Annotated in this window: 114 protein-coding genes, 2 tRNA genes and 1 other RNA gene (1 of these 117 only partly in view); 55 read left to right on the top strand and 62 right to left on the bottom strand. The window is 53.2% G+C overall.

The window, feature by feature from the left end:
- The first annotated feature begins 74 nt into the window (after positions 1-74).
- The 10 genes from sstT (at position 75) to ACLJTG_RS06575 (ending at position 6558) form a co-directional block, all read left to right on the top strand.
- Complete coding sequence (sstT, locus tag ACLJTG_RS06620) at positions 75-1319, top strand: serine/threonine transporter SstT (RefSeq protein WP_000235363.1); 1245 nt, start codon at positions 75-77, stop codon at positions 1317-1319.
- 449 nt (positions 1320-1768) lie between these two features.
- Positions 1769-2431, top strand: coding sequence for a DedA family general envelope maintenance protein YqjA (gene yqjA, locus ACLJTG_RS06615; protein ID WP_000422143.1), 663 nt, complete (start codon positions 1769-1771; stop codon positions 2429-2431).
- Between the two features lie 3 nt (positions 2432-2434).
- Positions 2435-2818, top strand: a complete 384-nt coding sequence (gene mzrA, locus ACLJTG_RS06610) for an EnvZ/OmpR regulon moderator MzrA (RefSeq protein WP_000917516.1) — start codon at positions 2435-2437, stop codon at positions 2816-2818.
- A gap of 144 nt (positions 2819-2962) precedes the next feature.
- Positions 2963-3331 (top strand): DUF1090 domain-containing protein, encoded by a 369-nt coding sequence (locus ACLJTG_RS06605; RefSeq protein WP_000877297.1) that lies wholly within the window; start codon positions 2963-2965, stop codon positions 3329-3331.
- 41 nt (positions 3332-3372) lie between these two features.
- On the top strand, positions 3373-3678 hold the full coding sequence (locus ACLJTG_RS06600) for a YqjD family protein (RefSeq protein ID WP_000031219.1): 306 nt from the start codon (positions 3373-3375) through the stop codon (positions 3676-3678).
- 2 nt (positions 3679-3680) lie between these two features.
- Positions 3681-4079 (top strand): phage holin family protein, encoded by a 399-nt coding sequence (locus tag ACLJTG_RS06595; protein WP_000785626.1) that lies wholly within the window; start codon positions 3681-3683, stop codon positions 4077-4079.
- Positions 4076-4375, top strand: a complete 300-nt coding sequence (locus tag ACLJTG_RS06590; RefSeq protein WP_000095496.1) for a YqjK-like family protein — start codon at positions 4076-4078, stop codon at positions 4373-4375. The genes ACLJTG_RS06595 and ACLJTG_RS06590 overlap by 4 nt, the downstream gene beginning before the upstream one ends.
- Before the next feature lie 247 nt (positions 4376-4622).
- Complete coding sequence (locus ACLJTG_RS06585) at positions 4623-5015, top strand: DoxX family protein (RefSeq protein ID WP_001592732.1); 393 nt, start codon at positions 4623-4625, stop codon at positions 5013-5015.
- Positions 5016-5082: 67 nt separating this feature from the next.
- Entirely contained in the window at positions 5083-6069 is a 987-nt protein-coding gene (locus ACLJTG_RS06580; RefSeq protein ID WP_000531159.1) for a glutathione S-transferase family protein, read from the top strand.
- Between the two features lie 123 nt (positions 6070-6192).
- Positions 6193-6558 (top strand): DUF805 domain-containing protein, encoded by a 366-nt coding sequence (locus ACLJTG_RS06575; protein WP_000384139.1) that lies wholly within the window; start codon positions 6193-6195, stop codon positions 6556-6558.
- Positions 6559-6596: 38 nt separating this feature from the next.
- On the opposite strand, the gene yhaJ is transcribed toward ACLJTG_RS06575, so the two are convergent.
- On the bottom strand, positions 6597-7493 hold the full coding sequence (yhaJ, locus tag ACLJTG_RS06570) for a DNA-binding transcriptional regulator YhaJ (RefSeq protein ID WP_001041026.1): 897 nt from the start codon (positions 7491-7493) through the stop codon (positions 6597-6599).
- Between the two features lie 104 nt (positions 7494-7597).
- Between yhaJ and ACLJTG_RS06565 the strand changes: the two genes are divergently transcribed.
- Positions 7598-8299: a pirin family protein gene (locus ACLJTG_RS06565; RefSeq protein WP_000633555.1), complete on the top strand. Its 702-nt coding sequence runs from the start codon at positions 7598-7600 to the stop codon at positions 8297-8299.
- A 23-nt stretch (positions 8300-8322) separates the two neighbouring features.
- Positions 8323-8487: a hypothetical protein gene (locus ACLJTG_RS06560; RefSeq protein ID WP_000039326.1), complete on the top strand. Its 165-nt coding sequence runs from the start codon at positions 8323-8325 to the stop codon at positions 8485-8487.
- 112 nt (positions 8488-8599) lie between these two features.
- On the opposite strand, the gene ACLJTG_RS06555 is transcribed toward ACLJTG_RS06560, so the two are convergent.
- The 8 genes from ACLJTG_RS06555 to tdcA form a co-directional block, all read right to left on the bottom strand.
- Positions 8600-9910 (bottom strand): serine dehydratase subunit alpha family protein, encoded by a 1311-nt coding sequence (locus ACLJTG_RS06555; RefSeq protein WP_000463071.1) that lies wholly within the window; start codon positions 9908-9910, stop codon positions 8600-8602.
- A gap of 25 nt (positions 9911-9935) precedes the next feature.
- Positions 9936-11267 (bottom strand): amino acid permease, encoded by a 1332-nt coding sequence (locus ACLJTG_RS06550; RefSeq protein ID WP_000443187.1) that lies wholly within the window; start codon positions 11265-11267, stop codon positions 9936-9938.
- A gap of 315 nt (positions 11268-11582) precedes the next feature.
- Positions 11583-12947: an L-serine ammonia-lyase gene (gene tdcG, locus ACLJTG_RS06545; protein WP_000622084.1), complete on the bottom strand. Its 1365-nt coding sequence runs from the start codon at positions 12945-12947 to the stop codon at positions 11583-11585.
- Positions 12948-13016: 69 nt separating this feature from the next.
- Complete coding sequence (gene pflB, locus ACLJTG_RS06540; RefSeq protein WP_080102137.1) at positions 13017-15311, bottom strand: formate C-acetyltransferase; 2295 nt, start codon at positions 15309-15311, stop codon at positions 13017-13019.
- Positions 15312-15344: 33 nt separating this feature from the next.
- A complete protein-coding gene (gene tdcD / locus ACLJTG_RS06535; RefSeq protein ID WP_001001858.1) occupies positions 15345-16553 on the bottom strand; it encodes a propionate kinase in 1209 nt (402 codons plus the stop codon).
- Positions 16554-16619: 66 nt separating this feature from the next.
- Positions 16620-17951, bottom strand: coding sequence for a threonine/serine transporter TdcC (tdcC, locus tag ACLJTG_RS06530; protein WP_000108129.1), 1332 nt, complete (start codon positions 17949-17951; stop codon positions 16620-16622).
- 20 nt (positions 17952-17971) lie between these two features.
- The gene (gene tdcB, locus ACLJTG_RS06525) at positions 17972-18961 is read right to left on the bottom strand and encodes a bifunctional threonine ammonia-lyase/L-serine ammonia-lyase TdcB (protein ID WP_000548367.1); all 990 of its coding nucleotides are present in this window, start codon (positions 18959-18961) and stop codon (positions 17972-17974) included.
- A gap of 97 nt (positions 18962-19058) precedes the next feature.
- Positions 19059-19997 carry a transcriptional regulator TdcA gene (gene tdcA, locus ACLJTG_RS06520; RefSeq protein ID WP_001094910.1) on the bottom strand — a complete coding sequence of 313 codons (939 nt, stop codon included), beginning with the start codon at positions 19995-19997 and terminating at the stop codon, positions 19059-19061.
- Positions 19998-20595: 598 nt separating this feature from the next.
- On the opposite strand from tdcA, the gene ACLJTG_RS06515 reads away from it, so the two are divergent.
- The gene (locus ACLJTG_RS06515) at positions 20596-20838 is read left to right on the top strand and encodes a hypothetical protein (protein WP_137986715.1); all 243 of its coding nucleotides are present in this window, start codon (positions 20596-20598) and stop codon (positions 20836-20838) included.
- 210 nt (positions 20839-21048) lie between these two features.
- Here ACLJTG_RS06515 and rnpB read toward each other — a convergent pair.
- From rnpB to garL, 4 genes are all read right to left on the bottom strand, one after another.
- Positions 21049-21423: RNase P RNA component class A (gene rnpB / locus ACLJTG_RS06510), an RNA gene on the bottom strand.
- 32 nt (positions 21424-21455) lie between these two features.
- The gene (garK, locus tag ACLJTG_RS06505; protein WP_000706458.1) at positions 21456-22601 is read right to left on the bottom strand and encodes a glycerate 2-kinase; all 1146 of its coding nucleotides are present in this window, start codon (positions 22599-22601) and stop codon (positions 21456-21458) included.
- Positions 22602-22698: 97 nt separating this feature from the next.
- Complete coding sequence (gene garR, locus ACLJTG_RS06500) at positions 22699-23589, bottom strand: 2-hydroxy-3-oxopropionate reductase (RefSeq protein ID WP_000178106.1); 891 nt, start codon at positions 23587-23589, stop codon at positions 22699-22701.
- A 25-nt stretch (positions 23590-23614) separates the two neighbouring features.
- Entirely contained in the window at positions 23615-24385 is a 771-nt protein-coding gene (garL, locus tag ACLJTG_RS06495; RefSeq protein ID WP_001057715.1) for a 2-dehydro-3-deoxyglucarate aldolase, read from the bottom strand.
- Between the two features lie 529 nt (positions 24386-24914).
- Here garL and garD point away from each other — a divergent pair.
- Positions 24915-26486, top strand: coding sequence for a galactarate dehydratase (garD, locus tag ACLJTG_RS06490; protein WP_001273723.1), 1572 nt, complete (start codon positions 24915-24917; stop codon positions 26484-26486).
- A gap of 239 nt (positions 26487-26725) precedes the next feature.
- Here garD and ACLJTG_RS06485 read toward each other — a convergent pair whose 3' ends face one another.
- Positions 26726-27673, bottom strand: coding sequence for a sugar kinase (locus tag ACLJTG_RS06485; protein WP_001027807.1), 948 nt, complete (start codon positions 27671-27673; stop codon positions 26726-26728).
- A 10-nt stretch (positions 27674-27683) separates the two neighbouring features.
- On the bottom strand, positions 27684-28517 hold the full coding sequence (locus tag ACLJTG_RS06480) for a DeoR/GlpR family DNA-binding transcription regulator (RefSeq protein WP_001118366.1): 834 nt from the start codon (positions 28515-28517) through the stop codon (positions 27684-27686).
- A 333-nt stretch (positions 28518-28850) separates the two neighbouring features.
- On the opposite strand from ACLJTG_RS06480, the gene ACLJTG_RS06475 reads away from it, so the two are divergent.
- From ACLJTG_RS06475 to ACLJTG_RS06430, 10 genes are all read left to right on the top strand, one after another.
- Entirely contained in the window at positions 28851-29705 is an 855-nt protein-coding gene (locus tag ACLJTG_RS06475; RefSeq protein ID WP_079951114.1) for a tagatose bisphosphate family class II aldolase, read from the top strand.
- A gap of 10 nt (positions 29706-29715) precedes the next feature.
- Positions 29716-30630: a 1-phosphofructokinase gene (gene pfkB, locus ACLJTG_RS06470; protein ID WP_001520582.1), complete on the top strand. Its 915-nt coding sequence runs from the start codon at positions 29716-29718 to the stop codon at positions 30628-30630.
- Positions 30631-30656: 26 nt separating this feature from the next.
- On the top strand, positions 30657-32084 hold the full coding sequence (locus ACLJTG_RS06465; protein WP_079951115.1) for a PTS fructose transporter subunit IIC: 1428 nt from the start codon (positions 30657-30659) through the stop codon (positions 32082-32084).
- Entirely contained in the window at positions 32071-32877 is an 807-nt protein-coding gene (locus ACLJTG_RS06460; protein WP_017465423.1) for an HPr family phosphocarrier protein, read from the top strand. The genes ACLJTG_RS06465 and ACLJTG_RS06460 overlap by 14 nt, the downstream gene beginning before the upstream one ends.
- A 197-nt stretch (positions 32878-33074) precedes the next feature.
- Positions 33075-34346 carry a tagatose-bisphosphate aldolase subunit GatZ gene (gene gatZ / locus ACLJTG_RS06455; RefSeq protein WP_000658627.1) on the top strand — a complete coding sequence of 424 codons (1272 nt, stop codon included), beginning with the start codon at positions 33075-33077 and terminating at the stop codon, positions 34344-34346.
- A 14-nt stretch (positions 34347-34360) separates the two neighbouring features.
- The gene (gene gatA / locus ACLJTG_RS06450; RefSeq protein WP_000080445.1) at positions 34361-34825 is read left to right on the top strand and encodes a PTS galactitol transporter subunit IIA; all 465 of its coding nucleotides are present in this window, start codon (positions 34361-34363) and stop codon (positions 34823-34825) included.
- Positions 34826-34855: 30 nt separating this feature from the next.
- Positions 34856-35140 (top strand): PTS galactitol transporter subunit IIB, encoded by a 285-nt coding sequence (gene gatB / locus ACLJTG_RS06445; RefSeq protein WP_000824293.1) that lies wholly within the window; start codon positions 34856-34858, stop codon positions 35138-35140.
- 3 nt (positions 35141-35143) lie between these two features.
- Complete coding sequence (locus tag ACLJTG_RS06440; RefSeq protein WP_000490601.1) at positions 35144-36517, top strand: galactitol-specific PTS transporter subunit IIC; 1374 nt, start codon at positions 35144-35146, stop codon at positions 36515-36517.
- Between the two features lie 43 nt (positions 36518-36560).
- Entirely contained in the window at positions 36561-37604 is a 1044-nt protein-coding gene (gatD, locus tag ACLJTG_RS06435; RefSeq protein ID WP_000844187.1) for a galactitol-1-phosphate 5-dehydrogenase, read from the top strand.
- A gap of 110 nt (positions 37605-37714) precedes the next feature.
- The gene (locus ACLJTG_RS06430; RefSeq protein ID WP_001083899.1) at positions 37715-38488 is read left to right on the top strand and encodes a DeoR/GlpR family DNA-binding transcription regulator; all 774 of its coding nucleotides are present in this window, start codon (positions 37715-37717) and stop codon (positions 38486-38488) included.
- Positions 38489-38645: 157 nt separating this feature from the next.
- Here ACLJTG_RS06430 and rsmI read toward each other — a convergent pair whose 3' ends face one another.
- The gene (gene rsmI, locus ACLJTG_RS06425) at positions 38646-39509 is read right to left on the bottom strand and encodes a 16S rRNA (cytidine(1402)-2'-O)-methyltransferase (protein ID WP_000812290.1); all 864 of its coding nucleotides are present in this window, start codon (positions 39507-39509) and stop codon (positions 38646-38648) included.
- A 63-nt stretch (positions 39510-39572) separates the two neighbouring features.
- Between rsmI and ACLJTG_RS06420 the strand changes: the two genes are divergently transcribed.
- The 4 genes from ACLJTG_RS06420 to dolP are packed head-to-tail and all read left to right on the top strand — an operon-like array spanning position 39573 to position 43165.
- On the top strand, positions 39573-41615 hold the full coding sequence (locus tag ACLJTG_RS06420) for a penicillin-binding protein activator (RefSeq protein ID WP_079951116.1): 2043 nt from the start codon (positions 39573-39575) through the stop codon (positions 41613-41615).
- Positions 41573-41968 carry a YraN family protein gene (locus tag ACLJTG_RS06415; protein ID WP_000057285.1) on the top strand — a complete coding sequence of 132 codons (396 nt, stop codon included), beginning with the start codon at positions 41573-41575 and terminating at the stop codon, positions 41966-41968. The genes ACLJTG_RS06420 and ACLJTG_RS06415 overlap by 43 nt, the downstream gene beginning before the upstream one ends.
- Positions 41969-41989: 21 nt before the next feature.
- A complete protein-coding gene (gene diaA, locus ACLJTG_RS06410; RefSeq protein WP_000893481.1) occupies positions 41990-42580 on the top strand; it encodes a DnaA initiator-associating protein DiaA in 591 nt (196 codons plus the stop codon).
- A gap of 9 nt (positions 42581-42589) precedes the next feature.
- Positions 42590-43165 carry a division/outer membrane stress-associated lipid-binding lipoprotein gene (dolP, locus tag ACLJTG_RS06405; RefSeq protein WP_000643280.1) on the top strand — a complete coding sequence of 192 codons (576 nt, stop codon included), beginning with the start codon at positions 42590-42592 and terminating at the stop codon, positions 43163-43165.
- A 66-nt stretch (positions 43166-43231) separates the two neighbouring features.
- On the opposite strand, the gene ACLJTG_RS06400 is transcribed toward dolP, so the two are convergent.
- Positions 43232-43867 (bottom strand): NAD(P)H-binding protein, encoded by a 636-nt coding sequence (locus ACLJTG_RS06400; RefSeq protein WP_001521094.1) that lies wholly within the window; start codon positions 43865-43867, stop codon positions 43232-43234.
- 130 nt (positions 43868-43997) lie between these two features.
- Here ACLJTG_RS06400 and ACLJTG_RS06395 point away from each other — a divergent pair, with 130 nt between their 5' ends.
- Positions 43998-44516, top strand: a complete 519-nt coding sequence (locus ACLJTG_RS06395) for a type 1 glutamine amidotransferase domain-containing protein (protein ID WP_410958906.1) — start codon at positions 43998-44000, stop codon at positions 44514-44516.
- Here ACLJTG_RS06395 and ACLJTG_RS06390 read toward each other — a convergent pair.
- Entirely contained in the window at positions 44496-44939 is a 444-nt protein-coding gene (locus ACLJTG_RS06390) for a YhbP family protein (protein ID WP_000380404.1), read from the bottom strand. The two genes, ACLJTG_RS06395 and ACLJTG_RS06390, sit on opposite strands and share 21 nt — an antisense overlap.
- A 37-nt stretch (positions 44940-44976) precedes the next feature.
- On the opposite strand from ACLJTG_RS06390, the gene ACLJTG_RS06385 reads away from it, so the two are divergent.
- Positions 44977-45294 (top strand): GIY-YIG nuclease family protein, encoded by a 318-nt coding sequence (locus ACLJTG_RS06385; protein ID WP_079951118.1) that lies wholly within the window; start codon positions 44977-44979, stop codon positions 45292-45294.
- On the opposite strand, the gene ACLJTG_RS06380 is transcribed toward ACLJTG_RS06385, so the two are convergent.
- Both ACLJTG_RS06380 and ACLJTG_RS06375 read right to left on the bottom strand, forming a co-directional pair.
- Complete coding sequence (locus ACLJTG_RS06380; protein WP_000908562.1) at positions 45281-45784, bottom strand: GNAT family N-acetyltransferase; 504 nt, start codon at positions 45782-45784, stop codon at positions 45281-45283. The genes ACLJTG_RS06385 and ACLJTG_RS06380 overlap by 14 nt on opposite strands.
- Positions 45778-46302: an SCP2 domain-containing protein gene (locus ACLJTG_RS06375; RefSeq protein WP_000884721.1), complete on the bottom strand. Its 525-nt coding sequence runs from the start codon at positions 46300-46302 to the stop codon at positions 45778-45780. The genes ACLJTG_RS06380 and ACLJTG_RS06375 overlap by 7 nt, the downstream gene beginning before the upstream one ends.
- Positions 46303-46518: 216 nt before the next feature.
- Here ACLJTG_RS06375 and ACLJTG_RS06370 point away from each other — a divergent pair, with 216 nt between their 5' ends.
- The 3 genes from ACLJTG_RS06370 (at position 46519) to ACLJTG_RS06360 (ending at position 49586) form a co-directional block, all read left to right on the top strand.
- Complete coding sequence (locus tag ACLJTG_RS06370) at positions 46519-47514, top strand: peptidase U32 family protein (protein ID WP_000421309.1); 996 nt, start codon at positions 46519-46521, stop codon at positions 47512-47514.
- On the top strand, positions 47505-48401 hold the full coding sequence (locus tag ACLJTG_RS06365) for a U32 family peptidase (RefSeq protein WP_014343907.1): 897 nt from the start codon (positions 47505-47507) through the stop codon (positions 48399-48401). The genes ACLJTG_RS06370 and ACLJTG_RS06365 overlap by 10 nt, the downstream gene beginning before the upstream one ends.
- 177 nt (positions 48402-48578) lie before the next feature.
- Complete coding sequence (locus ACLJTG_RS06360; protein WP_198898191.1) at positions 48579-49586, top strand: luciferase-like monooxygenase; 1008 nt, start codon at positions 48579-48581, stop codon at positions 49584-49586.
- Positions 49587-49676: 90 nt separating this feature from the next.
- Here the strand turns inward: ACLJTG_RS06360 and mtr are convergent, their stop codons facing one another.
- From mtr to ACLJTG_RS06300, 12 genes are all read right to left on the bottom strand, one after another.
- On the bottom strand, positions 49677-50921 hold the full coding sequence (gene mtr / locus ACLJTG_RS06355) for a tryptophan permease (protein ID WP_000224380.1): 1245 nt from the start codon (positions 50919-50921) through the stop codon (positions 49677-49679).
- Between the two features lie 153 nt (positions 50922-51074).
- Complete coding sequence (gene deaD / locus ACLJTG_RS06350) at positions 51075-52964, bottom strand: ATP-dependent RNA helicase DeaD (protein ID WP_000807244.1); 1890 nt, start codon at positions 52962-52964, stop codon at positions 51075-51077.
- A complete protein-coding gene (yrbN, locus tag ACLJTG_RS06345) occupies positions 52957-53037 on the bottom strand; it encodes a protein YrbN (RefSeq protein ID WP_010723222.1) in 81 nt (26 codons plus the stop codon). Before yrbN ends, deaD begins: the two co-directional genes overlap by 8 nt.
- A gap of 105 nt (positions 53038-53142) precedes the next feature.
- Positions 53143-54027: a lipoprotein NlpI gene (nlpI, locus tag ACLJTG_RS06340; RefSeq protein ID WP_000802069.1), complete on the bottom strand. Its 885-nt coding sequence runs from the start codon at positions 54025-54027 to the stop codon at positions 53143-53145.
- A gap of 109 nt (positions 54028-54136) precedes the next feature.
- A complete protein-coding gene (pnp, locus tag ACLJTG_RS06335; protein WP_001670767.1) occupies positions 54137-56272 on the bottom strand; it encodes a polyribonucleotide nucleotidyltransferase in 2136 nt (711 codons plus the stop codon).
- 241 nt (positions 56273-56513) lie between these two features.
- Positions 56514-56783 (bottom strand): 30S ribosomal protein S15, encoded by a 270-nt coding sequence (gene rpsO / locus ACLJTG_RS06330; protein WP_000059465.1) that lies wholly within the window; start codon positions 56781-56783, stop codon positions 56514-56516.
- 150 nt (positions 56784-56933) lie between these two features.
- Positions 56934-57878: a tRNA pseudouridine(55) synthase TruB gene (gene truB / locus ACLJTG_RS06325; RefSeq protein WP_000089674.1), complete on the bottom strand. Its 945-nt coding sequence runs from the start codon at positions 57876-57878 to the stop codon at positions 56934-56936.
- A complete protein-coding gene (gene rbfA, locus ACLJTG_RS06320) occupies positions 57878-58279 on the bottom strand; it encodes a 30S ribosome-binding factor RbfA (RefSeq protein WP_001040199.1) in 402 nt (133 codons plus the stop codon). Before rbfA ends, truB begins: the two co-directional genes overlap by 1 nt.
- Before the next feature lie 220 nt (positions 58280-58499).
- A complete protein-coding gene (infB, locus tag ACLJTG_RS06315) occupies positions 58500-61178 on the bottom strand; it encodes a translation initiation factor IF-2 (protein WP_000133064.1) in 2679 nt (892 codons plus the stop codon).
- Between the two features lie 24 nt (positions 61179-61202).
- The gene (gene nusA / locus ACLJTG_RS06310) at positions 61203-62705 is read right to left on the bottom strand and encodes a transcription termination factor NusA (RefSeq protein ID WP_001031038.1); all 1503 of its coding nucleotides are present in this window, start codon (positions 62703-62705) and stop codon (positions 61203-61205) included.
- Between the two features lie 27 nt (positions 62706-62732).
- The gene (rimP, locus tag ACLJTG_RS06305; protein WP_000105461.1) at positions 62733-63185 is read right to left on the bottom strand and encodes a ribosome maturation factor RimP; all 453 of its coding nucleotides are present in this window, start codon (positions 63183-63185) and stop codon (positions 62733-62735) included.
- Between the two features lie 207 nt (positions 63186-63392).
- Positions 63393-63469: transfer RNA gene (locus ACLJTG_RS06300), tRNA-Met, on the bottom strand.
- 343 nt (positions 63470-63812) lie between these two features.
- Between ACLJTG_RS06300 and argG the strand changes: the two genes are divergently transcribed.
- The gene (argG, locus tag ACLJTG_RS06295; protein WP_000207653.1) at positions 63813-65156 is read left to right on the top strand and encodes an argininosuccinate synthase; all 1344 of its coding nucleotides are present in this window, start codon (positions 63813-63815) and stop codon (positions 65154-65156) included.
- Positions 65157-65236: 80 nt separating this feature from the next.
- On the opposite strand, the gene ACLJTG_RS06290 is transcribed toward argG, so the two are convergent.
- The 7 genes from ACLJTG_RS06290 to rlmE form a co-directional block, all read right to left on the bottom strand.
- Positions 65237-66301: a DUF1963 domain-containing protein gene (locus ACLJTG_RS06290; RefSeq protein WP_000051504.1), complete on the bottom strand. Its 1065-nt coding sequence runs from the start codon at positions 66299-66301 to the stop codon at positions 65237-65239.
- A gap of 335 nt (positions 66302-66636) precedes the next feature.
- A tRNA-Leu gene (locus tag ACLJTG_RS06285) sits at positions 66637-66723 on the bottom strand.
- A 13-nt stretch (positions 66724-66736) separates the two neighbouring features.
- On the bottom strand, positions 66737-67069 hold the full coding sequence (gene secG, locus ACLJTG_RS06280) for a preprotein translocase subunit SecG (RefSeq protein WP_000272680.1): 333 nt from the start codon (positions 67067-67069) through the stop codon (positions 66737-66739).
- Between the two features lie 222 nt (positions 67070-67291).
- Positions 67292-68629, bottom strand: coding sequence for a phosphoglucosamine mutase (glmM, locus tag ACLJTG_RS06275; RefSeq protein WP_021000809.1), 1338 nt, complete (start codon positions 68627-68629; stop codon positions 67292-67294).
- A complete protein-coding gene (folP, locus tag ACLJTG_RS06270; RefSeq protein WP_000764710.1) occupies positions 68622-69470 on the bottom strand; it encodes a dihydropteroate synthase in 849 nt (282 codons plus the stop codon). Before folP ends, glmM begins: the two co-directional genes overlap by 8 nt.
- Before the next feature lie 104 nt (positions 69471-69574).
- A complete protein-coding gene (gene ftsH / locus ACLJTG_RS06265; protein WP_001107481.1) occupies positions 69575-71509 on the bottom strand; it encodes an ATP-dependent zinc metalloprotease FtsH in 1935 nt (644 codons plus the stop codon).
- Positions 71510-71612: 103 nt separating this feature from the next.
- On the bottom strand, positions 71613-72239 hold the full coding sequence (gene rlmE / locus ACLJTG_RS06260) for a 23S rRNA (uridine(2552)-2'-O)-methyltransferase RlmE (protein WP_000145974.1): 627 nt from the start codon (positions 72237-72239) through the stop codon (positions 71613-71615).
- Between the two features lie 126 nt (positions 72240-72365).
- On the opposite strand from rlmE, the gene yhbY reads away from it, so the two are divergent.
- Positions 72366-72659 (top strand): ribosome assembly RNA-binding protein YhbY, encoded by a 294-nt coding sequence (gene yhbY, locus ACLJTG_RS06255; protein WP_001592995.1) that lies wholly within the window; start codon positions 72366-72368, stop codon positions 72657-72659.
- 155 nt (positions 72660-72814) lie between these two features.
- On the opposite strand, the gene greA is transcribed toward yhbY, so the two are convergent.
- Positions 72815-73291 carry a transcription elongation factor GreA gene (gene greA / locus ACLJTG_RS06250; RefSeq protein ID WP_001148008.1) on the bottom strand — a complete coding sequence of 159 codons (477 nt, stop codon included), beginning with the start codon at positions 73289-73291 and terminating at the stop codon, positions 72815-72817.
- Between the two features lie 247 nt (positions 73292-73538).
- Between greA and dacB the strand changes: the two genes are divergently transcribed.
- Positions 73539-74972, top strand: coding sequence for a serine-type D-Ala-D-Ala carboxypeptidase (gene dacB, locus ACLJTG_RS06245; RefSeq protein ID WP_410958904.1), 1434 nt, complete (start codon positions 73539-73541; stop codon positions 74970-74972).
- 130 nt (positions 74973-75102) lie between these two features.
- Here the strand turns inward: dacB and cgtA are convergent, their stop codons facing one another.
- The 4 genes from cgtA to rplU form a co-directional block, all read right to left on the bottom strand.
- Positions 75103-76275 (bottom strand): Obg family GTPase CgtA, encoded by a 1173-nt coding sequence (gene cgtA / locus ACLJTG_RS06240; protein WP_000673556.1) that lies wholly within the window; start codon positions 76273-76275, stop codon positions 75103-75105.
- Between the two features lie 15 nt (positions 76276-76290).
- Positions 76291-77256 carry a DMT family transporter gene (locus tag ACLJTG_RS06235; protein ID WP_000813052.1) on the bottom strand — a complete coding sequence of 322 codons (966 nt, stop codon included), beginning with the start codon at positions 77254-77256 and terminating at the stop codon, positions 76291-76293.
- 129 nt (positions 77257-77385) lie between these two features.
- On the bottom strand, positions 77386-77643 hold the full coding sequence (gene rpmA / locus ACLJTG_RS06230; protein WP_000940593.1) for a 50S ribosomal protein L27: 258 nt from the start codon (positions 77641-77643) through the stop codon (positions 77386-77388).
- A gap of 19 nt (positions 77644-77662) precedes the next feature.
- Entirely contained in the window at positions 77663-77974 is a 312-nt protein-coding gene (rplU, locus tag ACLJTG_RS06225; protein ID WP_000271396.1) for a 50S ribosomal protein L21, read from the bottom strand.
- 257 nt (positions 77975-78231) lie between these two features.
- Here rplU and ispB point away from each other — a divergent pair, with 257 nt between their 5' ends.
- Positions 78232-79203 (top strand): octaprenyl diphosphate synthase, encoded by a 972-nt coding sequence (gene ispB, locus ACLJTG_RS06220; protein WP_024792578.1) that lies wholly within the window; start codon positions 78232-78234, stop codon positions 79201-79203.
- A 231-nt stretch (positions 79204-79434) separates the two neighbouring features.
- The gene (sfsB, locus tag ACLJTG_RS06215) at positions 79435-79722 is read left to right on the top strand and encodes a DNA-binding transcriptional regulator SfsB (protein ID WP_000444168.1); all 288 of its coding nucleotides are present in this window, start codon (positions 79435-79437) and stop codon (positions 79720-79722) included.
- Between the two features lie 57 nt (positions 79723-79779).
- Here the strand turns inward: sfsB and murA are convergent, their stop codons facing one another.
- The 7 genes from murA to mlaF form a co-directional block, all read right to left on the bottom strand.
- Positions 79780-81039 (bottom strand): UDP-N-acetylglucosamine 1-carboxyvinyltransferase, encoded by a 1260-nt coding sequence (murA, locus tag ACLJTG_RS06210; RefSeq protein ID WP_000357288.1) that lies wholly within the window; start codon positions 81037-81039, stop codon positions 79780-79782.
- Positions 81040-81092: 53 nt separating this feature from the next.
- Positions 81093-81347, bottom strand: a complete 255-nt coding sequence (gene ibaG / locus ACLJTG_RS06205; protein ID WP_001518349.1) for a BolA family iron metabolism protein IbaG — start codon at positions 81345-81347, stop codon at positions 81093-81095.
- 187 nt (positions 81348-81534) lie between these two features.
- Complete coding sequence (mlaB, locus tag ACLJTG_RS06200) at positions 81535-81831, bottom strand: lipid asymmetry maintenance protein MlaB (protein ID WP_000188843.1); 297 nt, start codon at positions 81829-81831, stop codon at positions 81535-81537.
- Positions 81831-82466, bottom strand: coding sequence for a phospholipid-binding protein MlaC (gene mlaC, locus ACLJTG_RS06195; protein WP_000476475.1), 636 nt, complete (start codon positions 82464-82466; stop codon positions 81831-81833). Before mlaC ends, mlaB begins: the two co-directional genes overlap by 1 nt.
- A gap of 18 nt (positions 82467-82484) precedes the next feature.
- Complete coding sequence (mlaD, locus tag ACLJTG_RS06190; protein WP_198898192.1) at positions 82485-83036, bottom strand: outer membrane lipid asymmetry maintenance protein MlaD; 552 nt, start codon at positions 83034-83036, stop codon at positions 82485-82487.
- A 4-nt stretch (positions 83037-83040) separates the two neighbouring features.
- A complete protein-coding gene (mlaE, locus tag ACLJTG_RS06185; RefSeq protein WP_000925786.1) occupies positions 83041-83823 on the bottom strand; it encodes a lipid asymmetry maintenance ABC transporter permease subunit MlaE in 783 nt (260 codons plus the stop codon).
- A gap of 7 nt (positions 83824-83830) precedes the next feature.
- A complete protein-coding gene (gene mlaF, locus ACLJTG_RS06180) occupies positions 83831-84643 on the bottom strand; it encodes a phospholipid ABC transporter ATP-binding protein MlaF (protein WP_000531566.1) in 813 nt (270 codons plus the stop codon).
- Between the two features lie 212 nt (positions 84644-84855).
- Between mlaF and ACLJTG_RS06175 the strand changes: the two genes are divergently transcribed.
- From ACLJTG_RS06175 to yrbL, 12 genes are all read left to right on the top strand, one after another.
- A complete protein-coding gene (locus tag ACLJTG_RS06175) occupies positions 84856-85833 on the top strand; it encodes a calcium/sodium antiporter (RefSeq protein WP_000922742.1) in 978 nt (325 codons plus the stop codon).
- A gap of 13 nt (positions 85834-85846) precedes the next feature.
- On the top strand, positions 85847-86833 hold the full coding sequence (kdsD, locus tag ACLJTG_RS06170) for an arabinose-5-phosphate isomerase KdsD (protein WP_000018612.1): 987 nt from the start codon (positions 85847-85849) through the stop codon (positions 86831-86833).
- Between the two features lie 20 nt (positions 86834-86853).
- Positions 86854-87420 carry a 3-deoxy-manno-octulosonate-8-phosphatase KdsC gene (kdsC, locus tag ACLJTG_RS06165; protein ID WP_000030029.1) on the top strand — a complete coding sequence of 189 codons (567 nt, stop codon included), beginning with the start codon at positions 86854-86856 and terminating at the stop codon, positions 87418-87420.
- Positions 87417-87992 carry an LPS export ABC transporter periplasmic protein LptC gene (gene lptC, locus ACLJTG_RS06160; RefSeq protein WP_000047845.1) on the top strand — a complete coding sequence of 192 codons (576 nt, stop codon included), beginning with the start codon at positions 87417-87419 and terminating at the stop codon, positions 87990-87992. Before kdsC ends, lptC begins: the two co-directional genes overlap by 4 nt.
- Entirely contained in the window at positions 87961-88515 is a 555-nt protein-coding gene (gene lptA / locus ACLJTG_RS06155) for a lipopolysaccharide ABC transporter substrate-binding protein LptA (RefSeq protein ID WP_000669770.1), read from the top strand. The genes lptC and lptA overlap by 32 nt, the downstream gene beginning before the upstream one ends.
- A gap of 6 nt (positions 88516-88521) precedes the next feature.
- Positions 88522-89247, top strand: a complete 726-nt coding sequence (gene lptB, locus ACLJTG_RS06150) for an LPS export ABC transporter ATP-binding protein (RefSeq protein ID WP_000224104.1) — start codon at positions 88522-88524, stop codon at positions 89245-89247.
- Between the two features lie 47 nt (positions 89248-89294).
- Positions 89295-90728, top strand: coding sequence for an RNA polymerase factor sigma-54 (gene rpoN / locus ACLJTG_RS06145; RefSeq protein WP_000809020.1), 1434 nt, complete (start codon positions 89295-89297; stop codon positions 90726-90728).
- A gap of 22 nt (positions 90729-90750) precedes the next feature.
- Positions 90751-91038: a ribosome hibernation promoting factor gene (hpf, locus tag ACLJTG_RS06140; RefSeq protein WP_001176589.1), complete on the top strand. Its 288-nt coding sequence runs from the start codon at positions 90751-90753 to the stop codon at positions 91036-91038.
- Positions 91039-91155: 117 nt separating this feature from the next.
- Entirely contained in the window at positions 91156-91647 is a 492-nt protein-coding gene (gene ptsN / locus ACLJTG_RS06135; RefSeq protein ID WP_000609332.1) for a PTS IIA-like nitrogen regulatory protein PtsN, read from the top strand.
- A 45-nt stretch (positions 91648-91692) separates the two neighbouring features.
- Complete coding sequence (gene rapZ, locus ACLJTG_RS06130; protein WP_000243749.1) at positions 91693-92547, top strand: RNase adapter RapZ; 855 nt, start codon at positions 91693-91695, stop codon at positions 92545-92547.
- Positions 92544-92816: a PTS phosphocarrier protein NPr gene (gene npr, locus ACLJTG_RS06125; protein ID WP_000216797.1), complete on the top strand. Its 273-nt coding sequence runs from the start codon at positions 92544-92546 to the stop codon at positions 92814-92816. The genes rapZ and npr overlap by 4 nt, the downstream gene beginning before the upstream one ends.
- Positions 92817-93064: 248 nt before the next feature.
- The gene (gene yrbL, locus ACLJTG_RS06120; RefSeq protein WP_000602196.1) at positions 93065-93697 is read left to right on the top strand and encodes a PhoP regulatory network protein YrbL; all 633 of its coding nucleotides are present in this window, start codon (positions 93065-93067) and stop codon (positions 93695-93697) included.
- 74 nt (positions 93698-93771) lie between these two features.
- Here the strand turns inward: yrbL and mtgA are convergent, their stop codons facing one another.
- The 4 genes from mtgA to ACLJTG_RS06100 all read right to left on the bottom strand — a co-directional run bounded on the left by mtgA (position 93772) and on the right by ACLJTG_RS06100 (position 98736).
- Positions 93772-94500: a monofunctional biosynthetic peptidoglycan transglycosylase gene (gene mtgA, locus ACLJTG_RS06115; protein WP_000044657.1), complete on the bottom strand. Its 729-nt coding sequence runs from the start codon at positions 94498-94500 to the stop codon at positions 93772-93774.
- Positions 94497-95150: an isoprenoid biosynthesis glyoxalase ElbB gene (elbB, locus tag ACLJTG_RS06110; RefSeq protein ID WP_198898193.1), complete on the bottom strand. Its 654-nt coding sequence runs from the start codon at positions 95148-95150 to the stop codon at positions 94497-94499. The genes mtgA and elbB overlap by 4 nt, the downstream gene beginning before the upstream one ends.
- Before the next feature lie 226 nt (positions 95151-95376).
- Positions 95377-97713, bottom strand: coding sequence for an aerobic respiration two-component sensor histidine kinase ArcB (gene arcB, locus ACLJTG_RS06105; protein WP_000809820.1), 2337 nt, complete (start codon positions 97711-97713; stop codon positions 95377-95379).
- Between the two features lie 93 nt (positions 97714-97806).
- Positions 97807-98736 (bottom strand): TIGR01212 family radical SAM protein, encoded by a 930-nt coding sequence (locus tag ACLJTG_RS06100; RefSeq protein WP_001176876.1) that lies wholly within the window; start codon positions 98734-98736, stop codon positions 97807-97809.
- Between the two features lie 671 nt (positions 98737-99407).
- Here ACLJTG_RS06100 and gltB point away from each other — a divergent pair.
- The 5 genes from gltB (at position 99408) to ACLJTG_RS06075 (ending at position 109242) form a co-directional block, all read left to right on the top strand.
- Complete coding sequence (gene gltB, locus ACLJTG_RS06095) at positions 99408-103868, top strand: glutamate synthase large subunit (protein WP_080102132.1); 4461 nt, start codon at positions 99408-99410, stop codon at positions 103866-103868.
- Positions 103869-103877: 9 nt separating this feature from the next.
- Positions 103878-105296 (top strand): glutamate synthase subunit GltD, encoded by a 1419-nt coding sequence (gene gltD, locus ACLJTG_RS06090; protein ID WP_000081637.1) that lies wholly within the window; start codon positions 103878-103880, stop codon positions 105294-105296.
- Between the two features lie 206 nt (positions 105297-105502).
- Complete coding sequence (locus ACLJTG_RS06085; RefSeq protein WP_000184305.1) at positions 105503-106606, top strand: YhcG family protein; 1104 nt, start codon at positions 105503-105505, stop codon at positions 106604-106606.
- Positions 106607-106721: 115 nt separating this feature from the next.
- Positions 106722-107975 carry a cytosine permease gene (gene codB / locus ACLJTG_RS06080; RefSeq protein WP_410958903.1) on the top strand — a complete coding sequence of 418 codons (1254 nt, stop codon included), beginning with the start codon at positions 106722-106724 and terminating at the stop codon, positions 107973-107975.
- A complete protein-coding gene (locus ACLJTG_RS06075; RefSeq protein WP_001180685.1) occupies positions 107962-109242 on the top strand; it encodes a cytosine deaminase in 1281 nt (426 codons plus the stop codon). Before codB ends, ACLJTG_RS06075 begins: the two co-directional genes overlap by 14 nt.
- An 82-nt stretch (positions 109243-109324) precedes the next feature.
- Here the strand turns inward: ACLJTG_RS06075 and nanQ are convergent, their stop codons facing one another.
- From nanQ to sspB, 7 genes are all read right to left on the bottom strand, one after another.
- The gene (gene nanQ / locus ACLJTG_RS06070) at positions 109325-109792 is read right to left on the bottom strand and encodes an N-acetylneuraminate anomerase (RefSeq protein WP_000979905.1); all 468 of its coding nucleotides are present in this window, start codon (positions 109790-109792) and stop codon (positions 109325-109327) included.
- Complete coding sequence (gene nanK / locus ACLJTG_RS06065; RefSeq protein WP_000208983.1) at positions 109789-110664, bottom strand: N-acetylmannosamine kinase; 876 nt, start codon at positions 110662-110664, stop codon at positions 109789-109791. The genes nanQ and nanK overlap by 4 nt, the downstream gene beginning before the upstream one ends.
- Positions 110661-111350, bottom strand: coding sequence for an N-acetylmannosamine-6-phosphate 2-epimerase (locus ACLJTG_RS06060; protein ID WP_000054439.1), 690 nt, complete (start codon positions 111348-111350; stop codon positions 110661-110663). The genes nanK and ACLJTG_RS06060 overlap by 4 nt, the downstream gene beginning before the upstream one ends.
- 46 nt (positions 111351-111396) lie before the next feature.
- Positions 111397-112887, bottom strand: coding sequence for a sialic acid transporter NanT (nanT, locus tag ACLJTG_RS06055; protein ID WP_000108071.1), 1491 nt, complete (start codon positions 112885-112887; stop codon positions 111397-111399).
- 115 nt (positions 112888-113002) lie between these two features.
- Positions 113003-113896, bottom strand: a complete 894-nt coding sequence (gene nanA / locus ACLJTG_RS06050) for an N-acetylneuraminate lyase (RefSeq protein WP_001029667.1) — start codon at positions 113894-113896, stop codon at positions 113003-113005.
- Positions 113897-114030: 134 nt separating this feature from the next.
- Complete coding sequence (gene nanR / locus ACLJTG_RS06045; RefSeq protein WP_000382926.1) at positions 114031-114822, bottom strand: transcriptional regulator NanR; 792 nt, start codon at positions 114820-114822, stop codon at positions 114031-114033.
- A 108-nt stretch (positions 114823-114930) separates the two neighbouring features.
- A protein-coding gene (gene sspB, locus ACLJTG_RS06040) for a ClpXP protease specificity-enhancing factor (RefSeq protein WP_000366112.1) crosses the window boundary here: on the bottom strand, positions 114931-115343 show its 3' portion. Its footprint extends 88 nt past the window's final position; 413 of the gene's 501 nt are visible here — the last part of the coding sequence; the start codon falls outside the window, past its right edge — the gene reads right to left on this strand; the stop codon is at positions 114931-114933.

The following is a 115343-nucleotide window of genomic DNA, read 5'->3' as shown; positions in this document are numbered from 1 at the left end:
CTTTGTTACATCCTGAAAGATGCGCCGTAAGAGCGTGCAGGGGATGACCAGCAACACAATACAAGGAACATGAAATGGCTACGCAACGAGCATCAGGGCTACTGCAGCGTTTAGCGCAAGGCAGTCTGGTTAAACAAATTTTAGTGGGTCTGGTACTGGGGATTTTACTGGCATGGATTTCTAAGCCTGCGGCAGAAGCGGTTGGCTTGCTTGGCACCCTGTTCGTCGGCGCCTTAAAAGCGGTCGCCCCCGTTCTGGTGCTGATGCTGGTAATGGCCTCGATCGCCAACCACCAGCACGGCCAAAAAACCAATATTCGCCCTATTCTCTTTCTTTACCTGCTAGGCACCTTTTCAGCCGCGCTGGCGGCCGTTGTGTTCAGCTTCGCCTTCCCTTCAACGCTGCATCTGTCCAGTAGCGCCCAGGATATCGTGCCGCCGTCCGGCATTGTAGAAGTCTTGCGCGGTCTGCTGATGAGCATGGTGTCGAACCCCATCGACGCGCTGCTGAACGCTAACTATATCGGGATTCTGGTATGGGCCGTCGGTCTGGGATTTGCCCTGCGTCATGGTAATGAAACCACCAAAAACCTCGTGAACGATATGTCTAACGCCGTGACCTTTATGGTGAAACTGGTGATCCGTTTCGCGCCAGTCGGTATTTTTGGTCTGGTTTCATCAACGCTTGCAACCACCGGCTTCTCCACCCTGTGGGGCTATGCGCACCTGCTGGTCGTCTTGATTGGCTGTATGCTGCTGGTCGCGCTGGTGGTCAACCCGCTGTTGGTATTCTGGAAAATTCGTCGCAACCCTTATCCGCTGGTGTTCGCCTGCCTGCGTGAAAGCGGCGTTTATGCCTTCTTTACCCGCAGCTCTGCCGCCAATATTCCAGTGAATATGGCGCTGTGCGAAAAGCTGAATCTGGACAGGGATACTTACTCCGTTTCCATTCCGCTGGGCGCCACTATCAATATGGCCGGCGCGGCAATTACCATTACGGTTCTGACGTTGGCGGCAGTCCATACGTTAGGCGTCCCGGTGGATCTGCCTACAGCGCTGCTGCTGAGCGTGGTGGCCTCGCTGTGTGCTTGCGGCGCCTCCGGCGTGGCAGGCGGTTCATTGCTGCTGATCCCGCTGGCGTGCAACATGTTTGGCATCCCGAACGATATCGCGATGCAGGTAGTAGCGGTCGGCTTTATTATCGGCGTATTGCAGGATTCGTGTGAAACGGCGCTGAACTCATCTACCGATGTTCTGTTCACTGCGGCAGCCTGCCAGGCAGAGGACGAACGTCTGGCGAATAACGCCTTGCGTAGCTAAGTGATTATCGATGCCGGATGGCGTATGCCATCCGGCGTAACGATAGATCTGAATCTCCCAATCCGTAGGCTGTGACGTAAAGCGAATTTATATCCACACGCAACATCCTCGCGTAACGTTATATGTAGATGGCGTCTGCCGCGGCGCTCGGTCAGCGTAAAGTATAAAGTGTCAGCCTGTGTAAATCCTCTCGCCACCCTCCCTTGCGATAAGCAAAATCAAAGCTCAACGACGCGTAATTTCTATAACGGACTTCGTTGACCTTTGTTACAATTAGATGCATTTTGAATTTTTGTGTGTTAGTGCTTGCTTACTTCACAACTTAACAAGGAATAGTTCAGGCCGCGAATTTGCCGTTTCCGCAACGCTGATAAAAACTCCAACTCTGTTGCGGCAGTGCAAACCTCAGATCACCGGCGTGACGTTAACCGATTCTCCAGGAATACTGAATGGAACTACTGACTCAATTGCTGAATGCCCTGTGGGCTCAGGACTTTGAAACACTGGCCAATCCTTCCATGATTGGCATGTTATATTTTGTGTTATTTATGATTTTGTTTCTGGAAAATGGGCTGCTCCCTGCCGCCTTTTTGCCTGGCGACAGCCTGTTGATCCTGGTCGGCGTGCTGATCGCCAAAGGCGCGATGGGTTATCCACAAACCATTTTGCTGCTTACCGTCGCGGCCAGCCTGGGTTGCTGGGTCAGCTATATTCAGGGCCGCTGGCTGGGGAATACCCGCACCGTGCAAAACTGGCTCTCTCATCTCCCCGCACATTATCATCAACGCGCCCATCACCTTTTCCATAAACACGGCCTGTCGGCACTATTGATAGGCCGTTTTATCGCGTTTGTCAGAACGCTGCTGCCCACCATTGCCGGCATATCCGGTCTGAATAACGCGCGCTTTCAGTTCTTCAACTGGATGAGCGGCTTGTTGTGGGTGCTTATCCTGACGTCGCTGGGCTATCTGCTGGGCAAAACGCCCGTCTTTATGAAGTATGAAGATCAGTTAATGTCATGCCTGATGCTGCTGCCCGTGGTGCTGCTCTTTTTTGGCCTGGCGGGTTCACTGGTCATGCTGTGGAAAAAGAAGTATGGGAGCCGGGGATAACTTATGCTTAAACCACGCATAACTGCCCGACAACTCATTTGGATCAGCGCTTTTCTACTGATGCTGACCATACTCATGATGACGTGGTCAACGCTGCGTCAGCAAGAGTCGACGCTGGCCATTCGCGCGGTTAACCAGGGCGCCAGTATGCCAGACGGCTTCTCAGTTCTGCATCATCTGGATGCGAACGGCATTCATTTTAAAAGCATTACGCCTAAAAATGACATGTTGCTCATTACCTTCGATTCCCCTGCGCAAAGCGCCGCAGCAAAAACAGTGCTTGATCAAACGTTACCACACGGTTATGTCGTCGCTCAGCAGGACGATGACAACGAAACGGTACAGTGGCTGTCCCGCTTACGGGAAAGCTCACACCGCTTTGGCTAATCTCCAGGAATCCGAATCATATCACTCACTTTGGTGATTTCATTGTTTAATGACTATGATTAATAAAGCGGTGTTTAACCCACCGCGTTATTATCGGGATCACCGCCCCGGACAACGGGTCCGAACATAAGGGAAAGTTCAGGAATGAAATACCGCATCGCTTTGGCTATCACGCTTTTTACACTTAGCGCCGGTAGCTACGCTAATTCGCTTTGTCAGGAAAAAGAGCAGGATATACAAAAGGAAATTAGCTACGCTGAAAAGCACAACAATCAGCGCCGTATTGAGGGTCTGAACAAGGCGCTCAGCGAAGTACGCGCCAATTGTACTGACAGCAAGCTGCGCGCCGAGCATCAGAAAAAGATCGCTGAGCAAAAAGAAGAGGTAGCCGAACGCCAACGTGATTTAGCCGAGGCAAAAGCAAAAGGCGATGCGGATAAAATAGACAAACGTGAACGTAAGCTGGCCGAGGCTCAGGATGAGCTAAAAAAACTTGAGGCCAGAGACTACTAAATTAACGCCGAATGTAAATACTCACTCACCTGGAGAAAACTATGTCGAAAGATAACACTACGGAACATCTGCGCGCTGAGTTGAAATCCCTGACCGATACGCTTGAAGAAGTGCTGAGCTCTTCGGGCGAAAAGTCGAAAGAAGAGTTGAGTAAGATTCGTAGCAAAGCCGAGCGCGCGCTGAAAGAGAGCCGTTACCGCCTGGGCGAAACGGGTGATGTGATTGCCAAACAGACTCGCGTCGCCGCCGCCCGCGCCGATGATTATGTGCGCGAAAATCCCTGGACAGGCGTAGGCATTGGCGCCGCTGTCGGTCTGGTGTTGGGCGTACTGCTGACGCGTCGTTAATTATGGCGGACTCTCGACAGGCACAAGGACCAGGCAAAAGCGTACTGGGTATCGGGCAGCGGATTGTCACCATTATCGTTGAGATGGTGGAAACCCGGTTGCGACTGGCGGTAGTAGAACTGGAAGAAGAGAAAGCGAACCTCTTTCAGCTTTTGCTGATGGTAGGTCTTACCATGCTCTTCGCGGCGTTTGGCTTAATGAGCCTGATGGTTCTGGTCATCTGGGCTATCGATCCTCAGTACCGTTTGAACGCGATGATCGCTACCACAGTTGTGCTGTTAGTGCTTGCGCTAATCGGCGGCATCTGGACTTTGCGCAAAGCGCGTCAGTCCACGCTATTGCGCCATACGCGGCACGAACTGGCTAACGATCGGCAAATTCTGGAGGACGATCAGTCGTGAGCAGCAAAGGCGAACGCGAAAAACGTAAAGCGCTGCTTCTCAGTCAGATCCAGCAGCAACGGCTGGATCTGTCCGCCAGCCGTCGCGACTGGCTGGAGACCACCGGCGCGTACGATCGCGGCTGGAATACGGTGTTAAGCCTGCGCTCCTGGGCGCTGGTCGGTAGCAGCGTAATGGCCATCTGGACCATCCGTCATCCTAATATGTTGGTACGCTGGGCGAAACGCGGCCTGGGTATCTGGAGCGCCTGGCGCCTGGTAAAAACTACCCTCCGTCAACAACAGCTCCGCGGTTAATATCTTTTCTTTTATAGCATCGCGCCATCAGGTTATCGCCCGATTACCCCTGGTGGCGCGATACTTTTATGCATATCGTCTCTTTATCAATCACTCAAATTTTTTGAAAAAATTTGGCAATTTTCCTTGCTAACAATTCCTGCACGCCACGTTTATGATTCTCTCCAGCGATAACAATGATGCGCCAAACCGCGTCATTGCTCATGAAAATAGCAGCAGCCGCCGAATCGGCCCTCTGGAGAATAAAATGAAAAAATTAGAAGATGTTGGTGTACTGATAGCGCGTATTTTAATGCCAGTTCTGTTTATTACCGCAGGATGGGGAAAAATTAGCGGCTATGCGGGCACACAGCAGTATATGGAAGCGATGGGCGTACCAGGATTCCTGCTGCCGCTCACCATACTGCTTGAGTTCGGCGGCGGTCTGGCGATTCTGCTGGGGTTCCTCACCCGCACCACTGCGCTTTTCACCGCTGGTTTTACGTTGCTGACGGCATTGATCTTCCATAGCAATTTTGCAGAAGGTGTAAACTCGCTGATGTTTATGAAAAACCTGACCATTGCCGGCGGATTCTTATTACTGGCGTTAACCGGGCCTGGCGCGTTCAGCCTTGACCGTCTGCTGAATAAAAAGTGGTAAGCAATCTATACTCAATTAAAAAAGCGAGGGAATAGCGCCTCGCTTTTGTCATCTGAAGGAGAGAGACATGGGACAACTGATCGATGGCGTCTGGCACGATACCTGGTATGACACCAAATCTTCCGGGGGGAAATTTCAGCGTTCAGCGTCGGCTTTCCGCAACTGGCTTACCGCTGACGGCGCGCCCGGACCTTCCGGCGAAGGCGGATTCGCCGCAGAAAAAGATCGTTACCATCTGTACGTTTCCCTTGCCTGCCCCTGGGCGCATCGCACGCTCATTTTCCGTAAACTGAAAGGTCTGGAGCCGTTTATTCCGGTTTCCGTCGTGAATCCATTGATGCTGGAAAACGGCTGGACGTTTGATGATACTTTTCCGGCGGCCACCGGCGATACCCTCTATCAGCATGAATTTCTCTACCAGTTGTATCTGCACGCCGATCCACACTACAGCGGCCGCGTCACCGTACCGGTCTTATGGGATAAAAAAAATCATACTATCGTCAGCAACGAGTCCGCCGAAATCATTCGTATGTTTAACTCCGCCTTCGATGGGCTGGGCGCTAAAGCCGGGGATTACTATCCCCCCGCGCTGCAAAGCAAAATTGACGAGTTAAACGGCTGGATTTATGACAACGTTAATAACGGCGTTTATAAAGCAGGCTTCGCCACCAGCCAGCAAGCGTATGATGAAGCGGTAGACAAGGTATTTACTGCGCTGGCGCGCCTGGAACAGATTCTCGGACAGCACCGCTATCTGACGGGCGACCAGTTGACCGAGGCGGATATCCGCTTATGGACGACCCTGGTACGCTTTGATCCGGTTTACGTGACTCATTTCAAATGCGACAAATACCGAATCAGCGACTACCTGAATCTGTACGGTTTCCTGCGCGATATCTATCAAATACCGGGCATTGCTGAAACCGTTAATCTTGACCATATTCGTCACCACTATTTCCGTAGCCATAAAACGATTAACCCCACAGGCATCATTTCCATCGGACCGTGGCAGGATCTGCTCGAACCTCACGGGCGCGACGTACGCTTTGGCTAATTTCAGGCGTCCTTCGGGACGCCTTATTAATAAATACCACAAATATTTACCAACATTTCATTCGCGGCTATTCTTAGTTTGATTACTTTAAAAACAAGTGATTGAACCATTATTGAGGCGAAAATGGATTGGTATTTAAAGGTTTTAAAAAATTATCTGGGATTTGGCGGCCGCGCGCGACGCAAAGAGTACTGGATGTTTATTCTGGTCAATATCATCTTTACCTTTGTGTTGGGCCTGCTGGACGCCATGCTTGGCTGGCAACGCGCCGGGGGTGAAGGCGTTCTGACCACCATTTACGGCGTTCTGATCTTTTTACCGTGGTGGGCCGTGCAGTTCCGTCGTCTGCATGACACTGACCGCTCCGCATGGTGGCTACTGTTGCTACTTATCCCCATTATCGGCTGGCTTATCATCATCGCGTTCAACTGCCAGAATGGTACGCCGGGCGACAACCGCTTCGGCCCCGATCCGAAACGTTTTTCCTGATGGCGGCGCGGCGCCGCTTTTAAAGCGCCGCGCGCTATTTATTTTCCGGCGAATAGCTTAGGTATTTCCCGCAGGCACCAGGCTTTTGCCTCCCCCATACTGTCGCGCCGCCAGGCCATAATAATATCGATTTCGCTGGTCGATTCCGGGCTGACCACGCGTAGCCGCCCTTCGGCAATATCCTGTTCCACCATCGAATATGGCATGGTCGCGACGCCAAGCCCGGCCAGCAGCGCCTGACGTTTATCTTCAATCGTGCTTACCGTCAGACGTGGCTGCTTATCCAGCAGTTGCACCGTTAATACCGGCCGCTCGCGCGCGGTATCCGCTACCGCTACGCCGCGGTATTTAACCCGCGTCACTTCCGAAAGCGGCTCCGGCTCCTGATGAATAGGATGGTCAGGCGCGGCGACATACACATTCATTAACGTATACAACTTACGGGAGTTAATTTCCGACGACGATCGAAAATGCATATCCGGAGCGATGACAATATCCGCCCGTCCCTGCTCAAGCCGCTCCCATGCGCCAGCCAGTACTTCGGTAATCAATGAAAGCTGCGTATTGGCTTTAGCGGCCAGCCGGTCGATCAGCGGAAAAAAAGCAGGCGTCGGTACCAGAGCTTCAGTGACCAGCGTCAGATGCGTTTCCCAACCGCGGGCCAACGCTTCAGCATCCGTCGTTAACTTGTCTGCCGCTTCCAGCAATACCCGCCCGCGTTCCAGCAGCATACGTCCGACGTTGGTGAATTTTGTACGATGGCCGGAGCGATCGAACAGTACAACGTCCAACTCTTCTTCCAGCTTCTGCATGGTGTAACTCAGCGCGGAGGGCACCCGCCCCAACTCATCAGCCGCTGCGGCAAAACTGCCCCGGCGGTCAATGGCGTCCATCACACGCAATGCTTCAAGCGTCAGCGCTCTCTCTTTAGCCATAACGTTCTCATTCAGGAAATTTGAACATACCGGGCAGAATATCTGGCTAACAATGCAGCGTCCAGCCCCTTAACATAAAAGGAAGTAAAGAGAGGTTAATAACGATGATTACGACCCGAACCGCCAAACAATGTGGACAGGCAGACTACGGATGGCTACAGGCCCGCTATACCTTCTCCTTTGGACACTATTTCGACCCTACACTGCTGGGCTACGCGTCGTTGCGCGTACTGAACCAGGAAGTGCTGGCGCCGGGCGCCTCTTTTCAGCCTCGAACTTACCCAAAGGTGGATATTTTAAACCTGATTCTGGACGGCGAAGCGGAATACCGCGACAGCGACGGCAACCATGTACAGGCTAAAGCGGGCGAAGCGTTACTGCTCGCCGCGCAGCCGGGCATTAGCTACAGCGAACATAATCTCAGCAAAGTTAAGTCGTTAACCCGAATGCAACTGTGGCTTGACGCCTGTCCTGAACGGGAAAACGCGCTGGTACAAAAAATCCCACTCCTGGCGGCGCAACAACAGCTTCTTGCCTCGCCCGACGGTGAGCAAAACAGCTTACAACTGCGCCAACAGGTCTGGGTACATCATATTACGCTGGAGAAAGGCGAATCGCTTAATTTCCAGCTTCACGGGCCGCGCGCCTATTTGCAGTCGATTCACGGTACGTTCCACGCGATGACGCACAACGAAGAACGCGAGGCGTTAACCTGCGGAGATGGCGCATTTATTCGTGATGAACCTAACATTACGCTGGTTGCCGATACGCCGCTGCGCGCATTACTGGTAGATTTACCGGTGTAGCCAGCCAGAAAAGGAGTCGCAAGATGAGTAAAAAATCGGCGAAGAAACGTCAGCCCGTGGTAAAACCTGCCGTACAGGAGGCGATGAGCGCCACTGTGCCGCTGGGCTATGAAGAGATGCTAACCGAACTGGAAGCCATCGTGGCGGACGCCGAAGCCCGGCTGGCAGAAGAAGAGGCCGCAGCCTGAAATCATGCCGGATGGCGGCGCAAGCGCCCGATCCGGCTGATAACGGGTAGACCCGATAAGCGCAGCGCCATCGGGCAACACGCTGCCCCGACGTCATGCCGGGGCGTTATTATTAATGCGCTTTACTGGCCATAATCTCGATGATCTGCTTGTCTGTCTGCTGCATTGAGCGACACGCCAGCGAACACAAATTCGAAATAGATTGTTCGACATTGTGCGCCACAATCCCTTCGTTTCCGGTCACCGCCGTATCATCCAACGCCATCAGTACGGCTTTCCACGCCGCCGACGCGCTGGTAGAGACTTTCATCGCGCAGCTATTCGACGCGCCATCGCAAATCATCCCGCTGACATCACCAATCATACTGCTGATAGCCATTGCGATAGTGTCGTAACGACCATCTATCAGCCACGCCATACCCGCTGCCGCGCCCATCGCCGCCGTAGTTGCCGCGCACAGCGCCGACAAACGCGGAAGCTGATGGTGAATATAGATAGCGCTCAAATGCGATAACATTAGCGCGCGCGCCAGGCGCTCGTCATCGGCGCCGACATGTTCAGCAACCACCATGACTGGCACCGTGGCGGTAATCCCCTGGTTGCCGGAACCGGAGTTGCTCATCGCGGGCAACGTGGCACCGCCCATTCTGGCGTCTGACGCCGCGCTGGTACGGATCAAAATCGCCGTGGAGAGATCTTTCGCCAGCAGACCGCGATCGCACTGTTTGGCCAGCGTCGAACCAATATGCAGCCCCCAGGAACCACGCAGTCCCTCCTGCGACAACGCGCCGTTTAGCCTGGCCGCATCGAGAATAAAGCGAATAGCGTCAAAGGGCACCGCATTCACAAACGCCAGGATCTCTTCCAGCGAGGTATGAGACAGCACTCCCAGTGGCGAGGTTTTTTCTTCTTCCTGCGCATTATCGGCCTGGGTAAATACCACGCCCTTGTCGGTTTCTATCCGCACAATATTTGTATGATCGCCGACGATCGTGACACATGCCCAGCTATCGCCGCTATACACTTTCGCCCGTGAAAACAGGATATCGTTACATGGCTCCTGCAACATCACTGCGACATGTCCGGCGGCCAGCATCGCTTTTGCATCGGCAACGGCTTTAGCGGAAGCGTCTTTTAGCACCTCCAACCCGGCTTTCGCATCACCGCCCAACGCGCCCAACGCCGCGGCGATCGGTAGCCCTACCATTCCCGTTCCTGGAACGGTAACGCCCATACCATTTTTCATCAGATTAGGCGAAACCCACGCGTCAATGCGTTCAACTGTGCCGTCAAGTTCAGCCGCCGCCGCCGCTGCCGCCAGCGCCAGTGAAATTGGCTCAGTACACCCCAGCGCCGGTTTTACTTCTTCCTGTACGGCCAGGATAAAACTTTGCCACAATGGATTTATTTTAGATTCAAACATAACAACAACCTTAATCTCAGGTATATCAAGAGAATGCCAGGAACGGAGAAACGCATAGCAGCAGACCGGTAATAATAATCAGGTACAACGAAGCGCCTTTATATTTGTGCAATGCGGGAACCTTGTAGACCAACCATGCCGGAATTAAACAGCCCACCATACCGAAGATAGGGCTACAAATAGAGGTGAAGCTCAGTACCGGCGCGTTGAGCACAATGGCGCTCCAGGCCAGCAAAATAGCGAAAATCATAATGCCGCGCTGTACCAGATTTTCCTTAATCTTCTCGGCGGGCATTTTGCGGCGCAGGATATTCATCACAATGCCTTGCGTCGCTTCGCGGAATCCTAAATAAACGCCAAAGAAGGCGGTCATGACGGCAAAGATGTTCAGAATTACGCTAACCACTTTGACCCAGCCAGCGCCATCGCCGCTAATAAATTGCGCGGCGATCGCCAGGGCGGAAATATTCTGCTCGTAGGCTTTCACCGCTTCGTCATGCCCCATCGCCAGGGTGAAGGAAACCGCATAGAAAAATACGGTAACGAACAGGATGCCAAACGCAATATTCATGGCACGCAGCGCTTTATGGCGTGCGACCTCAATAGATTTTTCGCGTGAACGGTAAGAGATCACCATTGGGCTTAACGTCTGGATAAATAAAATCGAGGTCAGCGTAAATGGCAGGGTAATAATGGCGTTTTTAATCAGCAGGGCCATCGGCGGCAGCGCGCCAATGTTATACAGATGCCACATACCCACCATGGAGACGCCCAGCGCCGCCACTACCAGTAGCTTGGTCAGCACCATGCCGGTGGAAATTTTGAACAGTAATTTTTCACCGCGTGAGGAAATCGCCACCAGGATGCAGATCAGCACCAGACCATAAAATGGACTATCGGAAAGCAATCCTTCCGTTACGCCGAAAGTATGCAGATAAGAGGCGCTGTCGTTAGTAATCGCCGTAGAATAGACGAACATCCAGATGACGAGCATCACAAAGTACAGCGCGCCTAATAAAATACCCCAGTTTTTGCCCAGATAGCCGCTGATCACGCTGGGGTAGTCTTTACATTCCGGGGATTCCGCCAGCGTATTAATAAACAGCCGCTGGAACAGGTACATGGCCGGATAGCCAATAATAGAAGAGAGTAAAAAGACCCAAAGTCCCATCAGGCCAACCTGGACAGGAAGAAAAACGATCCCTGCGCCGATCGCCATCCCGATACTCATAATGACCCAACCGGTGTCGGTACTATCAAATTTGATGGCTTCACGCCATTCGCTTTCTGTCATCCCTGCCCGACGCGCCGGGGCTGATGCGTCGAGGATTACGCTGGTATTACTTGCCGATTCCATAAAATTCTCGCTCAATGTGTAGGTAGAGGTTTTTTTTATTTTTCGTGCCGCAGCAAGGCGATATGCAGAACGTGAGGTGCAGGTACTTTCTTGTAATAAGAAAATCATACGCGCACGATAAGAGAAAAACTTACCAATAAAACGCCTGCATTTCTTGTGGGTTAAGAATTCTTTTCTATTTACTATTGGTTTAATGTTGTTATTTTCTCTATTTGACGCGTATCACAACAAAAAAGGGCGCACTTTGGTGCGCCCTTTTCTCAACTTCTGTCTTCTACGTTATCCCATAGCCTGCTCACTCTGCGCCTGTCGGGCCTATCCACAAACGACTTTAATCGCCAGACCGCCGCGCGACGTCTCGCGATATTTGTCGTTCATGTCTTTACCCGTTTCGTACATGGTTTCGATTACTTTATCGAGCGAAACCCGCGGTTCAGAGGTACGGCGTAGCGCCATTCGCGCCGCATTTACCGCTTTAACGGCGTTAATCGCATTACGTTCAATACAAGGGATTTGTACCTGACCCGCCACCGGGTCACAGGTGAGGCCAAGGTTATGCTCCATCGCAATTTCCGCCGCAATACAGACCTGCGCCGGACTGCCGCCCAGCAGTTCTGTCAGCCCCGCCGCCGCCATCGAACACGCGACGCCAACCTCGCCCTGACACCCTACTTCCGCGCCGGATATCGAGGCGTTCATCTTGTACAGCATACCAATCGCCCCCGCCGACAGCAGATAACGGGCGATAGAGTTGGCATTGACCGGACGACGGAATTTGTCGTAATAGGCCAGCACCGCAGGAATAATGCCGCACGCGCCGTTGGTCGGCGCGGTGACCACTCGCCCGCCCGCCGCGTTCTCTTCGCTCACGGCCAGGGCGAACATGTTAATCCAGTCGATGACGTTCATCGGATCGCGGGAGAGATTATCGCTGGAGACCAGCAGACGCCGTAACGCTACCGCGCGGCGTGGAACGTTCAGCGGCCCCGGCAGCACGCCCTCAGTATTCATGCCACGTTCAATTCCGGTCGCCATCACCTGCCAGATGCGGGCAAAGCCAGCGTCAATCTGCTCTTTGCTCCGCAACGCCAGTTCATTTTGCATCATCAGGCCGGAAACCGAGAGCCCCTGTCTTTCACACAGCGTCAACAGCTCGCTGGCGGAATGAAAATCATACGGCACCGATTTTTCTACGTCGTGCGACTGACCAAAGCGTTCCTCTTCGACAATAAAGCCGCCGCCAATAGAGTAATACGTTTTGTGTAAAAGCGGCGCTTGTCCGTTCCAGGCGGTAATACGCATACCGTTTTCATGGCGCGCCAGGGTTTCAGCGTGAAAGAGAATACTGTCGGCGACGGGAAAATCCACCACATGCGCGCCACCCGCCACCGATAAACGGCTGCTGCGGGCAACCTCCTGGATAAACGCCGGAATGCTATCAATATTGACATCCTGCGGCGTATTGCCCGCCAGGCCCATAATGACGGCGGTATCGGTCGCGTGGCCTTTGCCCGTCAGCGATAGCGATCCGTAAAGATCAACCGTGATGCGCGTCGTTCGCGGCAGGTCGCCGCTGTCGATCAGCCGATCGATAAAACATTTTCCTGCATTCATTGGCCCTACGGTATGGGAGCTTGAAGGTCCAATGCCAATCTTAAAAATATCAAATGCGCTAATCATATCTCCCCCTAAGATTACCGTTCAGTGAAGATCCGTCGCGGGGCGATCCACACGATCGCCCCGTTCACGTTACATCGCCTGAGTAAAGGTGCGCGAAATAACGTCCTGTTGCTGTTCACGCGTCAGCGCATTGAAGCGCACGGCATAGCCGGAAACGCGGATCGTCAGGTTCGGGTAGTTTTCCGGATGTTCAATCGCATCCAGCAACATTTCACGGTTCATGACATTGACGTTCAGATGCTGCCCGCCTTCTACCTGTGCTTCATGATGGAAATAACCGTCCAGCAGGCCGACAAGATTGGTTTTCCGCACCGCATCTTCTTTCCCGAGCGCCGCAGGCACAATCGAGAAGGTGTACGAAATACCGTCTTTGGCGTAGGTAAACGGCAGTTTCGCCACCGACGTCAGCGAGGCCACCGCCCCTTTGCGGTCACGACCATGCATCGGGTTCGCCCCCGGCGCGAACGGCGTTCCGGCGCGGCGTCCATCCGGCGTATTGCCGGTCTTCTGCCCGTACACGACGTTCGAGGTGATGGTCAAAATGGACTGCGTCGGCACCGCATTGCGATACGTTGGCAACACGCTAATTTTTTGCATAAAGCGTTTCACCAGGTCGCAGGCGATGCTGTCCACGCGCTCATCGTTGTTGCCGTACTGCGGATACTCGCCTTCAATAGCAAAGTCGATGGCAAGGCCGTTTTCGTCGCGGATCGGCTTCACCTGAGCGTACCTGATGGCGGACAGGGAATCCGCCGCCACCGACAGTCCGGCGATGCCGCACGCCATCGTCCGATACACATCACGGTCGTGCAGCGCCATCAGCGAAGCTTCATAGCTGTACTTATCGTGCATGTAGTGAATGATGTTCAGCGCGCTAATGTACTGCACCGCCAGCCAGTCCATAAAATGGTCGAGGCTCTCCATTACTGCGTCATAATCCAGCACCTCATCCGTTAACGGCGCGGTTTTCGGCCCGACCTGGATTTTCAGTTTCTCATCAACGCCGCCATTGATAGCGTACAGCAACGTTTTGGCAAGGTTGGCGCGCGCGCCGAAGAACTGCATCTGCTTACCGATGACCATCGGGCTGACACAACAAGCGATGGCGTAATCGTCGCTGTTAAAGTCGGTACGCATTAAATCGTCGTTTTCATACTGCAAAGATGAGGTCACGATGGAGACCTGCGCAGCATATTTCTTGAATGCCACCGGCAACGCTTCTGACCACAGTATGGTCAGGTTCGGCTCCGGCGCTGGCCCCATCGTGTGCAGGGTATGCAGATAACGGAAAGAGTTCTTCGTCACCAGCGTGCGGCCATCGAGCCCCATCCCGCCAATAACTTCGGTGGCCCAGATCGGATCGCCGGAAAAGAGTGAATCAAATTCCGGCGTGCGCAGGAAGCGCACCATGCGGATCTTCATGATGAAATGGTCGATCAGTTCCTGCGCCTGCTGCTCTGTCAGAAGGCCCGCGTTGAAATCGCGCTCAATGTAGATATCAAGGAACGAGGCGGTTCTTCCCAGCGACATTGCACCGCCATTTTGCGATTTTACCGCCGCCAGATAAGCGAAGTAGAGCCACTGTACCGCTTCCTGCGCGTTCCGCGCCGGGCGGGAGATATCGTAGCCGTATTTCGCCGCCATCTCCTGCATTTGCAGCAGCGCGCGACGATGCTCCGCCAACTCCTCACGCAGGCGAATCGTCGCCTCAAGTTTCTGTCCCTGCTCCAGATTCGACTGCAGATCGGCGAATTGCAGCTCGCGTTCGCGCACCAGATAACGGATGCCATACAGCGCGACGCGACGATAATCGCCAATAATGCGCCCGCGACCATAACCATCCGGCAAACCGGTTAATACGCCGGATTTACGGCAGCGCAGCATATCCGGCGAGTAAACATCGAATACGCCCTGATTATGGGTTTTCCGCAGGTCGGTAAAGGTATATTCAAAATCGGCGTCCATTTCGCGGCCATAGGCGTGGAATGAACTTTTGATCATGTTAACGCCGCCAAACGGATGCAAAGCGCGTTTAAGCGGCTTATCCGTTTGTAAACCGACGATTTTTTCCAGCTCTTTTTCAATATATCCCGCATCGTGCGCGGTAATCGTCGTCGCGATGTTGGTATCGAAATCCACCGGCGCATGGGTCGCGTTCTCGATACGTATTCCCGCCATCACCTTTTCCCACAACGCCGTGGTCGCTGGCGTCGCGTCGGCGAGAAAAGATTCATCCCCCTCATAGGGCGTATAGTTATGCTGAATAAAATCACGGACATTAATTTCTTCTTTCCAGTCCGTACCTTTAAAATCACGCCATGCTTCGGCATACAGCATATCGCTAGTATCGATATTTACCTTCATGAAAAATAATCTCTCTACAGAACAGCCGTTAAGTTATGCAAATTCCACTGGTGCTTTCACGTTGCCTAAATGAATGGCATCAAGGGCAATCATTTTCTCTTCATTCGTGGGAATAACAGCGCAAATAACCTGAGAAGGGTTAGCGGAAATAATGCGCTCGCCGTGAGAATTCGGCTGCTTATTCATTTCAACGTCTAACGTAAGCCCCAGTACGCCCAAATGTTCAATGACCAACTGGCGAATTAATACTGAATTTTCACCAATACCGCCGGTAAAAATAATGCCATCCAGCCGATGTAACGATGCCGCGTGTCCGGCAATATGACGGGCGATACGGTGGACAAATGTTTTTATCGCTAACCGGGCGCGCTCATGACCTTCGTGCCAGGCTTTTTCCAGGACTCTAAGGTCGGATGACAACCCGGAGATGCCGAGCAAACCGGACTCTTTATTCACCACTCGCTCCAGATCGCTCAACGTCTGCCCGGTTTCTTTGGCTATCCACGCCATCGCGCCGAAATCAACGTCGCCGCTGCGAGTCCCCATCATCAGCCCCTCAAGCGGCGTCATCCCCATTGAGGTATCCACGCTCTGACCATTGCGTACCGCGCAGATAGACGCCCCATTGCCCAGATGCGCGATAATCAGACCCGAGTTTTTTTCATCGAGGTCAAGCAGTTCATACGCGCGCCGCGAAACATAGCGATGCGACGTACCGTGAAAGCCGTAGCGACGCACACCCAGGCTGGAAAAATACTCCCACGGCAATCCGTACAAATAGGCTTCCGGCGCCAGCGTCTGGTGGAAACTGGTATCAAATACCGCCACCTGACGCACGGCCGGGAAAAGGCGCCGCGCCGCGTCAATGCCGCTTAAATTAGCGTAATTATGCAGCGGCGCTAAAGGTGATACCCGACGAATATTATCGATAATCTCATCGGTAATAATGACGGACTGCGTAAATAGCTCTCCACCGTGCGCGATACGGTGGCCTATTAATGCCACGCTATCCGTTAAATCACGTTTTTCCAGCTCAAAGGCAATGGCTTTTAACACGTCCTCATAATTAGAGTGCGCGAGGTTTATCGGCTTATCGCCATTAATAGATAAAAAGGCGTTTTCAGTATTCATTCCATCTGCTATTCCCGCCATTAAAACATCACAGGTAGCGACATCCAGTACAGAGAATTTGATAGAAGATGATCCGCAATTAATGACCAGAACGACCGGAAATTCATTCATGTAGTGCCTCCGTCGATGTCAGCCTGCGTCCGCGCCCTGGGGCGGAACGCAGGCTAAACGTGAGGATTAGAACAATTTGTAGACAATATTCAGGATGGTCAGCAGACCAATCAGGGTGACGAACACGTTATCCAGACGACCACGGTACTTCGCCAGCGACGGCGCTTTACGAATGGCGTACATCGGCAGCAGACATAACAGCGAGGCGATAATCGGCGCGCCCATCGCTTCAATCAGGTCCAGAATGTTCGGGTTTGCGTAAGCTACGACCCAGGTAGACCCCATAATGAAGATCATGCTGATGGTGTTAAGCTTGCCCATAGAGACTTTGGTTTTATCGCCTTTATAACCGAATTTCAGCACCAGGCCGTTCAGCCCTTCCAGCGTCCCCAGGTAGTGACCGAAGAAAGATTTGAAAATAGCAACCAGCGCGATGATAGACGCGCCATACTCCAGCACCGTTGCAAAAGTGGATTTTGTCCCCGACAAAGAGGCGAAATGGTTGGCCAGGTAGGAAAGTACCGGAATGTTCTGCGCTTTCGCATCCGCCATGTTCTGTGGAGAGAGCGTAAACAGGCAGCTAAAGGCGAAGAACATCACCACGGCGACCATCAGCATACTGGCGCGCGAGATGATCTGTGAACATTTACGCTCGGTAAATTCGCGGCCAAACTCTTTCTCATACTCTTCCCGCTTAGACACCACGAAGGAAGAGACGATGGGCGAAAAGTTAAAGGAGAACACCATGATAGAGATTCCCAGCCACACCGTAACCAGTATGCCATCGTGCCCGGTCAGCGCGATATTACTGAGATCAACCTGATCGATAACCGCCGAGTTCCAGTAAGGAATCAGCGATAATGAGATTAGTACCAGACTGGCGATAAACGGCCATACCAGGTAACTCATCACCTTAACCATCAGATCTTTACCAAACCAGATCACAAAGGCCATCAGCAGCAGCAAGAACAGCGCCACGAAACCGCGATTCAACGCTGGCATCTGCAGCTGATTTTCCCAAAACGTCATGAACGTGTTAGTAATGGTGACGCCATAAATCCACAACAGCGGGCAAATCGCAAAGAAGTAAAGGAACGTGATAACTACCCCGCCCGTTTTACCAAAGTGCTCTTCGACCGTTTCCGTAATATTGCCGGACGGATTAGATCCGGATAAACACAGACGCGCCAGCGCCCGGTGACAATAGAACGCAATGGGGTAAGCTAAAACCAGCATCAGCAGAATGGGGATAAGCCCGCCAAACCCGGCGCGGATAGGGAAAAACAGCACCCCGGCGCCAATGGCGGTACCAAATAAACCCAGCGTCCACGTAGTGTCCGATTTACGCCATGACGACTGTTTTGCCTGGCTGGATACAATGCTATCAGTAGTACTCATATCCTATCCTCACGAAAAGATTAAGCGTCAACTAAACCCGTAATTTGTGATACACGAGAAAGATCGATATTGCCGCCAGAAATAATACTGACCGTTTTTCTGTTCTGAATATGGCTATCTAATTTCCCGCTTAATAGTGCGGCGCAGGCCAGTGCGCCAGCGCCTTCAGTAATAACCTTATTGCGCTGAATTAAAGCGATCATGCTGTTACGAATTTCATCTTCGCTAACCAGAACAATGTCATCGATTAATTCACGAACGATTTCATAGGTTAAATTACCCGGGCGGGAGACATCACAACCATCCGCTAGGGTGCCGGTCGTTCGGTGCGTGGTTATTTCGCCAGCGTAATAAGACGCCGCCATACCGTGAACATTTTCGGCCTGTACGCCGATAACTTTAATAGTCGGGTTAATCGATTTAATCGCAATGGCAATACCTGCAATTAAACCGCCGCCGCCAATAGGCACGATGACATTATCGACATCGTACAGATCTTCCATAATTTCCAGACCAATAGTGCCCTGCCCGGCAATAACTTTTGGATCGTCGTAAGGCGGAATAAAAATGCGGCCTTCGGTTTCGACAATTTCACTCACCTTAGCAATGGTGTCATTGAAGTTGTCACCGTGGAGCACCACTTCCGCCGAATAATCACAGGTGGCCGCCACTTTTGACTTTGGCGCGCCCTTCGGCATCACGACTTTGCCGTCAATACCCAGCATTGCGCAAGAAAGAGAAACGCCCTGTGCATGATTACCTGCGGAACAGGCCACGACGCCTTTACGTTTTTCCGCCTCCGTTAACGAGCTAAGTTTGTTAAAAGCGCCACGAATTTTAAATGAACCCGTACGCTGCATATTTTCAAACTTGAGAAATATTTCGCCTTTGCAACGTTCACTAAAATAGTTAGAGCGAGGCATTCCCGTTTTATATATCTTCCCCGCCAGTCTTTTTTTCGCTTCGAGGATATCTTCAATTGCAACCGGGAGATCGTATGTAATGTGCATTATAACCTCTTAACCTGGGTATTAAAAATAAGTTACCGTTGCCCACTGTTCAAAAGAAACAGGTGACGTCAATTTCGCTAAATATGTTTATTCCATATCATTCAATTTCTATTAACTGCCTGCGTCTGCATCCATTATATGATGAATATTGTTTAGCCAATTCTACTAATACTGAAGCGGCTTTTTTGATACGATAATTTTTAGACCATACCGCCGCATAACGTGCGACGGGTAACGTGTCTTGTATGGGTATCGTGATAAATTGATTAGAGCCAAAAGGCGTGGTCATATCGCAGGGAATAACAGTTAAGAAATCAGCATTGAGAACAAGATTATATATTGTGACGACGGAATCTGTTTTAACAATGTTTTCGATGCTGATGCCATTTCGTTGTAGAGTGGTGAGTAATTCGCTGTAGTAGCCCATATTCGTTTGCGGCAACACCCACTGTTCGTCTTTTAACGATTCCAGTGTGATGGTGCCGGTGCATGTTCGGGACTTGCTGGCTACCAGGACAAACTCTGATTCAAACAGCGGCTCGACATGCAGATCCTGTAGCTGCATTTCATTACTGAGCGTACCGATAGCAAAGTCCAGCCGCCCGTCGCGCAGGGCCGGCAGAAATGAAGAGAGCTGGGCTTCGTACATGGATACCTGCGCTTTTGGAAAGACCTCTTTGAACTTATGAATCATATCGGACATGAAGGTAAAGCCAATCAGCGAAGGAAAGCCAAACGAGACGTCGACAACGGTATTGCACGTCATACTGTTCATCTCGTTGATCATGTTTTTCATTTCGCGGGTGATAGATTCAGACCAGGAAAGCAGTACCTGTCCCGCTTCGGTCAACGTAACGCCGGTATTTTTACGTACAATTAGCTCAACGCCAAAATAGGCCTCAACATCGCTAATGATTTTACTGACGGCGGGTTGGGTTAACCCTAACGATTTTGCGGCAGAACCGATAGAACCACTTCTAATGACTTCCTGAAAGACCACCAAATGCTGTGTTTTAGGGAGAACAAGAGTATTCATATCTACCGCTCTGAAATAACATTGTGAACGGCAGGAAGTGTAGCAAATTAAATCTTAAAGGTTATGTGCGACCACTCACAAATTAACTTACCACAATTTTTACATGGTTTTTATTAAATAAAGAAAACCTGATATTTCAATAGTTTACAAAAATAAAGCAGTAACTTAGCCTGATTTCAATCAAAAAACAGGGGCGGGATAACGATATATTATGGCGATAACCAGCCTATTTTATCTCCTATTTTTGATATCCCATGAAGACGATATTTCAATCAATTACGGGACATTTTATCGGCAATTCCAGCGTTAAATTTAAAGCATAATTTCTCAAATTTAAGTATAAACCGAAGGTAAATGCGCTTAAAAACCGTTACGCGTCACATTTTTTTACCTTATTTGTTTGTAAAGAAACATTTAATAAAATTTTAACCAAAATATTTCATACATTTAATTTTCATTTACAACAAATAATTTACACCGCTTTCTTGCTGTTTTTCAGGATGTAATTTTGTGAAAGAAATCGATTGCTTTTCACTTCAACTAAAAATAGCGCAATCCATAGCGTTTTGTGTTTCTCATCACAAAAACGAATAATATTATGTCACCACGGCTGTCAATTAATTGCCGGATGGTGACGCTGGCGTCTTCTGCAACCTCTATACCCTTCACCGGCCTGATAAGCAAAAACCCGCCAGCTTACACTGACGGGTTTTATGAAGAGATGATACTGACCGATAAGCCGCTTTCTTTTGGGTATAGCGTCGTGGACAGTCATTCATCCTGTCGCCCGGTAAAAGCAAAAACCCGCCAGCTTACACTGACGGGTTTTATGAAGAGATGATACTGACCGATAAGCCGCTTTCTTTTGGATATAGCGTCGTGGACAGTCATTCATCCTGTCGCCCTGTAAAAGCAAAAACCCGCCGAAGCGGGTTTTATGAAGAGGTGAAACTGACCGATAAGCCGCTTTCTTTTGGATATAGCGTCGTGGACAGTCATTCATCCTGCCGCCCTGTAAAAGCAAAAACCCGCCGAAGCGGGTTTTATGAAGAAGTGAAACTGACCGATAAGCCGGGTTCTGTCGTGGACAGTCATTCATCTAGGCCAGCAATCGCTCACTGGCTCAAGCAGCCTACCCGGGTTCAGTACGGGCCGTACCTTATGAACCCCTATTTGGCCTTGCTCCGGGTGGAGTTTACCGTGCCACGGACTGTTACCAGCCGCGCGGTGCGCTCTTACCGCACCCTTTCACCCTTACCTGATCCCACTTGCGTGGGCCATCGGCGGTTTGCTCTCTGTTGCACTGGTCGTGGGTTTCCCCCCCAGGCGTTACCTGGCACCCTGCCCTATGGAGCCCGGACTTTCCTCCCCTCCGCCCGTCTCCCCGAAAGGACGACGACGAAGCGGCGACTGTCTGGTCAGCTTCGGCGCGAAGTATAGAGGGTTCGCGCGACTTTGTCACCCTGCGCTGCGCATTCCTATCGCCAGAGCGGCAGCAACATTTCTGGATGCCCGATAAATATTGTCAAAAGCGCCCCGAAAAGCCTCCTCCAGCGTCACGATGCGCGTGAGTACGCTAAAGACAGCGTCGATGCCATAATGATGCACTATCCCTACATCGTGCGTCAGGCTGCCGGCAATGCCAATCACTGGCTTATGATATTTTTTCGCCACATTCGCGACGCCAATCGGCACTTTACCGCGAATACTTTGGCTATCAATCCGCCCTTCTCCCGTCACCACCAGCGTACAGTCGTGGATATGCTCCTCCAGGTTCAGTGCCGCCGTGACAATTTCGATCCCGCTGCGTAATTCCGCACCGAGAAAAGCCATTAACGCCGCCCCCATACCGCCTGCCGCGCCTGCGCCGGGCGCCGCCTTTACGTCGACATTCAGCGATTTTTTTATGATGTCGGCATAGTGAGCAAGATTTCTGTCCAGCTCAACAATGTTCTCTTCGGTCGCGCCTTTCTGCGGCCCAAAAATTCGTGATGCGCCGTTGTCGCCGATCAGAGGATTAGAGACATCGCAAGCGACACGAATAGCGCAGAGTTTTAAACGGGGATCGAGCTCTGAAATATCAATGTCGCTTAGACAATGAAGGCTTCCGCCACCGTAACCGATATCCGCGCCGTTTGCATCGCGCAGTTTTGCGCCTAACGCCTGCATCATCCCTGCGCCGCCGTCATTTGTCGCGCTGCCGCCAATGCCGATAATGATATTGCTTGCGCCGCTTTCCAGCGCCTGCAATATCAGCTCCCCCGTTCCCCGCGAGGTTGTAATCAAAGGGTTGCGTTTTTCTGGCGGAACCAGCGCCAGTCCGCTGGCCGCCGCCATTTCAATAAACGCGGTTTTACCATCCCCGGACATTCCCCAGCAGGCTTTCACTTTTTCACCCAACGGCCCGGTCACCCATGCGGCGCGTTCAACGCCCTGCGTCGCGGCAATCATGGCTTCGACCGTTCCTTCGCCGCCATCGGCAACCGGAACAGAGACATATTGCGCATCGGGGAAAATTTCCCGAAATCCTTTTTCTATCGCCTGCGCTACCTCGGCGGCAGAAAGGCTTTCTTTATAGGAGTCGGGGGCAATTACGATTTTCATAGTGGTAGCCTGTTACTGCACAACGCCGGATGGCGTTTCACTTATCCAGCCTGAAATTCAGGCCCGGATCGCTACACGCCATCCGGGCACAACGTCGTTAGCGAGTGACTTCCACTTTCGCCAGTTTTTCGTAGTAGCACGCCAGCGCGCTATGGTCGTCATTACCGTGTCCATCCGCGCGTAACGCCTGCATCATTTCCATAACGGCGGCGGTCAGCGGGAGCTGCGCGCCAACGCCGTGGGAGGTATCCAGCGCATTCGCCAGATCTTTAATGTGCAGATCGATACGGAAACCTGGCTTAAAGTTTCGGTCCATGACCATCGGCGCTTTCGCATCCAGTACCGTGCTGCCAGCCAGACCGCCGCGAATCGCCTGATAGACCAGATCCGGGTTGACGCCCGCTTTAGTCGCCAGCGTCAGCGCTTCAGACATGGCGGCGATATTCAACGCCACGATCACCTGGTTAGCCAGTTTTGTGACGTTGCCTGCGCCGATATCGCCGGTATGCACCACGGAACCCGCCATCGCTTTCATCAGGTCGTAGTACTTGTCGAAAATGGCTTTATCGCCCCCCACCATCACCGACAGCGTGCCATCAATCGCCTTCGGCTCGCCGCCGCTGACCGGCGCATCCAACATCTCAACGCCCTTCGCCTTCAGCGCATCGCTGATTTCACGGCTTGCCAGCGGCGCGATAGAACTCATATCAATCAATACGGTTCCCGGCTTCGCGCCTTCGATGATACCGTTCTCGCCCAGCGCAACCTCTTTCACATGCGGAGAGTTAGGCAGCATCGTGATGATGACGTCACACTGTTCAGCGATCGCCTTCGCCGTAGAGGCCGTTTCCGCGCCTGCGGCAATGACGTCGGCAATCGCTTCAGGATTACGATCGGACACCACCAGCGAATACCCTGCTTTCAGTAAGTTTTTGCTCATGGGCTTACCCATGATGCCTAAGCCAATAAAGCCAACTTTCATCGTCATAGCGTTCTCTCTTTCCATACCAGGATTATTTTTTAAAGGTGTCGGCAAGCTTCTGCGTGCTGGCGCGGAATGCGCCTAAATCGCTGCCAACGGCGACAAAGGTCGCGCCCCATTCCAGATAACGGCGGGCATCCGCCTCTACCGGCGCCAGAATGCCGCACGGTTTACCGTGCGCTTTAGCGCGGGCGAAAATATGTTGAATCGTCTGCTGCACGTCAGGGTGAGAAGCATTGCCGAGATGACCCAGCGCGGCGGCCAGATCGCTTGGGCCGACAAAAATGCCATCAACGCCTTCCGTTGCGGCGATGGCATCAACATTGTCGACACCCAACTGGCTTTCGATTTGAACAATAATGGTGATGTTTTTGTTCGACTGCGCAAAGTAATCAGGCACCGTGCCGAACATATTCGCGCGGTGAGAAACGGAAACGCCGCGAATGCCTTCCGGCGGGTAACGCGTCGAGGCGACGGCGCGAGCCGCTTCCTCTTGCGTTTCAACAAAGGGGATCAGGAAGTTATAAAACCCAATATCCAGCATCCGTTTGATAATGACCGGTTCATTGGTTGGCACACGTACCACAGGCGCGCTGGCGCTGCCTTTCAATGCCATTAACTGCGGAATTAAGGTGGTCACATCGTTCGGCGCATGTTCGCCATCCAGCACCAGCCAGTCAAATCCCGCCAGACCAAGAACTTCGGTGGTGATTGGGCTTGCCAGTGCAGACCAGCAGCCAATCTGCACCTGTTGCGCCGCCAGCGCCGCTTTAAACTTATTCGGGAAAATAGCGTTATTCATCGCTTATACCTTCGCTTATTTCTTTAATTCTCTACATGTGATGCCGCCACCATAACTTATAGCAACGACAATAAAATGCTTATCTGAAATCAGAATGGGTCTCCGCATTCTATTTCTAATGTGGTACACATCCTGTAGCACAATATACCGTTCTGATATCTTTATCGTCTTTTATTATTATCATGGTATTTTCAAATAACTCGTCAGATACACTGAATTCGCCATTCAGTATAAACAGCCTATGGCGGATAATCATTGTGCAAACGCTCATTAAAAAGGGATTATTTAACGCTTATTTTTGAGCATGCGCCCATGATACTGGGCGCTAATGCACACATTTACGCTTTACCCGGCCTACATAAAAAATTTCATAATTTGCGGTGATCTGGATCACATTCTTATATTTATACTCCTGTCATTCTTATTTCATTATGCATGAACTTTATTTCTTATATTGAGATTTAACGATTTAACCATAACCAAAATAGATAATCCTATTTCTATCATCCAGGCTGGAGAATGTTGAACAATGGCCAATATCGAAATTCGCCAGGAATCGCCATCGGCGTTTTATATAAAAGTACATGAAACCGATAATGTCGCAATTATTGTTAATGACCACGGCCTTAAAGCCGGAACACGTTTTCCGGATGGCCTGGAACTGACTGAACATATTCCGCAAGGCCATAAAGTCGCTCTGACGGATATCCCCGCTCACGGCGAAATCATCCGTTATGGCGAAGTCATCGGTTATGCGGTACGCGACATCCCGCGCGGAAGCTGGATCGACGAGTCGCTGGTTGAACTGCCAAAAGCGCCGCCGCTGAATACGCTACCGCTGGCGACCAAAGTACCGGAACCGCTGCCGCCGCTGGAAGGCTATACGTTTGAGGGCTATCGTAACGCCGATGGCAGCGTCGGCACCAAAAATCTGCTTGGCATTACCACCAGTGTGCACTGTGTGGCGGGCGTGGTCGATTATGTGGTGAAAGTAATTGAGCGCGATCTGCTGCCCAAATACCCGAATGTCGATGGCGTTGTAGGGCTAAACCATCTGTACGGCTGCGGCGTGGCAATCAACGCGCCGGCGGCGGTCGTGCCGATTCGCACGATTCATAATATCGCGCTTAACCCCAATTTTGGCGGCGAAGTGATGGTGATTGGCCTCGGTTGCGAAAAACTGCAGCCGGAACGACTGCTGGAAGGCACCGAGGATGTCCCCGCTATCGCCGTTGAAAGCGCCAGTATTGTGCGTTTACAGGACGAGCAGCATGTCGGCTTTAAATCAATGGTCGACGATATTTTGCGGGTCGCCGAACGCCATCTGACGAAACTGAACCAGCGCCAGCGCGAAACCTGCCCGGCCTCCGAGCTGGTCGTCGGGATGCAATGCGGCGGCAGCGATGCGTTTTCTGGCGTCACGGCAAACCCGGCGGTGGGTTATGCTTCCGATCTGCTGGTACGCTGCGGCGCGACCGTCATGTTCTCGGAGGTCACCGAAGTGCGCGATGCCATTCATCTTCTGACGCCGCGCGCCATCAACGAAGCCGTGGGTAAACGCCTACTGGATGAAATGGCCTGGTACGATAACTACCTTGATATGGGGAAAACCGATCGCAGCGCTAACCCGTCCCCCGGCAACAAAAAAGGCGGCCTGGCGAACGTCGTGGAAAAAGCGCTGGGCTCTATCGCTAAATCGGGTAAGAGCGCCATTGTCGAAGTATTGTCGCCGGGCCAGCGCCCCACCAAACGCGGCCTGATTTACGCCGCGACGCCCGCCAGCGATTTCGTCTGCGGCACGCAGCAGGTCGCTTCCGGCATTACCGTACAGGTCTTTACCACCGGACGCGGCACGCCGTACGGGCTGATGGCGGTGCCGGTCATTAAAATGGCGACGCGTACCGAGCTGGCGAACCGCTGGTATGACTTAATGGATATCAATGCAGGCACCATCGCCACGGGTGAAGAGACAATCGAAGATGTGGGCTGGAAGCTATTTCACTTTATTCTTGATGTCGCCAGCGGCCGGAAAAAGACTTTCTCAGATCAATGGGGATTGCATAACCAGCTGGCAGTGTTTAACCCCGCACCTGTGACCTGATCTATTCTGGAAAGCGCCTCGCAAAACATGGCTTAAGGGCCATGTTTTCATATGTTTGATAAACTGCGCCATGTTCATACCGGATATGGCAAAAACACCTAACCCACCATAAAACCATTCAAATTCAATAAATTGAAATTCTATGCCAGGCGCAACCTTACGTTTCTCACTAATTTGAGTCGCAGCACATGCAATTTGAGGTATGTCGAATATAACGACAGCCTATTAATCACCTTTACTTAATTCTGCTGCCTCATCAATTCTTTAATTTGTGCCAGCGTGGACGTGCCTTCCATCGGCCCACGCGCAGAGATAGCCAGCGATCCTGCGGCATTAGCATGGGCTAAAGCATCGGGTACGGAATATCCCGCAAGAAACAGGCTGACAAAGGTTGCGCCAAAGCAATCGCCAGCGCCTGTAGGATCAACCACCTTCACCGGATACCCAGCCACATGATGTTGTTCGTCTTTTGAATAGTAACTGGCTCCACGGGCGCCACGTTTAATGATGACATGGGCAATTCCACGCTTGTGAAGCCTTGCGACAATTTTCTCTTCATCGCGGGATTTGCTCAGGCCGAAATAATCCAGTTCGCCATCGCTTGGCAGGAAGAAATCCGTGTAATCAAGAATATATTCAAAGGCCTGCGACATTTCGCGGATCTTTAGCATCTCTTTACGGATATTAGGATCGAAAGAAATTGTGCCACCATTTTCTTTTACAATGCTAATCGCCTTGCGTACGGCATCGATCAAACGAAAGGAAAATAATGACGATCCCATAATATGAAAGTGGCGATATTGCCTGAGTAATGTTTCATCAAGGTGGTCGGCACTCAGCAAACCGCACGCACTGTCCGGCATGTTGAAAATAAAATCTCGCTGGGCCTGGCTTCGGTAGCTGACAAAAGCACTACCTGTTGTGGCGTTCGGCAGTACGGAAATTCCCTGTACATTTACGCCATCGCGCGACAATCGGGTAATATTCATAACGCCAAAGGCATCGTTGCCAACACAGCTAAACAACAATGAACGAAAACCAAGTTTAGCAACCTGATCGGCAAATATGGCAGGCGCCCCACTGGGATACGGCCCCCAAAATTCCCCCGGTGAGGAAAATCCCTGGTTCTCTTTTTTTGCCAGAAACTCGACGAGCAATTCACCCAATGTTGCGATTGTTATGTTCATGCGTTGTCCTTCATCTTGCCTGATGCAGGGTCGGGTTTATCCAGGTCAGACATTCGTTATTGGTATAGCTGTTGGTTAAGCCGTCGGCCAGAAACCGTGAGTGGTACTCAGCGGCGACAATCTGTGGCGTAATAATCGCGCTCAGCGTATTCAGTTTTCCTACCGGATAACGCGCTATATCATGAATCGGACGCTGCGCCACCACGGCAATACTCTGTCCACTAAGGCGCAGGCATTCACTTAGCAAAGCAGCTGCACTTTCGTTTTTCACGTTGAGCGTGCCATCCTCGCTGATATGGTCCACCATCACCAGACAACATGACGGTTGAAATTGTTGCAAAGATTGGATGGCGATTTCGCCCCCCAGCGCCTGACCACTGCGCCCCAGTACACCGCCCAACAACACAATTTCACCATCGATATAATCACGGGCCGGTGCAACATGGCTAAGATCGTTGATGATAAGGCACAGATCCCGATAATCGCCCAGGAAAGGAAGCGCTTTACGCAACACCTCTCCGGCCCCCAGAAACACGGTATCGTCGTCGCAGACCAGACGGGCAACTTGCTTAGCCAGTTCAAGCTCGACGCTATGCTCTAACGCCTGCGACTGCACCACTTCATGGCTTACCGCTGCTCTGACGGGTTGGGCCGTGTAAATCGCTCCGCCAAAGGAGCGTTTCAGATAGCCTTGCTGCTCCAGGTAATTGAGATCATTACGGATCGTTACCCCTGAAACCGATAACATTTCAGCCAAATCGTCTACTTTTATTTCGCCGTTTTTACGGACGATTTCGGCAATGTCCAGACGCCTTTTCAACAGGCTGGTAGATGGTTTTGCCACAACATACCCTTTTTTTCCGCTTCGTCGGGAAGTTATCCCGTGCTTTAACTTTCATTTTTAAACTTCTGACAGGGGATGTCAATTTTGCACCACGTCACCGAATGCTCAATGGGAAACATCACAATAAAATCAATCAATTATAGAATTTTCACATCCCCTATTTACTTACAAAACAAAATTTAAATCCACATATTTGCTTTCATTTAAGAAAAATTATCCTGCTTTTGTGTTGATGATCACAATCATGTGTGGCAATGATCGTTACATTACTTTCAAAACGAAGGTTATTTTTATTTTGTACTTTAATTTCGAAAGTTATAAACGGAGACCACTATGTTCATTATTTCCAGTAAAAATATGCTCCAGAAGGCCCAGCATACAGGCTATGCCGTGCCAGCCTTTAACATCCATAACCTGGAAACCTTGCAGGTGGTGGTAGAAACCGCCGCAGAAATGCGCTCACCGCTGATCGTTGCCGGAACACCAGGCACGTTTAGCTATGCCGGAATGGGTAACATTGTGGCGATCGCGGGCGATCTGGCTCGTGAATACAATCTGCCACTGGCCATTCATCTGGATCATCATGAATCGTTAGCCGATATTGAAAGCAAAGTTATGGCAGGGATCCGTTCAGTCATGATCGATGGTTCCCACTTTCCCTTTGAAGAGAATGTGGCGCTGGTGAAAAGCGTGGTCGATTTTTGCCATCGCTACGACACCAGCGTGGAGGCAGAACTGGGCCGCCTTGGTGGGATCGAAGATGATTTAGTGGTAGACAGCAAAGATGCCCTTTACACCAATCCACAGCAAGCACGTGAGTTTGTGGCGCGCACCGGCATTGATTCGCTGGCGGTTGCTATCGGCACGGCACACGGCATGTATGCCGCTGAACCTAAACTTGATTTTGAGCGACTGGCAGAAATACGCGCTCTGGTGGATATCCCTCTGGTATTGCATGGGGCATCTGGTTTGCCGGAAAGCGATATTCGCCAGGCCATCAGCCTTGGGGTATGCAAAGTCAATGTTGCCACCGAACTGAAAATCGCCTTCTCCGACGCCTTAAAAGAGTATTTCCTACAAAACCCGAAAGCCAATGATCCCCGCCACTATATGCAACCAGCAAAACAGGCGATGAAAGAGGTGGTACGCAAAGTAATTCATGTTTGCGGCTGTGAAGGGCAACTGTGAGGAATCGCCTGTGATCTACACGCTAACACTTAATAGCGCGATTGATATGAATATATTTAGCGATCCTTTACAGCCAAATATTGTCAATCGCACTCACCACACCGAGTTTTGCCCAAATGGTAAAGGGGTAAATGTTGCGCTGGTTCTGGATCACTTTCAAATACCTGCGCATATATTAGGCATTTTTGGTGGTTTCACCGGGCATTATATTGTAGAAAGCCTGCGTACCCGAAAAATGCCAGTCACACCAGCATGGGTAGAAGAACCCACGCGGATTAATATTTTCATTCATGACGGTAAGCAGGAATATAAACTGGTCAACCCTGGCTCATATATTCCAGATGAATGTAAACAACAAATTATCACGATTATTTCGCAACTGCCCGATGCAGACTATCTGGTGATAAGCGGCAGCCTGCCACAAGGTATTGAAAGCCGCTTTTACGCAGAAATTATGCATATTTGTCAGCAAAAAAATATCGGCGTAATTTTAGATATTAGTCATCCGTCATTACGTCAGTTACTGGAGTTCAAACCGTTATTAATTAAACCAAATGATGAAGAGGTTAAAGCAATATTCGGTTTAACTGTCTCTGACGACAATGATGCGAAAAATACTCTAACCACTTTACATGCACTTGGTGCACAAAATGTTCTGCTAACCCTTGGCGCTAAAGGAATGTATTTCTCCAATGGGATTGATTACTGGTTTTGTAGCGCGCCAACGGTTGATTTGGTGAGCTCCGCCTGTGCAGGCGATGCTGCACTGGCCGCCTTTCTCAGCCAGTGGTTATCTACAGGAGAAGTGGAATATGCCTTATCTCTTGCCAGTGCAACAGGAGCTGATGTCGCAAGTTCTGCCGGACTAGGCCAACTTGCGGCAATAGAAACCTTACTTTCGCAAATCCACGTCAGAAAGCTGTAGGTTAAATTACAATATAAGGTCTGCTTATGAAAAAGATCATTGCAGTGACCGGCTGCCCTACCGGTATTGCGCATACATTTATGGCTGAAGAAGCCTTAAAAAATGCCGCGAAAAAATTATCTGTTGAAATAAAAGTTGAAACCAATGGTGCCAGTGGCGTTGAAAATGCTATTCAACCTGCTGATCTGGTAGATATTGCCGGAGTCATTATTGCGGCGGATAAAGATGTCTTACCTGATCGCTTTAATGGTTTACCGGTTATTGAAGTACCGGTAAAAGAAGCAATCCATCATCCTGCGGAGCTGATTAACAAAGTTATTAATGGTGAAGCCCCAATACGTAAAGGCGAATCAACCACCAGCACGGAAATTATCGAAAAAGAATCACTGGGGCGACAAATTTATAAGCACCTGATGAGTGGTGTTTCAAATATGCTACCTTTTGTAGTTGCCGGAGGCATATTAATTGCGGTGTCGTTTTTATGGGGGATTTATTCCTCTGATCCTAATTCAGCTGAATACAATGCAACCGCCGCAATGCTAATGAAAATCGGTCAGCAAGCCTTTTCGATTATGGTTCCGGTCTTTACCGCTTATATTGCATTCTCTATTTCTGGCAGACCAGGGATGGTGGCTGGATTTGTCGGCGGCTTACTGGCAAATGCTACCGGCGCAGGATTTCTTGGTGGGATAATTGCCGGATTCGCCGCCGGTTACCTGATGTTATGGGTAAAGAATCGACTCGAAGGCTTACCGCGTCAGTATGAAGGCCTGAAATCGATTTTTATTATGCCGCTCATTGGCGTACTGGTTATTGGCGTGTTGATGTCGCTGCTTGGGCAACCTGTCGCAGCTATCAATAATAGCATGATGAACTGGCTGGCATCGCTACAGGAAGCGAATCCAATATTGCTGGGTATTGTGGTGGGTGCAATGTGCTCCTTTGACTTTGGCGGCCCGGTAAACAAAGCCGCTTATGTCACCGGCACGCTTTTACTGGGCCAGGGCAACTTCTACTTTATGGCTGGTGTGTCTGCCGCATGTATTACTCCACCACTGGTAATTGCTCTGGCGACCACCTTCTTTCCAAAAGGTTTTAGCGAGGAAGAACGTGCCGCAGGCATGGTTAACTATATCCTCGGTTGTACACACATCACTGAAGGCGCGATTCCTTTCGCAGCGAAAGATCCTTTGCGTGTCATCCCGATGATGATGATTGCTTCCAGCATTTCCGCAGTACTTAGCTACAGCTTGCGTATTCAGGTTCCGGCTCCTCACGGCGGCTTCTTAATTTTACCTTTGGTGAGTCAGCCGCTGGCCTGGGTGTTATGTATCCTTGCGGGCTCTGCATGTGGTGCGGTGATGCTTGGCCTATGGAGATTGTGGGCTGTGCGCAAAAATTCAGTCAACACAACTCCTGTAGCAAAGGCTGGAGGTCAGAATGCAGCTCTGTGAACACGATATTTTTATCAGCGATGAGCGCCTCGATAAAGTCACCGCTCTGCACCGTGTGGTGGAAAAGTTATCTGCGGCTGGCAATACCACGACTGACTATTTACGCGGCATGTTGGATCGCGAAGCACAGATCTCCACTTATCTGGGAAATGGAATCGCGATCCCACACGGTACGCCAGAGTCTCGCGATGCAGTATTACAAACCGGTGTAAAGGTAATCGTTTTTCGCCACGGCGTTGACTGGGGTGACGGCAATACCGCGTATCTGGTCACCGGAATTGCCGCGCGCTCCAATGAACATCTTGAGATTTTGCGCCAACTGACTCGCGTGCTCAGCGATGACGCTATTCTGCAAGCACTGGCTAAAGCCGAATCCCCCAGTCAGGTTTTAGCGCTACTGACTGGATCGACGACCAATACGCCAGCAGCCGTGGAGTTGCAGGAGGGTGAGCAGGCAACGTTTGTCATCCATAATCCGCATGGTTTACATGCCAGACCCAGTGCGGTACTGGTGAAGTTTATCAAACAGTTTCAAAGCCACATTACGGTAGAAAATCTGGATAGCGCCTCCGGCCCGGTGGACGGGAAAAACCTGATGCGAGTGGTGTCGCTCGGCGCGAAAAAGGGGCATCGCTTGTTGTTCCGGGCGCAGGGCGAAGATGCACAGCAGGCACTACGTGAAATCGGGGAGCTTATCACCTCTGGTGCAGGCGAGATGATCACCGTTCCCGTTACCCCACCACCAGAAGTCATGCAGCCAAAGCGCAGTTGGCTATCTCGATTGTTTAATTAGCCTTCATTTGTTCCTCCGTGCCCGCTCCGGCGGGTACGGTTTTTCATGACAAAGTGAAGTTACAGACATTACACACCATTTCGTTACCTTACATTTCCTTTCGCAACTTTCATTTATCAGATCAAAATCACAAAACAACATTACGAAAGCCTATAAATTCTTTCGAAGAAGAAAAACGAAAGAACTCGGAGATAAAAGTGAAAGAAATAATTGCTCGTCATAAAGCAGGAGAACATCTGGGCATCTGTTCAGTTTGTTCTGCTCATCCCCTGGTTATCGAATCAGCTCTGCTTTTCGATCTCAATACTGACAACAAGGTATTGATTGAAGCCACATCCAATCAGGTGAATCAGTTTGGCGGTTATACCGGAATGAAACCGGCTGATTTTCGTGATTTTGTTTATGGCATTGCTCAGGAAGTGGGATTTCCACGTGAGCGGTTGATTCTTGGCGGCGATCATTTAGGGCCTAACTGCTGGCAGAACGAACCGGCAGCGGCGGCAATGGAAAAGTCAGTTGAGTTAATAAAAGCGTATGTCGCCGCTGGTTTTAGCAAAATTCACCTGGACGCGTCGATGTCCTGCGCTGACGACCCGACACCGTTGGATCCGATGGTCGTTGCACGCCGTGCCGCCGTGCTTTGTAAAGCAGCAGAAGAGACCGCAAACGAAGAACAAAAATGCCATCTGACTTATGTCATCGGCACGGAAGTGCCCGTTCCTGGCGGTGAAGCCAGTACCATCGGCAGCGTTCATGTCACCCGCGAAGTCGATGCTGCACGTACGCTGGAAACTCACCAAATCGCGTTTCGTGAATCAGGTCTGGAAGAAGCACTGTCACGCGTGATCGCCATTGTGGTACAGCCGGGCGTTGAATTTGATCATACCCAGATTATTCATTATCAGCCGCAGGCGGCACAGGCGCTCTCCGCATGGATAAAAGAAACGCCGATGGTCTATGAAGCGCATTCGACTGATTATCAGACGCGACAGGCCTACCGTGCGCTGGTACGCGATCATTACGCCATTCTGAAGGTCGGCCCGGCGCTCACTTTCGCGCTGCGCGAAGCCATTTTCGCACTTGCGCAAATGGAAAACGAGCTGATCTCCCCGGAACAACGTAGTCGGGTACTGGAGGTCATTGATGAAGTTATGCTAAACGAACCGGGCTACTGGAAAAAATACTACCGTCCAACCTGGAGCCAGGCGATGGTCGACATCCACTTTAGTTTGTCTGACCGTATTCGCTATTACTGGCCGCACCCGCGTATTCGTCAAAGCGTAGAGAAGTTAATCGCCAATCTGAACAACGTCACATTGCCGCTGGGATTAATTAGCCAGTTTATGCCCGTACAGTTTGAACGCCTGTCTGAGGGCGTGCTCACCCCTACGCCGCATAACCTGATTATTGACAAAATTCAGGATGTTCTGCGCGCTTATCGCTTCGGTTGCACGCCGGATGTCGCCTGAATAATGGAGAATTTATGAGCCAACTATTTGTCCGAACCGGAATCACATTCGACTCGAGCCAACAGGCGCTGGCGCACATTGGCAAAGAGATGCTGGCGAAAGGCGTGGTACATGATAGTTATCCGCAGGCGCTGGTGGAACGTGAAGCGTCTTTTCCTACCGGCATTGCGCTGGAGCGTCACGCCGTCGCTATCCCTCATTGCGAGGCGGTTCATGCGAAATCACCCGCTATCTATCTGATTCGTCCAGATAAGCCGGTCATGTTTCAACAGGCGGATGATGACGAAGAGATTGCCGTTTCGTTAATCATCGCCTTAATCGTTGAAAACCCGGCGGCACAGCTAAAACTTCTGCGCCGCCTGTTTAGTGAGCTACAGAACCCGAGCACCCTCGATGCCCTGTTAAGCGCGCCGGATGCCGAACTGGCGATACGCTTTCAGGAAACCATCCTTGAGCCTGAGCAGTGCGTCCAGGTTTGATAATAAATTGATAATAATGAGGAATACCCTATGAAACGTAAAGTAATTGTGGCCTGTGGCGGTGCGGTTGCAACCTCAACGATGGCTGCGGAAGAAATTAAAGAGCTATGTGATGCCAACCATATTGAGCTCGACTTAGTGCAATGCCGGGTCACCGAAATCGAAACCTATATGGACGGCGCCGATCTTATCTGTACCACTGCCAGGGTCGATCGCGCCTTTGGCGATATTCCCGTCGTTCACGGTATGCCTTTTGTTTCCGGCGTGGGTATTGAAGCATTACAGCAAAAAATTCTGTCCATTCTCATGGGGTAACGTATGTTTAGCGAAATAATGCGTTATATCCTCGACTTAGGCCCAACGGTGATGTTGCCTCTGGTGATCATCGTGTTCTCTAAACTGCTGGGAATGAAGCTTGGGGATTGTTTTAAATCGGGTTTGCATATTGGTATCGGCTTCGTGGGTATTGGTCTGGTCATCGGCCTGATGCTGGATTCTATCGGCCCCGCGGCGAAAGCCATGGCGGAACATTTCCAAATCAATCTCCACGTTATTGACGTCGGCTGGCCAGGTTCATCGCCCATGACCTGGGCGTCACAAATCGCGCTGGTCGCGATCCCTGTCGCCATCGGGGTTAACGTCCTGATGCTGGTGACCCGCATGACCCGCGTGGTAAATGTTGATATCTGGAATATCTGGCACATGACCTTCACGGGCGCCATGCTGCATCTGGCGACCGGTTCATACTGGCTGGGGATTCTGGGCGTTGTGGTTCATGCCGCCTTTGTCTACAAACTGGGGGACTGGTTTGCCAAAGATACCCGCGACTATTTTGGCCTCGAGGGGATTGCTATCCCACACGGTTCATCCGCGTACCTGGGCCCCGTGGCGGTGCTCGTTGATACCATTATCGAGAAAATTCCGGGTCTCAATCGTATTCACTTTAGCGCAGACGATGTCCAGAAACGCTTCGGACCGTTTGGCGAGCCGGTGACTGTCGGCTTCGTGATGGGGCTGGTGATTGGTGTGCTGGCAGGCTACGACGCCAAAGCCGTTCTGCAACTGGCGGTCAAAACCGCAGCGGTGATGCTGCTTATGCCACGCGTCATTAAACCTATTATGGATGGCCTAACGCCTATCGCGAAACATGCGCGTAAACGTCTACAGGCTAAATTTGGCGGGCAGGAGTTCCTGATAGGCCTTGATCCAGCGCTACTGCTCGGTCATACCTCTGTTGTCTCCGCGAGCCTGATATTCATTCCGCTGACCATCCTGATTGCCGTCTTAGTACCGGGGAACCAGGTGCTGCCGTTCGGCGACCTCGCCACCATCGGTTTCTTTATTGCGATGGCGGTTGCGGTACACCAGGGCAACCTGTTCCGCACGCTGATTTCAGGTGTCATTATCATGGGCATCACCCTGTGGATAGCCACCCAGACGATTGGCCTGCATACCCAACTGGCTGCCAATGCCGGAGCGCTAAAAGCTGGCGGACAAGTCGCCTCGCTGGATCAGGGCGGTTCCCCCATCACCTGGCTGCTGATTCAACTTTTTACCTGGCAGAATATCGTCGGCTTCGCCGTCATTGCCATTATCTATCTGGCTGGCGTACTGCTGACCTGGCGTCGCGCCCGACAGTTTGTCGCGGCTGAGAAAGCCACGGCGCTACAGCAAAGTCAAATCGCCTCTTAATTTTAGGGGAGCAATCGCTCCCCTCACCTTCCTGGAGAATGTTATGAAATCAGTGGTTATTCACGCTGAGGGAGACGTGCGCGTTGAAGAACGCCCCTTACCACAACTGCAAGCCGAGGACGATGTGTTGGTCAAGGTCGTTAGCTCAGGGCTTTGCGGGTCGGATATCCCGCGTATTTTCGCGCAGGGCGCCCATTATTATCCTATTACGTTAGGTCATGAATTCAGCGGCTACGTTGAATCCTACGGCACAGGCGTAACGGATATGCAGCCTGGCGATACCGTCGCTTGTGTCCCGCTTCTTCCCTGCTTTCACTGTCCGCAATGCGAACGCGGTTACTTTTCTTTATGCAAACAGTATCAGTTTGTAGGATCGCGCAGCGAAGGCGGTAATGCGGAATATGTGGTGGTCAAACGGGCCAATCTTTTCCGCTTGCCGTCTGATATGCCAATTGAAGATGGCGCGTTTATCGAACCGATTACCGTGGGCTTGCACGCCTTTCATCTGGCGCAGGGCTGCGAGGGGAAAAACGTAATTATCGTCGGGGCCGGGACAATTGGCCTGCTGGCCTTACAGTGCGCGCGGGAACTGGGCGCGCGAAGCGTAACGGCGATTGATATCAATCCGCAGAAACTGGAACTGGCGAAAGCGCTGGGCGCAACGCATACCTGCAATAGCCGGGAAATGACCGACGACGACATCCAGACCGCGTTGTCCGACATTCAGTTTGATCAACTGGTTCTCGAAACGGCAGGAACTCCCCAGACCGTCTCGCTGGCTATTGATATCGCCGGGCCGCGAGCGCAACTGGCGCTGGTGGGGACGTTACATCACGATCTCACCCTGACGACGCGCACATTCGGGTTAATTTTGCGTAAAGAGCTCACGCTCCTCGGCAGTTGGATGAACTACTCCGCGCCATGGCCAGGAGAAGAATGGGAAACCGCAGCGCGCCTGTTAGCTGAAAAACGTCTTCAACTGACCCCTCTCATTGCCCATCGCGGCGATGCGGAAAGCTTTGCAGAAGCAGTCAAAGCGCTTAATGGCGCGCCCATGCAGGGCAAAATCTTACTTCAACTTTCCTGATGGTACGAGCCAGCAACCTGCGCTGGCTCACATTTCCTTTCGAAATTTAGCGTTCACCTTTCGCAATCCTTCGATTAAACTAGTTACAGTTAATTATCAGGCAAATCAATATGAACTCATTTGAGCGAAGAAATAAAATTGTCGACCTGATTAATACGCAAGGCAGCGTGCTAGTGATGGACCTTTCAAATACCTTTGGTATTTCTGAAGTGACTATCCGTGCTGACCTGCGTCTGCTGGAAGAGAAAGGCCTTGTCACCCGTTTTCATGGCGGCGCGGCAAAACCGGGAAGTCATCTGGCGGAAGGCGACAATCAGGAAGTCATTCTGGAAGATCGGTATCAACTCGCCAGCGATCCGAAAAAGCGGATTGCCCAAGCGGCTGCGGCAATGGTTGAAGAAGGAATGACCATCATTCTGGATAGCGGGAGCACAACATTACTGATTGCGGAAGCGCTCGCGCGAAAAAGCAATATTACGGTGATCACTAACAGCTTGCCTGCCGCTTTTACGCTATCAGAAAATAAAGATCTCACGCTGGTGGTCTGCGGCGGTACGGTACGGCATAAAACCCACTCAATGCACGGCACGATTGCGGAACGATCGCTACACGGCATCAGCGCCGATGTCATGTTTGTCGGGGCGGATGGTATTGATGCGACAAACGGTATTACCACGTTTAACGAAGGTTATTCCATTAGCGGCGTCATGGCGGCGGCGGCACACAAAGTTATCGCGGTACTGGACGCGACCAAATTTAACCGTCGCGGCTTTAACCAGGTATTGCCGATGGACAAGATCGACTGTGTGATAACCGATGACACCATCAGCAAACAGGATAAAGCGGCATTAGCGAAAACAGGCGTGGAATTAATGATCGTCTAAAAAGGAGTCGGTTATGCGTTGCTGATCGCGAGAGTAAGCCCGAAGGAAAGGTCCGGCCCGCTATCACCGCCCAATGCCCCCATCAATTTACCCACATCAATCACCTGATTGAGTATTAACGTGATGGCGATAAAAGGCGGTTCCCGGGCGCTCGCTTTTACTCTTCCTGCTGCCCCAGCGCATACTTATACAGCGCATTTTTCTTCACGCCGTGAATTTCTGCTGCCAGCGCCGCCGCTTTTTTCAGCGGCAATTCGGCCTGTAGCAGCGCCAGCGTGCGCAGCGCGTCGGCGGGCAGGTCGTCTTCTTGCGCTTTATGGCCTTCGACAATCAGCACCATTTCGCCTTTGCGACGGTTTTCATCTTCTTTGACCCACGCCAGCAGCTCGCCGACCGGCGCGCCGTGAATGGTTTCCCAGGTTTTGGTCAGCTCACGCGCCAGCACCACATAACGGGATTCTCCCAATACCGCGACGATATCTTCCAGGCTATCTAACAGGCGGTGGGTTGACTCATAAAAAATCAGCGTTCGCGGTTCCGTTTCAATGGCTTTTAGCGCATCACGGCGGCCTTTGGATTTCGCCGGTAAAAAGCCTTCATAGCAGAAACGGTCGGATGGCAGGCCAGCGGCGCTCAGGGCGGCAATCGCCGCACACGGCCCCGGTAGCGGCACCACGCGAATCCCCGCTTCGCGACAAGTACGCACCAGGTGGTAGCCCGGATCGTTAATCAGCGGCGTACCGGCGTCGGAAACCAGCGCAATGTTCTGCCCTTCTTTTAGCTTCGCGACCAGCGTTTCCGCTTTTTGTTGTTCGTTATGGTCGTGCAGCGCGAACAATCGGGCATTAATCCCAAAATGTTGCAGCAATAAACCGGTGTGACGAGTATCCTCGGCGGCAATCAGATCTACAGCCTGTAACACCTCCAACGCACGCTGGGTGATATCCGCCAGATTACCGATAGGAGTAGGTACAATAAAGAGTTGGCCCTGAGAATTATCCGCCGATTCGTTTTGTTTCATTGTGTCGTCCGTATTGCCGATTTAATATTGAGCATTGCGTAAAAAAATATCACTGGATACAGTATGGTACCCTCAACATTTTCTCGTTTGAACGCCGCACGCGCGCTGCCTGTCGTCCTGGCTGCGCTACTTTTCGCCGGGTGCGGCACCCAGGCGCCAGATCAAAGCGCAGCCTATATGCAGGGTTCAGCGCAAGCTGACTCCGCCTTTTACCTGCATCAGATGCAGCAAAGCGCAGATGATAGCAAGACCAACTGGCAATTACTCGCCATTCATGCACTGCTGAAAGAAGGAAAAAGCCAGCAGGCCGTCGACCTGTTCAACCAACTCCCGCAAAATCTGAACGATACCCAGCGTCGCGAACAGTCTTTATTAGCGGTAGAAATCAAACTGGCGCAAAAAGATGTCGCAGGCGCGCAGGCCTTGCTGGATAAACTAAAACCCGCCGACTTTGCGCCACATCAGCAAGCGCGTTACTGGCAGGCGCAGATCGTTGCCAGCCAGGGACGCCCGTCGCTTACCCTGTTGCGGGCGTTAATCGCCCAGGAACCGCTACTGGCGGCGAAAGATAAACAAAAAAATATCGACGCCACCTGGCAGGCGCTCTCCGCCATGACGCCGGATCAGGCCAGGACGCTGGTTATCAACGCCGATGAAAATGTGCTTCAGGGCTGGCTGGATCTGCAACGCGTCTGGTTTGACAACCGCAACGATCCGGACATGCTGAAAGCCGGGATCGCCGACTGGCAAAAACGCTACCCGCAAAATCCGGGGGCGAAAATGCTGCCGACGCAGCTCGTCAATGTACAACGTTTCAAACCGGCTTCCACCAGCAAAATCGCTCTGCTGCTGCCGCTGAACGGTCAGGCTGCCGTGTTTGGCCGTACCATCCAGCAAGGTTTCGAAGCCGCGAAAAACCTCGGCACCCAGGCGGTAGAGATGCAGCCTGCCGCCGCGCCTGACGCGCCGGTAGAACCTGGCGTGGAGGAGACGCAGCCACAAATGACCAACGGCGTCGCCAGTCCGTCGCAGGCCTCGGTGAGCGATCTGACTGATGACGCTCCATCCCAGTCCGCTACGCCAGTCAGCGCGCCACAAACTCCCCCTGCTACAACAAGCGCGCCGGCGGATCCCTCCGCTGAATTAAAAATCTACGATACCTCTTCCCAGCCGTTGGATCAGGTGCTTGCTCAGGTTCAGCAAGACGGCGCCAGTATCGTGGTCGGGCCGCTGTTGAAAAACAATGTGGAAGCGCTGATGAAAAGCAACACGCCGCTCAACGTGCTGGCACTCAACCAGCCGGAAACGGTACGTAGCTTCCCTAATATCTGCTATTTCGCGCTCTCTCCAGAAGATGAAGCCCGTGATGCGGCGCATCATATTTATGACCAGGGCAAGCAGTCGCCGCTGCTGTTGATCCCACGCAGCACGCTTGGCGATCGCGTGGCGAACGCCTTCACCCAGGAGTGGCAAAAACTGGGCGGCGGCATCGTGTTACAGCAAAAATTCGGCTCCGTAGCCGAGCTGAAAATGGGCGTGAACGGCGGCGCGGGTATCGCGTTGACGGGCAGCCCGGTCGCCGCCAGCGTGCCTGCGCAGCCTGGCGTCACCATTGGCGGTCTGACCATCCCTGCGCCGCCGACCGACGCGCAAATCACCAGCGGCGGACGCGTAGACGCGGTCTATATTCTGGCTACGCCGGAAGAGATTGGCTTTATCAAACCGATGATCGCCATGCGTAACGGCACCCAGAGCGGCGCGACGCTGTATGCCAGCTCTCGCAGCGCGCAAGGCACCTCCGGCCCCGACTTCCGTCTGGAAATGGAGGGTTTACAATACAGTGAAATTCCTATGCTGGCAGGCGGCAATATGCCGTTGATGCAGCAGGCGCTGAGCGCTGTACATAACGACTATTCTCTGGCGCGGATGTACGCCATGGGCGTGGATGCCTGGACGCTGGCGAACCACTTTTCGCAGATGCGTCAGGTGCAGGGATTTGAGATCAATGGTAATACCGGCGCATTAACCGCCAGCCCGGATTGTGTGATTAACAGGAAGTTATCATGGCTCAAATACCAGCAAGGGGAGATTGTTCCCGCCAGCTAACGCGTAAACAGGCTGGCGACGCGTGGGAAGCTGCCGCGCGTCGCTGGCTGGAAAGCAAAGGACTGCGGTTTATCGCCGCCAACGTGCGCGAGCGCGGCGGCGAAATCGATCTGATCATGCGCGACGGAAAAACGACGGTTTTTGTTGAGGTCCGCTATCGACGCTCCGGGCTTTATGGCGGCGCGGCGGCTAGTGTGACCCGCAGCAAGCAACACAAATTATTACATACTGCCCGCTTGTGGCTCGCCCGCCAGAATGGGAGTTTTGATACTGTGGATTGTCGGTTCGATGTGTTAGCCTTCACCGGAAATGAGATTGAGTGGTTTCGGGATGCGTTTAACGACCACTCATAATTGAAGATTTTAAGGATTAGCGTGCTCGAAAGAATCAAAGTTTGCTTTACAGAAAGCATTCAAACTCAAATTGCTGCGGCGGAAGCGCTTCCGGATGCCATTTCCCGCGCCGCCATGACGCTGGTTCATTCCCTGCTTAACGGCAACAAAATCCTCTGTTGTGGAAACGGGACGTCCGCGGCCAACGCACAGCATTTTGCTGCCAGCATGATTAACCGCTTTGAAACGGAGCGACCCAGTTTACCCGCCATTGCACTAAATACCGATAATGTGGTCTTAACTGCGATCGCTAACGATCGCCTGCACGATGAAGTTTATGCAAAACAAGTCCGGGCGCTGGGACATGCAGGCGATGTTTTATTGGCGATCTCTACGCGTGGTAATAGTCGCGATATCGTAAAAGCCGTTGAAGCAGCCGTCACACGTGACATGACCATTGTGGCGCTAACCGGGTATGACGGGGGTGAGCTGGCCGGACTATTAGGGCCGCAGGATGTCGAAATTCGTATCCCTTCACACCACAGCGCGCGCATTCAGGAAATGCATATGCTGACGGTAAACTGCCTGTGCGATTTGATCGATAACACGCTTTTTCCTCACCAGGATGATTAAGGAGTACACATGAAGGCATTTTCGCCGCTCGCAGTCCTTATTTCTGCGTTGCTATTGCAAGGTTGCGTCGCCGCCGCGGTAGTGGGTACGGCAGCCGTCGGCACCAAAGCTGCAACCGACCCGCGTAGCGTGGGCACCCAGGTGGATGACGGAACGCTGGAACTGCGTGTCAGCAGCGCGCTGTCGAAAGATGAGCAAATCAAAAAAGAGACGCGCATCAATGTCACGGCTTATCAGGGCAAAGTTTTGTTAGTGGGCCAGTCGCCAAACAGCGAACTCTCCGCACGCGCGAAACAGATAGCGATGGGCGTTGAAGGCACCACCGAGGTCTATAACGAGATTCGCCAGGGTCAGCCTATCGGCCTGGGGACCGCCTCTAACGATACCTGGATCACCACGAAAGTTCGCTCACAGCTACTGACCAGCGATCAGGTAAAATCGTCAAATGTGAAAGTCACCACCGAGAATGGCGAAGTGTTCCTGCTGGGCCTGGTGACTGAACGTGAAGGTAAAGCGGCAGCAGACATCGCCAGCCGGGTGAGCGGCGTGAAACGCGTGACCACCGCCTTTACGTATATTAAGTAACCGGTGTGCCGGGTGGCGATAAGAATGTGTAAACCGCGTCGCCATCCGGTAAATCATCCGGCTTCGCTACTCCGCTTTTTCCCGCAGTTGCGATGAGGTCAGAATCGTCACGCCTTCTTGTGCTGGCGCCAGCGCTTCCGCCAGCATGGCCCGCGCCACATCCCGCGCATCGATCGATTTCCAGTTTCCTGGCAACAGCCGGAATAGCGGAGCGAAAAGCGTTTCATTCACCCGCCGCGTTGTTCTGTCGCCGAGCAGCATAGAAGGTCGGGCAATCGTCAAACGAGGCCAATTTTGCGCGATTAACGCCTCCTCCATTTCTCCTTTCACCCGATTGTAGAAAAACGGAGAGTGCGCGTTTGCTCCCATTGCGCTGACCACCACCATGTGCTGCGCACCCAGTCGACGTCCGGTCAGCGCAGTATCAACCACCAGCGTATAATCCGCATGAATAAACGCCGCTTTACTTCCCGCTTCACGCCGGGTCGTGCCCAGGCAGCAAAAAACAATATCTACCGGGTCGGTCACCTGAGCTAACGCATCGGTAAGCTGCGGATCGTGAGGGTTATAAACGCCGACAATATCCGTCAGCGGGCGACGCGTCGGCGCGGCGATAGCGCTCACCTGCGGCGTGTTGATTAACATTCTCAGCAGATGTCCGCCGACCAGTCCGGTCGCGCCGGTAATCAGTACCTGACTCATCCTCGCTCCTTTACAGATTTGTCCACCTTGCACTCTCGGCCCTATCGACCAGGCTTAATAGTCTACGAGGTAAGTATCCATCATTGTGGAAAATTTGCCTTACCCGACGCCACCACTGCGGAGGAAACGCATGAGTAAGAAAATTGCCGTTTTGATTACCGATGAATTTGAAGATTCAGAATTTACCTCGCCGGCTGCAGAATTCCGTCAGGCCGGCCATGAGGTCATCACCATCGAAAAAGAGGCGGGTAAAACGGTGAAAGGAAAAAAAGGCGAGGCCAGCGTCACCATTGATAAGGCTATTGATGACGTTCGTCCCGACGGGTTCGACGCCTTGCTATTGCCGGGAGGTCATTCGCCGGACTACCTGCGCGGCGACAGCCGTTTCGTGGATTTTACCCGCGATTTCGTTAACAGCGGTAAACCGGTTTTTGCCATTTGCCACGGCCCGCAGTTGTTGATCAGCGCCGATGTCATTCGTGGCCGCAAACTCACGGCGGTGAAACCGATTATTATCGATGTGAAGAACGCGGGCGCGGAATTTTACGATCAGGAAGTCGTCGTCGATAAAGATCAGCTGGTGACCAGCCGCACGCCTAACGACCTGCCGGCATTTAACCGCGAGGCGCTACGCCTGCTGGGCGCGTGAGTCACGTAACCAGTGCAGTTTTTTACCAAACCCCAGCGTGTTGTCGGTGAATTTAATTTCATCCAGCCGGATTTCCCATACCGGCGCTGGCAGCACCCTGGCGACCGGGAAGCGACGAAGGTAAGCTTTACGCGCGGCGTCGCTCTCCTGCCCCTCCAGACGGCGAATTTCCCCTTTAAACTGCACGCCGCGAATGCGCGCCACCGTTTTCGGCTGACCATTGACCGTTCCCGCAACTGGCGCGCACGCGCCGGACATTTGCGCATGGCGGGTTTTATCATCCGTTAACAGATACAGCGCGACGTTTTGCGCATCAAACAAATAAAACGCATTGGCGCACCACAGCTCTCCCTCATGGTGTACGCACCAGGTCACCACGTGTTGTTTCGCCAGCCAACGGCCAATAGCGGTAAGTGTGTCCATCTTTATTCTCGCTTATACTGGGAACCTGAAAATTATCATGCTGATGGCGACAATGGCACCCTGGTATCTGTATCTGATTCGTACTGCAGACAATGCGCTTTACACCGGAATAACCACCGATGTGGCGCGTCGTTACAGGCAGCATCAAACGGGAAAAGGCGCAAAAGCATTACGGGGAAAAGGCGAGTTAACGCTGGCGTTTGCGGCGCAGGTCGGCGATCGCTCGCTGGCCCTGCGCATAGAGTATCGCATCAAACAGCTCACAAAGCGCCAGAAAGAGCGCCTTGTGACGGAACGCGAAGCGTTTGAGGCGCTGCTGTCCAGCCTGCAAACGCCAGTGCTTAAAAACGATTGAAGTGGTCGTGATACTCCACCAGCCCCGTCACGCCCTCCAGCGCATCCTCAGCCAAACGGTGTACCTGGAAAGCGCTTTCCGTACCGGGCCAACGGCAGTGAAGATCGTAATGTGCGGCCAGTTCAAAACCGAAGCGGCTATATAACGCCGGATCGCCCAGCGTCACGACCGCCGCGTAGCCGAACTCGTTGAGCGAATCCAGCCCTTCATACACTAACTGGCGCGCCAGCCCTTGCCCGCGATACTTTTCATCGACCGCCAGCGGCGCCATGCCGACCCACTGTAAATCTTCGCCCTGCACATCAACCGGGCTAAAGGCGACATAGCCCACCACCTGACCTTCATCATCCGTGGCCACCAGTCCGAGCGTCAGAAAACCATCTTCACGCAAATCGTGAACCAGCTTCGCTTCCGCATCGCTTTCGAATGAACGGCGTAACAGCGCATCAATACCAGGCGCATCAATAGGAATTTCTACTCGAATTAGCATGGTTCACCTACCGAGGTCTGTTTGGTTTCCGGCGAGTTTTTCATTCCCGCCTCAACAAAATCCGCCAGTTGCAGCAGCATAACGCGTAACGCTTTCGGCATCTGCTCCAGTTCGATGGCGTCCATCAGATTCTTCACATACAACCCTAACTCAGTATCGCCTTCAATGACCAGTCGACGCTGGAAAAAGAGCGTATCCGGATCCTGTTTACGGGCGGCGATCATTAGCAGATCGCTGGCGTCGGCGCTAAAACTGACGTCAGCATCCGCCTGCTGGCTAACGATCAGCTTTTCATTTTCAACCGTGGTATACCATTTTAAGTCGATGTCACGAACATGAATGCTTAACCAACGACCTTCGAGGAATTCCAGCTCTCCATCGGCCAGCGCCTGACGAAACTGCCAGCTCAGAACCTGTTCCAGAACCTGGCGCTTTAGCGCAAAGGGCGTCAGTTTAACCGGTACACTCATCAGAGACGGGCCAGCATGGACTAAGCGTGAACGCAGTTTATCTAACACGAGCTTTACTCCCTGTTTCAATAGTCCTGTTATTTTGCCATATCCAATAAATCACATGGCGGCGTAAATCAACAATTGGGTCTGATTTTCTACCCCATTATTGGTGTTACCAATACGCCTTTAACTGCCTTAAATCAAAAATTGTCGCAGCAAGGTTAACTAAAATCCCTGTTCGTTAACAATTTTGCGTCTCAGACGTAACCCTCAGGATAAATTATGGAGCTGCTCTGCCCTGCCGGAAATCTCCCGGCGCTGAAGGCGGCCATCGAAAACGGCGCTGACGCCGTTTATATCGGGTTAAAAGACGATACCAATGCCCGTCATTTTGCCGGCCTTAACTTTACCGAAAAAAAATTGCAGGAAGCGGTGAGTTTTGTTCACCAGCATCGCCGCAAATTACACATCGCCATTAATACTTTTGCGCATCCGGACGGCTATGCCCGCTGGCAGCGCGCCGTGGATATGGCGGCGCAGCTTGGCGCCGACGCGCTGATTCTTGCCGACCTCGCTATGCTGGAATATGCCGCAGAGCGTTACCCGCATATTGAGCGCCATGTTTCCGTTCAGGCCTCGGCAACCAACGAAGAGGCGATTCGCTTTTATCACCGCAACTTTGATGTCCACCGTGTAGTACTGCCGCGTGTACTGTCGATTCACCAGGTAAAACAACTGGCCCGCGTCACGCCGGTGCCGCTGGAGGTATTCGCGTTTGGCAGCCTGTGCATTATGGCGGAAGGTCGCTGCTATCTTTCTTCCTACCTGACGGGGGAGTCGCCCAATACCGTCGGCGCCTGCTCTCCCGCCCGCTTTGTCCGTTGGCAGCAAACGCCGCAGGGGCTGGAATCGCGCCTGAATGATGTCCTGATTGACCGTTACCAGGATGGCGAAAACGCAGGCTACCCAACGCTGTGTAAAGGCCGCTATTTAGTGGACGGCGAGCGCTATCACGCGCTGGAGGAGCCAACCAGCCTGAACACGCTGGAACTGCTGCCGGAGCTCATGGCGGCGAACATCGCTTCGGTGAAGATCGAAGGCCGCCAGCGCAGCCCGGCCTACGTCAGCCAAGTGGCGAAAGTGTGGCGCCAGGCGATCGATCGCTGCAAAGCCGCCCCGCAAAACTTCGTTCCACAGCGCGACTGGATGGAGACGCTCGGCGCGATGTCCGAAGGCACCCAAACCACGCTTGGCGCATATCACCGTAAATGGCAGTGAGAGGAGCTATGAAATATTCCTTAGGACCGGTGCTTTATTACTGGCCGAAAGAGACGCTGGAAGATTTTTATCAGCAGGCCGCAAAAAGCAGCGCTGATGTCATTTATCTGGGCGAAGCGGTGTGCAGCAAGCGTCGCGCAACCAAAGTCGGCGACTGGCTGGAAATGGCGAAATCCCTCGCCGCCAGCGGTAAGCAGGTGGTGCTCTCCACCCTGGCGCTGGTACAGGCGTCATCTGAATTAAGCGAGCTGAAACGCTATGTGGACAACGGCGATTTTCTGCTGGAAGCCAGCGATCTTGGCGTGGTGAATCTGTGCGCCGAGCGCAAACTGCCGTTTGTCGCCGGCCATGCGCTGAACTGCTACAACGCGGTCACGCTGCGCCGGTTGCTGAAAGAAGGCATGGTACGCTGGTGTATGCCAGTGGAGCTGTCCCGCGACTGGCTGGTGAATTTGCTTAATCAGTGCGATGAACTGGGCATCCGCAATCAGTTTGAAGTGGAAGTGTTGAGCTACGGGCATCTGCCGCTGGCCTACTCCGCTCGCTGCTTTACCGCCCGTTCGGAAGACCGCCCGAAAGATGAGTGCGAAACCTGCTGTATCAAGTATCCAAACGGTCGTGACGTGCTCTCGCAAGAGAATCAGCAGGTGTTTGTGCTTAACGGTATTCAGACCATGAGCGGCTATGTCTATAACCTTGGCAACGAACTGACGTCGATGCAGGGATTGGTCGATATCGTGCGGCTGTCGCCGTTGGGGACGGAGACATTTGCCATGCTTGATGCCTTTCGCGCTAACGAAAACGGCGGCGCGCCATTACCGCTTGCCGCGCATAGCGACTGTAACGGCTACTGGAAGCGGCTGGCAGGTCTGGAGCTACAGGCCTAGCCGGATGGCGGCATCAATACCTTATCCGGCCTACAAATAGCGCTCCCGTAGGCCCGATAAGTGCAGCGCCATCGGGCATTGTTTTTGCCGTCAGTCTCATAAAGCTCACTTTGTTAACAACATTCGCTAATCTTTAATGCAGTATTAAAAGATTAACCGGTAACAAAGTGAGCCGTTATGACTGACAAAACTATTCCGTTCTCGGCGCTGGATCTGGCGCCGATCCCTGAAGGAGCTTCGGCAAAAGAAGCCTTCACGCACTTGCTGGATCTCGCACGGCTGGCTGAAAAGCGCGGTTATCACCGCTACTGGCTGGCAGAACATCACAACATGACCGGTATCGCCAGCGCGGCGACCTCGGTATTGATTGGTTATCTGGCGGCCAATACCACAACATTACATCTTGGCTCCGGCGGCGTGATGCTGCCTAACCATTCACCGCTGGTGATTGCCGAGCAGTTCGGCACGCTGAATACGCTCTACCCGGGACGTATCGACTTAGGGTTGGGACGCGCGCCGGGTAGCGATCAGCCGACGATGCGCGCGCTGCGTCGCCATATGAGCGGCGATATCGATAACTTTCCACGCGATGTCGCAGAGCTGGTGGACTGGTTCGACGCTCGCGACCCTAATCCGCATGTGCGCCCGGTGCCCGGCTACGGCGAGAAGATCCCGGTCTGGCTGCTGGGCTCCAGCCTGTATAGCGCACAACTGGCGGCCCAGCTTGGCCTGCCGTTCGCCTTTGCTTCGCATTTCGCGCCGGATATGTTGTTCCAGGCGCTGCATCTGTACCGTACCCAGTTCAAACCTTCAGCGCGGCTGGAAAAACCGTACGCGATGGTGTGTATCAATATTATCGCCGCCGACAGCAACCGCGACGCCGAATTCCTGTTTACCTCTATGCAGCAGGCTTTTGTGAAGCTACGCCGTGGAGAAACCGGCCAACTGCCGCCGCCGATTGAGAATATGGAGACCTTCTGGTCGCCATCCGAGCAGTATGGCGTGCAACAGGCGCTGAGTATGTCGCTGGTCGGTGATAAGGCGAAAGTCCGCCACGGGCTGGAATCCATCCTGCGGGAAACCCAGGCGGATGAAATTATGGTCAACGGGCAGATTTTCGACCACCAGGCACGCCTGCATTCGTTTGATTTAGCGATGGATGTGAAGCAGGAATTGTTGGGGTAGTGCGTTGTTTTGCCCGGTGACGCTTCGCTTACCGGGCCTACAGCATCAAGTAGGCCGGATAAGGTGCAACCACCATCCGGCACAATAACGTTACTGGTACACCGGCAGCAAATTAAAGCTCGACAGAATATGGATAACCGCGTTGCCAACACCGAAGACCAAAATCAGGGCAATCATCGGTTTACCGCCCCAGACGCGGAATTTCGGGCTGCCGAAACGTTCGCGAGATTTACGCGCCAACAGCGCAGGCACAATGGCCGCCCAGATAGTTGCAGCTAAACCTGCATAGCCAATGGCGTACAGGAAGCCGTTCGGCCACAGCAGGCCACCGACAATTGGCGGCACAAACGTCAGCAGTGCGGTTTTAAAACGCCCCATTGCCGAGTCATCCAAACCAAACAGATCCGCCAGATAGTCAAACAGCCCCAGCGTCACGCCAAGGAAGGAACTGGCGACAGCAAAGTTAGAGAACACCACCAGCAGCAGATCCAGGCTGCGGCTGTTCAGCACGCCGCTCAACGCCTGTACCAGCACATCAATATTGCCGCCTTTCTGCGCAATGCCGATAAATTCCGGACGCGGGATGTTGCCCATCGTCCCCAGCAGCCAGACGGAATAGAGCGCCAGCGCCAGTAACGTCCCATAAATCAGGCATTTGACGATGGTGCGCGGATCTTTGCCGTAATATTTCATCAGGCTCGGTACGTTACCGTGATAACCAAAAGAGGCCAGACAAAATGGCAGCGTCATCAGCAGGTACGGCGTATATGACGCGTGGCTTTCAGCCACGTTAAACAATGTGGTCGGCGTGACGTGCCCCAACAGGCTGCCGAAGGTCAGGAAGAAAGTAATCACTTTCGCGCCCAGCACAATCGCCGTCATCCGACTGACCGCCTTCGTACTCAGCCACACAACAAACGCCACCAGCAGCGCAAAGGCAAAACCTGCCGCTCGCGCCGGAACGTTCAGCGACATCTCAGCAAAGGTATGATGCAGAATTGAGCCGCTCGCCGAGATATAGGCGTAAGTCAGGATGTAGAGCACAAAGGCAATGGAAATACCGTTGACAATGTTCCAGCCTTTCCCCAACAGATCTTTGGTGATGGTGTCGAAACTCGAACCAATGCGGTAGTTAAGGTTGGCTTCGAGGATCATCAGCCCGGAGTGCAGCATACAAAACCAGGTAAAGACCAGCGCCGCCATCGACCAGAAGAACCACGCCCCGGACATGACCACCGGCAGGGAGAACATCCCCGCGCCAATGATGGTGCCGCCGATAATCACCACGCCGCCAAGCAGCGAAGGTGACGTTTGGGTGGTGGTAAGTGTTGCCATTCAGCTCTCTCTCCAGTCATTTATAGTGTGACTATCTCTCAATACGCTGCACTGTACCAGTACACGAGTACAAAAGAAATAAAAAAAGCCCCGATTGTGACGATCGGGGCTGTATATTTTACTTTACGCTGTGAATGCGCAGGTCAGCGTGAGTTACGCATCACCGCCGAAACGACGGCGACCGGTAGAGTCATCACGACGCGGACCACGGCTTTCACGACGTTCGCCGCTGAAGCGACGACCATCACCACGACCGCCTTCACGACGTTCGCCGCTGAAATTACGACCGCCTTCACGACGCTCGCCACTGAAGCTACGACCACCGCCGCGACGTTCGCCGCCCGCGTGCGGAACAGCATCACCCAACAGCTGCATATTCATCGGCTTGTTCAGAATGCGGGTACGCGTGAAGTGCTGGAGCACTTCGCCCGGCATACCTTTCGGCAGCTCGATGGTGGAGTGAGACGCGAACAGCTTAATGTTACCAATGTAACGGCTGCTGATGTCGCCTTCGTTAGCGATAGCGCCCACGATATGACGAACTTCAACGCCGTCATCACGGCCCACTTCAATGCGGTATAACTGCATATCGCCAACGTCACGACGTTCACGACGCGGACGATCTTCACGATCGCCACGCGGGCCACGGTCGTTACGATCGCGCGGACCACGGTCATCACGGTCACGGAATTCACGCTTAGGACGCATCGGCGCATCCGGCGGCAGAATCAGCGGACGCTCGCCCTGCGCCATTTTCAGCAGTGCGGCAGCCAGCGTTTCGAGATCCAGCTCTTCACCTTCGGCAGACGGCTGGATTTTCGCCAGCAGCGCACGGTACTGATCCAGATCGCTGCTTTCCAGTTGCTGCTGAACTTTCGCGGCGAATTTTTCCAGACGGCGTTTACCCAGCAGTTCTGCGTTCGGCAGTTCCACTTCAGGAATGGTCAGCTTCATGGTGCGTTCGATGTTACGCAGCAGACGACGCTCGCGGTTCTCAACGAACAGCAGCGCGCGACCGGCGCGACCCGCACGACCGGTACGACCGATACGGTGAACGTAGGACTCGGAGTCCATCGGGATATCGTAGTTCACCACCAGGCTGATACGTTCAACGTCCAGACCACGTGCCGCAACATCGGTGGCGATCAGGATGTCCAGACGACCATCTTTCAGGCGTTCCAGAGTCTGCTCACGCAGCGCCTGGTTCATATCGCCATTCAACGCGGCGCTGTTGTAGCCGCTACGTTCCAGCGCTTCTGCTACTTCCAGGGTCGCGTTTTTGGTACGTACGAAGATAATCGCCGCATCAAAGTCTTCCGCTTCCAGGAAACGCACCAGCGCTTCGTTTTTACGCATACCCCAGACAGTCCAGTAGCTCTGGCTGATGTCAGGACGGGTAGTCACGCTGGACTGAATGCGCACTTCCTGCGGCTCTTTCATAAAGCGGCGGGTAATGCGACGAATCGCTTCCGGCATGGTGGCGGAGAACAGAGCGGTCTGGTGACCTTCCGGGATCTGCGCCATAATAGTTTCAACGTCTTCGATGAAGCCCATACGCAGCATTTCGTCGGCTTCATCCAGCACCAGACCACTCAGTTTAGAGAGGTCGAGAGTGCCACGTTTTAAGTGATCAAGCAGACGTCCCGGCGTACCGACAACGATCTGCGGCCCCTGACGCAGGGCGCGTAACTGCACGTCATAACGCTGACCGCCGTACAGGGCAACCACGTTTACGCCGCGCATGTGTTTAGAGAAATCCGTCATGGCTTCGGCAACCTGTACCGCCAGTTCGCGGGTTGGCGCCAGCACCAGAATCTGAGGTGCCTTCAGCTCAGGATCAAGATTGTTGAGCAGCGGTAAAGAGAACGCTGCGGTTTTGCCGCTACCGGTCTGGGCCATGCCCAGCACGTCGCGACCGCCCAGCAGATGCGGAATGCACTCTGCCTGGATTGGAGATGGTTTTTCGTAACCCAGATCGGTAAGGGCTTCAAGGATAGGAGCCTTCAGCCCCAGATCTGCAAAAGTGGTTTCGAATTCAGCCATGTAGTACGTGTGCCTCAAAATTAATGGCGGCCAGTCTACATAACTCATCATGAAATTGATCTGCAATTTTCATTGAAAAGTGTGAACCGGCTCAAAGTAGGTGTATTAACGAACAACAACGCCCTCACCCGCGAAGGTGATGGCAATCAAAAAGATTACGGGCTGATATGTTCGTCAGCTATTGCTGGTCCGATTCTGCCAGGTCATCTTGGTCCTGGCCCAGGAGCGATAATTCCAACAATGCGTATCGGTGCTCAACAAAGTTATGAACGTTGTTGGCCACCGCCAGTTTGAACAGAGCCGTGGCGCTGTCCAAATCCCCCAGACTTAGGTAATACTTACCTAAATAGAAGTTGGTTTCACTGAGATGCTCAGCGAGCGAGGTGTTATCCGTTGCGTCCGCCTTGAGCCTTTCCATCAGCGTTGCTTCGCTAATGTCGCCCAGGTAGAACTCGACAATGTTCCATCCCCATTGCTCTTTATCCGATTTTTCGAAGCGTGCTTTTAACGCTTCTTTCGCCTGCTTCTCATTAAGCTTCTGCTCAACAAGATACAGCCACAGGCTGCGGTAAGGATCATTGGGATCGTCTTGATAAAACGCCAGCAGATCATCTTGCGCTAACTTATCACGGCCGCCGTAATACAATGCGATACCGCGGTTTAAGTGCGCGTAGTTGTAAGTTGGATCAAGCTCTAGTACAGAATCAAACGCTTCATAGGCAGCATCAAAATTGCCTGCCTGCGTTAAATAAATGCCTAAGTAATTGAATACTTCAGGCATATCCGGTCTGATTGCCAGCGCTTGTGAAAAATCATTTCGCGCTAATGCCCTCAAACCAAGACTATCATACAACACTCCGCGCTCATATAAAAGCTGTGCGCGTTCGTCATCGGTTAAAGCCCGACTGGCAAGAATCTGTTCCATACGCGCCAGAATCACTTCCTGCTGTAAAGTCGGTTGCAATGGTACTGCGAGGACTTCACTTTTACGCCAGGCGGAATTACTGCATCCTGCAAGCGTAAGTGCTGTCGCAACGAAACACCAGCGCAAAAAAGGCTTCATTTCCCACTCCCGAAGACAACGATTGAATGAACGTCCTGTTCCCCGGTGGCTCAACAAGGCGTCCAGCCAGGTCTAAAGCCCTCCGCACTGCGGAGGGCAAAAGGCTACCTTACTCGGCCTGTTCGCTCGCCGGAGCTTCCGGCGCAGCCGCAGGTTGAGACTGCTCGGTTGCTTCTTTAATGCTCAGACGTACACGGCCCTGGCGGTCAACTTCCAGAACCTTAACCGGGACTTCCTGACCCATCTGCAGATAGTCGGTCACTTTCTCTACACGTTTATCCGCGATTTGAGAGATGTGAACCAGACCTTCTTTACCGCCGCCGATGGCAACAAACGCGCCAAAGTCAACGATACGGGTCACTTTACCATTGTAGATACGGCCGACTTCGATCTCCGCGGTAATCTCTTCGATACGACGGATAGCGTATTTCGCTTTTTCACCGTCGGTCGCCGCGATCTTCACAGTACCGTCATCTTCGATTTCGATGGTGGTGCCGGTCTCTTCAGTCAGCGCGCGGATCACAGAACCGCCTTTACCGATCACGTCTTTGATCTTGTCCGTGCTGATCTTGATGGTATGGATACGCGGCGCAAATTCAGAGATATCGCCGCGCGGCGCGTTGATCGCCTGTTCCATCACGCCCAGGATGTGCAGACGCGCGCCTTTAGCCTGGTTCAACGCAACCTGCATGATCTCTTTGGTGATACCTTCAATTTTGATATCCATCTGCAGCGCAGAGATACCGTCGCGGGAACCCGCCACTTTGAAGTCCATATCGCCCAGGTGATCTTCGTCGCCCAGAATGTCAGACAGTACAACGTAGTTGTCGCCTTCTTTCACCAGACCCATAGCGATACCTGCTACGGCGGCTTTAATTGGTACGCCAGCGTCCATCAGCGCCAGAGAAGCGCCGCACACGGAAGCCATAGAAGAAGAACCGTTGGATTCGGTGATTTCAGACACCACGCGAACGGTGTACGGGAATTTATCCATGTCCGGCATCACTGCCAGCACGCCGCGCTTCGCCAGACGACCGTGACCAATTTCACGACGCTTCGGAGAACCGACCATGCCGGTTTCGCCTACGGAGTACGGAGGGAAGTTGTAGTGGAACAGGAAGCTGTCAGTACGCTCGCCCATCAGTTCATCAAGCACCTGCGCGTCACGGGCAGTACCCAGAGTTGCGGTAACCAGCGCCTGCGTTTCACCACGGGTAAACAGAGCGGAACCGTGAGTACGCGGCAGTACGCCAGTGCGCACGTCCAGACCACGGATCATGTCTTTTTCACGGCCATCAATACGCGGCTCGCCTGCCAGTACGCGGCTACGCACCACGTTTTTCTCGATAGCGTGCAGGATTTCGCCCAGCTCGTTAGCATCCAGAGTTTCATCTTCTGCAATAAGCTGCTCGATGGTTTCGGATTTGATTACGTCAACCTGAGCATAGCGCTCTTGTTTATCGGTGATGCGGTACGCGTCGCTCAGACGAGATTCAGCCAGCGCAGCAACACGCGCGTTCAACGCGTCGTTGACGGCTTCCGGCTGCCAGTCCCAACGCGGTTTACCGGCTTCTTTCACCAGATCGTTGATCGCCTGGATAACAACCTGCTGCTGCTCGTGACCGAATACCACCGCGCCCAGCATAGTGTCTTCGCTCAGCAGTTCAGCTTCGGATTCCACCATCAGCACAGCCGCTTCGGTACCGGCAACCACCAGGTCCAGCTTGCTTTCTTTCAGCTCGTCCTGGGTTGGGTTCAGCACGTACTGGTCATTGATGTAACCTACGCGCGCCGCGCCGATTGGGCCGTTGAACGGAATGCCGGACAGCGACAGCGCAGCGGATGCGCCGATCATGGCAACGATGTCTGGGTTAACCTGCGGGTTAACGGAAACGACGGTCGCAATAACCTGCACTTCGTTAACGAAGCCTTCCGGGAACAGCGGACGAACCGGGCGGTCAATCAGACGCGCAATCAGGGTTTCGCCTTCGCTTGGACGGCCTTCACGACGGAAGAAGCTGCCCGGGATACGACCAGCAGCGTAGGTACGCTCCTGATAGTTAACGGTCAGTGGGAAGAAGTCCTGGCCTGGCTTGGCTTTTTTCTGGCCGACAACGGTAACGAATACGGCGGTGTCATCCATGCTTACCATAACAGCGGCAGTGGCCTGACGCGCCATCATGCCAGTTTCCAGCGTAACGGTATGCTGACCGTACTGGAATTTACGAACGATCGGATTAAGCAAAATAATATCCTTTCCAATTTTTGACGGCATAATACGCGCCGTCGTTAATACCCGATCTTCTGCGCATCCTCGCGACTAATGACAACCCTAACCCTGATATGGGTAAAGCCTCTCATTAGCCGCGCGAACCTCTGCAACGGAAGATCATTCATAGCAACAATACATTAGTTTCCAGCGAATTGCTGCCATCTGCTGGAAAAAAGGGGCCATGAAGGCCCCCTCTTTCTGAAACTCGAAAGAATTAGCGACGCAGACCCAGACGCTCAATCAGCGCGGTGTAGCGTGCAACATCTTTACGTTTCAGGTAGTCGAGCAGTTTACGACGCTGAGAAACCATACGCAGCAGACCACGACGGCTGTGGTGATCTTTTTTATGCTCTGCAAAGTGACCCTGCAGGTGGTTAATCTGTGCAGTCAACAGAGCAACCTGAACATCGGTAGAACCGGTGTCGTTTGCGTCACGACCGAACTCAGAAACGATTTTAGCTGTAGCTTCAGTACTTAGAGACATTTTAAAACTCCAAAGTATTTAAGAATGAGAGGACGCCGATCTCTAATTCAGCGATCCCAGTGTACGCCGCGTAAACTGTTAAATAATTTACGCGACGTTAAGCGGCAGTATTCTACTCGCAGCGCTCTCTTATCGCAAGACGAAGCGACATTACGCCGGGTACTCTACTACCAGCCGACGAGGCGCGACACGGCCTTCGTCGTCAATTTCGCCCATACCGATAAATTTATCGTCTTCACCTTCCGTCACACGAACCAGTCCCTTCAACGGCGCGCCCGTGGTACGAACCGGGTTGCCATTTTTGAAGTATACCGAAGATGTTAACGGCAGATTAACAACAGGATAGTCCGAAGCTGGACTGTCCATTGGCATCAATAATGGATCGAGCAACTGCGCCGCCGGAACGCCCTGCTGTTCCGCCTGTGCTACCAGCGTCTGCAAATGCTCCAGCGTCACCATACGATCCACCGGATACTTGCTGACCGTCAGACGACGCAGGTACGTTACGTGCGCGCCACAGCCCAGTTTCTCACCTAAATCATCAATAATGGTACGAATATAGGTGCCTTTGGAGCAATGAACTTCCAGCTCCAGCTCGTTACCTTCATGGCGAATAAACAGCAGTTCGTAGACGGTAATCGGGCGGGCTTCGCGCGGCACTTCAATGCCCTGACGCGCATATTCGTACAGTTTCTTACCCTGATACTTCAGCGCCGAATACATTGACGGAATCTGCTCAATATCGCCGCGGAAAGTCTCCAGCGCGCTCGCAAGTTGCTCTGCGCTGAAGGTTACCGGACGCTCCTGCACGATTTGACCATCGGCGTCAGAGGTATCCGTGCGCTGCCCCAGACGGGCAATAACACGATAGCGTTTGTCAGAATCCAGCAGGTACTGCGAAAATTTTGTCGCTTCGCCGAGGCAAATCGGCAACATGCCGGTCGCAAGCGGGTCCAGCGCGCCGGTATGCCCGGCGCGGTTAGCATTGTAGATGCGCTTAACTTTCTGCAGCACGTCATTGCTGGACATACCCTGCGGCTTATCCAGCAGCAGAACGCCGTGAATGTCGCGGCCACGACGACGAGGACGACTCATCAGTCCTCCTTGCTGTCGTCCGGGTTCACACGACGTTCTTCGTCATGTTTCACCACGTTAGTCACCAGGTTGGACATACGCATCCCTTCCACCAGCGAGTTGTCGTAGAAGAAGGTCAGTTCCGGTACGATGCGCAGACGCATCGCTTTACCCAGCAAGCTGCGGATGAAACCAGACGCTTCTTGCAACGCTTTGATGCCCGCTTTTACTGCGTCTTCATCTTTGTCGTTCAAAAAGGTGACAAACACTTTGGCATAGGCCAGGTCACGGGACATTTCCACACCGGAGACGGTAGTCATCATACCCAGGCGCGGGTCTTTAATTTCGCGCTGCAGGATGATTGCGATCTCTTTTTGCATCTCTTGCGCTACGCGCTGAGGGCGACCAAATTCTTTCGCCATAATAAATTCTCCAGAATAAAGACAAAAAAGGGGCCATAAGCCCCTTTTTAAATTTCTTGCCGGGTGGCGCTTCGCTTACCCGGCCTACGCCTAATCATCTTCTAAAGATTTTGGATTGCAACAAGGCGGCAAGCTCGTAAATCCCCGGGAGCATAGATAACTATGTGACCGGGGTGAGCGAGCGCAGCCAACGCCGTTGCGGCCCAAAAGACGACGAAGATTAAGCGATGGTACGTTGGATCTCGATAATTTCGAATACTTCAATCATATCGCCAACGCGAACGTCGTTGTAGTTCTTCACGCCGATACCACATTCCATGCCGTTACGGACTTCGTTAACGTCATCTTTGAAGCGGCGCAGGGATTCCAGCTCGCCTTCATAGATAACCACGTTGTCGCGCAGTACGCGGATTGGGTTATGGCGTTTAATCGTACCTTCGGTAACCATACAGCCCGCGATCGCGCCGAATTTCGGCGATTTGAACACATCGCGCACTTCAGCCAGACCGATGATCTGCTGTTTCAGTTCCGGAGACAGCATGCCGCTCATCGCCGCTTTCACTTCGTCGATCAAGTTATAGATGACGGAGTAGTAACGCAGATCCAGACTTTCGGATTCAATCACTTTACGCGCAGAAGCATCGGCACGAACGTTGAAGCCCACCAGAATGGCGTTGGACGCCGCAGCCAGGGTCGCGTCGGTTTCGGTGATACCACCTACGCCAGAACCGATGATCTTCACTTTCACTTCGTCGGTAGACAGTTTCAGCAAAGAGTCGGAGATCGCTTCCACAGAACCCTGTACGTCGGCCTTCAGGACGATGTTCACTTCGTGAACTTCGCCTTCGGTCATGTTGGCGAACATGTTCTCGAGTTTAGATTTCTGCTGACGAGCCAGTTTAACTTCACGGAATTTACCCTGACGATACAGAGCAACTTCACGCGCTTTCTTCTCGTCACGAACGACGGTCACTTCGTCACCGGCAGCCGGAACGCCGGACAGGCCGAGGATTTCCACCGGAATGGACGGACCCGCTTCCAGCACTTCCTGACCCAGTTCGTTACGCATCGCACGCACGCGGCCGTATTCGAAGCCACACAGCACGATATCGCCCTTATGCAGCGTACCTTCACGAACCAGCACGGTAGCCACCGGACCACGACCTTTATCCAGGAAGGATTCGATAACCGCACCGCTCGCCATACCTTTGCGTACCGCTTTCAGTTCCAGAACTTCGGCCTGCAGCAGGATAGCGTCCAGCAGTTCGTCGATACCGGTGCCCGCTTTCGCAGACACGTGAACGAACTGGCTCTCGCCGCCCCACTCTTCCGGCAGAATGCCGTACTGGGACAGTTCGTTCTTAACGCGATCCGGATCGGCTTCCGGCTTATCGATTTTGTTCACCGCAACCACGACCGGCACACCTGCCGCTTTCGCGTGCTGGATAGCTTCGATAGTCTGCGGCATCACGCCGTCGTCTGCCGCTACCACCAGAACCACGATATCCGTTGCCTGGGCGCCGCGAGCACGCATAGAAGTAAACGCGGCGTGGCCCGGGGTGTCCAGGAAGGTGATCATCCCGTTGTCAGTTTCAACGTGGTAGGCACCGATGTGCTGGGTAATGCCGCCCGCTTCGCCAGAGGCCACTTTCGTGGAACGAATGTAGTCCAGCAGAGAGGTTTTACCGTGGTCAACGTGGCCCATGATGGTCACAACCGGTGCGCGCGGTTCAGCCGCAGCGCCGGTATCACGGTCGCTCATTACCGCTTCTTCCAGTTCGTTTTCACGACGCAGGATAACTTTGTGGCCCATCTCTTCGGCAACAAGCTGTGCGGTTTCCTGGTCGATAACCTGGTTGATGGTGGCCATGGCGCCCAGCTTCATCATCGCTTTGATGACCTGAGAGCCTTTAACCGCCATCTTGTTCGCCAGTTCGCCAACGGTGATGGTTTCACCGATCACCACGTCGCGGTTAACGGCCTGAGCGGGCTTCTGGAAGCCTTGCTGTAAAGAAGACCCTTTACGCTTGCCGCCTTTACCGCCGCGAACCGCAGCACGCGCTTCTTCGCGATCGGCTTTGGATTCGGCATGTTTGCCTTTTTTCGCCGGACGCGCCGCTTTTGCATTACGGCCACGACCACGACCGCCTTCTACTTCACGATCGTTTTCGTCTTCGGCCTGGCGCGCGTGCTGAGAAGTGGTGACATGATAGTCACTGGTGTCTTCTACTGGCTCAGGCGTTGCGGTCCATTTGTTTTCTTCCGCCATGCGGCGAGCTTCTTCTGCTACACGACGCGCTTCTTCTTCGAGTTTGCGACGTGCTTCTTCTTCCGCTTTACGCTTCAGCTCTGCAGCTTCATTCTCACGGCGGGCTTTTTCGGCCTGGGCGGTTTTGGTCATATCGTCAGTCTGTTGATTGCTCACTTTGTCTTTTTCCGCAGCTTCACGTTTCGCTTTTTCAGCGGCTTCACGCTTAGCTTGTTCTGCGGCCTCGCGTTCAGCTTTTTGTTGCGCCTCGCGTTTGGCCTGTTCTTCTGCCTCACGACGGGCTTGCTCTTCCGCTTCACGCTGCGCCTGCTCTTCCGCGGCCAGGCGTTCAGCCTCTTGCGGATCGCGTTTCACAAAGGTGCGCTTCTTGCGGACTTCGATTTGTACCGATTTACTTTTTCCACCGGTACCTGGAATATTCAGGGTGCTGCGCGTTTTACGCTGCAGCGTCAGTTTATCGGGACCAGAAACCGCTTCGCGGTTCAGGTGCGCCAGTAAAGTCTGTTTTTCTTGTGCGGACACAGAGTCGTCAGCAGATTTCCGGATACCTGCATCAGCAAACTGCTGTACCAGGCGATCCACGGAAACCTGTCTCTCTGCGGCCAGCGCTTTTAGGGTTACATCTGTCATGCTGTTCCTTCCTGCTACAGTTTATTACGCTTCGTCGCCGAACCAGCAAATATTACGGGCAGCCATAATCAGCTCACCGGCTTTTTCGTCGGTCAACCCTTCGATATCAGCCAGATCATCAATGCCCTGGTCGGCGAGATCTTCCAGCGTACAAACACCACGAGCCGCCAGTTTGAAAGCCATATCGCGATCTAATCCTTCCAGATTCAGCAGATCGTCAGCCGGTTTGTTATCACCGAGGCTTGCTTCCTGGTCCTGCGCCAGAGTGGCCAGTGCGTTTTTAGCACGCTCGCGCAGTGCTTCAACGGTCGGCTCATCAAGGCCGTCAATTTCCAGCAGTTCTTTCATTGGCACATAGGCCAGTTCCTCGAGCGTGGAGAAACCTTCTTCTACCAGAACGGTCGCGAACTCTTCATCAATATCAAGATATTTAGTAAAGATCTCGATAGCGGCATGTGCTTCAGCCTGATGTTTAGCCTGCAAGTCATCAACGGTCATTACGTTGAGTTCCCAGCCGCTCAATTGCGAAGCCAGGCGGACGTTCTGACCATTACGTCCGATCGCCTGCGCCAGATTACCGGCTTCAACGGCGATATCCATGGTATGTTTATCTTCGTCCACCACGATAGACGCGACGTCTGCCGGCGCCATCGCATTAATGACGAACTGCGCCGGGTTATCATCCCACAGCACGATATCGATACGCTCACCGCCCAGTTCGGTAGAGACCGCCTGAACGCGCGCGCCGCGCATCCCCACGCAAGCGCCGACCGGATCGATACGTTTATCGTTGGTTTTCACTGCGATTTTCGCACGAGAACCCGGATCGCGAGCCGCCGCTTTAATTTCAATCACTTCTTCGCCGATTTCCGGCACTTCGATGCGGAACAGTTCGATCAGCATTTCCGGCTTGGAACGGGTGACGAACAGCTGCGCGCCACGCGCTTCTGGACGTACAGCGTACAGAACACCGCGGATGCGGTCGCCAGGACGGAAGTTTTCGCGCGGCAGCATATCTTCACGCAGAATCACCGCTTCAGCGTTACCGGCCATCCCTTCGGATTTAATTTCCAGAGAGATATTGTCGCGGTTCACTTTCTTCACCACGCCAGTGACGATTTCGCCTTCCTGGTCGCGGAACTGATCGACAACCATCGCGCGTTCAGCTTCACGGACCTTCTGTACGATAACCTGTTTCGCAGTCTGCGTGGTGATACGGTCAAAGGTGACAGATTCAATCTGATCTTCAACATAGTCGCCGACATTCAGGCTTTCGTCTTCAAAACGCGCCGCTTCCAGCGTAATTTCCTTCGTCGGCATGGTCACTTCTTCAACGATCAACCAACGGCGGAAAGTATCAAAATCACCGCTTTTACGATCGATTTCTACACGAACATCGATCTCCTGCTCATATTTTTTCTTTGTTGCTGTCGCCAGCGCACTTTCCAGCGCTTCAAAAATTTTTTCGCGTGGCAGCGCTTTTTCGTTGGAGACGGCTTCAACAACAGCCAAAATTTCTTTGTTCATCGCGGGCTTTTCACCTCATCCAGACTGTTAAAAGTGGGGAACCAGGTTCGCCTTCTGGATATTACTCAGCGCGAACACTTCATCTTTGCCTTCGACTGTGACGGTAATCATTTCACCGTCCACCGCTTTGATAATGCCCTGCCACTTGCGACGGTTCTGTACCGCCATGCGAAGAACCAGCGCGACTTCTTCACCCTGGAAACGCGCATAATGATCGGCAGTGAACATAGGACGGTCGAGACCCGGTGACGAGACTTCAAGGTTGTAAGCCACGGAGATAGGATCTTCAACGTCCAGCACCGCGCTTACCTGGTGGCTCACATCAGCACAATCATCAACATTGATGCCATCTTCACTATCAATATAGATGCGCAGTGTGGATGTGCGACCGCGAATAAATTCGATGCCGACCAGCTCGTAGCCTAAGGCTTCAACTGGCGCTGTAATCATCTCTGTTAATTTTTGCTCTAATGTGGACAAGCCCACCCCCAAGACATAAAAAAAGGGCCTAAAGCCCAGTTATTCTGTAGTCAGATAACAAAAAACCCCGATAAATCGGGGCTTTAGATAACTGAACCCTATAACCGCAACGGCGGTCTGGTGTACCTTCCGAAAGAATTTTTTTCAAATCCAGCTACGAAGGACATAATCTTCACAGTATATTTGAAAAAGAACTCTAAGGGAAAGTGGTTGCGGGGGCCGGATTTGAACCGACGACCTTCGGGTTATGAGCCCGACGAGCTACCAGGCTGCTCCACCCCGCGCCTGAAACGTGGCAAATTCTACTCGTTTTGGGCAAAATTTGCAAATACTGCTGGGATTTGGTACCGAGGACGGGACGTAAAATCTGCGCACAGTATAGTGACCAGGCATGAGTTATGTCAACCCTATTCCCAATATGCAGATGAATGAATATCACTCTTCGTTATACTCATCCCACCTCTCCGGCTTATACATGCATTTCACAACGTTATTTCAGTAAACCTTCACTAAACGCTTCCTGTCTCTGCTAAAAGATGATTAAATGAAAACTCATTTATTTTGCATAAAAATGCACTAAAGCAGAAACCGATCTCATTATCAGTCAATCAAGCAGGGTTCTATTCTATGACGACGATTCTTAAGCATCTTCCAGCAGGTCAACGTATTGGTATCGCTTTTTCCGGCGGTCTGGACACCAGCGCCGCGCTGCTGTGGATGCGACAAAAAGGAGCTGTCCCATATGCCTATACTGCGAATCTGGGACAACCGGATGAGGATGACTATGACGCCATTCCTCGTCGCGCAATGGAGTATGGCGCAGAGAATGCTCGCCTGATTGATTGCCGCAAGCAGTTGGTTGCAGAAGGGATCGCAGCGATTCAGTGCGGCGCTTTCCATAATACGACTGGCGGACTGACCTATTTCAATACCACGCCGCTGGGCCGTGCCGTAACCGGCACGATGCTGGTCGCCGCGATGAAAGAAGACGGCGTGAATATCTGGGGCGACGGCAGTACCTATAAAGGCAACGATATTGAACGTTTCTATCGTTACGGCCTGCTGACGAATGCTGAATTACAGATTTACAAACCGTGGCTGGATACCGACTTTATCGATGAGCTGGGTGGTCGCCATGAGATGTCTGAATTTATGATTGCCTGCGGTTTCGACTATAAGATGTCAGTCGAAAAAGCCTACTCCACCGACTCCAACATGCTCGGCGCCACGCATGAAGCGAAAGATCTGGAGTTTCTTAACTCCAGCGTCAAGATCGTCAACCCGATTATGGGCGTGAAGTTCTGGGACGAGAGCGTGAAGATCCCGGCAGAAGTTGTGACCGTCCGCTTCGAGCAGGGTCACCCTGTTGCCCTGAACGGTAAAACCTTCAGCGATGATGTTGAGATGATGCTGGAAGCGAACCGCATCGGCGGCCGTCACGGCCTGGGTATGAGCGACCAAATTGAAAACCGCATCATTGAAGCAAAAAGCCGCGGTATTTATGAAGCCCCCGGAATGGCACTGCTGCACATCGCTTACGAGCGTCTGTTGACCGGTATTCACAACGAAGACACCATTGAGCAATATCACTCTCATGGTCGTCAGTTGGGCAAACTGCTGTATCAGGGCCGCTGGTTCGACTCGCAGGCGCTGATGCTGCGTGACGGCCTGCAACGTTGGGTCGCCAGCCAGATTACCGGTGAAGTGACGTTGGAGCTGCGTCGCGGCAACGACTACTCCATCCTGAACACCGTGTCAGACAACCTGACCTATAAGGCTGAGCGTCTGACCATGGAGAAAGGCGAGTCCGTATTCTCACCGGACGATCGTATTGGCCAGTTGACCATGCGTAATCTGGACATTACCGATACCCGCGAGAAACTGTTCGGCTACGCGAAAGCGGGTCTGTTAACCGCCTCTTCCGCGACCGGTCTGCCGCAGGTTGAGAATCTGGAAAACAAAGCGAAGTAAACATTTATCATTTTAAGGCCGCGAAAGCGGCCTTTTTTGTGAATATCACCCCAGGTTGATGCAAATGGCTGATTTGCCGGTTAATCTAACTGGACAACATTTCGCACCCTGTCAAAGCATTGTGCAGCCATGTCTTTTTCAGTCATCATTATATAGTCAATGCCCCCGCCAAAATCCGGCCCAGCGACAGCCAGTAATGCTGTTGTAGAATGAATTTCTTCATCCCAGCTAAAAAGCTGTCGCCACCTTGTATCATTTTGATTCAGTTCATCTTCCACACTACGTTGGAGAGGAATTGTCCACCCTCCCAGAAGATCGCCGGAATAGCAGGCATCAACTCGATACGGGTTGTCCTGTTCGTAATCACTTAACGCGTCATACCATGATTCATACGCTTTCTGCTGCGTAACGCTTAACCCCTCGCAGACTGACGAAACACTGATAACGGAAAGAGGTTCCAGGCACTCAACCTGTGTACACAATTGCCATGGTTCACGAAATTCAATCTTATTGTAAAAAGCCAGCAAGTCATCTGGCACAGCTAGCGTGCTTAATGTATCTACCTCAACATCGTGCCAGAAAACAAAGGGCTGCCGATCTTCCCAGGTAACATCGACAAAGAAGCTCAATAACCCCCGCCTGGGAAGCAGTGGATCAAACCCCGGGAGTAACGCCAGGTCACTCAAGTTTAGTTGGGCAACGAAAGCAAGCGGAAAATCAACCAACTGATTCTCTATGCGGATGTCAATTTCGGTTAATAACCGCTGCTGCACTAACCGATACTTTTCCTCGTCAAAATCTTCCGCTGGCTGCCCAAGCAGCTTACGCCCTTCATTGAGCAGCTCATAACTCATTTTCATTTCATGAACAAACCTGGCATTTCGCGTTTTTTCAGCTTTCAGCTTTAGTACGCGAGATGTGGCATTAACCGATTTTTTTCGTATAGGCCAGCTTTGTCCTAATGGCCAGTCGGGTAGACCGCCCAACCGCGATGCCCCCACCTTTACTGTTTCCATATCCCGCAGACAACGTTTAAATGCAATAGCAGCACGTGCCTGTTGCACGACTTTCTCCTGAATAGCAGAGCTCAAATTGGATGTGCGCAATTCAGCAATCAATCCAGCACGATCGAAAAATAAACTCATTAATCTCTTCCTTAGATATTCGGCTCAGTGCAAAGGAAGATTAGATAAAACTACTTGAGCAAAAGATATGGAGGGGGATAACAGATACAAGCATTTCAGATTATAGCTGAGCAACTACTGGCTTCAATGAACGAAGATGATCTCGTAATCGGTGGAGTGAACCTGACGCAGGGAGATCACCAGAGAGGACATACATGAGTATGTATGTAGGGCTATCTCAACGTATTGACGGGGCCATGCCAGGGACGCGTGTAAGCGTGCTTCAACCTCCTCTCTGAGAGCAGTTTCAACAGACGAAAAAAAAGACGCTTTTCAGCGTCTTTCTTTCGGAATATTGGTACCGAGGACGGGACTTGAACCCGTAAGCCCTATTGGGCACTACCACCTCAAGGTAGCGTGTCTACCAATTCCACCACCTCGGCACGGATACTGCTATTAGCGCGGGATATCGCTGGTCGGCTGGGCCGGTGCAGCAGGTTGAGTCTGCTCGGTCTTCGCCGGCGCGCTCAGATTTTCCCACTCGCTTCCTTTATTGGTTTTGTTGCTATTGATATTACCCAACACCAGACTGATGATGAAGAACAGCGTCGCCAATACCGCCGTCATTCGGGTCATGAAGTTACCAGAACCACTTGAACCAAATAGCGTAGCGGAAGCGCCTGCTCCGAAGGAGGCTCCCATATCAGCGCCTTTACCTTGCTGCAGCATGATCAGACCTACAAGGCCAATTGCCACAATAAGGAAAACAACTAAAAGAGCTTCGTACATAATCAACCTGTTCCTTGCGGAGTTGCCGCGTACCAATGCTTCTACCAATAAAGCGGGATTTTTACTGTTTCCCACTGAAGCGGGTGTGAATACTAACCAAAGCGAATGACCTTCGCAAGGGCAATTTAAGCGCATTGTATCAACTGCGGAAAAAAACAGCAAAAGCGTTGTTTTTTGCGGGCCGTAAGGCGGCAACCGCCGCCTTTTTAGTCACTTAAACGCTTAAACGGCTTTTACCGCATCCGCGATACGATGGGCGAATGCCGTAACCTGCGCTTCATCCTCGCCTTCAACCATCACGCGAATCAGCGGTTCGGTACCGGATTTACGTAGCAGTACCCGCCCACGATTGCCGAGCGTGGCTTCTACGTCCGCCGTTACCGCTTTCACCGCTTCATTTTCCAGCGGATCGCCGCTACCGGCGGTGTAACGCACGTTAACCAGAATCTGCGGGAACATTTTCATACCGCTGCACAGATCGTGCAGACTCATATGATTACGCACCATCGCCGCCAGAACTTGTAGCCCCGCTACAATACCGTCGCCAGTGGTCGTTTTATCCAGCAGAATAACGTGACCAGAGTTTTCCGCGCCGATGCGCCAGCCTTTTTCCTGCAATTTTTCCAGCACGTAGCGGTCGCCCACTTTCGCCCGGGCAAACGGAATGCCAAGCTGCTTGAGCGCCAGCTCCAGCCCCATATTGCTCATCAGCGTCCCCACCGCGCCGCCGCGCAGTTGCCCCTGGCGCAGCCCTTCGCGCGCGATGATATACATGATCTGATCGCCATCGACTTTATTGCCTTCATGGTCAACCATGATGACCCGGTCGCCGTCGCCGTCAAGCGCGATGCCGAGTTCCGCCTTCTCCGCCAACACGCGCGCCTGCAACGCGCGCACGTCGGTCGCGCCCACTTCTTCGTTAATGTTGACGCCGTTTGGCTCACAGCCGATGGCGATAACGGTCGCGCCCAGCTCGCGCAGCACATTCGGCGCGATATGGTAGGTAGCGCCGTTGGCGCAATCCACAACCACTTTCAGGCCATTGAGGCTCAGTTCGTTCGGGAAGGTGCCTTTACAGAACTCAATATAGCGTCCGGCGGCATCGACGATGCGGCTCGCTTTCCCCAGCTCGGCGGAGTCTACGCAGGTGATCTCTTTTTCCATTTCGGCTTCGATGGCTTCTTCCACATCGTCAGGCAGTTTCGTACCGTCGATAGAGAAGAATTTAATGCCGTTATCATAGAACGGGTTATGCGAAGCCGAGATAACGATACCCGCCTCCGCGCGGAAAGTCCGCGTCAGATAGGCGACGGCTGGCGTTGGCATAGGCCCGGTAAACGAGGCCGACAGTCCCGCAGCGGCAAGGCCCGCCTCCAGCGCGGACTCCAGCATATAGCCGGAAATACGCGTATCTTTACCGATAATGATTTTACGCGAACCATGACGCGCCAGCACTTTTCCGGCAGCCCAACCCAGTTTAAGCACGAAATCAGGTGTAATGGGGGCATTGCCTACACGTCCGCGAATCCCATCGGTACCGAAATATTTACGATTACTCATAGCGTTTGTTTTCCTTTGCAGACAGAGTGGCTTCTACCACCCGCATCGCCTCTACGGTTTCTTTGACGTCATGGACGCGAATGATCTGCGCGCCCTGCATCGCGGCAATTACCGCGCACGCAAGGCTACCGTTCAGACGGTCTGATGGTCCCACGTTAAGTAACTGACCAACCATCGTTTTACGTGACATGCCCACCAGCAGCGGCAGGTTAAAATGATGAAACTCACCCAGTCGCGCCAGTAAGGTATAATTGTGAGAGAGATTTTTACCGAAACCGAATCCTGGGTCGAGCAACAATTTCTCTTTTGCGATGCCGGCCTTCTCACAACGTGCTATTTGCTCAATAAAGTAGCGATTCACCTCGGCAAAGACATCGTCATATTTCGGCGCCTCCTGCATGGTTTTGGGGTTGCCCTGCATGTGCATAAGACTGACCGGCAAGCCGGTTTCCGCTGCCGCTTCCAACGCGCCGGGTTCGGAGAGTGAACGGACATCATTGATAATATGCGCGCCCGCCCTTGCCGCTTCACGGATCACCTCGGGTTTAGAGGTATCCACAGAAATCCACACTTCAAAACGTTGCGCGATTGCTTCCAGTACCGGAATAACGCGATCCAGCTCTTCTTCCACGCTCACTTCTGCCGCGCCTGGTCGCGTTGATTCCCCCCCCACATCAATAATTGTCGCCCCGGCATTCACCATTAAATTCGCATGTTTCACCGCCTCAATCAGCGTGTTATGCGCGCCGCCGTCGGAGAACGAATCCGGCGTTACGTTCAGGATCCCCATAACATGCGGATGAGTGAGATCGAGCGTGGCGCCCTGAGCGAAGAGTTTCATGGTCAAAATCCCTGTTTTATTTGTGGTGAGTTAAAAAAAGAAAAACCCCGGGGCAAGCCCCAGGGTTTCGGTGAGCGCTAAACATAATGTTGTACAACAAACGTTTATTTGTCGCCCAGCTGCTCTGACATCGTGTTGCCCGGGTTCGGCGTGCGTGGTTCATCAACCGGACGCGGCGCCTGAGGCGTACCATTGCTGTCAGAGTTATTGGTGCCGTTTGGATCTTCCCAGCCCGCAGGCGGACGCACTTCACGACGCGCCATCAGGTCATCAATCTGCGGCGCATCGATGGTTTCATATTTCATCAGCGCATCTTTCATCGCGTGCAGAATATCCATATTGTCAGTCAGGATCTGACGAGCGCGATTGTAGTTACGTTCAATCAGCGCTTTCACTTCCTGGTCGATGATACGCGCAGTTTCATCAGACATATGTTTCGCTTTTGCGACGCTACGGCCGAGGAATACTTCGCCCTCTTCTTCCGCATACAGCAACGGACCGAGTTTCTCCGAGAAGCCCCACTGGGTGACCATGTTACGCGCCAGGTTAGTCGCGACTTTAATGTCGTTCGACGCGCCGGTGGAAACATGCTCAACGCCGTAGATAATCTCTTCCGCCAGACGGCCGCCGTACAGCGTGCTGATTTGGCTTTCCAGCTTCTGACGGCTGGCGCTGATCGCGTCGCCTTCAGGCAAGAAGAAGGTCACGCCCAGCGCACGACCACGCGGGATAATCGTCACTTTGTGCACCGGATCGTGTTCCGGCACCAGGCGACCGATAATCGCGTGGCCCGCTTCGTGGTACGCGGTCGACTCTTTCTGCGCTTCCGTCATCACCATGGAGCGACGTTCGGCGCCCATCATGATTTTGTCTTTCGCTTTCTCGAACTCAACCATCGACACAACGCGCTTATTACCACGAGCTGCAAACAGCGCCGCTTCGTTGACCAGGTTCGCCAGGTCAGCACCGGAGAAGCCCGGCGTACCGCGCGCAATGATCGCCGCATCAATATCCGTCGCTAACGGTACGCGACGCATATGCACCTTCAGAATCTGCTCACGACCGCGCACATCCGGCAGGCCTACCACCACCTGACGGTCAAAACGGCCTGGACGCAGCAGCGCCGGGTCCAGAACGTCCGGACGGTTAGTTGCGGCGATAACGATGATACCTTCGTTACCTTCGAAGCCGTCCATCTCAACCAGCATCTGGTTCAACGTCTGCTCACGTTCATCGTGACCGCCGCCCAGACCTGCGCCACGCTGGCGACCTACGGCGTCGATTTCATCGATGAAGATAATGCACGGCGCCGCTTTCTTGGCCTGTTCGAACATGTCACGCACACGAGACGCGCCGACACCGACGAACATTTCCACAAAGTCAGAACCGGAAATCGTAAAGAATGGCACCTTCGCTTCACCCGCAATGGCTTTTGCCAGCAGGGTTTTACCGGTACCCGGCGGGCCGACCATCAGGACGCCTTTCGGAATTTTACCGCCCAGCTTCTGGAAACGGCTCGGTTCACGCAGGTATTCAACCAGTTCCGCCACTTCTTCTTTCGCTTCGTCACAACCCGCGACGTCAGCAAACGTGGTTTTGATCTGATCTTCCGTCAGCATACGCGCCTTGCTCTTACCGAACGACATGGCGCCTTTGCCACCGCCGCCCTGCATCTGACGCATGAAGAAGATCCAGACGCCGATCAGCAACAGCATCGGGAACCAGGAAATGAAGATAGAAGCCAGCAGGCTTGGCTCTTCAGGTGGTTCGCCAACAACCTTGACGTTTTTAGTCAGCAGGTTATCAAGCAGCTTCGGATCATTAATCGGAATGTAAGTCGTGTAACGGTTACTATCTTTCTTGGTAACGTTGATCTCACGTCCGTTGATACGCGCTTCGCGAACCTGGTCCTGATTGACCTCTTGCAGGAAGGTAGAGTAATCCACCTTACGGCCATTAGACTCGCTGGGCCCAAAGCTCTGGAATACTGACATCAGCACAACGGCAATGACCAGCCAGAGTATTAGGTTTTTCGCCATGTCACTCAAGGGATTAACCTCTTATTACAACTGTGTTAAAAACAGCGTCAGGATACTCTATATCCAGTTTCTTTCAAACCTTACGTCTGAAATCTGCCGGTTATCACTTTCGCCCGGTCGCTACAATGTACACTTCACGCGAACGCGCACGCGAAGAGTCCGGCTTACGAACTTTAACCTTCGTAAACAGGGAGCGAATTTCCCTTAGATACTCATCGAAACCTTCGCCCTGGAACACCTTCACTACAAAACTTCCGCCTGGCGCCAGCACATCGCGGCACATCTCTAACGCCAGCTCCACCAGATACATGGCGCGGGGGATATCCACCGCCGGTGTTCCGCTCATGTTTGGTGCCATATCCGACATGACAACTTGTACTTTACTGTCACCCACGCGTTCCAGTAACGCTTTCATGACAAGTTCATCACGAAAATCGCCCTGAAGAAAGTCCACACCAACGATAGGATCCATAGGTAAAAGATCACAAGCGATGATGCGGCCTTTGCCGCCAATCTGCGTGACCACATACTGTGACCAGCCTCCTGGCGCAGCGCCGAGATCAACTACCGTCATTCCCGGCTTAAAAAGTTTGTCACTTTGCTGTATTTCATCAAGTTTAAACCAGGCACGGGAGCGTAGCCCCTTTTTCTGCGCCTGTTGAACATATTTATCGCTAAAGTGTTCCTGAAGCCAGCGGCTTGAGCTGGCAGAACGCTTTTTACCTGTCATTTAACTTTCCCGTCGGGGCAGTTCATCGTAGCCAATGGCGTAAATTTCTACACGCCTATTTGGCGATATAAGGGAGATGGCGGTAGAATGACCCGTTTTCAATCCCAACGTAAGCAAAAATATACGATGAATCTGAGTACTAAACAAAAACAGCACCTAAAAGGTCTGGCACATCCGCTCAAGCCTGTTGTTATGCTTGGCAATAATGGTTTGACCGAAGGGGTACTGGCCGAGATTGAACAAGCGTTAGAGCACCATGAACTTATCAAGGTGAAAATCGCCTCGGAAGATCGCGAAACAAAAACCTTGATCGTGGACGCTATCGTGCGCGAAACCGGCGCCTGTAACGTACAGGTCATCGGTAAAACGCTGGTGCTGTATCGCCCAACTAAAGAGCGTAAAATCTCGCTGCCGCGTTAAGGATATCCTAAAGTCGAACACAAAATCTGTGTAAAACGAGGGGTTTTCCACGAGCAGGAGAGCAAAATGCCACGCTCTCTCCGTTGATAAAAGGCCGCTATGCGGCCTTTTTCCTTTCTTTACAATACACCAACAATTTGCGTATTGAGTACTACTTAAAGGTATTCCACTTTAAGCACTTCGTATTCCACATCGCCGCCAGGCGTTTTGATCACCACGACGTCATCTTGCTCTTTGCCGATCAGACCGCGAGCGATTGGCGAGTTTACCGAAATGAGATTTTGCTTAAAATCCGCCTCATCATCGCCAACAATGCGGTAGGTCTGCTCTTCGTCGGTGTCCAGGTTCAGCACCGTGACGGTAGCGCCGAAAATCACGCGACCATTGTTCGGCATTTTAGTGACATCAATCACCTGCGCATTCGACAGTTTTGCTTCGATATCTTTAATGCGCCCTTCGCAGAAACCCTGCTGTTCGCGTGCAGCATGATACTCCGCGTTTTCTTTTAAATCGCCATGTTCGCGCGCTTCGGCGATAGCGGCGATGATTTCAGGACGGCGCACAGATTTCAGAAAATCCAGCTCTTCGCGCAGTTTTTCGGCTCCGCGTAAGGTCATCGGAATAGCTTGCATTTGTTATACCTCTTGAACATTCCTGTAGGGGGCAATGAACTCTACCCCGGCTGCTAAGCCAGCCCCGGCATATGCCATACCAGGGTCAGAAGCAAAAAAACACCAACCCGGGCGCGCAGTCCCAGGTCAGCTACAATTTCCTCTTTGATAACCATTTTACCCTGGAGTTCCCTATGGGTCATCGTTTACTTTTTAGGGCGTTGCGCCGTAGTATGACGGCTTGTTTCCAGGGTGTTAGCGCGAGATTATGCGATTTTCCAGATTTATCATCGGATTGACCACCAGTATAGCGTTCAGCGTTCAGGCCGCGAATATTGACGAATACATCAAACAGCTTCCGGCCGGCGCCAACCTCGCGCTGATGGTGCAAAAGATTGGCGCGCCCGCGCCGGCTATTGATTATCATAGTCAGCAGATGGCGCTTCCCGCCAGTACCCAAAAGGTGATTACCGCGCTGGCGGCGCTGATTCAACTCGGCCCGGATTTCCGTTTTACGACCACGCTGGAGACTAAAGGCAACGTCGATAACGGCATCCTGAAAGGTGACGTAATTGCGCGCTTCGGTGGCGATCCAACGCTAAAACGTCAGGATATTCGCAATATGGTCGCGACGCTGAAAAAGTCCGGCGTCACGCAAATCGACGGCAATGTGCTTATCGACACGTCGATTTTCGCCAGCCACGATAAAGCGCCAGGCTGGCCGTGGAACGACCTGACGCAGTGTTTCAGCGCGCCTCCCGCCGCCGCCATTGTTGACCGCAACTGTTTTTCTGTGTCGCTTTATAGCGCGCAAAAACCAAACGATTTAGCCTTTATTCGCGTGGCCTCTTATTATCCGGTAACGATGTTCAGCCAGGTACGGACTCTACCGCGCGGTTCGGCAGACGCGCAGTATTGCGAGCTGGATGTTGTGCCTGGCGATTTGAACCGTTATACGCTTACCGGCTGTTTACCACAGCGCGCCGACCCGCTGCCGCTGGCCTTTGCTATTCAGGACGGCGCCAGCTACGCGGGCGCGATCCTCAAGCAGGAACTGAAAGAGGCCGGGATAACTTACCGCGGCACGCTGCTGCGCCAGACGCAGGTTAACGAGCCCGGAACGATCGTCGCCAGTAAACAGTCGGCGCCACTGCACGATCTGCTTAAGATTATGCTGAAAAAGTCAGACAACATGATCGCCGATACTGTTTTTCGGATGATTGGTCATGTCAGGTTTAACGTGCCTGGCACCTGGCGGGCGGGATCGGATGCCGTTCGCCAGATTCTGCGCCAACAGGCGGGAATTGATATCGGCAATACCATTATTGCCGACGGTTCCGGTCTTTCTCGCCATAATCTGATCGCTCCCGCCACGATGATGCAGGTGCTGCAATATATCGCCCAACATGATAACGAGCTGAACTTTATCTCTATGCTGCCGCTGGCGGGCTATGATGGTTCATTACAATACCGCGCCGGGCTGCATCAGGCGGGCGTAGACAGTAAGGTTTCGGCGAAAACCGGATCACTGCAGGGCGTGTATAATCTGGCGGGCTTTATTACCACCGCAAGCGGGCAACGGATGGCATTTGTACAGTATTTGTCCGGCTACGCGGTTCCACCTGCCGATCAGCGTAATCGCCGAATCCCGCTGGTACGCTTCGAGAGTCGGTTGTATAAGGATATTTATCAGAATAACTGAGTGCATTATTGCCGGATGGCGGCGCTAACGCGTCTTATCCGGCCTACAACGAACATAATAAAACGGGCCGCAAATGCGGCCCGTTGGCTTTTATAGGCCGGATAAGCGTTAGCGCCATCCGGCTACGAGATTAACGTTTGTAGATGAACTCGACGCCTTCTTCGTCGTCTTCATCCCAGTCGTCATCCCAGTCATCGTCTGCGTCTTCTTCCACTTCAGCCAACTGCTGGCGATGATAATCGTCCCACATGAACTCGACTTTTTCCGGCTGTTTTGCTTCTTCAGCCTGCGCGATCGGATTCTCGATGATAAAGGTCATCACATCCCAGCAAAGATCTTTCACCCCTAGCTGACTGGCAGCGGAAATCAGATAGTATTTCCCTTCCCAGCCCAACGCTTCGGCGATCGCTTTCGCTTTCTCTTCCGCTTCGGTTTTATCCATCAGATCGATCTTGTTGAACACTAACCAGCGCGGTTTAGCCGCCAGATCCTGGCTGTATTTTTCCAGTTCGCCAATAATGATACGGGCGTTTTCCACCGGATCGGAACCGTCGATCGGATCGATATCAATGAGGTGCAGCAGTACGCGGCAACGTTCGAGGTGCTTCAGGAAGCGAATCCCCAAGCCCGCGCCTTCCGCCGCGCCTTCGATCAACCCCGGAATGTCGGCCACCACAAAACTCTTTTCGCTGTCCATACGTACCACGCCCAGGCTCGGCACCAGCGTGGTAAACGGATAGTCCGCGACTTTCGGTTTTGCTGCCGATACCGCGCGAATGAACGTTGATTTACCGGCATTTGGCATCCCCAGCATCCCGACATCCGCCAGCAGCATCAGTTCCAGCAGCAGGTCGCGCTTATCGCCCGGCGTACCATTGGTTTTCTGGCGCGGCGTACGGTTAACCGAGGATTTAAAACGGGTATTGCCTAGCCCATGCCAGCCGCCCTTCGCGACCAACAGACGCTGACCGTGTTTGGTCATGTCGCCCATCGTTTCACCGGTTCCCTGGTCGATAACGCGCGTACCGACCGGCACTTTGATGGTCACGTCTTTACCGCGTTTACCGGTACAGTCGCGGCTCGCGCCATTCTGACCACGTTCAGCGCGGAACGATTTTTCAAAGCGGTAATCGATCAGCGTATTCAGGTTTTCATCGGCTTCCATCCAGACGTCGCCGCCGTCGCCGCCATCACCGCCGTCCGGGCCGCCTTTCGGGATATATTTTTCGCGGCGGAAGCTCACACAGCCATTACCGCCATCGCCTGCAACGACCAGAATCGATGCTTCATCAACAAACTTCATTTTATTCTCCGTAAATCATTCGCCTGAGCGGGGTTGCGAAACCACCGTTTCATGCTTGCGTAAACCGCCCCAAATACGATGACCAATGGCGGAATACATCGCGCCCGCAACCACGACAAACGCACCGAGATAACCTAAAAGGTTTAACATCGGTCTGGCGAAGAAATCGGGCCAGGCCATAGATAAAAGATCTGAAAACAGCAGGGTAAATAGCGGTGTAAGCGTGATTATCGCGCTCACCTGCGCCGCCTGCCAACGCGCCATCGCTTCCGCCAGGGCGCCATATCCTACCAGCGTATTTAGCCCGCAGAAAATCAAACAGGCGAGCTGCCAGTCGCTCAGTTGCGCTATCACCATCGGTTTTGCCAGCGGCAAGAGCGCTATCGTACATAAAGTGTACAGTAAAAACAGGATCTGCTGCGAGGCCAGACGTCGCAATAATACTTTTTGCGCCACGCCATAGCTCACCCACACCATCGCCGCGCCTACGCCAAAAATAACGCCCCAGGTGTAGTCGGTCAGTCGGGTAAAAATCTCGATCAGACTGGTGTTAAAAAACATCACCAGCCCGCTCAATAACATCAGCGCGCCAATCACCTGCGTACCGCGCATCTTTTCTTTCAGAATAAAGACGCTGGCGACCATCATGCCAACCGGCGAGAGCTGGCCGATAACCTGCGACGCGGTTGGGCTTAAATATTGCAGGGAAGAACTGAACAAAATGAAATTACCGAACAGTCCGCAGGTCGCTATCGCCAATAACACCAACCAACGCGGCTTACGAAAAATACGCAGCGGCGGCAGCTTTCTTTTTACTGCCAGTATCGCCCCGAGGCCAATACTGGCCATTAAGAAGCGGTAGAAGACAATGGTTGAAGGCTCCATCACCTCCAGCACTTGCTTCATTGCTATTGGCAACGCTCCCCAGCACATCGCGGTAGTGAGCGCTAAAAGAATGCCAATGCCTGCCTGCTGCTTCATGCCGTGTTCCCTGCAAAGACCCGTTAACGGCATTCGCACAGCCACACGGGTATATTTTAGTCGGCCATCGAATGTAAAAAGCCCCGCAACAGGTGCGGGGCTTTCATCCGTTACCGGACCACAAAAAACTTACTCAGCAACGATGCTGATGTATTTACGGTTTTTCGGGCCTTTAACTTCGAATTTCACTTTACCGTCTGCTTTAGCAAACAGAGTGTGGTCACGACCGCAACCAACGTTGGTGCCAGCGTGGAATTTAGTACCACGTTGACGAACGATGATGCTGCCTGCCAGAACTGCTTCACCGCCAAAGCGTTTTACGCCCAGACGTTTAGCTTCAGAATCGCGACCGTTACGAGTCGAGCCGCCAGCCTTTTTATGTGCCATTTAATCTGCTCCCCTAATCTTAAGCGCTGATGCCGGTAATTTTCACATCAGTGAACCACTGACGATGGCCCTGCTGCTTACGGTAGTGTTTACGGCGACGAAACTTAACGATTTTAACTTTCTCGCCACGACCGTGGGCAACAACTTCAGCTTTGATTACGCCGCCATCAACGAAAGGAACGCCGATTTTGACTTCTTCACCGTTTGCGATCATCAGAACTTCAGCGAACTCGATAGTTTCGCCAGTTGCGATGTCCAGCTTTTCCAGGCGAACGGTCTGACCTTCGCTTACTCGGTGTTGTTTACCACCACTTTGGAAAACCGCGTACATAAAAAACTCCGCTTCCGCGCACACCTTTCAATGATTCAGAGCGCGCTATAAATATTCACAATAGGGCGCGAATATTACGCAAATTGCACGGCTTTGACAAGTGCTACCATCAATACATGAAGAAAAAAAACACAACGCATACGGTAACGTTTATCTGCGGCGTTTTTTCAGTACAATCAGGGTATATTTCTAACCATAAACCCTACGTTACCTCATTCAGACATGGGATAATCGGGGCGATAAGCCCGGCTTTTGCGATGAATTTAGAAAAAATCAACGAGTTAACCGCGCAAGATATGGCGGGTGTCAATGCGACAATCCTTGAACAGCTTAATTCCGACGTTCAACTGATTAATCAGCTAGGATATTACATTATTAGCGGCGGCGGAAAACGCATTCGTCCGATGATTGCCGTTCTTGCCGCGCGTGCGGTGGGTTATCAGGGTAACGCGCACGTGACTATCGCCGCTCTGATCGAGTTTATCCACACGGCGACGCTGCTACATGATGATGTGGTGGATGAATCTGATATGCGTCGCGGCAAAGCGACGGCAAATGCCGCTTTCGGTAATGCCGCCAGCGTGTTGGTCGGCGACTTTATCTATACCCGCGCCTTCCAGATGATGACCAGCCTCGGCTCGTTAAAAGTGCTGGAAGTGATGTCGGAAGCGGTCAACGTGATTGCAGAAGGTGAAGTGCTGCAATTGATGAACGTGAATGACCCGGACATTACCGAAGAAAATTACATGCGGGTGATTTACAGTAAAACAGCCCGTCTGTTCGAAGCCGCCGCCCAGTGCTCCGGTATTCTTGCCGGTTGTACGCCTGAGCAAGAGAAAGGGTTGCAGGACTATGGCCGCTACCTTGGTACGGCTTTCCAGCTCATTGACGATCTGCTGGATTACAGCGCCGACGGCGAGCATCTCGGTAAAAATGTGGGTGATGACCTCAATGAGGGCAAACCCACCTTACCGTTGCTTCACGCCATGCGCCACGGTACGCCAGAACAGTCAGCGATGATCCGTACCGCTATTGAACAAGGTAATGGCCGTCATCTTCTGGAACCGGTTCTGGAAGCGATGACCACCTGCGGCTCGCTGGAATGGACGCGTCAGCGAGCGGAAGAAGAAGCCGACAAAGCGATATTCGCGTTGCAGATATTGCCGGATACCCCATGGCGTGAGGCGCTAATCGGTCTCGCACACATCGCGGTGCAGCGCGATCGTTAATGCCGTTCTCTTATCCCGCGTACTGCGCGGGATATCCTATTAAGTTCTAATAAACTCCAGATACCCTATCGCCTGTTTTTCACATACTCATCCAGGATTTCCCCTGGCATATTCTGAATATTTCCGCCACTTACATGAACTTTTTAGAACATTCCTTCACGAAGCGTTATAGTATCGAACGTCGTCGGGTTGTTAAAACCGTAAGTGATTAACCTAAGGAGTGATGGATGTATGGAAAGCAAGCTTATTGACTGGCATCCGGCCGATATCATTGCCGGACTACGTAAAAAAGGGACTTCAATGGCCGCTGAGTCACGCCGGAATGGATTGAGTTCATCCACGCTGGCCAATGCATTAACGCGCCCGTGGCCGAAAGGAGAGTTGATTATCGCGAAAGCATTGGGAACGGAACCCTGGGTTATTTGGCCATCGCGTTATCACGATCCGCGCACGCATGAGTTTATCGACAGAACGCGGCTTATGAGAGCGCGTAATAAAAACAAACAGAATGTAGAGTAAGTGCCTGTAAAACAACCCCCGCATCGCGTTCGCGGGGGTTATTCAGCGTACAGAAGGTTATTCGCCTTTCACGCGTTCAATATTCGCGCCTAGCGCGCGCAGTTTGTCTTCGATGCGCTCATAACCGCGATCGATGTGATAAATGCGATCCACAATCGTCGTGCCTTCCGCAATACAGCCCGCCAGCACCAGGCTCGCAGATGCCCGCAGATCTGTCGCCATAACCTGGGCGCCAGAGAGCGTTTCTACGCCATGGCATATGACGGTATTGCTTTCAATTTCCGCACGCGCGCCCATGCGGCTGAGTTCAGGCACGTGCATAAAACGGTTTTCAAAGACGGTTTCAGTGATAAAGCCCGTCCCTTCCGCCACCAGGTTCAGCAACGTGAACTGCGCCTGCATATCGGTCGGGAATGCCGGGTGCGGCGCGGTACGGACATTGACCGCCTTCGGTCGTTTGCCGTGCATGTCCAGACTAATCCAGTCCTCGCCCACTTCGATATCCGCGCCCGCATCGCGCAGTTTCGCCAGTACCGCGTCCAGAGTGTCCGGTTGCGCGTTACGGCAGAGGATTTTGCCGCGAGAGATCGCTGCCGCCACCAGGAAAGTCCCCGTTTCGATACGATCCGGCAGCACACGATAAACGCCGCCGCCCAGACGCTCTACGCCCTCGATCGTAATACGATCGGTGCCCTGCCCGGCGATCTTCGCCCCCAGCGTAACCAGGAAGTTAGCGGTGTCGACAATTTCCGGCTCGCGCGCGGCGTTTTCAATGATGGTCGTCCCTTCCGCCAGCGTAGCGGCGCACATAATGGTGACGGTCGCGCCGACGCTGACCTTATCCATCACGATATGCGCCCCTTTAAGACGTCCTTCGACGGAGGCCTTTACGTAGCCCTCTTCCAGCTTGATGGTCGCACCCAGTTGTTCCAGACCGGTAATATGCAGATCAACCGGACGCGCGCCGATAGTACAGCCCCCCGGCAGAGAGACTTGTCCCTGACCAAAACGGGCAACCAGCGGCCCCAGCGCCCATATCGAGGCGCGCATGGTCTTAACCAGATCATAAGGCGCGCAGAACACGTTCACCTGGCTGGCGTCAATATGTACCGATCCATTGCGTTCCACTTTCGCGCCTAATTGGCTCAAGAGCTTCATCGACGTATCCACGTCTTTCAGTTTTGGAACGTTTTGGATCTCTACCGGTTCTTCTGCCAGCAGAGCGGCGAACAGGATCGGCAGCGCGGCGTTTTTGGCGCCGGAAATTGTGACTTCGCCCTGGAGCGTCGTTGGCCCCTGTACACGAAATTTATCCATTTTTGTATTCTCAGTTAAGCATTCATCTCCGCTACCGGCAGGTTACCCGTAGCTTAAAATCCGTTAAGTTTACGATCGCGCGCCCATTCCGCCGGGGTATATGCTTTGATCGATACGGCATGGATACGGTTGTCCGCAATGTACTCCATTAGCGGCCCATAGACCGTTTGCTGTTTCTTGACCCGGCTCATGCCGTCAAACATCTCGCCCACGGCAATAACCTGAAAGTGACTGCCATCGCCGGAGACGTGGACTTCCTGGAGGGAGAGGGCATTCATCAGCACACTCTGAATTTCATGATTTTCCATGGGTTCTTTATTCGTCAAATAGTGAAAACAGCCCAACATCTTAGAGCAAAGTCGCGCCGTCTTAAATAAGCAAAAGATTACGCTGATAAATCAGCGCGGTAAAAGTGCCGGATGGTGCTGCTAACGCAACTTATCCGGCCTACGGGGATCATGCGAAGTGTAGGCCGGATAAACCATCCGGCATTCATTACATACGGGGAAGTACGTCTTCGGGCAAGTTATATAATTGCGCCAGCGCGTAAACCTTGTCGTTAACGCCAGACAGCGACACGGCATTGCCCTGCTTTTTTGCCTGGTTCACAAGGTGCGCCAGCAGCGCCAGTCCCCCCGTATCTACCCTGGAGATCTGGCTCAGGTCGATACGGGTAACGCCATTCATCGCTTCTACGCGCGCGTCCCATAGCGGCGCCAACACGTCCTGATCCAGCTCTCCCGCCAGCACCAGAGTGTCCGCCTCACGCGTCCAGGTGAGTTGCGGCGTCATTACTGTTTCTCGTCCAAAGTAATTTTCTGTTGAGAGATAGATTTCAGTTGTGCGGTCAGGCCGTCGATGCCTTTAGTACGCAGCAGGTCGCTCCACTCATTTTGCTTGGTGGTGATCATGCTGACGCCTTCCGCAATCATGTCATACGCCTGCCAGTTGCCGGTCTGGGTGTTTTTGCGCCACTGGAAATCCAGGCGTACCGGCGGACGACCGTTAGGATCGATAATCGTTACACGGATAGGCACAATGGTCGCATCGCCCAGCGGTTGCTCAGGCGCTATCTGGTAAGTCTGACCGTGGTACATCGCCAGCGCCTGACCGTAGGCCTGTTTCAGGTATTCGCGAAACGCGGCAAAATAGGCTTCACGCTGCGCCGGAGTCGCCTCTTTGTAATAGCGGCCCAACACCAGCGCGCCGGCATATTTTACCTGCACGTACGGCAGAAGTTCCTGATCAACAACGTCGCGCAGGTAATCCGGATTGGCACGAATTTTCGGCTGTTCGTTTTTCAGGCGATCAAACGTTTTCTGCGCCGCCTCGTTCATCAGTTTATAAGGATTGCTCTGATCCGCTGCCGTTGCTGCGCTTAATGGCGCAATGACCAGCAGGGCCACCATCATCAGTCGTTTAAACATGCCTCAATTCTCCTGAGATTATTTCGTTGCGCCCGCGGGCGTTGTGGCTTCAGTATGGCCTTCCGTTGCGGCTGGCGCATCGCCAGAATTCTTATTGTCGTCGCCTTTGCTGTTATAAAGGAACTGGCCAATCATATCTTCCAGCACCATTGCAGACTTGGTGTCCTGAATCGTACTCCCATCTTTGAGGATAGACGTTCCCAGCTCAGGATCTTCAAAACCGACGTTTAATGCCATATATTGCTCCCCCAGCAGCCCGGAAGTACGAATACTCAACGAGCTGGTATCGGGAATATGGTTATAACGCTCTTCGATGTCGAGCGTTACGCGCGGCAGGTATGTTTTCGGATCAAGCGAGATATCTTCAACCCGCCCGACAACCACCCCGCCGATGCGTACCGGGGAACGCACTTTCAGACCGCCGATGTTATCGAAGGTCGCATAAACCTTATAGGTCGGCTCCGTGCGCATAGAGGTCACATTTGCCGCCTTCAGGCAAACAAACAGCGCCGCCAGCAACGCTACCAGCAAAAAAACGCCTACCCAAATTTCATTTTTTTTCGTTTGCATGAACTCAATTCCCAAACATCAGTGCGGTCAGCACAAAATCCAGCCCCAGAACGGCCAACGATGCGTGAACCACGGTACGCGTCGTTGCCCGGCTAATCCCGGCAGAAGTTGGTATTGCGTCATAACCGTTGAATAACGCAATCCATGTTACCGTAATGGCGAACACCACGCTCTTTATCAGACAGTTCACCAGGTCCATACGCCAGTCGACGGCATTCTGCATCGCGGACCAGAAGAACCCGGCGTCGATTCCTTTCCAGCTTACGCCGACCAGCGAGCCGCCCCAGATACCGACCGCCACAAAGATAATGGTCAGTAGCGGCAACGAAATCACGCCCGCCCAAAAGCGCGGCGAAATCACCCGGCGCAATGGATCGACCGCCATCATCTCCATACTGGAGAGCTGCTCCGTCGCCCGCATCAGGCCGATTTCCGCCGTCAACGCCGACCCGGCCCGCCCGGCAAACAGCAACGCCGCGACCACCGGCCCCAGCTCGCGCAGCAGCGAAAGCGCCACTAACATGCCAAGACTGGTCTCCGCGCTGTAAGTGGTCAGAACCAGATAGCCTTGCAGCCCCAGCACCATACCGATGAATACTCCGGAGACAATAATGATAAGCATCGACAAGACGCCCACATTATAAAGCTGGCGCACCAGCAGCGGCGCATGTTTGCGAAACTCCGGCTTACCGATAATCGCATTGAATAACATTAACCCGGCGCGCCCGAACGTCCTGACGGTTTTGATCCCGCTGTGTCCGAGTGCTGCCAGCGCATTTAACAGCATGAGTGGCTTAACTCCCTGTTTCGAGTAAATCAAGGTGATAGTCGCCCGCCGGATAGCGGAACGGAACCGGCCCGTCGGCAATGCCGTCAAGGAACTGACGCACGCGCGGGTCCGTATTCTCCTGCAACGCCTGAGCGCTACCGTGAGCGACGATTTTTTTGTCCGCCATGATCCAGGCGTGATCAGCAATACTGAGCACCTCTGGCACATCATGCGAGACCACCACGCAGGTCACGCCCAGCGCGCTGTTCAATTCTGAAATCAGCTTCACCAGAACGCCCATGGTAATCGGGTCCTGGCCGACAAACGGCTCATCGAACATGATGAGATCCGGTTCCAGAGCGATGGCGCGCGCCAACGCGGCGCGGCGCGCCATCCCACCGGAGAGCTCGGAAGGCATCAGTTTTGCCGCGCCGCGCAGCCCGACAGCTTCCAGTTTCATCATCACGACGCTTTTTAGCAGCGGCGCGGGTAAATTGGTGTGCTCCCGTAGCGGATAGGCCACATTGTCAAACACGTTCATGTCGGTAAACAGCGCTCCCGACTGAAACAGCATACTCATACGTTTGCGGACGGTGTAGAGCCGCGAACGGGACATGGCCGGCACATTCTCGCCATCAAATAAGATCTCGCCCTTATCCGGCGGGATCTGTCCGCCAATCAGGCGCAACAGCGTGGTTTTACCGATGCCCGACGGCCCCATGATCGCCGTGATCTTCCCGCGCGGCACCGTCAGGGAAATATTATCGAAAATGCAGCGTTCGCCACGGGAAAAGCTGACGTCGCGCATATCGACTAAATTGGCCGCAGACTGACCCATTGATTCATCCTTCGTATTGCCTTGTTGAGGTAACCATGGCGCTGAATTTAACCATGGGTTCGACATAATTACAGAATATTAACTGACAGGGTTAGCGAAAGCTGGCATTCGTTTTACTTTTTAGCCGCATAAAGTCAAAATTAGGACTTCGTTACGGCTTCCAGATATCCCTTCCAGGGGACCGGCGAGTATACCTGAAGAAAGGACTTTAGATGCTTTTAGCGATGGCGCTACTCATAATTGGTTTGCTTCTGGTGGCCTACGGCGCCGATCGTCTGGTGTTTGCGGCCTCTATTTTATGCCGTACATTCGGTATTCCCCCGCTGATCATCGGGATGACGGTCGTGAGTATCGGCACCTCGCTGCCGGAAATTATTGTGTCGGTCGCCGCATCGCTACACGGTCAGCTCGATTTGGCCGTCGGCGCGGCGCTCGGTTCTAACATCACCAATATTTTGCTGATCTTAGGGCTGGCGGCGCTGGTTCGTCCATTTACCGTGCATTCCGATGTTCTACGTCGCGAATTGCCATTAATGTTATTTGTTAGCGTGGTAGCCGGTTCCGTACTGCATGACGGACAGTTAAGTCGCAGTGATGGTATCTTTCTCCTGCTTCTGGCTGTGCTATGGCTGTTATTCATTGTTAAAATCGCGCGTCTGGCCGAACGCCAGGGGAATGACAGCCTCACCCGCGAACAACTGGCGGAGCTGCCGCGCGAAGGCGGGCTCCCCGTCGCGTTCTTATGGCTGGGCATTGCGCTGGTCATCATGCCGATGGCGACGCGCATGGTAATCGATAACGCTACGGTGCTGGCGAACTATTTCGCCATGAGTGAATTAACGCTCGGTCTGACAGTCATCGCCGTCGGCACCAGTCTGCCAGAACTGGCGACGGCGATTGCCGGCGTGCGAAAAGGCGAAAATGATATTGCCGTTGGTAATCTCATTGGCGCCAATATTTTTAATCTCGCCATCGTGCTGGGACTGCCTGCGCTGATCGCGCCGGGGGAGATCAACCCGCTGGCGTTTGGGCGAGATTATAGCGTTATGTTGCTGGTTAGCGTGGTTTTCGCTTTACTTTGCTGGCGGCATCCGCGTCAGATTGGTCGGGGCGCAGGTATACTGCTGACCGGCGGGTTTATCGTATGGCTGGCGATGCTCTATTGGCTATCGCCACTTCTTGTTGGATAACTGGAAACGGATTATGTCGCATTTAGCGTTGCAACCGGGGTTTGACTTTCAGCAGGCAGGCAAAGAGGTCCTGGAAATTGAACGTGAAGGCCTGGCGGAGCTTGATCAATACATCGATCAGAATTTCACCCTGGCCTGTGAAAAAATGTTCAACTGCACCGGAAAAGTGGTGGTCATGGGGATGGGAAAATCCGGTCATATCGGACGGAAAATGGCCGCCACGTTCGCCAGTACCGGCACCTCTTCCTTTTTTGTACATCCGGGCGAAGCCGCGCACGGCGATTTGGGGATGGTTACGCCGCAGGATGTGGTTATCGCTATCTCCAACTCCGGCGAATCCAGCGAGATCGCGGCGCTAATACCGGTACTTAAACGTCTGCACGTGCCGTTAATTTGCATTACCGGGCGACCGGAAAGCAGCATGGCGCGTGCGGCAGATGTGCATCTGTGTGTTAAAGTGCCCAAAGAAGCGTGTCCGTTAGGACTGGCGCCTACCAGTAGTACCACCGCAACGCTGGTGATGGGCGACGCGCTCGCCGTGGCGTTGTTAAAAGCGCGCGGCTTTACCGCCGAGGATTTCGCTCTGTCGCATCCTGGCGGCGCGCTGGGACGTAAGCTACTGCTGCGCGTAAGCGATATTATGCATACTGGCGATGAGATCCCGCATGTTAATAAACATGCCACCCTGCGTGATGCGCTGTTAGAAATTACGCGTAAAAATCTCGGTATGACCGTCATTTGCGATGAATCCATGAAGATCGACGGTATCTTCACCGACGGCGATTTACGTCGCGTGTTCGATATGGGCGGCGATATGCGCCAGTTGGGGATCGCCGAGGTGATGACGCCAGGGGGCATTCGCGTGCGTCCCGGTATTCTCGCTGTCGATGCGCTGAATTTAATGCAGTCCCGCCATATCACCTCCGTACTGGTTGCTGATGGCGACCAGTTACTCGGTGTGTTACATATGCATGATCTCCTGCGTGCAGGCGTCGTATAGAAACTCAAGGATAATTAACGATGAGTAAAGCAGGTGCGTCGCTTGCGACCTGTTATGGCCCCGTCAGCACCCATGTCATGACCAAAGCGGAGAATATCCGCCTGCTCATCCTGGACGTGGATGGCGTATTGTCTGACGGCCTGATTTATATGGGCAATAACGGCGAAGAGCTGAAGGCTTTCAACGTTCGTGACGGCTATGGTATTCGCTGTGCTTTGACCTCCAATATCGAGGTTGCCATTATTACCGGACGAAAGGCTAAACTTGTAGAAGATCGCTGCGCCACGCTGGGGATTGTCCATCTTTATCAGGGACAGTCGAATAAGCTGATCGCCTTTAGCGATCTGCTGGAAAAACTGGCCATTGCGCCGGAAAACGTTGCCTATGTCGGCGATGATCTGATTGACTGGCCAGTGATGGAAAAAGTGGGGTTAAGCGTTGCCGTTGCGGATGCGCATCCGCTGCTGATCCCCCGCGCTGACTATGTGACGCACATTGCCGGCGGGCGCGGCGCGGTACGTGAGGTGTGCGATTTGCTGCTGCTGGCGCAGGGCAAGCTGGATGAGGCCAAAGGGCAATCGATATGAGTAAAACCAGACGTTGGGTTATCATTCTACTGTCGCTGGCCATTCTGGTACTGATTGGTATCAATCTGGCGGATAAAGACGATCCTGCTGCCGTGATGGTCAACAGCAACGATCCCACGTATAAAAGCGAGCATACGGATACCGTCGTGTACAGTCCGGAAGGCGCGTTGAGCTATCGTCTGATCGCGCAGCACGTTGAATATTTTTCCGATCAGGCGGTCTCATGGTTTACGCAACCAGTATTAACCACCTTTGATAAGGATAAAGTGCCGACATGGTCGATCAAGGCCGATAAAGCCAAATTGACTAACGATCGGATGCTCTATCTGTATGGCCATGTTGAAGTCAACGCCCTGGTGCCTGACGCTCAATTACGCAGAATTACCACCGATAACGCGCAGATTAATCTGGTGACGCAGGATGTTACCTCGAACGATCTGGTGACGTTATACGGCACAACATTTAACTCCAGCGGACTGAAAATGCGCGGTAACTTACGCAGCAAGAACGCCGAGCTGATTGAAAAGGTTAGAACCTCTTATGAAATTCAAAACAAACAAACTCAGCCTTAATCTTATGCTTGCCGGCTCGCTGCTGGCCGCCAGCATTCCGGCCTTCGCCGTCACGGGCGATACCGAACAGCCTATTCATATTGACTCGGATCAACAGTCGCTGGATATGCAAGGCAACGTCGTGACCTTTACGGGCAACGTGGTGATGACCCAGGGCACGATTAAGATCAACGCCGATAAAGTCGTGGTTACCCGCCCTGGCGGCGAACAGGGGAAAGAGGTGATCGACGGTTACGGCAATCCGGCCACCTTCTACCAGATGCAGGACAACGGTAAGCCGGTGAAAGGCCACGCTTCCCATATGCACTACGAGCTGGCGAAAGATTTTGTGGTGCTGACCGGCAACGCTTATCTGGAGCAGCTTGACAGCAACATTACCGGCGACAAAATCACCTACCTGGTGAAAGAGCAGAAAATGCAGGCCTTCAGCGAGAAAGGCAAACGCGTCACCACCGTTCTGGTGCCATCGCAGTTGCAAGACAAAAACAAAGGCCAGACTCCGGCGCAAAAGAAGAGTAACTAATTCGTTATGGCAACATTAACTGCAAAGAATCTGGCGAAGGCCTATAAAGGCCGTCGCGTAGTGGAAGATGTCAGTCTGACCGTTAACTCCGGGGAGATTGTCGGGCTGCTCGGTCCAAACGGCGCGGGTAAAACCACCACCTTTTATATGGTCGTCGGTATCGTGCCGCGTGACGCGGGCAATATCATCATCGATGATGAAGATATCAGTCTGCTGCCGCTGCACGCGCGCGCGCGCCGCGGTATCGGCTATTTGCCGCAGGAAGCCTCTATTTTCCGCCGTCTCAGCGTATTTGATAACCTGATGGCGGTACTGCAAATTCGTGACGATTTGACCGCAGAACAGCGAGAAGACCGCGCCAACGAGCTGATGGAAGAGTTTCATATTGAGCATCTGCGCGACAGCATGGGACAGGCGTTGTCCGGTGGTGAACGCCGTCGTGTAGAAATTGCCCGCGCGTTGGCCGCTAATCCCAAATTTATCCTGCTGGATGAACCCTTTGCCGGCGTTGACCCGATTTCCGTTATCGACATCAAACGCATTATCGAGCATCTGCGCGATAGCGGGCTCGGCGTGCTGATCACCGACCATAACGTCCGTGAGACGCTGGCAGTCTGTGAACGTGCCTATATCGTGAGCCAGGGCCACCTTATTGCCCACGGTACGCCGACAGAAATCCTGCAAGACGAACACGTTAAGCGTGTATATCTTGGGGAAGACTTCAGACTCTGATAGGGTAGAGGGCTATGCTGCTCTAGCGGGAGAAAACGACTCTGAATATGAAGCAAGGTTTGCAACTCAGGCTTAGCCAACAACTGGCGATGACGCCTCAGCTACAACAGGCCATCCGTCTGTTGCAGTTGTCTACGCTGGAACTTCAGCAGGAACTCCAGCAAGCGCTGGAAAATAACCCGCTGCTTGAGCAAACCGATCTTCATGACGAAATCGACACTCAGCAACCTCAGGATAACGATCCTCTCGATACCGCCGACGCGCTCGAACAAAAAGAGATGCCGGAAGAGCTGCCGCTTGACGCCAGTTGGGATGAAATTTACACCGCCGGGACGCCGTCCGGCCCCAGCGGCGATTATATCGACGATGAGCTGCCCGTCTATCAGGGCGAAACGACGCAGTCGTTGCAGGATTATCTGATGTGGCAGGTTGAGCTAACGCCATTCTCGGACACCGATCGCGCTATTGCGACATCCATTGTCGATGCGGTAGATGATACCGGCTATCTCACCGTATCCCTGGACGAAATTCGCGAAAGCATGGGCGATGTAGAGGTGGATCTCGATGAGGTCGAAGCCGTTCTGAAGCGCATTCAGCGTTTTGATCCGGTGGGCGTCGCGGCAAAAGATCTTCGCGACTGTCTGCTGATCCAGCTTTCACAATTCGACAAATCCACGCCGTGGCTGGAAGAGGCGCGGCTTATTATCTGCGATCACCTTGATCTGCTGGCCAACCACGATTTCCGCACGTTGATGCGCGTTACCCGACTGAAAGAAGAGGTGCTGAAAGAGGCGGTAAACTTGATTCAGTCGCTCGATCCCAGACCCGGTCAATCGATCCAGACCGGCGAGCCGGAATACGTTATCCCGGATGTGCTGGTACGCAAGCATAACGGTCGCTGGACGGTGGAGCTTAATAGCGACAGTATTCCCCGTTTACAGATTAACCAGCACTATGCCGCCATGTGCAATAGCGCGCGCAACGATGCCGACAGCCAGTTCATCCGCAGTAATTTACAGGATGCGAAATGGCTGATAAAAAGCCTTGAAAGCCGTAACGACACGCTGCTGCGCGTCAGTCGCTGCATCGTCGAGCAACAGCAAGCCTTTTTTGAACAGGGCGAAGAATATATGAAACCGATGGTACTGGCGGATATCGCCCAGGCCGTCGAGATGCACGAATCCACTATATCCCGCGTGACCACGCAGAAGTATTTGCACAGCCCGCGCGGTATTTTTGAACTCAAATATTTCTTTTCCAGCCACGTCAATACCGAAGGCGGAGGCGAAGCCTCTTCCACCGCGATTCGCGCGCTGGTGAAGAAGTTAATTGCGGCGGAAAACCCCGCGAAACCACTGAGCGACAGCAAGTTAACCTCTCTGCTGTCAGAACAAGGTATCATGGTGGCGCGCCGCACTGTTGCGAAGTACCGAGAGTCTTTATCCATTCCGCCGTCAAACCAACGCAAACAGCTGGTTTGACCCAACCGATAAGGAAGACACTATGCAGCTCAATATCACCGGACATAATGTCGAAATTACTGAAGCCCTGCGTGAATTTGTGACGACAAAATTCGCCAAACTTGAACAGTATTTTGAGCGGATTAATCAGGTATACGTGGTGTTGAAAGTGGAGAAGGTCACGCACATCTCGGATGCGACGCTACACGTTAATGGCGGCGAAATTCACGCCAGCGCGGAAGGCCAGGATATGTATGCCGCCATTGACGGCTTGATTGATAAACTGGCAAGGCAGTTAACCAGGCATAAAGATAAACTGAAACAACACTAATTGTCCGGGCAGTTAGCCAGTGCAGGACGGCCTGTTGTGTGACACAACGGGCCATTTGTACAGTTAGCGCTCCGAACCTGGCCATCAACCTGACAGGACAGGTTCTTAGGTGAAATTATGATAAATAACGATACGACTCTACAACTGAGCAGTGTACTTAACCAGGAGTGTACGCGTAGCGGCGTTCATTGTCAGAGTAAGAAACGCGCGCTGGAAATCATCAGCGAACTGGCGGCAAAACAGCTCAGTTTACCTCCTCAGGTCGTGTTTGAAGCCATTCTGACACGCGAAAAAATGGGCAGTACCGGTATTGGTAATGGTATCGCCATCCCGCACGGGAAACTGGAAGAAGATACCTTACGCGCCGTCGGTGTGTTCGTTCAGCTCGAAACGCCGATCGCGTTCGACGCCATCGATAACCAGCCGGTCGATCTCCTCTTCGCCCTGCTGGTGCCCGCCGATCAAACTAAAACGCATCTGCACACGCTGTCGCTGGTGGCGAAACGTCTGGCGGATAAAACGATCTGCCGCCGCCTGCGCGCGGCGCTGAATGATGAAGAGCTGTATCAAATCATTACTGACACCGAAGGTGAGCAGAATGAGGCATAACAACTCAATGGCATTTATTTCTGTCGTTGTGAGGAGAAACGGTACATGGTACTGATGATCGTCAGCGGGCGTTCCGGATCAGGTAAATCTGTCGCTCTGCGCGCGCTGGAAGATATGGGATTTTACTGCGTGGATAACCTCCCCGTCGTGCTGTTGCCCGATCTGGCGCGAACGCTGGCCGATCGCCAGATTTCCGCCGCCGTCAGCATTGATGTGCGCAATATGCCTGAATCACCTGAGATTTTTGAACAGGCGATGAATAATCTGCCTGGCGCTTTCTCGCCGCAATTGCTGTTTCTTGATGCCGACCGCAATACCTTGATTCGCCGCTACAGCGACACGCGCCGTTTGCATCCGCTTTCCAGCAAAAATCTTTCTTTAGAGAGTGCGATCGATAAAGAGAGTGACTTGCTGGAGCCGTTACGCTCACGTGCGGATCTGATCGTCGACACTTCAGAAATGTCCGTCCATGAGCTGGCGGAGATGCTGCGTACCCGGCTGTTGGGCAAACGCGAGCGCGAACTGACGATGGTATTTGAGTCCTTCGGCTTTAAACATGGTATCCCGATTGATGCGGACTATGTGTTTGATGTCCGCTTTCTGCCCAACCCGCACTGGGACCCAAAACTGCGCCCCATGACCGGGCTTGATAAGCCGGTAGCCGCGTTTCTTGACCGACACACAGAAGTTCACAATTTTATCTATCAGACTCGCAGCTATCTTGAGCTATGGTTACCGATGCTGGAGACCAACAACCGCAGCTACCTTACCGTCGCTATCGGTTGTACCGGCGGGAAACACCGTTCGGTGTATATTGCAGAACAGCTGGCAGACTACTTCCGCTCGCGCGGTAAAAATGTCCAGTCTCGCCATCGCACGCTGGAAAAACGCAAAACATGACCGTAAAGCAAACTGTTGAAGTCACCAATAAGCTGGGCATGCATGCCCGGCCTGCCATGAAGCTTTTCGAACTGATGCAGGGGTTTGACGCCGAGGTGCTATTACGCAATGACGAAGGCACTGAAGCGGAAGCGAACAGCGTCATCGCGCTGTTAATGCTCGACTCCGCCAAGGGGCGTCAGATCGAAATTGAAGCCACCGGCCCGCAAGAAGTTGAAGCGCTGGCGGCGGTTATCGCGCTGTTCAATTCCGGCTTTGACGAAGACTAAACCTCCCCCTCTATACCCTATTTCCCCCAACGCCGTCCCGGTATTTGATGACAGTCACCCCAAAACCGGGCGTGTTACGCCTGCCTGCCTCTTGTCCCGCAGCCCCGCCCTTTCGTAAGATTTGTACATTTCGTGCGCTTTACCTATGCATAAAAACATTAAGAAAACCTTAAAAAATTTCGTTTATGTTTTGTTTAAGTTCTTTGTCCATACTAAATTTATGTGAATAAATTTTTCCAGGACTTGCCATGATCCTCTTATCGAAACAGACTCCGCTGGGCGCTGGTCGACATCGTAAATGCTATACGCATCCGGATAATGCCCGGCGTTGCATAAAAGTTATTTACAACCGTGACCACGGCGGTGATAAAGAGATTCGGCGTGAACTGAGCTACTATGCACATCTGTCCCGCTACCTGACGGACTGGAGCGCTATCCCCCGTTATTACGGCACGGTAGAAACCGATTGCGGCACCGGCTATGTCTACGACATGATTACCGATTTCAACGGCGCGCCCTCTATTACCCTGACCGAGTTCGCCGCGCAATGTCGTTATGAAGAGGATGTCGCTGTCCTGCGGCGGCTACTGAAAAAACTGAAACGTTACCTGCTGGATAACCATATTGTGACGATGTCGCTGAAGCCGCAAAATATCCTGTGCCAGCGTATCAGCGAGTCAGAAGTGGTTCCGGTGGTTTGCGACAATCTGGGGGAAAGTACCTTTATCCCGCTGGCGACCTGGTCAACATGGTGCTGTGAACGCAAACTGGAGAGAGTGTGGCAGCGGTTTATCGCCCAGCCTGCGCTGGCCGTTGCCCTGGAGAGGGACGCGCAGCCAAAAGACAAGAAACGGCTGGCGCTTACTTCTCACGAAGCTTAATGGCCTGTGCTTATCAGGCCTGGACGACACAGATCGCAGGCCGGATAAGGCGTTCGCGCCGCCAATCGGCAAAATTAATTAAGCTGGTTGCGCGTCATAAAAGATTCCCCGCCCAGTTGTCGCATCTGGCGCATAATCCACGCCTGCCGGCTACGCACATAGCCAGACGGCGCATTCGCCTTATAGCGTAACGGATTTGGCAATACCGCCGCCAGCAACGCGGCTTCAGACACACTCAAGCGACTGGCAGGTTTATGAAAATACCGTTGTGCCGCAGCCTCCACGCCAAAAATACCATCGCCAAACTCCGCGATATTCAGATAAACCGTGAGAATGCGTTTTTTGCTCCAGACAGTTTCAATGCCCAGCGTTAGCCCAGCCTCCAGACCTTTGCGCACCCAACTGCGTCCATCCCATAAAAAGAGATTTTTCGCCGTTTGCTGCGAAAGCGTAGAGGCGCCGCGAATACGGCTCTCATTCCGCTCATTATGCGCCAACGCTTTTTCAATCGCCGGAACATCAAAGCCCCAGTGCTCAGGGAACTTCTGGTCTTCCGCCGCAATTACCGCCAGCCCCATCCACGGCGAGATATCCGCCATACTGACCCAGTCAGAATGCGCCACATAACCAAATTCTCCACTTAGCCAGGCGCTAATCTGCCGTTCCGCCATCACCGCCGAAAAAGGCACCGGAACCACGCTAAACAGCGCAATGCCGCCGCCCCAAAAGACGGCGAGCGCAGCAAGGATACGTAAAAGTAGACGGCGCAAAAACGTTAACGGCGCGATGCGTCGTTTGCTCATTCCGCCAGAACCAGCACGCGCGACACTAATTTATCAATGCCGCTTGCCGCCTGAGCGATATCCTGCGCCAGCATATAGGCAGGGGTGGTCACGACCTTGTTATCCTCGTCCACAACGATATCATCAACCGGGCAAGGTACGTGTTCGGCGCCCATCTCTTCAAGTACTTCAGCGGTATCAATATCCGTCCCTATTGTCAGACGTAGCGGGAAGTCAAAGATTTTCGGCAACATTGCGGGCGCGATACAGATGAATCCCAGCGGCTTGCCGGACCGGTGCATGGCCTTCGCCAGCGCGACGACATCGCTATCCACCCGGCATTCGCTCCCCTGGCTGGCGAAATTACTCAGGTTCTTCGCCGCGCCGAAACCACCGGGCACAATGAGCGCATCCAGTTCCTCTGGCTGCGCCTGGGACAGGGGACGAATATCGCCCCGCGTAATACGCGCCGCCTCAATCAGAACGTTACGCGTTTCCGCCATCGCTTCGCCGGTCAGGTGATTAATAACATCCGCTTGTGGTTTATCCGGCGCGAAGCAGACAGCCTGCGCGCCGCTGCGGGCAATGGCCAACAGCGTCAGAACGGCCTCATGAATTTCGGTGCCGTCATAGACGCCGCATCCGCTGAGCACTACGCCAATTTTTTTCATGGTGAACATCCTCCTGCAACCGACTCAAGCCCATTAATAATTTTGATTAAAATGCTACGCTTCACACATTTAAATGATTCATGTAACAAATCATTTAGGATTTGCTATCTTAACTGCGTGCGGCCTGAAAACAGGACTGCGCCTTTGACATCATCATAATAAGCACGGCGCAGCCACGATTTCCCTGGTGTTGGCGCAGTATTCGCGCACCCCGGTCAAACCGGGGTCATTTTTTTTCCGCGTTTGCCACCCAGGCTTTCAGCACCGCGACATCGTGCTGCCACTCCTGCTTCATCTCTTCAATCCATTCCGCGACATTATCTTCCCAGGCGGGAAGATCCGGCGACTGGATTTGCTGGCCAAGCTGTTGCAGATGACGCAGCCCTACCGAACCGGCGGCGCCTTTAATCTTATGCCCTTCCTCAACGACGCCTTTTTTGTCACGCGCCGTCAGATTGGACTCCAGCACGCTTAAATAGCCAGGCATCATTTTTTCAAACACCGCGAGACCGTCGGTGATCAATTTAGGCCCAACCAACTCGATGTATTGTTCCAGCATCGGGATATCCAGCAGCGCTTGCGCTTTATCGCTCTCTTCAGGCGTCACGGTACTCTCCTCTTTATCGGTGGCATCCCAGAATTTTTTAATCATCGCGGTTAAGGCTGGCACCGACAGCGGCTTACTCAGCACATCGTCCATACCAGCGTCCAGATACTCTTTTTTATCTTTCAGAACGTTAGCCGTAAGCGCTACCAGCGGCGGTAAATCTTCCCGCGTGTGGCGACGGGTCAGTTCTCTGGCAATATCCAGACCCGTCATATCCGGTAGCTGAATATCCAGTAAGACCAGGTCATATTCGCCCGGCGCGAACATCTCCAGCGCCGCCTTGCCGGTCATCGCGACATCCACGCTGTTACCCAGTTTTTCCAGTACTGAACGCGCCACAATCACGTTCAGTTCAATATCTTCGACCAGCAGAACATGCAGCGCGGGCAGCGGCATGTCGTCTTCATCAAAGGCGTCCTCCACCTCTTCCGCCACCGCTGGCGCATGAACCGTTAGCGTAAAGGTCGATCCTTTGCCCGGCAGACTGGAAACGGTAATATCGCCGCCCATATTTTTCGCCAGCCGACGGGAGACCGCCAGCCCGATACCGGTCCCCGTCGCCGGTTTGCCGCCGTTACTGTCTTTCACCTGATAATACATGGCGAAAATTTTATCCTGCTCATCCTGCGGAATGCCGATCCCGGAATCTTCCACTTCAAAGTGCAGCATGTCGCCTTCATCATAGCGCGCCCGCACCGTCACCTGGCCCTGCTGAGTAAACTTCACCGCATTGCTGATCAAATTCCATAAAATCTGGCGCAGACGCGTTCCGTCGGTAATGACTTTGTGCGGCAGCGGCAGCGTCGGCTCAAGCACAAAACGTAGCCCTTTTTGCTGCGCCTGCAAACCGGAAAGGTTTTCCAGATCGGCCATAAAGCTGGTGAAATCAACCGGTTGGTTATCAAGCTGAACCTTACGCCGCTCCATCTTATCCATATCAATGATATCATTGAAAATATTGCCTAACGTCACGGCGGAGACATGGATTGTCTTAAGGTATTTTTCCTGTTCGGCGGTGAGATCGGTATCCAGCAGGATGCGGCTTAAACCGACGATGCCGTTAAGCGGGGTGCGCAGCTCATGACTGATGGTAGAGATAAACGTGGTCTTGTCGCGGCTGGCGCGCTCCAGCGCGTCCTGATAACGCTTACGTTCGGTAATATCACGACCAAATCCCATCAGGCCATGACGTTTACCGACACGGTCGTAATAAGGCACTTTACGAATTTCAAAGCAGGCCTTTCGTCCGTCCGGGTAATCCAGCCACTGTTCGTAGGTCAGGGAGACGTTATGGCGGAATACTTTTTCGTCGGTTTCAATGACTTTCTCCGCCGCTTCGGGAGAGTACACATCTTCCGGCTTCAAATGCACCAGCTGTTTTTCGCTCTTGCCGGTTAGCAATTCCATTGCGCGGTTACAGCCGGAAAATTCTTTATCCTCATTACGATAAAAAACCAAATCCGGCGAGGCGTCCAGAAAGGAGCGCAGAAAAGAGGATTGCTGTTCTAGCTGGATTTGCGCTTCTTCACGCTCTTTAATTTCTACTTTTAGCTGTTCAAATGTCTCTTGCAGCTCCGCTTCCGCTTTTTCGCGATCGGCAATTTCCTGATTAAGCTGGGCAATATTGTCCTTCAACTGTACGTTAAGCTTGAGATCGCGCTCGCGCATCTCCTCCAGCTTTTGCACCAGACGCGACAGTCGCTGCCTTGACTCTTCCAGTTGTTCAACAACAACGGATAAGAAATAGACCGCCCAGGGCGTAATTAACAGGCCAAAAAAGATGGAACGAATAACGTCGATACTTTCAACCTGACCATGCAGCACCATGGTCACCGCCATCTGCACGACAATCGCCAGCACCACCAATGCCAACGCCAGGAGCATGGAAAAGCGCACCAGACCCAATTTCATCATCAGGTCGACATAGTATTGCGCCAGCATACGAATTTGCTTCATAGAGGATTCCTTCACCACAACTTCGCACATAATACCCAATTATGGGAACCGCGTTGAATATTGTGCGAAATATGCGTAGCGCCCCTCATCACGCTACGCTACAGGTGGTATCCAGGGACGGGCCAGCGCAGAGCCCTGTACGCCATGCTCATTCAGGTATTTGTCCAGCTCAACCATCCCCGTCCAGCGATTCTCGCACCACAGCGGGGCAAGCAGCGTCGGACGGCGAGCGCTGGCTGAAATTCGGTGATAAATTACCTCCGGCGGCGTATGACGAATCATCTCACCTGCCGTTAGCGTGTAGTCGTCCAGTTCGATGCCGTTCAGCCGCCCCGCTTCCCAGGCTTTGGCCATCGTACTGCCTTTCACAATATGCAGCGGATGCAGTTTAATACCATCAACGCCCGTCTCCACCACACGCTCCATGGTTTGCAGGCATTCACTCTGGCCTTCGCCCGGCAGCCCCACAATCAGATGCGCGCACACTTTCAGCCCGCGCTCCCGGGCAATCCGGGTGGTACGCTGATAGCAGGCGAAGTCATGCCCGCGGTTAATTCGGTGCAGGGTTTCATCGTGCGCGGTTTGCAATCCCAGTTCCAGCCACACCTCGTAGCCTTGATCTTTATATTCACACAGTAAATCTACTACTGCCTGCGGGACGCAATCCGGACGCGTACCGACGCATAACCCGACGATACTGGCCTGGCTGACCGCCTGTTGATACATCGAACGCAGCACCTGCACTTCCGCAAAGGTGCTGGTGTAGGCCTGGAAATAGGCCAGATAGCGTTTAGCGCGGTTCACCAGATGCGCCTGATGCGCAAGCTGCTCGGCAATCGAATGATGCTGCTGCGCCTCATCGGCAAAAGAGGCGACATTACAGAAGGTGCAACCGCCACGCCCGATGGTGCCGTCGCGATTAGGGCAGCTAAAACCGCCATGAAGCGTCAGCTTATGAACCTTTTGCCCATACCGACGTAAAAGATCCCCACCAAACATATTGACTAATTTCTGTAACTGCATAATCTGATAGACCGCCTCTTAAAAAGAGGCCAAAGCCTGCCATTTTTAGTCTCCTTTGGCGATGACCTGGATCAATCGTCCCGGAAGGCTTTTATCCGTTGCATAATCAAGCAAAATAAACGACATTTCATTCATAATCCCGTTGATGATTTTTCCTGATATTCCCCTCTTTTTTCAGCGTCTGCTGGGTCATCGATAAAAACAGTAGCATTCAATACTGCTCACGCTTAAAACAGCATAAAATGCCAAGATTTTTGAAAAAGAAAGGTCAGATAACGTCTGGCGAGCGGCTCTTATAGTGAGACAGATCACAGGCTTTCTGCCGCTCCGTATTAGCAGCCCCTCTATAAAAAACCTTTTAATTTCAATATATTCAAAAAGTTATCTGTGCTACAGCACACTTTTGCATAAATCAGTTTGCCATTTGACCTGGGTGTGGATTCCCGATAAGTTGGGGATCCGCTGGAAGCTTTCTGGATGAGCCGTCTGCTCATCATATTTATGCAGTAATTGAGATTCCCTCTTAACCGTATTTACCAATGCGCAAAGGACACAAAGAGGGCGAATGCGAGGTAAGCGTATGATGCGCCAGCCCCGTCGCCATGCTCTTGCTGTGCCCGCGCGCCGTCGGTTGGGAGAGCGTCCCGTAGAGCCTGGGGAGGTTCACTGATATGTTGTACGATAAATCCCTTGAGAAGGATAACTGTGGTTTCGGCCTGATCGCCCACATAGAAGGCGAACCTAGCCACAAGGTAGTGCGTACCGCCATACACGCGCTGGCCCGGATGCAGCACCGTGGCGCGATCCTTGCCGACGGTAAAACCGGCGACGGTTGCGGCTTGCTGTTACAAAAACCTGACCGTTTCTTTCGCATCGTGGCCGAAGAGCGCGGCTGGCGCTTAGCCAAAAACTACGCCGTCGGGATGATCTTTTTAAATAAAGATCCTGAACTGGCCGCCGCGTCACGCCATATTGTCGAAGAAGAATTACAGCAGGAAACCCTGTCGATTGTCGGCTGGCGCGATGTGCCCACCAATGAAGGCGTGCTCGGTGAAATCGCCCTCTCCTCCCTGCCGCGTATTGAGCAGATTTTTGTCAACGCTCCGGCGGGCTGGCGTCCGCGTGATATGGAGCGCCGTCTGTTTATCGCCCGCCGACGCATTGAAAAACGCCTGCAGGACGACAAAGATTTCTACATATGCAGCCTGTCGAACCTGGTCAACATTTATAAAGGTCTGTGTATGCCGGCGGATCTGCCGCGCTTCTACCTGGATCTTGCGGATCTGCGTCTGGAATCGGCCATCTGCCTGTTCCACCAGCGCTTTTCCACTAACACCGTTCCACGTTGGCCGCTGGCGCAGCCGTTCCGCTACCTGGCGCATAACGGCGAGATTAACACCATCACCGGCAACCGCCAGTGGGCGCGCGCCCGTACCTATAAATTCCAGACGCCGCTGATCCCGGACTTACAGTCCGCTGCGCCGTTTGTTAACGAAACCGGTTCGGATTCCAGCTCGCTGGACAACATGCTGGAACTGCTGCTGGCAGGCGGGATGGACATCATCCGCGCCATGCGCCTGTTGGTGCCGCCCGCCTGGCAGAACAACCCCGATATGGACCAGGATCTGCGCGCCTTCTTTGACTTTAACTCCATGCATATGGAGCCGTGGGACGGTCCGGCAGGCATCGTGATGTCCGACGGGCGCTTCGCCGCCTGTAACCTTGACCGTAACGGCCTGCGCCCGGCACGCTACGTCATTACCAAAGATAAGCTGATCACCTGCGCCTCCGAAGTCGGTATCTGGGACTATCAGCCGGATGAAGTGGTCGAGAAAGGCCGCGTCGGCCCAGGCGAGCTGATGGTGATCGACACCCGCGGCGGACGTATTCTGCATTCCGCGGAAACCGATGACGATCTGAAAAGCCGCCATCCATATAAAGAGTGGATGGAGAAAAACGTCCGCCGCCTGGTGCCGTTTGAAGAGCTGCCTGATGAAGAAGTTGGTAGCCGCGAACTGGACGATGACCTGCTCGCCAGCTATCAGAAACAGTTTAACTACAGCGCCGAAGAGCTGGACTCGGTTATCCGCGTATTGGGCGAAAACGGCCAGGAAGCCGTCGGTTCAATGGGCGACGATACCCCCTTTGCCGTGCTCTCCAGCCAGCCGCGTATTATTTACGACTACTTCCGCCAGCAGTTCGCGCAGGTCACTAACCCGCCTATCGACCCGCTGCGTGAAGCGCACGTCATGTCGCTCGCCACCAGCATCGGTCGCGAAATGAACGTCTTCTGCGAAGCGGAAGGTCAGGCCCATCGCCTGAGTTTTAAATCGCCAATTCTGCTGTACTCCGATTTCAAACAGCTCACCACCATGAAAGAGGAGCATTATCGCGCTGACCGTCTGGATATCACCTTCGACGTGACCGAAACCACACTGAACGCGACGGTTAAGGCGCTGTGCGATAAAGCGGAACAGATGGTGCGCAACGGCACCGTGCTGCTGGTCCTCTCGGATCGCAATATCGGTAAGAATCGCCTGCCGGTCCCCGCGCCGATGGCGGTGGGCGCGGTGCAAACGCGTCTGGTAGAACAAAGCCTGCGCTGCGACGCCAACATCATCGTAGAAACCGGAAGCGCCCGCGATCCGCATCACTTTGCGGTACTGCTCGGCTTTGGCGCAACGGCTATCTATCCGTACCTGGCCTACGAAACGCTGGGGCGTCTGATTGATACCCAGGCCATCGCCAAAAACTACCGTACCGTGATGCAGAACTACCGTAACGGCATCAACAAGGGGCTGTACAAGATTATGTCCAAAATGGGCATTTCGACCATTGCCTCTTACCGCTGCTCCAAACTGTTTGAAGCGGTCGGACTGCACGATGATGTGGTAAACCTGTGCTTCCAGGGCGTGGTCAGCCGTATCGGCGGCGCGAGCTTTGATGACTTCCAGCAGGATCTGCTGAATCTCTCCAAACGCGCCTGGCTGGCGCGCAAACCCATTAGCCCGGGCGGCCTGCTGAAGTACGTCCACGGCGGCGAATATCACGCCTATAACCCGGATGTCGTGCGTACCCTGCAACAGGCGGTACAGAGCGGCGAGTACAGCGATTATCAGGAATACGCCAAACTGGTCAATGAGCGTCCGGCGGCAACGCTGCGCGATCTGCTGGCGATACATCCAGACGGCGAGGCGGTGACTATTGACGAGGTTGAGCCCGCCAGTGAGCTGTTTAAACGCTTTGATACCGCAGCCATGTCTATCGGCGCATTAAGTCCGGAAGCGCACGAAGCGCTGGCGGAAGCGATGAACAGCCTCGGCGGCAACTCCAACTCCGGCGAAGGCGGCGAAGACCCGGCGCGCTACGGCACCAATAAAGTGTCGCGTATCAAACAGGTGGCCTCCGGTCGCTTTGGCGTGACGCCGGCCTACCTGGTCAATGCCGATGTGATTCAGATTAAAGTCGCTCAGGGCGCGAAACCGGGCGAAGGCGGTCAGTTGCCGGGGGATAAAGTCACTCCGTATATCGCTAAACTGCGCTATTCAGTGCCGGGCGTGACGCTGATCTCCCCGCCACCGCACCACGATATCTACTCTATCGAGGACTTAGCGCAGCTCATTTTCGATCTCAAGCAGGTCAACCCGAAGGCGATGATCTCCGTGAAGCTGGTATCCGAACCGGGCGTCGGCACCATCGCGACCGGCGTGGCGAAAGCCTATGCGGATCTGATCACTATCGCCGGCTACGACGGCGGTACCGGCGCCAGCCCGCTCTCTTCAGTGAAATACGCTGGTTGCCCGTGGGAACTCGGACTTGTTGAAACCCAGCAGGCGCTGGTCGCTAACGGCCTGCGTCACAAGATTCGTCTGCAGGTGGACGGCGGTCTGAAAACCGGCGTCGACATCATTAAAGCGGCGATTCTCGGTGCGGAAAGTTTCGGCTTCGGCACCGGCCCGATGGTGGCGCTGGGCTGTAAATACCTGCGTATCTGCCACCTGAATAACTGCGCAACCGGCGTAGCAACTCAGGATGACAAGCTGCGTAAGAACCACTATCACGGCCTGCCGTTCAAAGTGACTAACTACTTTGAATTTATCGCCCGCGAAGTGCGCGAGCTGATGGCTTCGCTTGGCGTGACCCGCCTGGTGGATTTGATTGGCCGCACCGACCTGCTGAAAGAGCTGGATGGCTTCACCGCTAAACAGCAGAAGCTGGCGCTGTCTCGTCTACTGGAAACCGCTGAACCTCATCCGGGTAAAGCGCTGTACTGCACCGAGAATAACCCGCCGTTTGATAACGGCGTGCTAAATGCGCAATTGTTGCAGCAGGCGAAGCCGTTTGTCGATGCGCGCCAGAGCAAAACCTTCTGGTTCGACATCCGCAACACCGATCGTTCCGTCGGCGCGTCGCTTTCCGGCTATATCGCACAGACCCACGGCGATCAGGGGCTGGCTTCCGATCCGATTAAAGCGCACTTCAGCGGTACCGCAGGCCAGAGCTTTGGCGTGTGGAACGCGGGCGGCGTAGAGTTATATCTGACTGGCGATGCCAACGACTATGTCGGTAAAGGTATGGCAGGCGGTTTGATCGCCATCAGACCGCCGGTAGGTTCCGCCTTCCTCAGTCATAAAGCCAGCATTATCGGCAACACCTGCCTGTATGGAGCCACCGGTGGCCGTCTGTACGCGGCGGGCCGCGCGGGCGAACGTTTCGGCGTGCGTAACTCCGGGGCGATTACCGTAGTAGAGGGCATCGGCGACAACGGCTGTGAATACATGACCGGCGGCATCGTCTGCGTGTTGGGTAAAACCGGCGTTAACTTCGGCGCGGGGATGACCGGCGGCTTCGCCTATGTGCTGGACGAAGATGGCGAATTCCGTAAACGCGTGAACCCGGAACTGGTAGAAGTACTGGACGTTGATTCGCTGGCTATCCACGAAGAGCATCTGCGCGGTCTGATCACCGAGCACGTGCAGCATACTGGTTCGCAACGCGGCGAAGAGATCCTGTCCAGGTGGTCAAGCTTCTCAACCCAATTCGCGTTAGTTAAGCCCAAGTCCAGCGATGTCAAAGCCCTGTTGGGCCACCGTAGTCGTAGTGCGGCAGAATTGCGCGTGCAGGCGCAGTAAGGAATTGAAATGAGCCAGAATGTTTATCAATTTATCGACCTGCAGCGCGTTGATCCGCCGAAGAAACCGCTGAAGATCCGTAAGATCGAGTTTGTTGAAATCTACGAACCGTTTTCTGAAGGTCAGGCGAAAGCCCAGGCGGATCGCTGTTTGTCCTGCGGGAACCCCTACTGCGAGTGGAAATGTCCGGTACATAACTACATCCCGAACTGGCTGAAACTGGCTAACGAAGGGCGTATTTTTGAGGCGGCTGAGCTATCGCACCAGACCAACACCCTGCCGGAAGTGTGTGGCCGCGTCTGCCCGCAGGACCGCCTGTGCGAAGGCTCCTGTACGCTGCACGATGAGTTCGGCGCAGTGACCATCGGTAACATTGAGCGCTATATCAACGATAAAGCGTTCGAAATGGGCTGGCGCCCGGATATGACCGGCGTGCGCCAGACGGACAAACGGGTAGCGATTATCGGCGCAGGTCCGGCAGGGCTGGCGTGCGCCGACGTGCTGACCCGCAACGGCGTGAAGGCGGTGGTCTTTGATCGCCATCCGGAAATCGGCGGCCTGCTGACCTTCGGTATTCCAGCTTTCAAACTGGAAAAAGAGGTGATGACCCGCCGTCGCGAGATCTTCACCGGCATGGGTATTGAGTTCAAACTTAATACCGAAGTGGGTCGTGATGTACAGCTTGAAGATCTGCTGAAAGATTACGATGCGGTATTCCTTGGCGTCGGCACCTATCAGTCGATGCGCGGCGGGCTGGAAAATGAAGATGCGGACGGGGTTTTCGACGCTCTGCCGTTCCTGATCGCCAATACGAAGCAGATCATGGGGTTTGGCGAAACCAGCGACGAACCATATGTCAGTATGGAAGGAAAGCGCGTGGTGGTGCTGGGCGGCGGCGATACCGCAATGGACTGCGTACGTACCTCCATACGCCAGGGCGCAACGCACGTAACCTGTGCTTATCGTCGTGATGAAGAGAACATGCCGGGTTCCAGACGCGAAGTGAAAAACGCGCGCGAGGAAGGTGTCGAGTTTCAGTTTAACGTTCAACCGCTGGGCATTGAAGTCAATGCCAACGGCAAAGTGAGCGGCGTAAAAATGGTGCGCACTGAAATGGGCGAACCGGATGCCCAAGGCCGTCGACGGGCGGAGATCGTCGCCGGTTCCGAGCATGTGGTTCCAGCTGATGCGGTGGTGATGGCATTTGGTTTTCGTCCACACAGCATGGAATGGCTGGCGAAACACAGCGTGGAACTGGACTCGCAGGGACGAATTATCGCGCCGGAACGCAGCGATAATGCTTTCCAGACCAGCAACCCGAAAATCTTCGCCGGTGGCGACATCGTGCGCGGTTCCGATCTGGTGGTGACGGCGATTGCCGAAGGCCGTAAGGCGGCTGACGGGATTATGAACTACCTCGAAGTGTAACCCTTCCGGCTCCCCGCTTACTGCCTTGGCTGATGGCTGGGGAGCCGATATTCCTCTCCTCAATATCTCTCCTGCCGATTCTGGAAACCCGCTCGTAAATCGAGATGTAATGCCATGTAAAATCCGTTCATGGATTGATCCGTTTACGCCTGAAGCGTATTGATAGCGTTCTAATTTCACAATGAAACTATCACGTAAGGGATGACATGACGAATCCAACTTTAGCGCCACAGTCTGATGAATATCAGCAAATCCATGACGGTATTATTCGTCTGGTCGATACGGCACGTACCGAGACCGTGCGCAGCATCAATGCCATTATGACTGCCACCTACTGGGAAATTGGCCGACGCATTGTCGAATTTGAACAGGGAGGAGAAGCGCGAGCGGCCTATGGTACTCAGCTTATCGAACGATTATCGGTAGATTTAAGTCAGCGCTATAAGCGCGGTTTTTCCACCAGAAACCTATGGCAAATTCGTACATTTTATCTTTGTTTTCAACATATTGAAATTCCGCAGACACTGTCTGCGGAATCTTCAAATCTCATACCGCTCGCCAAAACATTCCCTCTTCCCTGGTCGGCGTATGTCCGCCTCTTGTCGGTAAAAAATCCCGATGCCCGCACTTTTTACGAGAAAGAGACGCTACGTAACGGCTGGTCCGTACGGCAGCTCGACAGGCAAATCGCCACTCAATTTTACGAACGAACGCTACTGTCCCACGACAAATCCGCCATGTTGCAGCAGCCTGCACCCGCCGAGCCAAACGTTTTGCCGGAGCAAGCCATACGCGACCCGTTCATTCTGGAATTTCTTAACCTGAAGGACGAGTATTCCGAATCAGATCTCGAAGACGCGCTGCTCAGCCACCTGATGGACTTTATGCTGGAGCTCGGTGACGATTTTGCTTTTGTTGGCCGCCAACGCCGGCTACGCATAGACGATAGCTGGTTCCGCGTCGATCTGCTGTTCTTCCATCGTCGCTTGCGCTGCCTGTTGCTCGTTGACCTGAAAGTAGGCAAATTCGGTTATGCGGATGCCGGGCAGATGAATATGTACCTGAACTATGCCAAAGAGCACTGGACAATGCCCGGAGAAAACCCGCCAGTCGGCCTGGTTTTGTGCGCAGGGAAAGGCGCGGGGGAAGCGCATTACGCGCTGACTGGCCTGCCAAACACCATCATGGCGAGCGAGTACAAAGTGCAGTTGCCCGACGAAAAATTACTCACAGACGAACTTATTCGTTCGCAAACCATGCTGGAAACTCAACTCACACGCGGTGGTTCACTGACAACGGAGAAAAACTAACGAACCATTAATGTCATGAATAATTATCAAAAAAATATCACACGAAAACGTTTGCTTTATTCTGAGAACTGTATATTATGCGGCGGATTTTTTGGGCAAAATTCATGGAGGCGTTGTGTCGCAGGACAACAATTATAGCCAGGGCCCCGTCCCTCTGGCGGCGCGGAAGGGCGTGATTCCACTGACGTTTGTCATGTTGGGTTTAACGTTTTTTTCCGCCAGTATGTGGACCGGAGGGACACTCGGCGCCGGTCTTACCTATCACGATTTCTTCCTCGCAGTTCTCTTCGGTAATCTCCTCCTCGGTATCTACACTGCATTTCTTGGCTACATCGGCGCAAAAACCGGACTCTCCACCCACCTCCTTGCACGTTACTCCTTTGGCGTTAAAGGATCATGGCTTCCCTCGCTGCTGCTAGGCGGCACACAGGTAGGCTGGTTTGGCGTTGGCGTAGCGATGTTCGCTATTCCGGTCAGTAAAGCGACGGGCATTGATGCCAATATTCTGATTGCCGTTTCGGGTCTACTGATGACCCTGACCATTTTTTTCGGCATCTCGGCGTTGACCATTTTGTCTATCATTGCCGTACCCGCGATCGTTATTCTGGGCAGCTACTCCGTCTGGATGGCGGTCAGCGGCGTGGGTGGGCTGGAGCATTTAAAAACGATAGCGCCGCAGACGCCGCTGGATTTTTCCAGCGCGCTGGCGCTGGTGGTGGGCTCGTTTGTCAGCGCCGGTACATTGACCGCCGACTTCGTCCGCTTCGGGCGTCATGCCAAAAGCGCCGTACTGATTGCGATGGTCGCTTTTTTCCTCGGCAACTCGCTGATGTTTATCTTTGGCGCGGCAGGCGCTGCCGCCGTCGGTCAGGCGGATATCTCTGACGTGATGATAGCGCAGGGGCTGCTGCTGCCCGCGATTGTGGTGCTTGGCCTGAATATCTGGACCACCAACGATAACGCGCTGTACGCATCGGGTCTGGGCTTCGCCAATATTACCGGTCTTTCCAGCCGCACGCTGTCGGTGGTGAACGGGATTATCGGTACCGTGTGCGCGCTGTGGCTTTACAATAATTTTGTCGGCTGGCTGACGTTCCTGTCATCTGCCATCCCACCGATTGGCGGAGTGATTATTGCCGACTATCTGTTGAACCGCCGCCGCTATGCCGACTTCAACACCGTGCGCTTTATTCCCGTTAACTGGATTGCTATTCTTTCCGTCGCGCTGGGCATCGCCGCCGGACATTATGTTCCTGGTATTGTGCCCGTCAACGCCGTACTCGGCGGCGTCTTCAGCTATATCCTGCTGAATCCACTTTTCAACCGCAGCCTTGCTAAATCACCAGAGGTCAGCCATGCAGAACAATAACATCACTATTCGTCAGACGCGTCTGCAGGGACACGAAGGATTATGGCAGATTACGATTGAAAACGGGCGCTTTAGCCGGATTGAGCCTCAGGAAGCCGCATCGTTACCGCAGGGCGAAGTGCTTGATGCCGAAGGCGGCCTGGCTATTCCACCGTTTGTTGAGCCACATATCCACCTGGATACCACGCAAACGGCGGGTGAACCGAGCTGGAACCAGTCCGGCACACTGTTTGAAGGGATTGAGCGCTGGGCAGAACGTAAAGCAATGCTCACGCATGAAGATGTGAAAGCGCGCGCGATGCAGACCCTGAAATGGCAGATGGCTAACGGCATCCAGTACGTTCGTACTCACGTTGACGTTTCAGATCCTACGCTCACCGCGCTGAAAGCCATGCTGGAAGTGAAGCAAGAGGTTGCGCCGTGGGTAGACCTGCAAATTGTCGCCTTTCCGCAAGAAGGTATTCTGTCTTATCCTAACGGTGAAGCGCTGTTAGAGGAAGCCGTGCGTTTGGGCGCTGACGTTATTGGCGCCATTCCGCACTTTGAGTTCACGCGGGAATATGGCGTTGAATCGCTGCACAAAACCTTCGCCCTGGCGCAGAAATACGATCGCTTGATCGATGTGCACTGCGACGAAATTGATGACGAGCAGTCTCGCTTTGTCGAAACGGTCGCGGCGCTGGCGCATCGTGATGGCATGGGGGCGCGCGTGACCGCCAGCCATACCACGGCTATGCACTCGTACAACGGCGCGTATGCGTCACGCTTGTTCCGCCTGTTGAAAATGTCGGGGATTAACTTCGTCGCCAACCCGCTGGTGAATATTCATCTGCAAGGACGGTTTGACACTTACCCGAAACGTCGTGGCGTCACGCGGGTGAAAGAGATGCTGGAAGCGGGGATCAACGTCTGCTTTGGCCATGATGACGTCTTCGACCCGTGGTATCCATTAGGCACCGCCAATATGCTGCAGGTGCTGCATATGGGGTTACACGTTTGCCAGTTGATGGGGTATGGGCAAATCAACGACGGGTTAAATCTGATCACTATCCACAGCGCAAAAACTTTGCACCTGCAGGACTACGGTCTGAGCGTCGGCAATGCCGCGAATCTGGTTATCTTACCCGCTGAGAATGGATTCGACGCGGTACGTCGCCAGACGCCTGCCCGTTACTCGATTCGCCACGGGCGGGTAATTGCCGAGACGGTGCCGAGCCAGACGACGCTGCACCTGACCCAGCCGGAAGCCGTGACGTTTAAGCGTTAACCCGTCATACCCGCGCTCTCCGGCACATTCACCACGCAGCCCCGTAAGGGGCTGCGTTCGGAAGACTGCTCCGGCAAGAGATTCAGGCCGCCAGCAGACTGGCGCGTACTTTCACTACCACTTTCTTGATGTCATCCGGCTCACCCACTGCACATCCCGGTTTATGCGGTTCTCCCGGCATAAACACAGCAAACATCCCCGCTTGCAGCGTAATAGTCTGCTCGTCGACAATTTGACTACAAAGCTGGTAATCCTCTTCAACGTGCATCTCCTCGCACTGGCGAGCGGCACCGGACATCCCAAACGCAATACGCTCGACGCCGGTTAGTAGTAGCTGAATATCAATGTATTGTTCATGCAATTCCGCTTTCTTCTCGGCCGGCATTTGCGTCGTTAACTGCATTACATTCATAAAGACATTGTCGCCCTGCAATTCATAGCGCCCCGGCGCTTTCTCCTGCGGCCTTGCCGCCAGCGCGAGAGTCAAGGCATCCAACAATCGCGGATGCAACCCGCAAGAAGGCAACGACTGTACTTCCCCCATCATCATAATGTGTCTCCTTGAGCTAACAACGCAGCGCCTAATAATCCTGCGTCATGCCGATAGCGAGCGGCGCTCAGCGCCACGTGATAAGGCGCAGGCTCTTGCATCAAAAACGCGCGAACCTGCTCCAGGTATCCCTCAGCTAACCCTACGCTGCCGCCAATGACCACACACTGGCAGTCGGTAGTCGCTTTCACATCGGCGATCATCCGCGCTATTACCTGCGCGGATTGGCTTACCAGATGTCGCGCCTGCTGATGACCTTCGCCAGCGCGAATAAATAGGGTTTTGGCGTCGCATCCCGCCAGATCGTCCCGCGCCGCCGCGGCCATCCCTCGTCCGGAGGCGATGGCCTCTACGCAGCCAACGCGTCCACAGCCGCATACGGGCCCGTGTGGGTCCGCCAGGGTGTGTCCCAGGTGCCCGGCCAGACCGCCTTTTCCGGTAAGAAGCTTGCCGTCGCAGACAACGCCGCCGCCAACGCCGGTTGAAACGGTGATAAATACCATATCGCGGATATCATCAGGGAGCGCGTGATACTCCGCCCAGGCCGCCGCCTGCGCGTCGTTCACCGCCAGCGTCGGCAGGCCTGCGATCGTTTCCAGTGTTTGTACTAACGGAAAGTGTAGCAAGCCGCCCAGATTATGGGGGTTTAGCGCCAGCAGCATCCCTTCCTGAATGATCCCGGTAGAAGCTATCGCTACCTGACGCGCCTCTGCCCGTAGTGGTTCAACCAGCGCCTTTAATGCTTCACGTAACGCATCCGGCGTTTTGCTCGCGGGGGTCGGTAGCTCGCGACGCTGGCTAATGCGCAAGTTGTTGTCGATGAGCGCGGCGGCAAGTTTAGTACCGCCAATATCGATTGCTAACGTAGTCATGACGCCGCCTTTTTTAATGCGTCGTTATACCATCCACAGATATGTTCCAGACGGGTAATGGCGGACCCCACCGTCACCGCCCATGCGCCATAGCGGATCGCCTCCGCTGCCAGTGCTGGCGAGTTATAGCGCCCTTCGGCTATTACCCGGCATCCGGCGTCATGCAACGCTTTGACTAAGGGCAGATCGGGTTCCTCCGGCGTATCGGGGGTGGTGTAGCCGGACATTGTCGTGCCGATAATGTCCGCGCCCAACCGTTGACAGGCGAGACCATCGTCCACGGATGAGCAGTCGGCCATCGCCAGTAGATGGTGGTGATGAATGCGCGCCAACAACGCCTCAACGGCTACCGGCCGTTGCCGAGCGGTTCCATCAACGGCGATAATAGCTGCTCCGGCCTGTGCCAGCGCATCTACATCGTCGAGAAAAGGGGTAATGCGCACTGGAGAGTCGTCCAGATCGCGTTTGATAATGCCGATAATGGGTACCGAAACGAGCGAGCGGGTCATACGCAGGTTGTCTATGCCTTCAATACGCACCGCAACCGCGCCCGCCTGTTCCGCTGCCAACGCCATTGCCGCTACAATCTCCGGCTTATCCAGCGGGCTGCCCGGAACGGGCTGGCAGGAGACAATCAGGCCGCCAGAAGCGGCAATATTTTTATCCAGTTGTTCAAGTAACGACATACTACTCCCTTACAAATATTGCCCGGTTGAAAACCGGGCAAGCGGATTAACTTTTCGTTTTTACAAAGGCACCTTTACCACTGCCAAGCGGTACGGCTCCGCTGAACGGTTTGTCGTCAATAGCATCGTGGGTGCGTAACGCTTCCGGACGTAGCCAACGCTGTACGCGAGACGGCATATCAAGCCCAATAAGCAGGATCACGACAAACGTCAGGCTGAAAGAGAGCGATGCCAGCGCAGTGCCCAAATCCAGACGTTGAGCGATCAGCGCTCCCAGGATCGGCGCCAGCGCGCCGCCGAGCGCGCCGACGTTATAAGTAAAGCCCAGCCCCGCCGCGCGCTGATCGGTATCGAAGTAACCGCCGATCAGTTTCGGCAGAATCCCGGCAATCCCCTGCCCCAACATCTGTTGGAAAAACAGTAGCAGACCCAGAACCCAGACGTTTGTGCCGCCAATCGCAAAGACCGGAATAATGAGGATTTGCGAGGCCAGCAGGCTACAGACATATGCTTTACGCGTTCCCAGCCAGTCACCAAGAAAACCGCCTACGCAGCAACCAACCGCCGCGCCAAATCCGCTAAAGAACAGGACATTCGCCACCGTATGCGGATCGTAGGCCAGCTCGGTTTTCAGATAAGTAGGTAATAGCGCCTGAATCGGCCAGGAATAGAGGAAAGCAAACAGTACCACCAGCATCAGCATGACGCCAGTGGGCCAGCGTTTACCGCTGCTCTGCACCATAAAGCTGATAAAGATAACCGCGCACAGTAGTCCCAGCCCCGCCACAATCGCAGCATTTTGTAGGTTACCGGCAAAACAGAACCACAGCGCAGCGGCGGCGGCGAAAGTCATTAAAATGTTGATGATGCGATGCTCGCCCCGATAAAGAATGTCGACCATCGTGCGTACCGGCGCTTTACCCGCGTGTTTCTCTTTCCAGTCTTCCGCTTCCGGAATGTTTTTCCGCAGCCAGAGAGCGAAGATAATTGGCAAAATGCCAATGAAAAACAGCGCGCGCCAGCCCCAGACAGGCACCACCAGGCTGTACACCTGCGCGGCAACGACCGCGCCGACGGAGAAGCCGGAAATCAGAAAACCGCTGGCTTTATTGCGTAAATGTTTTGGCCAGCTTTCAATCACATAGGTCGCGCTGGAACCATATTCGCCCGCCATGCCCATACCAATCACCAGTCGGGCGATGAACATGGTGGTGTAACCGGGCGCAAACCCGCATGCCAGGGTTCCCACCGAAAACAGAATGATGCTGCTGACCATCGCCAGACGACGCCCATAGCGATCGCCCATCGCGCCCAGTAATAACCCGCCGAACCAGCGAGAGATAAAAGCCGCAGAAATCAGGCTTGCCGCCTGTACCGTCGTCAGCCCAAATTCGCTTTGTACCTCAGTCAGTACAAGAGCAATCAACACAAAATCAAAACCATCAAGCAGATATCCCAGCCAGGCAGCGGAAAATGCCCGCCACTGCGCCCGGTTGAGATGGCGATACCACGGGATGTTCTGGGTAGAAGTACTCATTTTACTCTCCCGACGATTTTTGTTGTCGTTATGCCGAATGGCGGCTCCGCCTTATCCGGCCTACCGCTCACACTGTTGTAGGCCGGGCAAGCGTAGCGCCCCCGGCATTATGCTGTTACGCCTTTTCTTCCATCAGTTGTTGAGCCAGCGCCTTGAGCGCCGGCAGGTATTTTTCATCAACAGGCGCGAACGGTTTACGACACAGCGGCACCGATACCACGTCCATATAATGCAGGACCGTTTTCAGGCCGCGGAATACGCCGGTTTTAATCAGTAAATCAATAACCTTATTGCACTCGGTTTGCAGACGCTGCGCTTTCGCCACATCGCCCTCACGTAATGCCTGCACAATCCCCTGGTAACGCCAGCCCATAATGTTGTATGTGCTGCCGATACCGCCGTCCGCGCCCGCCAGCAGGCCGGAAGCGAAGATTTCGTCATAACCGTTGTACAGCACCAGATCCGGATGCGCGCGGCGGATCTGCTCCATCTGGAAGAGATCGCCGGAGGTTTGCTTCAGCGCGCTCACGCCCGGTAATGTCACCAGCGTATTGATCTGATCGAGGGTAAGTTTTACACCGCTTAACGCCGGAATGTTGTATACCACCATCGGCAATCCATCTGCGGAATCAATGATTGCCCGATAATGGTCACAGTGCTCTTCAAAACTGAAAGGGTAATAAAAAGGCGTCACCGCAGAGACCGCATCAAAACCGTAACGCTTTGCGGCGCTGGCAAGCTGCTGGCTTTCTGCGGTGCTTACCGTCCCGACATGGGCGATCAGCGTGATTTTTCCCTTCGCCTCTTCGGCGACAATCTCCAGTACCTGCTCTCTTTCAGCAAGGCTCTGTACGAATGCTTCCCCGGTGGAACCGCCAACGTACAGCCCGTCGATACCCTGCCCGATGTTAAAACGCACCAGACGGCGCAGGCTTTCGCTATCCAGTTGCTGCTGATGATCAAATGGGGTCAACAACGCCGCCATTACGCCTTGCAATGCTTTTGCCATACCTACCTCTACGGATGATGAATATATTAACTACCTACCTTTATACCTGTTATACCAGATCAAATAAGCAGCAAATAATACAGAACGCTTATAGTGCGATCTGCTTCACTAAACTGGGATCGGAGGCGCGATCGCTACCGCATTTTTTGACTTTTTTTACCGAGTGCGTGCCAGGTAGCGGAAACGCTATTGAGGTGGGTTTGCAGAGCGCGATCCGCTTTATCGGGATCTCGCTGGCGAATGGCATCAACAATCACAATATGCTGTTGATAACTCACGTTATTATGTTCATGCAGCTCACGATCGGGAACGCTTGGGCGAGCGGCGATTAGCCAGTCCAGCAGAGCAACATGAATAGCCATAAAGATCGGATTGCCGGGAATTTCAGCCAGCACCCGGTGAAACTCGACATCCGAACGAATAAACAGCGCGTTGTCATCCAGCGACTGGCTATTAATTTCCAGCGCTTTCGTTAACAACGCGATCTGCTCGTCGGTGGCATGTTCCGCCGCATAGCGTACCAGGCTGGATTCAAAGAAAAGCCGTAGCTGTTCAAAGTGAGCGATGCCGCCAGGATGAGTAAGAAAATCTTTCGCCATACCCGACAGTTCACTGATGATGGTATCAGCGGAGGGGCGCGAGACGCGGGCGCGTTCGCCGTTATTGATTTGCACCAGACCTTTACGCTTCAGCGCAGCTAACGCTTCACGCACGGAGGGACGTCCCACATTGAAGAAGGCCATTAATTCACGTTCAGACGGTAGCTGTTCTCCCTCGCCAAACTCATGACGGCGGATCATCTGCTCCAGCTCTTCCTCAACCATTTCAGACAGTTTTTTACGCGCCAGCGGGCGGCGGCGCAAACTACGCCCGAGGGATGTCGGTGAATCTTCTGCTTGCGAATCAAATGCGTTCATAACGTCCATTCATGAGTGGTCGGTGGCAAATAATAGCAAGCTTATCGTAACACAGCTTCAAAAGCAGGGTGAACCCGCGAGGAGGCCAAACAAAACAGGCCCTTCAGGGCCTGTTGATTATTTTACTACGCGCAGTGCCGGACGTCCGCCACGCGGCGGAGGCGGCTCGTCATCAGGACTACTGTCGTCATCGTGGTCGGGCTTATCGCCATCAATGACGGACATCACGGTCTCGCTTTCCGCGCCTGCGGTATTGTCATCATCATTTAAGCTGACAACGTCTTCATCATAGGCGGCTTCAGGCTCAAACATGGTGCCTGCGCCGTTTTCACGGGCGTAAATCGCCAGCACCGCAGCCAAAGGCACAGAAACCTGACGGGGAACGCCGCCGAAGCGCGCATTAAAACGCACTTCATCATTAGACAGCTCCAGATTACCTACCGCCCGCGGCGCAATATTGAGGACGATTTGCCCATCGCGCGCATATTCCATAGGGACATGCACGCCAGGCAGCATCACATCCACCACCA

The organism is Salmonella sp. SAL00672 (assembly GCF_046552175.1).
In the GTDB taxonomy this organism is placed as follows: Bacteria; Pseudomonadota; Gammaproteobacteria; order Enterobacterales; family Enterobacteriaceae; genus Salmonella; species Salmonella enterica.
Note: the sequence above shows the minus strand (reverse complement) of the source record. Positions and strands in the feature narration are given on the sequence as shown.

What these genes read in the sequence shown, in the direction of transcription:
- sstT (WP_000235363.1), top strand. Translation starts at nt 75, where the DNA reads ATGGCTACGCAACGAGCATCAGGGCTACTGCAGCGTTTAGCGCAAGGC.
- yqjA (WP_000422143.1), top strand. Translation starts at nt 1,769, where the DNA reads ATGGAACTACTGACTCAATTGCTGAATGCCCTGTGGGCTCAGGACTTT.
- mzrA (WP_000917516.1), top strand. Translation starts at nt 2,435, where the DNA reads ATGCTTAAACCACGCATAACTGCCCGACAACTCATTTGGATCAGCGCT.
- ACLJTG_RS06605 (WP_000877297.1), top strand. Translation starts at nt 2,963, where the DNA reads ATGAAATACCGCATCGCTTTGGCTATCACGCTTTTTACACTTAGCGCC.
- ACLJTG_RS06600 (WP_000031219.1), top strand. Translation starts at nt 3,373, where the DNA reads ATGTCGAAAGATAACACTACGGAACATCTGCGCGCTGAGTTGAAATCC.
- ACLJTG_RS06595 (WP_000785626.1), top strand. Translation starts at nt 3,681, where the DNA reads ATGGCGGACTCTCGACAGGCACAAGGACCAGGCAAAAGCGTACTGGGT.
- ACLJTG_RS06585 (WP_001592732.1), top strand. Translation starts at nt 4,623, where the DNA reads ATGAAAAAATTAGAAGATGTTGGTGTACTGATAGCGCGTATTTTAATG.
- ACLJTG_RS06580 (WP_000531159.1), top strand. Translation starts at nt 5,083, where the DNA reads ATGGGACAACTGATCGATGGCGTCTGGCACGATACCTGGTATGACACC.
- ACLJTG_RS06575 (WP_000384139.1), top strand. Translation starts at nt 6,193, where the DNA reads ATGGATTGGTATTTAAAGGTTTTAAAAAATTATCTGGGATTTGGCGGC.
- yhaJ (WP_001041026.1), bottom strand. Translation starts at nt 7,493, where the DNA reads ATGGCTAAAGAGAGAGCGCTGACGCTTGAAGCATTGCGTGTGATGGAC.
- ACLJTG_RS06565 (WP_000633555.1), top strand. Translation starts at nt 7,598, where the DNA reads ATGATTACGACCCGAACCGCCAAACAATGTGGACAGGCAGACTACGGA.
- ACLJTG_RS06560 (WP_000039326.1), top strand. Translation starts at nt 8,323, where the DNA reads ATGAGTAAAAAATCGGCGAAGAAACGTCAGCCCGTGGTAAAACCTGCC.
- ACLJTG_RS06555 (WP_000463071.1), bottom strand. Translation starts at nt 9,910, where the DNA reads ATGTTTGAATCTAAAATAAATCCATTGTGGCAAAGTTTTATCCTGGCC.
- ACLJTG_RS06550 (WP_000443187.1), bottom strand. Translation starts at nt 11,267, where the DNA reads ATGGAATCGGCAAGTAATACCAGCGTAATCCTCGACGCATCAGCCCCG.
- tdcG (WP_000622084.1), bottom strand. Translation starts at nt 12,947, where the DNA reads ATGATTAGCGCATTTGATATTTTTAAGATTGGCATTGGACCTTCAAGC.
- pflB (WP_080102137.1), bottom strand. Translation starts at nt 15,311, where the DNA reads ATGAAGGTAAATATCGATACTAGCGATATGCTGTATGCCGAAGCATGG.
- tdcD (WP_001001858.1), bottom strand. Translation starts at nt 16,553, where the DNA reads ATGAATGAATTTCCGGTCGTTCTGGTCATTAATTGCGGATCATCTTCT.
- tdcC (WP_000108129.1), bottom strand. Translation starts at nt 17,951, where the DNA reads ATGAGTACTACTGATAGCATTGTATCCAGCCAGGCAAAACAGTCGTCA.
- tdcB (WP_000548367.1), bottom strand. Translation starts at nt 18,961, where the DNA reads ATGCACATTACATACGATCTCCCGGTTGCAATTGAAGATATCCTCGAA.
- tdcA (WP_001094910.1), bottom strand. Translation starts at nt 19,997, where the DNA reads ATGAATACTCTTGTTCTCCCTAAAACACAGCATTTGGTGGTCTTTCAG.
- ACLJTG_RS06515 (WP_137986715.1), top strand. Translation starts at nt 20,596, where the DNA reads ATGTCACCACGGCTGTCAATTAATTGCCGGATGGTGACGCTGGCGTCT.
- garK (WP_000706458.1), bottom strand. Translation starts at nt 22,601, where the DNA reads ATGAAAATCGTAATTGCCCCCGACTCCTATAAAGAAAGCCTTTCTGCC.
- garR (WP_000178106.1), bottom strand. Translation starts at nt 23,589, where the DNA reads ATGACGATGAAAGTTGGCTTTATTGGCTTAGGCATCATGGGTAAGCCC.
- garL (WP_001057715.1), bottom strand. Translation starts at nt 24,385, where the DNA reads ATGAATAACGCTATTTTCCCGAATAAGTTTAAAGCGGCGCTGGCGGCG.
- garD (WP_001273723.1), top strand. Translation starts at nt 24,915, where the DNA reads ATGGCCAATATCGAAATTCGCCAGGAATCGCCATCGGCGTTTTATATA.
- ACLJTG_RS06485 (WP_001027807.1), bottom strand. Translation starts at nt 27,673, where the DNA reads ATGAACATAACAATCGCAACATTGGGTGAATTGCTCGTCGAGTTTCTG.
- ACLJTG_RS06475 (WP_079951114.1), top strand. Translation starts at nt 28,851, where the DNA reads ATGTTCATTATTTCCAGTAAAAATATGCTCCAGAAGGCCCAGCATACA.
- ACLJTG_RS06465 (WP_079951115.1), top strand. Translation starts at nt 30,657, where the DNA reads ATGAAAAAGATCATTGCAGTGACCGGCTGCCCTACCGGTATTGCGCAT.
- ACLJTG_RS06460 (WP_017465423.1), top strand. Translation starts at nt 32,071, where the DNA reads ATGCAGCTCTGTGAACACGATATTTTTATCAGCGATGAGCGCCTCGAT.
- gatA (WP_000080445.1), top strand. Translation starts at nt 34,361, where the DNA reads ATGAGCCAACTATTTGTCCGAACCGGAATCACATTCGACTCGAGCCAA.
- gatB (WP_000824293.1), top strand. Translation starts at nt 34,856, where the DNA reads ATGAAACGTAAAGTAATTGTGGCCTGTGGCGGTGCGGTTGCAACCTCA.
- ACLJTG_RS06440 (WP_000490601.1), top strand. Translation starts at nt 35,144, where the DNA reads ATGTTTAGCGAAATAATGCGTTATATCCTCGACTTAGGCCCAACGGTG.
- gatD (WP_000844187.1), top strand. Translation starts at nt 36,561, where the DNA reads ATGAAATCAGTGGTTATTCACGCTGAGGGAGACGTGCGCGTTGAAGAA.
- ACLJTG_RS06430 (WP_001083899.1), top strand. Translation starts at nt 37,715, where the DNA reads ATGAACTCATTTGAGCGAAGAAATAAAATTGTCGACCTGATTAATACG.
- rsmI (WP_000812290.1), bottom strand. Translation starts at nt 39,509, where the DNA reads ATGAAACAAAACGAATCGGCGGATAATTCTCAGGGCCAACTCTTTATT.
- ACLJTG_RS06420 (WP_079951116.1), top strand. Translation starts at nt 39,573, where the DNA reads ATGGTACCCTCAACATTTTCTCGTTTGAACGCCGCACGCGCGCTGCCT.
- ACLJTG_RS06415 (WP_000057285.1), top strand. Translation starts at nt 41,573, where the DNA reads ATGGCTCAAATACCAGCAAGGGGAGATTGTTCCCGCCAGCTAACGCGT.
- dolP (WP_000643280.1), top strand. Translation starts at nt 42,590, where the DNA reads ATGAAGGCATTTTCGCCGCTCGCAGTCCTTATTTCTGCGTTGCTATTG.
- ACLJTG_RS06400 (WP_001521094.1), bottom strand. Translation starts at nt 43,867, where the DNA reads ATGAGTCAGGTACTGATTACCGGCGCGACCGGACTGGTCGGCGGACAT.
- ACLJTG_RS06395 (WP_410958906.1), top strand. Translation starts at nt 43,998, where the DNA reads ATGAGTAAGAAAATTGCCGTTTTGATTACCGATGAATTTGAAGATTCA.
- ACLJTG_RS06390 (WP_000380404.1), bottom strand. Translation starts at nt 44,939, where the DNA reads ATGGACACACTTACCGCTATTGGCCGTTGGCTGGCGAAACAACACGTG.
- ACLJTG_RS06385 (WP_079951118.1), top strand. Translation starts at nt 44,977, where the DNA reads ATGCTGATGGCGACAATGGCACCCTGGTATCTGTATCTGATTCGTACT.
- ACLJTG_RS06380 (WP_000908562.1), bottom strand. Translation starts at nt 45,784, where the DNA reads ATGCTAATTCGAGTAGAAATTCCTATTGATGCGCCTGGTATTGATGCG.
- ACLJTG_RS06370 (WP_000421309.1), top strand. Translation starts at nt 46,519, where the DNA reads ATGGAGCTGCTCTGCCCTGCCGGAAATCTCCCGGCGCTGAAGGCGGCC.
- ACLJTG_RS06365 (WP_014343907.1), top strand. Translation starts at nt 47,505, where the DNA reads ATGGCAGTGAGAGGAGCTATGAAATATTCCTTAGGACCGGTGCTTTAT.
- ACLJTG_RS06360 (WP_198898191.1), top strand. Translation starts at nt 48,579, where the DNA reads ATGACTGACAAAACTATTCCGTTCTCGGCGCTGGATCTGGCGCCGATC.
- mtr (WP_000224380.1), bottom strand. Translation starts at nt 50,921, where the DNA reads ATGGCAACACTTACCACCACCCAAACGTCACCTTCGCTGCTTGGCGGC.
- deaD (WP_000807244.1), bottom strand. Translation starts at nt 52,964, where the DNA reads ATGGCTGAATTCGAAACCACTTTTGCAGATCTGGGGCTGAAGGCTCCT.
- yrbN (WP_010723222.1), bottom strand. Translation starts at nt 53,037, where the DNA reads ATGAAAATTGCAGATCAATTTCATGATGAGTTATGTAGACTGGCCGCC.
- nlpI (WP_000802069.1), bottom strand. Translation starts at nt 54,027, where the DNA reads ATGAAGCCTTTTTTGCGCTGGTGTTTCGTTGCGACAGCACTTACGCTT.
- rpsO (WP_000059465.1), bottom strand. Translation starts at nt 56,783, where the DNA reads ATGTCTCTAAGTACTGAAGCTACAGCTAAAATCGTTTCTGAGTTCGGT.
- truB (WP_000089674.1), bottom strand. Translation starts at nt 57,878, where the DNA reads ATGAGTCGTCCTCGTCGTCGTGGCCGCGACATTCACGGCGTTCTGCTG.
- rbfA (WP_001040199.1), bottom strand. Translation starts at nt 58,279, where the DNA reads ATGGCGAAAGAATTTGGTCGCCCTCAGCGCGTAGCGCAAGAGATGCAA.
- infB (WP_000133064.1), bottom strand. Translation starts at nt 61,178, where the DNA reads ATGACAGATGTAACCCTAAAAGCGCTGGCCGCAGAGAGACAGGTTTCC.
- nusA (WP_001031038.1), bottom strand. Translation starts at nt 62,705, where the DNA reads ATGAACAAAGAAATTTTGGCTGTTGTTGAAGCCGTCTCCAACGAAAAA.
- argG (WP_000207653.1), top strand. Translation starts at nt 63,813, where the DNA reads ATGACGACGATTCTTAAGCATCTTCCAGCAGGTCAACGTATTGGTATC.
- ACLJTG_RS06290 (WP_000051504.1), bottom strand. Translation starts at nt 66,301, where the DNA reads ATGAGTTTATTTTTCGATCGTGCTGGATTGATTGCTGAATTGCGCACA.
- secG (WP_000272680.1), bottom strand. Translation starts at nt 67,069, where the DNA reads ATGTACGAAGCTCTTTTAGTTGTTTTCCTTATTGTGGCAATTGGCCTT.
- glmM (WP_021000809.1), bottom strand. Translation starts at nt 68,629, where the DNA reads ATGAGTAATCGTAAATATTTCGGTACCGATGGGATTCGCGGACGTGTA.
- folP (WP_000764710.1), bottom strand. Translation starts at nt 69,470, where the DNA reads ATGAAACTCTTCGCTCAGGGCGCCACGCTCGATCTCACTCATCCGCAT.
- ftsH (WP_001107481.1), bottom strand. Translation starts at nt 71,509, where the DNA reads ATGGCGAAAAACCTAATACTCTGGCTGGTCATTGCCGTTGTGCTGATG.
- rlmE (WP_000145974.1), bottom strand. Translation starts at nt 72,239, where the DNA reads ATGACAGGTAAAAAGCGTTCTGCCAGCTCAAGCCGCTGGCTTCAGGAA.
- yhbY (WP_001592995.1), top strand. Translation starts at nt 72,366, where the DNA reads ATGAATCTGAGTACTAAACAAAAACAGCACCTAAAAGGTCTGGCACAT.
- greA (WP_001148008.1), bottom strand. Translation starts at nt 73,291, where the DNA reads ATGCAAGCTATTCCGATGACCTTACGCGGAGCCGAAAAACTGCGCGAA.
- dacB (WP_410958904.1), top strand. Translation starts at nt 73,539, where the DNA reads ATGCGATTTTCCAGATTTATCATCGGATTGACCACCAGTATAGCGTTC.
- cgtA (WP_000673556.1), bottom strand. Translation starts at nt 76,275, where the DNA reads ATGAAGTTTGTTGATGAAGCATCGATTCTGGTCGTTGCAGGCGATGGC.
- ACLJTG_RS06235 (WP_000813052.1), bottom strand. Translation starts at nt 77,256, where the DNA reads ATGAAGCAGCAGGCAGGCATTGGCATTCTTTTAGCGCTCACTACCGCG.
- rpmA (WP_000940593.1), bottom strand. Translation starts at nt 77,643, where the DNA reads ATGGCACATAAAAAGGCTGGCGGCTCGACTCGTAACGGTCGCGATTCT.
- rplU (WP_000271396.1), bottom strand. Translation starts at nt 77,974, where the DNA reads ATGTACGCGGTTTTCCAAAGTGGTGGTAAACAACACCGAGTAAGCGAA.
- ispB (WP_024792578.1), top strand. Translation starts at nt 78,232, where the DNA reads ATGAATTTAGAAAAAATCAACGAGTTAACCGCGCAAGATATGGCGGGT.
- sfsB (WP_000444168.1), top strand. Translation starts at nt 79,435, where the DNA reads ATGGAAAGCAAGCTTATTGACTGGCATCCGGCCGATATCATTGCCGGA.
- murA (WP_000357288.1), bottom strand. Translation starts at nt 81,039, where the DNA reads ATGGATAAATTTCGTGTACAGGGGCCAACGACGCTCCAGGGCGAAGTC.
- ibaG (WP_001518349.1), bottom strand. Translation starts at nt 81,347, where the DNA reads ATGGAAAATCATGAAATTCAGAGTGTGCTGATGAATGCCCTCTCCCTC.
- mlaB (WP_000188843.1), bottom strand. Translation starts at nt 81,831, where the DNA reads ATGACGCCGCAACTCACCTGGACGCGTGAGGCGGACACTCTGGTGCTG.
- mlaC (WP_000476475.1), bottom strand. Translation starts at nt 82,466, where the DNA reads ATGTTTAAACGACTGATGATGGTGGCCCTGCTGGTCATTGCGCCATTA.
- mlaD (WP_198898192.1), bottom strand. Translation starts at nt 83,036, where the DNA reads ATGCAAACGAAAAAAAATGAAATTTGGGTAGGCGTTTTTTTGCTGGTA.
- mlaE (WP_000925786.1), bottom strand. Translation starts at nt 83,823, where the DNA reads ATGCTGTTAAATGCGCTGGCAGCACTCGGACACAGCGGGATCAAAACC.
- mlaF (WP_000531566.1), bottom strand. Translation starts at nt 84,643, where the DNA reads ATGGGTCAGTCTGCGGCCAATTTAGTCGATATGCGCGACGTCAGCTTT.
- ACLJTG_RS06175 (WP_000922742.1), top strand. Translation starts at nt 84,856, where the DNA reads ATGCTTTTAGCGATGGCGCTACTCATAATTGGTTTGCTTCTGGTGGCC.
- kdsD (WP_000018612.1), top strand. Translation starts at nt 85,847, where the DNA reads ATGTCGCATTTAGCGTTGCAACCGGGGTTTGACTTTCAGCAGGCAGGC.
- kdsC (WP_000030029.1), top strand. Translation starts at nt 86,854, where the DNA reads ATGAGTAAAGCAGGTGCGTCGCTTGCGACCTGTTATGGCCCCGTCAGC.
- lptC (WP_000047845.1), top strand. Translation starts at nt 87,417, where the DNA reads ATGAGTAAAACCAGACGTTGGGTTATCATTCTACTGTCGCTGGCCATT.
- lptA (WP_000669770.1), top strand. Translation starts at nt 87,961, where the DNA reads ATGAAATTCAAAACAAACAAACTCAGCCTTAATCTTATGCTTGCCGGC.
- lptB (WP_000224104.1), top strand. Translation starts at nt 88,522, where the DNA reads ATGGCAACATTAACTGCAAAGAATCTGGCGAAGGCCTATAAAGGCCGT.
- rpoN (WP_000809020.1), top strand. Translation starts at nt 89,295, where the DNA reads ATGAAGCAAGGTTTGCAACTCAGGCTTAGCCAACAACTGGCGATGACG.
- hpf (WP_001176589.1), top strand. Translation starts at nt 90,751, where the DNA reads ATGCAGCTCAATATCACCGGACATAATGTCGAAATTACTGAAGCCCTG.
- ptsN (WP_000609332.1), top strand. Translation starts at nt 91,156, where the DNA reads ATGATAAATAACGATACGACTCTACAACTGAGCAGTGTACTTAACCAG.
- rapZ (WP_000243749.1), top strand. Translation starts at nt 91,693, where the DNA reads ATGGTACTGATGATCGTCAGCGGGCGTTCCGGATCAGGTAAATCTGTC.
- npr (WP_000216797.1), top strand. Translation starts at nt 92,544, where the DNA reads ATGACCGTAAAGCAAACTGTTGAAGTCACCAATAAGCTGGGCATGCAT.
- yrbL (WP_000602196.1), top strand. Translation starts at nt 93,065, where the DNA reads ATGATCCTCTTATCGAAACAGACTCCGCTGGGCGCTGGTCGACATCGT.
- mtgA (WP_000044657.1), bottom strand. Translation starts at nt 94,500, where the DNA reads ATGAGCAAACGACGCATCGCGCCGTTAACGTTTTTGCGCCGTCTACTT.
- elbB (WP_198898193.1), bottom strand. Translation starts at nt 95,150, where the DNA reads ATGAAAAAAATTGGCGTAGTGCTCAGCGGATGCGGCGTCTATGACGGC.
- arcB (WP_000809820.1), bottom strand. Translation starts at nt 97,713, where the DNA reads ATGAAGCAAATTCGTATGCTGGCGCAATACTATGTCGACCTGATGATG.
- ACLJTG_RS06100 (WP_001176876.1), bottom strand. Translation starts at nt 98,736, where the DNA reads ATGCAGTTACAGAAATTAGTCAATATGTTTGGTGGGGATCTTTTACGT.
- gltB (WP_080102132.1), top strand. Translation starts at nt 99,408, where the DNA reads ATGTTGTACGATAAATCCCTTGAGAAGGATAACTGTGGTTTCGGCCTG.
- gltD (WP_000081637.1), top strand. Translation starts at nt 103,878, where the DNA reads ATGAGCCAGAATGTTTATCAATTTATCGACCTGCAGCGCGTTGATCCG.
- ACLJTG_RS06085 (WP_000184305.1), top strand. Translation starts at nt 105,503, where the DNA reads ATGACGAATCCAACTTTAGCGCCACAGTCTGATGAATATCAGCAAATC.
- ACLJTG_RS06075 (WP_001180685.1), top strand. Translation starts at nt 107,962, where the DNA reads ATGCAGAACAATAACATCACTATTCGTCAGACGCGTCTGCAGGGACAC.
- nanQ (WP_000979905.1), bottom strand. Translation starts at nt 109,792, where the DNA reads ATGATGATGGGGGAAGTACAGTCGTTGCCTTCTTGCGGGTTGCATCCG.
- nanK (WP_000208983.1), bottom strand. Translation starts at nt 110,664, where the DNA reads ATGACTACGTTAGCAATCGATATTGGCGGTACTAAACTTGCCGCCGCG.
- ACLJTG_RS06060 (WP_000054439.1), bottom strand. Translation starts at nt 111,350, where the DNA reads ATGTCGTTACTTGAACAACTGGATAAAAATATTGCCGCTTCTGGCGGC.
- nanT (WP_000108071.1), bottom strand. Translation starts at nt 112,887, where the DNA reads ATGAGTACTTCTACCCAGAACATCCCGTGGTATCGCCATCTCAACCGG.
- nanA (WP_001029667.1), bottom strand. Translation starts at nt 113,896, where the DNA reads ATGGCAAAAGCATTGCAAGGCGTAATGGCGGCGTTGTTGACCCCATTT.
- nanR (WP_000382926.1), bottom strand. Translation starts at nt 114,822, where the DNA reads ATGGACGTTATGAACGCATTTGATTCGCAAGCAGAAGATTCACCGACA.